100 protein-coding genes, 5 pseudogenes and 3 riboswitches (2 of these 108 cut by a window edge) are annotated in these 115,343 nt (G+C 69.2%); of the genes and pseudogenes, 60 read left to right on the top strand and 45 right to left on the bottom strand.

Annotated elements, in window-relative coordinates:
- On the bottom strand, nt 1-228 hold the 5' end (the start) of the coding sequence (locus tag OG607_RS03925) for a PucR family transcriptional regulator (RefSeq protein ID WP_405718773.1). It extends 1,413 nt beyond the left edge of the window; the window shows 228 of its 1,641 coding nt (coding positions 1-228); it begins with the start codon at nt 226-228; its stop codon lies off the left edge, out of view.
- Between the two features lie 227 nt (nt 229-455).
- Between OG607_RS03925 and OG607_RS03920 the strand changes: the two genes are divergently transcribed.
- Genes OG607_RS03920 through OG607_RS03905 form a run of 4 tightly spaced genes read left to right on the top strand, consistent with a single transcriptional unit; the run spans nt 456 to nt 7,052 of the window.
- On the top strand, nt 456-1,709 hold the full coding sequence (locus OG607_RS03920) for an aspartate aminotransferase family protein (protein WP_405718770.1): 1,254 nt from the start codon (nt 456-458) through the stop codon (nt 1,707-1,709).
- A complete protein-coding gene (locus tag OG607_RS03915) occupies nt 1,706-4,588 on the top strand; it encodes an FAD-binding and (Fe-S)-binding domain-containing protein (RefSeq protein WP_405718767.1) in 2,883 nt (960 codons plus the stop codon). The genes OG607_RS03920 and OG607_RS03915 overlap by 4 nt, the downstream gene beginning before the upstream one ends.
- Before the next feature lie 2 nt (nt 4,589-4,590).
- The gene (locus OG607_RS03910) at nt 4,591-6,033 is read left to right on the top strand and encodes an NAD-dependent succinate-semialdehyde dehydrogenase (protein ID WP_405718764.1); all 1,443 of its coding nucleotides are present in this window, start codon (nt 4,591-4,593) and stop codon (nt 6,031-6,033) included.
- Nucleotides 6,030-7,052, top strand: a complete 1,023-nt coding sequence (locus tag OG607_RS03905) for a D-2-hydroxyacid dehydrogenase (protein ID WP_405718761.1) — start codon at nt 6,030-6,032, stop codon at nt 7,050-7,052. Before OG607_RS03910 ends, OG607_RS03905 begins: the two co-directional genes overlap by 4 nt.
- Nucleotides 7,053-7,103: 51 nt before the next feature.
- Here OG607_RS03905 and OG607_RS03900 read toward each other — a convergent pair whose 3' ends face one another.
- Nucleotides 7,104-7,847 carry an IclR family transcriptional regulator gene (locus OG607_RS03900; RefSeq protein ID WP_405736526.1) on the bottom strand — a complete coding sequence of 248 codons (744 nt, stop codon included), beginning with the start codon at nt 7,845-7,847 and terminating at the stop codon, nt 7,104-7,106.
- Between the two features lie 180 nt (nt 7,848-8,027).
- Here OG607_RS03900 and solA point away from each other — a divergent pair, with 180 nt between their 5' ends.
- The 13 genes from solA (at nt 8,028) to OG607_RS03835 (ending at nt 25,182) form a co-directional block, all read left to right on the top strand.
- Complete coding sequence (gene solA / locus OG607_RS03895) at nt 8,028-9,167, top strand: N-methyl-L-tryptophan oxidase (RefSeq protein ID WP_405718758.1); 1,140 nt, start codon at nt 8,028-8,030, stop codon at nt 9,165-9,167.
- A gap of 43 nt (nt 9,168-9,210) precedes the next feature.
- Nucleotides 9,211-10,218, top strand: coding sequence for a succinylglutamate desuccinylase/aspartoacylase family protein (locus OG607_RS03890; RefSeq protein ID WP_405718756.1), 1,008 nt, complete (start codon nt 9,211-9,213; stop codon nt 10,216-10,218).
- A 109-nt stretch (nt 10,219-10,327) separates the two neighbouring features.
- Entirely contained in the window at nt 10,328-11,434 is a 1,107-nt protein-coding gene (locus tag OG607_RS03885; RefSeq protein ID WP_405718753.1) for an ABC transporter substrate-binding protein, read from the top strand.
- Nucleotides 11,427-12,578, top strand: coding sequence for an ABC transporter ATP-binding protein (locus tag OG607_RS03880; RefSeq protein WP_405718751.1), 1,152 nt, complete (start codon nt 11,427-11,429; stop codon nt 12,576-12,578). The genes OG607_RS03885 and OG607_RS03880 overlap by 8 nt, the downstream gene beginning before the upstream one ends.
- 3 nt (nt 12,579-12,581) lie before the next feature.
- A complete protein-coding gene (locus tag OG607_RS03875; RefSeq protein ID WP_405718748.1) occupies nt 12,582-13,505 on the top strand; it encodes an ABC transporter permease in 924 nt (307 codons plus the stop codon).
- The gene (locus tag OG607_RS03870; protein ID WP_405718745.1) at nt 13,502-14,365 is read left to right on the top strand and encodes an ABC transporter permease; all 864 of its coding nucleotides are present in this window, start codon (nt 13,502-13,504) and stop codon (nt 14,363-14,365) included. The genes OG607_RS03875 and OG607_RS03870 overlap by 4 nt, the downstream gene beginning before the upstream one ends.
- A complete protein-coding gene (locus tag OG607_RS03865; protein ID WP_405718742.1) occupies nt 14,362-15,759 on the top strand; it encodes an aminotransferase class III-fold pyridoxal phosphate-dependent enzyme in 1,398 nt (465 codons plus the stop codon). The genes OG607_RS03870 and OG607_RS03865 overlap by 4 nt, the downstream gene beginning before the upstream one ends.
- Nucleotides 15,760-15,792: 33 nt before the next feature.
- Complete coding sequence (locus OG607_RS03860) at nt 15,793-16,749, top strand: succinylglutamate desuccinylase/aspartoacylase family protein (RefSeq protein ID WP_405718740.1); 957 nt, start codon at nt 15,793-15,795, stop codon at nt 16,747-16,749.
- Nucleotides 16,746-18,212, top strand: coding sequence for an aldehyde dehydrogenase family protein (locus OG607_RS03855; RefSeq protein WP_405718737.1), 1,467 nt, complete (start codon nt 16,746-16,748; stop codon nt 18,210-18,212). Before OG607_RS03860 ends, OG607_RS03855 begins: the two co-directional genes overlap by 4 nt.
- Entirely contained in the window at nt 18,209-19,153 is a 945-nt protein-coding gene (locus OG607_RS03850) for an aldo/keto reductase (RefSeq protein ID WP_405718734.1), read from the top strand. Before OG607_RS03855 ends, OG607_RS03850 begins: the two co-directional genes overlap by 4 nt.
- A gap of 16 nt (nt 19,154-19,169) precedes the next feature.
- On the top strand, nt 19,170-19,835 hold the full coding sequence (locus tag OG607_RS03845) for a haloacid dehalogenase type II (protein ID WP_405718731.1): 666 nt from the start codon (nt 19,170-19,172) through the stop codon (nt 19,833-19,835).
- 11 nt (nt 19,836-19,846) lie between these two features.
- The gene (locus tag OG607_RS03840) at nt 19,847-21,136 is read left to right on the top strand and encodes an NAD(P)/FAD-dependent oxidoreductase (protein ID WP_405718728.1); all 1,290 of its coding nucleotides are present in this window, start codon (nt 19,847-19,849) and stop codon (nt 21,134-21,136) included.
- Between the two features lie 902 nt (nt 21,137-22,038).
- Nucleotides 22,039-25,182 carry a hypothetical protein gene (locus OG607_RS03835; RefSeq protein ID WP_405718726.1) on the top strand — a complete coding sequence of 1,048 codons (3,144 nt, stop codon included), beginning with the start codon at nt 22,039-22,041 and terminating at the stop codon, nt 25,180-25,182.
- Here OG607_RS03835 and OG607_RS03830 read toward each other — a convergent pair.
- Both OG607_RS03830 and OG607_RS03825 read right to left on the bottom strand, forming a co-directional pair.
- Nucleotides 25,140-25,433 (bottom strand): hypothetical protein, encoded by a 294-nt coding sequence (locus OG607_RS03830; RefSeq protein ID WP_405718724.1) that lies wholly within the window; start codon nt 25,431-25,433, stop codon nt 25,140-25,142. The two genes, OG607_RS03835 and OG607_RS03830, sit on opposite strands and share 43 nt — an antisense overlap.
- Nucleotides 25,430-28,087, bottom strand: coding sequence for a glycosyl hydrolase (locus OG607_RS03825; protein ID WP_405718722.1), 2,658 nt, complete (start codon nt 28,085-28,087; stop codon nt 25,430-25,432). Before OG607_RS03825 ends, OG607_RS03830 begins: the two co-directional genes overlap by 4 nt.
- Nucleotides 28,088-28,481: 394 nt before the next feature.
- Here OG607_RS03825 and OG607_RS03820 point away from each other — a divergent pair, with 394 nt between their 5' ends.
- The gene (locus OG607_RS03820) at nt 28,482-28,955 is read left to right on the top strand and encodes a DUF5990 family protein (protein ID WP_405718720.1); all 474 of its coding nucleotides are present in this window, start codon (nt 28,482-28,484) and stop codon (nt 28,953-28,955) included.
- Between the two features lie 128 nt (nt 28,956-29,083).
- On the opposite strand, the gene OG607_RS03815 is transcribed toward OG607_RS03820, so the two are convergent.
- Nucleotides 29,084-29,371, bottom strand: a complete 288-nt coding sequence (locus OG607_RS03815; RefSeq protein ID WP_405718718.1) for an alpha/beta fold hydrolase — start codon at nt 29,369-29,371, stop codon at nt 29,084-29,086.
- Between the two features lie 36 nt (nt 29,372-29,407).
- A pseudogene (locus OG607_RS03810) lies at nt 29,408-29,794 on the bottom strand (TetR/AcrR family transcriptional regulator); the annotation flags it as partial.
- 548 nt (nt 29,795-30,342) lie between these two features.
- Here OG607_RS03810 and OG607_RS03805 point away from each other — a divergent pair.
- Nucleotides 30,343-31,209: an alpha/beta fold hydrolase gene (locus tag OG607_RS03805; protein WP_405718716.1), complete on the top strand. Its 867-nt coding sequence runs from the start codon at nt 30,343-30,345 to the stop codon at nt 31,207-31,209.
- Nucleotides 31,210-31,509: 300 nt separating this feature from the next.
- Here OG607_RS03805 and OG607_RS03800 read toward each other — a convergent pair.
- Nucleotides 31,510-32,077 (bottom strand): annotated as a pseudogene (locus tag OG607_RS03800) (TetR/AcrR family transcriptional regulator).
- 73 nt (nt 32,078-32,150) lie between these two features.
- The gene (locus OG607_RS03795; RefSeq protein ID WP_405718713.1) at nt 32,151-32,618 is read right to left on the bottom strand and encodes a winged helix-turn-helix transcriptional regulator; all 468 of its coding nucleotides are present in this window, start codon (nt 32,616-32,618) and stop codon (nt 32,151-32,153) included.
- Between the two features lie 91 nt (nt 32,619-32,709).
- Between OG607_RS03795 and OG607_RS03790 the strand changes: the two genes are divergently transcribed.
- A complete protein-coding gene (locus OG607_RS03790) occupies nt 32,710-33,210 on the top strand; it encodes a PaaI family thioesterase (protein ID WP_405718710.1) in 501 nt (166 codons plus the stop codon).
- Between the two features lie 73 nt (nt 33,211-33,283).
- Here OG607_RS03790 and OG607_RS03785 read toward each other — a convergent pair whose 3' ends face one another.
- The 5 genes from OG607_RS03785 to OG607_RS03765 all read right to left on the bottom strand — a co-directional run bounded on the left by OG607_RS03785 (nt 33,284) and on the right by OG607_RS03765 (nt 41,324).
- Entirely contained in the window at nt 33,284-34,351 is a 1,068-nt protein-coding gene (locus tag OG607_RS03785) for an alkene reductase (RefSeq protein WP_405718707.1), read from the bottom strand.
- A gap of 241 nt (nt 34,352-34,592) precedes the next feature.
- A complete protein-coding gene (locus tag OG607_RS03780; RefSeq protein ID WP_405718704.1) occupies nt 34,593-36,785 on the bottom strand; it encodes a SpoIIE family protein phosphatase in 2,193 nt (730 codons plus the stop codon).
- A gap of 97 nt (nt 36,786-36,882) precedes the next feature.
- Entirely contained in the window at nt 36,883-38,772 is a 1,890-nt protein-coding gene (locus tag OG607_RS03775; protein WP_405718701.1) for a propionyl-CoA synthetase, read from the bottom strand.
- 183 nt (nt 38,773-38,955) lie between these two features.
- Entirely contained in the window at nt 38,956-39,867 is a 912-nt protein-coding gene (locus OG607_RS03770) for an alpha/beta hydrolase (RefSeq protein ID WP_405718698.1), read from the bottom strand.
- Between the two features lie 617 nt (nt 39,868-40,484).
- A complete protein-coding gene (locus OG607_RS03765) occupies nt 40,485-41,324 on the bottom strand; it encodes an alpha/beta fold hydrolase (protein WP_405718695.1) in 840 nt (279 codons plus the stop codon).
- A 68-nt stretch (nt 41,325-41,392) separates the two neighbouring features.
- On the opposite strand from OG607_RS03765, the gene OG607_RS03760 reads away from it, so the two are divergent.
- Entirely contained in the window at nt 41,393-42,064 is a 672-nt protein-coding gene (locus OG607_RS03760; RefSeq protein ID WP_405718693.1) for a TetR/AcrR family transcriptional regulator, read from the top strand.
- Between the two features lie 414 nt (nt 42,065-42,478).
- Here OG607_RS03760 and OG607_RS03755 read toward each other — a convergent pair whose 3' ends face one another.
- Together OG607_RS03755 and OG607_RS03750 are read right to left on the bottom strand one after the other, a co-directional pair.
- Entirely contained in the window at nt 42,479-42,712 is a 234-nt protein-coding gene (locus OG607_RS03755; protein ID WP_405737497.1) for a hypothetical protein, read from the bottom strand.
- A gap of 49 nt (nt 42,713-42,761) precedes the next feature.
- Complete coding sequence (locus OG607_RS03750) at nt 42,762-43,385, bottom strand: TetR/AcrR family transcriptional regulator (RefSeq protein WP_405718690.1); 624 nt, start codon at nt 43,383-43,385, stop codon at nt 42,762-42,764.
- 148 nt (nt 43,386-43,533) lie between these two features.
- Here OG607_RS03750 and OG607_RS03745 point away from each other — a divergent pair, with 148 nt between their 5' ends.
- The 5 genes from OG607_RS03745 to OG607_RS03725 all read left to right on the top strand — a co-directional run bounded on the left by OG607_RS03745 (nt 43,534) and on the right by OG607_RS03725 (nt 47,502).
- Nucleotides 43,534-44,529, top strand: a complete 996-nt coding sequence (locus tag OG607_RS03745) for an NADP-dependent oxidoreductase (RefSeq protein ID WP_405718687.1) — start codon at nt 43,534-43,536, stop codon at nt 44,527-44,529.
- A 49-nt stretch (nt 44,530-44,578) separates the two neighbouring features.
- A complete protein-coding gene (locus OG607_RS03740) occupies nt 44,579-45,445 on the top strand; it encodes an alpha/beta fold hydrolase (protein WP_405718684.1) in 867 nt (288 codons plus the stop codon).
- Between the two features lie 33 nt (nt 45,446-45,478).
- Nucleotides 45,479-46,285 (top strand): strictosidine synthase, encoded by an 807-nt coding sequence (locus OG607_RS03735; RefSeq protein ID WP_405718681.1) that lies wholly within the window; start codon nt 45,479-45,481, stop codon nt 46,283-46,285.
- Nucleotides 46,286-46,403: 118 nt separating this feature from the next.
- Nucleotides 46,404-47,234 carry an enoyl-CoA hydratase/isomerase family protein gene (locus tag OG607_RS03730; RefSeq protein WP_405718678.1) on the top strand — a complete coding sequence of 277 codons (831 nt, stop codon included), beginning with the start codon at nt 46,404-46,406 and terminating at the stop codon, nt 47,232-47,234.
- 109 nt (nt 47,235-47,343) lie between these two features.
- Nucleotides 47,344-47,502, top strand: a complete 159-nt coding sequence (locus tag OG607_RS03725) for a hypothetical protein (RefSeq protein WP_405718675.1) — start codon at nt 47,344-47,346, stop codon at nt 47,500-47,502.
- 390 nt (nt 47,503-47,892) lie between these two features.
- Here the strand turns inward: OG607_RS03725 and OG607_RS03720 are convergent, their stop codons facing one another.
- Nucleotides 47,893-48,606 (bottom strand): SDR family oxidoreductase, encoded by a 714-nt coding sequence (locus OG607_RS03720; RefSeq protein ID WP_405718673.1) that lies wholly within the window; start codon nt 48,604-48,606, stop codon nt 47,893-47,895.
- 168 nt (nt 48,607-48,774) lie between these two features.
- Here OG607_RS03720 and OG607_RS03715 point away from each other — a divergent pair, with 168 nt between their 5' ends.
- Entirely contained in the window at nt 48,775-49,377 is a 603-nt protein-coding gene (locus tag OG607_RS03715; RefSeq protein ID WP_405718671.1) for a TetR/AcrR family transcriptional regulator, read from the top strand.
- Nucleotides 49,378-49,431: 54 nt separating this feature from the next.
- Nucleotides 49,432-49,674: a hypothetical protein gene (locus tag OG607_RS03710; RefSeq protein WP_405718668.1), complete on the top strand. Its 243-nt coding sequence runs from the start codon at nt 49,432-49,434 to the stop codon at nt 49,672-49,674.
- 1,002 nt (nt 49,675-50,676) lie between these two features.
- Here the strand turns inward: OG607_RS03710 and OG607_RS03705 are convergent.
- Nucleotides 50,677-51,639 (bottom strand): LysR family transcriptional regulator, encoded by a 963-nt coding sequence (locus tag OG607_RS03705; protein ID WP_405718666.1) that lies wholly within the window; start codon nt 51,637-51,639, stop codon nt 50,677-50,679.
- A gap of 127 nt (nt 51,640-51,766) precedes the next feature.
- Between OG607_RS03705 and OG607_RS03700 the strand changes: the two genes are divergently transcribed.
- Together OG607_RS03700 and OG607_RS03695 are read left to right on the top strand one after the other, a co-directional pair.
- Nucleotides 51,767-52,927, top strand: coding sequence for an iron-containing alcohol dehydrogenase (locus OG607_RS03700; RefSeq protein ID WP_405718664.1), 1,161 nt, complete (start codon nt 51,767-51,769; stop codon nt 52,925-52,927).
- Nucleotides 52,928-52,992: 65 nt separating this feature from the next.
- Complete coding sequence (locus tag OG607_RS03695) at nt 52,993-54,003, top strand: enoyl-CoA hydratase/isomerase family protein (protein ID WP_405718662.1); 1,011 nt, start codon at nt 52,993-52,995, stop codon at nt 54,001-54,003.
- A 157-nt stretch (nt 54,004-54,160) separates the two neighbouring features.
- Here the strand turns inward: OG607_RS03695 and OG607_RS03690 are convergent.
- Nucleotides 54,161-55,170: pseudogene (locus tag OG607_RS03690) on the bottom strand (NADP-dependent oxidoreductase).
- Between the two features lie 197 nt (nt 55,171-55,367).
- Here OG607_RS03690 and OG607_RS03685 point away from each other — a divergent pair.
- Nucleotides 55,368-55,841, top strand: a complete 474-nt coding sequence (locus OG607_RS03685; RefSeq protein ID WP_405736524.1) for a winged helix-turn-helix transcriptional regulator — start codon at nt 55,368-55,370, stop codon at nt 55,839-55,841.
- Nucleotides 55,842-56,381: 540 nt separating this feature from the next.
- On the opposite strand, the gene OG607_RS03680 is transcribed toward OG607_RS03685, so the two are convergent.
- Nucleotides 56,382-56,948: a TetR/AcrR family transcriptional regulator gene (locus tag OG607_RS03680; protein ID WP_405718660.1), complete on the bottom strand. Its 567-nt coding sequence runs from the start codon at nt 56,946-56,948 to the stop codon at nt 56,382-56,384.
- Nucleotides 56,949-57,334: 386 nt separating this feature from the next.
- Here OG607_RS03680 and OG607_RS03675 point away from each other — a divergent pair, with 386 nt between their 5' ends.
- The 11 genes and pseudogenes from OG607_RS03675 (at nt 57,335) to OG607_RS03625 (ending at nt 68,202) form a co-directional block, all read left to right on the top strand.
- Nucleotides 57,335-58,126 carry an SDR family NAD(P)-dependent oxidoreductase gene (locus OG607_RS03675; protein ID WP_405718657.1) on the top strand — a complete coding sequence of 264 codons (792 nt, stop codon included), beginning with the start codon at nt 57,335-57,337 and terminating at the stop codon, nt 58,124-58,126.
- Between the two features lie 318 nt (nt 58,127-58,444).
- The gene (locus OG607_RS03670) at nt 58,445-59,506 is read left to right on the top strand and encodes an alkene reductase (RefSeq protein WP_405718655.1); all 1,062 of its coding nucleotides are present in this window, start codon (nt 58,445-58,447) and stop codon (nt 59,504-59,506) included.
- Nucleotides 59,507-59,571: 65 nt separating this feature from the next.
- Complete coding sequence (locus tag OG607_RS03665) at nt 59,572-60,489, top strand: alpha/beta hydrolase (RefSeq protein ID WP_405718652.1); 918 nt, start codon at nt 59,572-59,574, stop codon at nt 60,487-60,489.
- A gap of 387 nt (nt 60,490-60,876) precedes the next feature.
- A pseudogene (locus OG607_RS03660) lies at nt 60,877-61,369 on the top strand (PaaI family thioesterase).
- A 293-nt stretch (nt 61,370-61,662) separates the two neighbouring features.
- Nucleotides 61,663-62,253: a TetR/AcrR family transcriptional regulator gene (locus OG607_RS03655; RefSeq protein ID WP_405718649.1), complete on the top strand. Its 591-nt coding sequence runs from the start codon at nt 61,663-61,665 to the stop codon at nt 62,251-62,253.
- 870 nt (nt 62,254-63,123) lie between these two features.
- Nucleotides 63,124-63,708, top strand: coding sequence for a hypothetical protein (locus OG607_RS03650; RefSeq protein ID WP_405718647.1), 585 nt, complete (start codon nt 63,124-63,126; stop codon nt 63,706-63,708).
- A gap of 630 nt (nt 63,709-64,338) precedes the next feature.
- Nucleotides 64,339-64,554, top strand: coding sequence for an AMP-binding protein (locus OG607_RS03645; RefSeq protein ID WP_405736522.1), 216 nt, complete (start codon nt 64,339-64,341; stop codon nt 64,552-64,554).
- A 225-nt stretch (nt 64,555-64,779) separates the two neighbouring features.
- Nucleotides 64,780-65,595 carry an oxidoreductase gene (locus OG607_RS03640; RefSeq protein ID WP_405718644.1) on the top strand — a complete coding sequence of 272 codons (816 nt, stop codon included), beginning with the start codon at nt 64,780-64,782 and terminating at the stop codon, nt 65,593-65,595.
- Between the two features lie 117 nt (nt 65,596-65,712).
- On the top strand, nt 65,713-66,795 hold the full coding sequence (locus tag OG607_RS03635; RefSeq protein ID WP_405718642.1) for an SMP-30/gluconolactonase/LRE family protein: 1,083 nt from the start codon (nt 65,713-65,715) through the stop codon (nt 66,793-66,795).
- Nucleotides 66,796-66,845: 50 nt separating this feature from the next.
- The gene (locus OG607_RS03630) at nt 66,846-67,436 is read left to right on the top strand and encodes a TetR/AcrR family transcriptional regulator (protein WP_405736520.1); all 591 of its coding nucleotides are present in this window, start codon (nt 66,846-66,848) and stop codon (nt 67,434-67,436) included.
- Between the two features lie 364 nt (nt 67,437-67,800).
- Nucleotides 67,801-68,202 carry a winged helix-turn-helix transcriptional regulator gene (locus OG607_RS03625; RefSeq protein ID WP_405718639.1) on the top strand — a complete coding sequence of 134 codons (402 nt, stop codon included), beginning with the start codon at nt 67,801-67,803 and terminating at the stop codon, nt 68,200-68,202.
- A gap of 16 nt (nt 68,203-68,218) precedes the next feature.
- Here OG607_RS03625 and OG607_RS03620 read toward each other — a convergent pair whose 3' ends face one another.
- Entirely contained in the window at nt 68,219-68,809 is a 591-nt protein-coding gene (locus OG607_RS03620; protein WP_405718636.1) for a CGNR zinc finger domain-containing protein, read from the bottom strand.
- Nucleotides 68,810-68,873: 64 nt separating this feature from the next.
- Between OG607_RS03620 and OG607_RS03615 the strand changes: the two genes are divergently transcribed.
- On the top strand, nt 68,874-69,746 hold the full coding sequence (locus tag OG607_RS03615) for an alpha/beta fold hydrolase (protein ID WP_405718633.1): 873 nt from the start codon (nt 68,874-68,876) through the stop codon (nt 69,744-69,746).
- 181 nt (nt 69,747-69,927) lie between these two features.
- Here OG607_RS03615 and OG607_RS03610 read toward each other — a convergent pair whose 3' ends face one another.
- The 4 genes from OG607_RS03610 to OG607_RS03595 all read right to left on the bottom strand — a co-directional run bounded on the left by OG607_RS03610 (nt 69,928) and on the right by OG607_RS03595 (nt 73,152).
- Nucleotides 69,928-71,379 carry a DHA2 family efflux MFS transporter permease subunit gene (locus OG607_RS03610; RefSeq protein ID WP_405718630.1) on the bottom strand — a complete coding sequence of 484 codons (1,452 nt, stop codon included), beginning with the start codon at nt 71,377-71,379 and terminating at the stop codon, nt 69,928-69,930.
- Between the two features lie 65 nt (nt 71,380-71,444).
- Nucleotides 71,445-72,143 (bottom strand): SDR family oxidoreductase, encoded by a 699-nt coding sequence (locus OG607_RS03605; RefSeq protein ID WP_405718627.1) that lies wholly within the window; start codon nt 72,141-72,143, stop codon nt 71,445-71,447.
- Between the two features lie 153 nt (nt 72,144-72,296).
- Nucleotides 72,297-72,428, bottom strand: a complete 132-nt coding sequence (locus tag OG607_RS03600; RefSeq protein ID WP_405718624.1) for a hypothetical protein — start codon at nt 72,426-72,428, stop codon at nt 72,297-72,299.
- 100 nt (nt 72,429-72,528) lie between these two features.
- Nucleotides 72,529-73,152 (bottom strand): TetR/AcrR family transcriptional regulator, encoded by a 624-nt coding sequence (locus OG607_RS03595; RefSeq protein ID WP_405718621.1) that lies wholly within the window; start codon nt 73,150-73,152, stop codon nt 72,529-72,531.
- 64 nt (nt 73,153-73,216) lie between these two features.
- Between OG607_RS03595 and OG607_RS03590 the strand changes: the two genes are divergently transcribed.
- The 3 genes from OG607_RS03590 to OG607_RS03580 all read left to right on the top strand — a co-directional run bounded on the left by OG607_RS03590 (nt 73,217) and on the right by OG607_RS03580 (nt 76,441).
- Nucleotides 73,217-74,584, top strand: a complete 1,368-nt coding sequence (locus OG607_RS03590; protein WP_405718618.1) for a saccharopine dehydrogenase NADP-binding domain-containing protein — start codon at nt 73,217-73,219, stop codon at nt 74,582-74,584.
- On the top strand, nt 74,568-75,980 hold the full coding sequence (gene lpdA / locus OG607_RS03585; RefSeq protein WP_405718616.1) for a dihydrolipoyl dehydrogenase: 1,413 nt from the start codon (nt 74,568-74,570) through the stop codon (nt 75,978-75,980). Before OG607_RS03590 ends, lpdA begins: the two co-directional genes overlap by 17 nt.
- Nucleotides 75,981-76,087: 107 nt before the next feature.
- Nucleotides 76,088-76,441, top strand: coding sequence for a winged helix-turn-helix transcriptional regulator (locus OG607_RS03580; RefSeq protein ID WP_405718614.1), 354 nt, complete (start codon nt 76,088-76,090; stop codon nt 76,439-76,441).
- Nucleotides 76,442-76,491: 50 nt separating this feature from the next.
- Here OG607_RS03580 and OG607_RS03575 read toward each other — a convergent pair whose 3' ends face one another.
- Entirely contained in the window at nt 76,492-77,214 is a 723-nt protein-coding gene (locus OG607_RS03575) for a class I adenylate-forming enzyme family protein (protein WP_405736517.1), read from the bottom strand.
- A gap of 6 nt (nt 77,215-77,220) precedes the next feature.
- Here OG607_RS03575 and OG607_RS03570 point away from each other — a divergent pair, with 6 nt between their 5' ends.
- Nucleotides 77,221-77,655, top strand: coding sequence for a hypothetical protein (locus OG607_RS03570; protein WP_405737495.1), 435 nt, complete (start codon nt 77,221-77,223; stop codon nt 77,653-77,655).
- A gap of 10 nt (nt 77,656-77,665) precedes the next feature.
- On the opposite strand, the gene OG607_RS03565 is transcribed toward OG607_RS03570, so the two are convergent.
- A complete protein-coding gene (locus OG607_RS03565; protein ID WP_405718611.1) occupies nt 77,666-79,669 on the bottom strand; it encodes an RICIN domain-containing protein in 2,004 nt (667 codons plus the stop codon).
- 490 nt (nt 79,670-80,159) lie between these two features.
- Here OG607_RS03565 and OG607_RS03560 point away from each other — a divergent pair, with 490 nt between their 5' ends.
- The 6 genes from OG607_RS03560 (at nt 80,160) to OG607_RS03535 (ending at nt 88,585) form a co-directional block, all read left to right on the top strand.
- Entirely contained in the window at nt 80,160-81,158 is a 999-nt protein-coding gene (locus tag OG607_RS03560) for a LacI family DNA-binding transcriptional regulator (protein ID WP_405718608.1), read from the top strand.
- Between the two features lie 187 nt (nt 81,159-81,345).
- On the top strand, nt 81,346-82,644 hold the full coding sequence (locus tag OG607_RS03555; protein WP_405718605.1) for an ABC transporter substrate-binding protein: 1,299 nt from the start codon (nt 81,346-81,348) through the stop codon (nt 82,642-82,644).
- Between the two features lie 67 nt (nt 82,645-82,711).
- Nucleotides 82,712-83,596 (top strand): carbohydrate ABC transporter permease, encoded by an 885-nt coding sequence (locus tag OG607_RS03550; protein ID WP_405718602.1) that lies wholly within the window; start codon nt 82,712-82,714, stop codon nt 83,594-83,596.
- A gap of 6 nt (nt 83,597-83,602) precedes the next feature.
- Nucleotides 83,603-84,499 (top strand): carbohydrate ABC transporter permease, encoded by an 897-nt coding sequence (locus tag OG607_RS03545; RefSeq protein WP_405718600.1) that lies wholly within the window; start codon nt 83,603-83,605, stop codon nt 84,497-84,499.
- Entirely contained in the window at nt 84,496-87,102 is a 2,607-nt protein-coding gene (locus OG607_RS03540; protein ID WP_405718597.1) for a family 78 glycoside hydrolase catalytic domain, read from the top strand. Before OG607_RS03545 ends, OG607_RS03540 begins: the two co-directional genes overlap by 4 nt.
- 52 nt (nt 87,103-87,154) lie before the next feature.
- Nucleotides 87,155-88,585 (top strand): RICIN domain-containing protein, encoded by a 1,431-nt coding sequence (locus OG607_RS03535; protein ID WP_405718595.1) that lies wholly within the window; start codon nt 87,155-87,157, stop codon nt 88,583-88,585.
- 78 nt (nt 88,586-88,663) lie between these two features.
- Here the strand turns inward: OG607_RS03535 and OG607_RS03530 are convergent, their stop codons facing one another.
- Complete coding sequence (locus tag OG607_RS03530) at nt 88,664-90,058, bottom strand: alpha/beta hydrolase (RefSeq protein WP_405718593.1); 1,395 nt, start codon at nt 90,056-90,058, stop codon at nt 88,664-88,666.
- A gap of 247 nt (nt 90,059-90,305) precedes the next feature.
- On the opposite strand from OG607_RS03530, the gene OG607_RS03525 reads away from it, so the two are divergent.
- From OG607_RS03525 to OG607_RS03510, 4 genes and pseudogenes are all read left to right on the top strand, one after another.
- A complete protein-coding gene (locus tag OG607_RS03525; protein WP_405718590.1) occupies nt 90,306-90,875 on the top strand; it encodes a TIGR03086 family metal-binding protein in 570 nt (189 codons plus the stop codon).
- A 131-nt stretch (nt 90,876-91,006) separates the two neighbouring features.
- A complete protein-coding gene (locus OG607_RS03520; RefSeq protein WP_405718587.1) occupies nt 91,007-92,146 on the top strand; it encodes a hypothetical protein in 1,140 nt (379 codons plus the stop codon).
- A 76-nt stretch (nt 92,147-92,222) separates the two neighbouring features.
- Nucleotides 92,223-92,537: pseudogene (locus OG607_RS03515) on the top strand (alcohol dehydrogenase catalytic domain-containing protein); the annotation flags it as partial.
- A 49-nt stretch (nt 92,538-92,586) separates the two neighbouring features.
- Complete coding sequence (locus OG607_RS03510) at nt 92,587-93,201, top strand: NAD(P)-dependent alcohol dehydrogenase (protein WP_405718584.1); 615 nt, start codon at nt 92,587-92,589, stop codon at nt 93,199-93,201.
- A 149-nt stretch (nt 93,202-93,350) separates the two neighbouring features.
- On the opposite strand, the gene OG607_RS03505 is transcribed toward OG607_RS03510, so the two are convergent.
- The 11 genes from OG607_RS03505 to OG607_RS03455 form a co-directional block, all read right to left on the bottom strand.
- Complete coding sequence (locus OG607_RS03505) at nt 93,351-94,619, bottom strand: family 16 glycosylhydrolase (RefSeq protein ID WP_405718581.1); 1,269 nt, start codon at nt 94,617-94,619, stop codon at nt 93,351-93,353.
- A gap of 359 nt (nt 94,620-94,978) precedes the next feature.
- Nucleotides 94,979-95,671, bottom strand: a complete 693-nt coding sequence (locus OG607_RS03500; RefSeq protein WP_405718579.1) for a VOC family protein — start codon at nt 95,669-95,671, stop codon at nt 94,979-94,981.
- A gap of 21 nt (nt 95,672-95,692) precedes the next feature.
- A complete protein-coding gene (locus OG607_RS03495; protein WP_405718576.1) occupies nt 95,693-96,508 on the bottom strand; it encodes an ABC transporter permease in 816 nt (271 codons plus the stop codon).
- Nucleotides 96,505-97,263 (bottom strand): ABC transporter ATP-binding protein, encoded by a 759-nt coding sequence (locus OG607_RS03490; RefSeq protein WP_405718574.1) that lies wholly within the window; start codon nt 97,261-97,263, stop codon nt 96,505-96,507. Before OG607_RS03490 ends, OG607_RS03495 begins: the two co-directional genes overlap by 4 nt.
- On the bottom strand, nt 97,256-98,581 hold the full coding sequence (locus OG607_RS03485; RefSeq protein WP_405718572.1) for an LLM class flavin-dependent oxidoreductase: 1,326 nt from the start codon (nt 98,579-98,581) through the stop codon (nt 97,256-97,258). Before OG607_RS03485 ends, OG607_RS03490 begins: the two co-directional genes overlap by 8 nt.
- 38 nt (nt 98,582-98,619) lie before the next feature.
- On the bottom strand, nt 98,620-99,657 hold the full coding sequence (locus OG607_RS03480; protein ID WP_405718570.1) for an aliphatic sulfonate ABC transporter substrate-binding protein: 1,038 nt from the start codon (nt 99,655-99,657) through the stop codon (nt 98,620-98,622).
- Between the two features lie 52 nt (nt 99,658-99,709).
- A complete protein-coding gene (locus OG607_RS03475) occupies nt 99,710-100,450 on the bottom strand; it encodes an ABC transporter ATP-binding protein (protein ID WP_405718567.1) in 741 nt (246 codons plus the stop codon).
- Nucleotides 100,447-101,349: an ABC transporter permease gene (locus OG607_RS03470; RefSeq protein ID WP_405718565.1), complete on the bottom strand. Its 903-nt coding sequence runs from the start codon at nt 101,347-101,349 to the stop codon at nt 100,447-100,449. The genes OG607_RS03475 and OG607_RS03470 overlap by 4 nt, the downstream gene beginning before the upstream one ends.
- On the bottom strand, nt 101,346-102,242 hold the full coding sequence (locus OG607_RS03465) for a TauD/TfdA dioxygenase family protein (protein WP_405718562.1): 897 nt from the start codon (nt 102,240-102,242) through the stop codon (nt 101,346-101,348). Before OG607_RS03465 ends, OG607_RS03470 begins: the two co-directional genes overlap by 4 nt.
- A 518-nt stretch (nt 102,243-102,760) precedes the next feature.
- Entirely contained in the window at nt 102,761-103,573 is an 813-nt protein-coding gene (locus tag OG607_RS03460; RefSeq protein ID WP_405718559.1) for a hypothetical protein, read from the bottom strand.
- Nucleotides 103,574-103,632: 59 nt separating this feature from the next.
- Nucleotides 103,633-104,271: a hypothetical protein gene (locus OG607_RS03455; RefSeq protein WP_405736514.1), complete on the bottom strand. Its 639-nt coding sequence runs from the start codon at nt 104,269-104,271 to the stop codon at nt 103,633-103,635.
- Nucleotides 104,272-104,632: 361 nt separating this feature from the next.
- Between OG607_RS03455 and OG607_RS03450 the strand changes: the two genes are divergently transcribed.
- The gene (locus OG607_RS03450; protein ID WP_405718556.1) at nt 104,633-106,255 is read left to right on the top strand and encodes a purple acid phosphatase family protein; all 1,623 of its coding nucleotides are present in this window, start codon (nt 104,633-104,635) and stop codon (nt 106,253-106,255) included.
- 27 nt (nt 106,256-106,282) lie between these two features.
- Here the strand turns inward: OG607_RS03450 and OG607_RS03445 are convergent, their stop codons facing one another.
- The 7 genes from OG607_RS03445 to OG607_RS03415 form a co-directional block, all read right to left on the bottom strand.
- Nucleotides 106,283-106,819, bottom strand: a complete 537-nt coding sequence (locus OG607_RS03445) for a hypothetical protein (RefSeq protein ID WP_405718553.1) — start codon at nt 106,817-106,819, stop codon at nt 106,283-106,285.
- Entirely contained in the window at nt 106,816-107,946 is a 1,131-nt protein-coding gene (locus OG607_RS03440; protein WP_405718550.1) for an LLM class flavin-dependent oxidoreductase, read from the bottom strand. The genes OG607_RS03445 and OG607_RS03440 overlap by 4 nt, the downstream gene beginning before the upstream one ends.
- 20 nt (nt 107,947-107,966) lie before the next feature.
- Nucleotides 107,967-109,037 carry an LLM class flavin-dependent oxidoreductase gene (locus OG607_RS03435; RefSeq protein ID WP_405718547.1) on the bottom strand — a complete coding sequence of 357 codons (1,071 nt, stop codon included), beginning with the start codon at nt 109,035-109,037 and terminating at the stop codon, nt 107,967-107,969.
- Nucleotides 109,034-110,398 carry an NtaA/DmoA family FMN-dependent monooxygenase gene (locus OG607_RS03430; RefSeq protein ID WP_405718544.1) on the bottom strand — a complete coding sequence of 455 codons (1,365 nt, stop codon included), beginning with the start codon at nt 110,396-110,398 and terminating at the stop codon, nt 109,034-109,036. The genes OG607_RS03435 and OG607_RS03430 overlap by 4 nt, the downstream gene beginning before the upstream one ends.
- Nucleotides 110,399-110,421: 23 nt before the next feature.
- Nucleotides 110,422-111,663, bottom strand: a complete 1,242-nt coding sequence (locus OG607_RS03425; protein WP_405718541.1) for an LLM class flavin-dependent oxidoreductase — start codon at nt 111,661-111,663, stop codon at nt 110,422-110,424.
- Between the two features lie 107 nt (nt 111,664-111,770).
- Entirely contained in the window at nt 111,771-111,902 is a 132-nt protein-coding gene (locus OG607_RS03420; protein WP_405718538.1) for a putative leader peptide, read from the bottom strand.
- A gap of 38 nt (nt 111,903-111,940) precedes the next feature.
- Nucleotides 111,941-112,053: riboswitch (SAM riboswitch) on the bottom strand.
- Nucleotides 112,018-112,812, bottom strand: a complete 795-nt coding sequence (locus OG607_RS03415; protein ID WP_405718535.1) for a glutathione S-transferase C-terminal domain-containing protein — start codon at nt 112,810-112,812, stop codon at nt 112,018-112,020. (Overlaps the previous riboswitch by 36 nt.)
- 207 nt (nt 112,813-113,019) lie before the next feature.
- A riboswitch (SAM riboswitch) is annotated at nt 113,020-113,164 on the bottom strand.
- 105 nt (nt 113,165-113,269) lie between these two features.
- Nucleotides 113,270-113,378: riboswitch (SAM riboswitch) on the top strand.
- Between the two features lie 313 nt (nt 113,379-113,691).
- Between OG607_RS03415 and OG607_RS03410 the strand changes: the two genes are divergently transcribed.
- Both OG607_RS03410 and OG607_RS03405 read left to right on the top strand, forming a co-directional pair.
- Nucleotides 113,692-114,663 (top strand): amino acid ABC transporter permease, encoded by a 972-nt coding sequence (locus tag OG607_RS03410; RefSeq protein WP_405718533.1) that lies wholly within the window; start codon nt 113,692-113,694, stop codon nt 114,661-114,663.
- A protein-coding gene (locus OG607_RS03405) for an amino acid ABC transporter ATP-binding protein (RefSeq protein ID WP_405718531.1) crosses the window boundary here: on the top strand, nt 114,660-115,343 show its 5' portion. Its footprint extends 93 nt past the window's final position; 684 of the gene's 777 nt are visible here — the first part of the coding sequence; its start codon is at nt 114,660-114,662; its stop codon lies beyond the right edge, outside the window. The genes OG607_RS03410 and OG607_RS03405 overlap by 4 nt, the downstream gene beginning before the upstream one ends.

The raw sequence follows: 115,343 nt of genomic DNA, 5'->3' as shown, positions 1-115,343 counted from the left end.
CGGCATTCCGGTGGTCAGGACCAGCTCGCCGCCCTTGAGGAAGGATGCGGGGTCGGTCAGCTCCGTGATGTGCACCCAGCGGACCGGGCGGCTCAGCTCGGACTCGCCGGTGACGACCTGTGGCTGCCCGGCGGCCAGTACCGGAAGCGCCAGCACGTCGGCGACGGTGAGCAGCGGCGCGCTGTCCTCGCGCTGCGGCCGGGGTGCCGTCTGATGGGCGTTGTTCATGGTGCCTCCATACGTGCCCGGCCACTCTGACAAGCCGCTCCGACCTGCGCAAGGGCCGATGGCCGGCGGTTGCCTGAAGTCCGGATGAGGGGTGGTCGGGCCCCGGGGTTTACAGAACGTCCAAACGAGGGCTCTACGGCGGACAGAACACTCGTTGTCCGGGCCCGAGGGACCGGAGATGCTCGCGGTACCGATCTGACCGATGACCGCCGGCCCAGGAGACGAACATGACCGAACTGTCGCCGCACCTCCGCCAGGCCACGCCCGTGCTGGCCGTCCGTGGCGAGGGCGTCCACCTGTACGGGGAGGACGGCCGCCGCTACCTGGACTTCACCGCCGGCATCGGCGTCACGAGCACCGGACACTGCCATCCGAAGATCGTCGCCGCAGCTCGGGAGCAGGTCGGCACGCTGATCCACGGGCAGTACACGACCGTCATGCACCAGCCGCTCCAGCAACTGGTTGCCAAGCTCGGCGAGGTGCTTCCGGCCGGGCTGGACAGCCTGTTCTTCACCAACTCCGGCAGCGAGGCGGTCGAGGCGGCCCTGCGCCTTGCCCGCCAGGCAACAGGGCGGCCGAACGTCATCGTCTGTCACGGTGGCTTCCACGGACGCACGGTGGCCGCCGCCTCCATGACCACCTCGGGCACCCGCTTCCGCTCCGGCTTCTCGCCGCTGATGAGCGGCGTGGTCGTCACCCCCTTCCCGACGGCCTTCCGGTACGGGTGGGACGAGGAGACCGCGACCCGGTTCGCCCTCCAGGAGCTGGACTACACCCTGCAGACCATCTCGTCGCCGGACGACACAGCGGCGATCATCGTGGAGCCCGTGCTCGGCGAGGGCGGCTATGTGCCCGCGACGCGGGCGTTCATGGACGGCCTGCGGGAGCGGGCGGACCGCCACGGCTTCCTGCTGATCCTGGACGAGGTGCAGACCGGCGTCGGCCGCACCGGCCGGTTCTGGGGCCATGAGCACTTCGGCGTCACGCCGGACATCCTGGTCACCGCGAAGGGGCTGGCCAGCGGTTTCCCGCTGTCGGGTATCGCCGCCTCCGAAGAGCTGATGCGGAAGGCATGGCCGGGCTCGCAGGGCGGTACATACGGCGCCAACGCGGTGGCCTGCGCCGCGGCCGTGGCCACGCTGGACGTGGTCCGTGACGAGAAGCTGGTCGAGAACGCCGAGGCGATGGGCACACGGCTGCGCGTCGGCCTGGAGGCGGCCGCCGCCACGACTCCCGCCATCGGCGACGTACGCGGCATGGGCCTGATGCTCGCCAGCGAGTTCGTGACCGAGGACGGCAGCCCCGACCCGGAGACGGCGGCGCGTGTGCAGCGGGCCGCGGTGGACGAGGGGCTGCTGCTCCTGCTGTGCGGCGCCTGGAACCACGTCGTACGGATGATCCCGGCGCTCGTGATCGACGAGACGGCGGTCGACGAGGGGCTGCGCGCCTGGACCGCCGCCGTCGAGGCCGGATCGCGATGACGCAGGAATCGGGGATGGAGGAGCTGCGCCGCCGCTTGGCCGGAGCTGCTCCGGGGATGCGGTTCGAGACGGGCGCGGGCCACGTCGCGCAGTACGCCTACGACGCCTCGAACTACCGGGTCCCTCCGCTGGCCGTGGCCTTCCCCCGGGCCGCCGAGGACGTACGGGCGGTGTTGCAGGCCTGCCGTGAGGCGGGGATTGCGGTCACCTCGCGTGGCGGCGGCACGAGCATGGCGGGCAACGCGGTCGGCCCCGGCGTCGTCCTGGACTTCTCACGCCACATGAACCGCGTGCTGTCCCTCGACCCCGAGGCGCGGATCGCGCGGGTGGAGCCCGGGGTCGTGCTGGACGACCTGCGCACCGCCGCTGGGCGGCACGGGCTGACCTTCGGGCCCGACCCGTCCTCGCACAGCCGCTGCACGCTCGGCGGCATGATCGGCAACGACGCCTGTGGCAACCGCTCGGTGCGCGACGGGCGGACCGGTGGCCACGTCGAGTCGCTGGAGATCGTCACCGCCGACGGCGCACGGGCCGTCGCGGACGCCAAGGGACTGCGGGCCGTCGATCCCGCTGATGAGGGCCGGGTCGCCCGCCTAGCGGAGGAGCTGCGGCGGCTGGTAGCGGACAACCTCGCGCTGATCCGTACCGAGCTGGGCCGCATCCCCCGCCAGGTCTCCGGCTACCAGCTCCAGCACCTGTTGCCCGAGCACGGCTTCGACGTGGCCCGCGCCCTGGTCGGCACCGAGGGCACCTGTGCGGTCGTCGTGGCCGCGACCGTACGGCTGCTGCCGACCGCGCCCGTCGCGACGCTGCTGGCGCTCGGCTACGACGACGTGGTCGACGCTGCCGAGGACGTGCCCGAGATCCTGCGCTGGTCGCCCACCGCCGTGGAGGGCATGGACGAGGCCATCGTCGCCACGATGCGCGCCCGCCGGGGCCCCGACTCCGTCACCGGCCTGCCCGAGGGGCGGGCCTGGCTGTACGTCGAGCTGGAAGGTAACGACGGGGAATCGGTCACCGCACGGGCCCGGGACCTGCTCGCCGCGTTGCGGGCGGCCGGGCGGCTGGTCGCGGGGCGCGTGGTGGAGACGGGCGAGGAACGCCGGTCCCTGTGGCGGGTCCGCGAGGACGGCGCCGGCCTGGCCGCGCGGCTCGTGGACGGCGGGGAGTCCTGGCCCGGCTGGGAGGACGCCGCCGTCGCCCCGGACGACCTCGCCGCCTACCTGCGGGACTTCCGCGCCCTGCTCGACGAGCACCGGCTCACCGGCGTGCTGTACGGGCACTTCGGTGCGGGCTGCGTCCACGTACGGATCGACTTCGACTTCGCCACCGACACCGGCCGCGCCGCGGCCCGCCGTTTCCTCCACGAGGCCGCAGCCCTGGTCGTCCGGCACGGCGGGACGCTCTCCGGGGAGCACGGCGACGGCCGAGCACGCGGTGAGCTGCTGGAGGTCATGTACAGCCGGCCCATGATCCGGGCGTTCGCCGCCTTCAAACGGGCCTTCGACCCGGACGGCCTGCTGAACCCCGGCATCATCGTGGAACCCGCGCGCCTGGACGACCGGCTGGCCCTGGACGGCCCGCCCGCGCCGGACGGCCGGCAGACGCTCTTCACCTTCCCGCACGACGAGGAGGGTTTCGCGGGCGCCGTCCGCCGCTGCGTCGGTGTCGGCCGCTGCCGCAGTGACAACGGCGGTGTGATGTGTCCCAGTTATCGAGCCACCCACGACGAGAACGACTCCACCCGGGGCCGGGCGCGCGTGCTCCAGGAGATGCTGCGCGGCGAGACCATCGAGGACGGCTGGCGCTCGGAGGAAGTCCGCGACGCCCTCGACCTGTGCCTGTCCTGCAAGGCATGCTCCACCGACTGCCCGGTCGGCGTCGACATGGCCACGTACAAGGCCGAGTTCCTGCACCAGCATTACCGGGGCCGGATCAGGCCGCGCTCCCACTACTCGCTGGGCTGGCTGCCGCTGTCCGCGACGCTCGCGACTTTCGCCGCCCGGCCGGTCAACGCCCTGATGCGCGGCCCGGTCGGCCGGCTGCTCGGCCGGATCGGCGGGATCGCGCCTCAGCGACGGATCCCGGCGTTCGCCTCGCGGCGTGCCCTGCGCGCGAACCTGCGAGGTACGCGCGCGGACAAGCCCCGGGCTGTGCTGTTCGTCGACAGCTTCACCCGGGTGTTCCGGCCGCACCTGGCCGGAGCCATGAGCCGGACGCTGGCCGATGCCGGCATCGGCTGCACCCCGAGCAGCGGGCTGTGCTGCGGCCTGACCTGGGTCAGCACCGGACAGCTGTCCATGGCCAAGCGCGTGATGGCCCGTACCGTGGCCCGGCTCGACCGACGAGCGGGGGAGGGACTCCCGATCGTCGTCCCGGAGCCCAGCTGCGCGGCGGCCCTGAAGCACGACATGCCGGACCTCCTCGGCACCGAAGCGGCCCGCCGCGTCGCAGCGCGCGTACGCACCTTCACCGGGGCGCTGAACGAACTCGCCGCGCCGGACTGGCAGCCGTCCGGGCTCCCCGGCCGGGTGGTGCTCCAGACCCACTGCCACGAGTACGCGCAGTTCGGCGCGGACCGCCCGCGTGACCTGCTGCGCCGCCTCGGCGTGCCGGAGGTCGTCGAGGCCGAGGGCTGCTGCGGCCTCGCCGGCAACTTCGGCTTCGAGGCCCAGCACTACGACACGTCCATGGCCGTCGCCGACCAGTCGCTGCGGCCCCGGCTCGACCGATTGCGCGGCCAGGACGTCGTCGTCGCCGACGGCTTCAGCTGTGCCACCCAGGTGGACCATCTCGCGGGTGGGCGCGGAGTCCGCGCCGTACATCTGGCGGAACTGCTCGACCCCGTTCCCGACCACCAGCCAGGAGGAACCCAGTGACCGTGACCGACGCACCGAAGCAGTTGTTCATCGGCGGCAAGTGGCTGGACGCCGAGGACGGCGCCACCATGCCCGTGGACGACCCGGCGACCGGCGACATCCTCTGCCACGTCGCCGACGCCGGGCCCGAGGACGGACGCCTGGCCGAGACCGCCGCCGTCGCGGCGCAGGAGGAGTGGGCCCGCACCTCGCCCCGCGAGCGCAGCGAGATCCTGCGCAGGGCGTACGAGATCATCCTCTCCCGCACCGACGAGCTCGCGCTGCTGATGACCTCCGAGATGGGCAAGCCGCTCGCCGAGGCCCGGGGGGAGGTCGCCTACGCGGCCGAGTTCTTCCGCTGGTTCTCGGAGGAGGCCGTACGTATCGACGGCGGCTTCGGCACCTTGCCGGACGGCCGTAACCGGATGCTGCTGATGCGCCGCCCGGTCGGACCCTGCCTGCTGGTCACGCCGTGGAACTTCCCGCTGGCGATGGGCACCCGCAAGATCGGCCCGGCGATCGCGGCCGGCTGCACGATGGTGCTCAAGCCCGCCCCGCAGACCCCGCTCTCCAGCCTGGCGCTGGCCGGGATCCTGGCGGAGGCCGGCCTGCCGGACGGCGTGCTCAACGTCGTCACGACCTCCCGCGCCGGTGAGGTGGTCGAGCCGCTGCTGCGCGGCGGCCGGATCCGCAAGCTGTCCTTCACCGGCTCCACCCAGGTCGGCCGGATCCTGCTCGCCCAGTGCGCCGGCACCGTCGTACGCACCTCCATGGAGCTGGGCGGCAACGCGCCGTTCGTCGTCTTCGAGGACGCGGACCTGGACGTGGCCGTGGACGGCGCCATGATGGCCAAGATGCGCAACATGGGCGAGGCGTGCACCGCCGCCAACCGTTTCTTCGTGCACACCTCGGTCGTCGAGGAGTTCGGGGCGAGGCTGGCCGAGCGCATGGGGGCGCTGGTCGTGGGACCCGGCACCCGGCCCGGCGTGGACGTCGGCCCGCTCATCGACGAGGCGGGCCGGGCCAAGGTCGAGTCGCTGGTCGCCGACGCCGTCGAGCGCGGCGCCAGGGTGCTGGTGGGCGGCAGCGCGCCGGAGGGGCCGGGCCGCTTCTACCCGCCGACCGTGCTGACGGACGTCGACCGCGATTCCCGGCTGATGGGTACGGAGATCTTCGGACCGGTCGCGGCGCTGCTCACCTTCGACGACGAGGACGAGGTGCTGCGCGCGGCCAACGACACCGACTGGGGTTTGGTCGGCTATGTCTTCACCCGCGATCTGGACCGCGCGCTGCGGGTCAGTGAACGCCTGGAGGTCGGCATGGTCGGCCTCAACACCGGCCTGGTGTCCAACCCTGCGGCCCCCTTCGGCGGCGTCAAGCAGTCCGGCCTGGGCCGCGAGGGCGGCCGGGTCGGGATCGACGAGTTCCTGGAGTACAAGTACGTCGCCATCCCGGTGGGACGGTGACGTACCGTCTCAAGCTCGTCTGCCTGCACGACGGATCGCGCATCCCGGACGCCGCCCGCGTCGCTGTCGAGGAGCTGGCGGACGTCCGGTGGGTGACGGAGGAGGAACTGGCCCCGGCGCTGTCCGGCGCGGACGCCCTGTACGTCGGGGGCGCGGCCTTCCACGGTGTACCGGCGGCCTGGCCGCAGGACCCGGCGCTTGCGCCGCGCTGGGTCCATGTCGCGGCCACCGGTGTGGAGCACGTGCTGTGCGACGCGCTGGTCCGCGACCCGGGCGTCATCCTCACCAACTCACAAGGCATCTATGACCAGCCGATCGCCGAGTACGTCCTTGGCCTGGTGCTCGCCCTGGCGAAGGATCTGCCAGGCACCCTCGGGCACCAGGAGCGACGTGCGTGGCGATGGCGGGAGACCGAGCGGATCGGCGGGCGGACCGCCCTCGTGGTGGGGACCGGGCCTATCGGCCGGGCCGTCGCGCGCCTGCTCCGCGCGGTCGGTATGGGGGTCGTCGGCGTGGGACGTGCGGACCGCGCCGACGACCCCGACTTCGGCACGGTGCACGGCCCGAGCGACCGTACGGCGGCCTTCGCCCAGGCCGACTACGTGGTTCTGGTCGCCCCGCTGACGCCGGACACCCGGGGCATGGTGGACGCGCGGCTGCTGGCCGCCATGAAGCCCACCGCCCGGCTGATCAACGTGGGGCGGGGGGCCCTGGTGGTGCAGGACGACCTGATCGAGGCCCTGCGCGCCGGGCGGCTGGCCGGGGCCGCGCTCGACGTCTTCGAGGACGAGCCGCTCCCGGCCTCCTCGCCGCTGTGGCACCTGCCCGGGGTGATCGTCTCCCCGCACATGGCGGGCGACGTCCATGGCTGGCGGGAGGCGCAGGCAGAGCTGTTCCTGGACAACCTGCGTCGGCACCTTGCCGGCCGCCCGCTGCGCAATGTCGTGGACAAGCGCCGGGGTTACGTCGTCACAGGCATCACGACAGAGACAGGGGAGGCAGAAGTATCCGTTTATTGACAATTTGCGCATGGCCGGTGAGCATCGGCCAGAAACTGAAGGACAGGCCGCTCACTCCATGCGGCGCGTGCTGATCTCAGCGGCGGCGTCGGCGACCATCCGGCCCCACTGCTCCAGCTTGTCGGGGTCGAAACGGGACGCCGGCATGGAGATGGCCACGGTGGCCACGGGCGTGCCGTCGGCTGCCAGGATCGGCGCGGCGATGGCGGCGACGTCCGGCAGGTACTGGTTGCGGTTGAGGGCGTACCCGTCCTGCCGTACTCGGTCGAGTTCGTCTCGGAGCAGCTGCGCGTCGGTGATGGTCTCCTCGCCGTAGCTTTCCAGGCCGTGCGCGATGACCTCGTCGACCTCCTCGGCGGAGAGCTGGGCCAGGACCGCGTGACCTGTAGCCGTGGCGTGCATCGGTGAGGTGTCGCCGACCTGGTGGTAGGTGCGTACCGCCTGGGTGCAGTCCACCCGGTCGACCATGACCATGCATCGCAGCCCGTCGGGGACGGACAGATGGATCGTCTCGTTCATCGCGTCCCGCAACCGGCACATCGGCTCGCGGGCGGCCGCGAAGAGGCTGGAGCCCTGGTGGGCCGCGGGACGGACGGCGAGTACCCGGGCGCCGATCTCCCAGCGGGTGGTGTCGCCCCGGCTGGCGCGCAGCCATCCGGCCTCGTTGAGCGTGACCAGCGTGCGCTGGACGGTGGACTTGGGCAGTCCGAAGAGCTTTGTCAGCTCACCCACGGTCACCGGCTGGTGCTGCGCGACCGCTTCGAGGATGCGCAGGCTGCGGGTGACGCTCTTCATTTCCATCGGGTTTCCCCCGTTAACTTCAGGTCTATTTCTGCCGGACACCCCTTGACCTCCCCGGATGTCGGTGCCACATTGATGTCACATTCTAGCATGGCGTGCCACATTGTGGAACGGTCGCCGAAGCTCAAAATCTCCGAACCTCCCGCCGACCAATTCAGAGGAAGGCAACCCCGCATGTCATCGAAGAAGCGCGTCGCGGTCATCGGCGTGGGAACCATGGGCAGTCAGGCCATGTGGCGGCTGGCGGCCCGAGGCGCCGACGTCACCGGCTATGACCGGTTCGCCCCCGGCCACGACCGGAGCGCCGCCGGCGGTGAGACCCGCATCTTCCGCAGCGCCCACTTCGAGGACTCCCGTTACGTGCCGCTGCTCCAGCACGCCGACCGTCTCTGGGGCGACCTGCAGCAGGAGACCGGCCGCGAACTGCGCCGGCTCACCGGCTGCCTGCTGATGGGCCCGACCGCGCACCAGCAGATGAGCACCGTCCTCCAATCGATCGCGGAGCACGGTCTCGACCATGAGGTGCTGGACGCCGACGCTCTCGCCAAGCGCTTCCCGCAGTTCCGCGTCGAGGACGGCGACGCGGCGGTCCTCGACCGCCACGCGGGCTTCATCCGCCCGGAGCTGACGATCCTTTCCGCCGCCCGGCGCGCGGAGGAGCTGGGCGCCCGTATCCACCGCTACACCCCGGTCCGCGAGATCGTGCCCGTCGGCAACGGCGTGGAGATCCGTACGGACGGGCGGAGCGAGCGCTTCGACGCAGCCGTGGTCACCGTCGGCCCCTGGGTCAATGACCTGCTGCCCGACCTGCCCTGGGAGGTGGACATCCGCCGGCTGCTCAGCGCCTGGTACGTGCCCACCGCCGACGACTGGTTCGGTGAGGAGCGCCCCGCGTTCATCCGCACCGCGCCCACCCACTGCTACGGCCTGCCCTCGCCCGACGGCGTCTCCGTCAAGCTCGGGCTGTCCCGGGCCCTGCACCGCCCGGTCGACGACCCGAACCGGCTCGACCGCACGGTGGAACCGGAAGAGCTGGAGATCTTCACCGAGCTCATCCGGCGCCACATGCCCGACCTGAACCCCGACCCCGTACGGCTGTCGGTCTACATGGAGGGCTACACCGAGAGCAGCCGCCCGCTGATGGGCCCGCTCCCCGGCGCCGGCAACGACAACGTCGTCCTGCTCGCCGGATTCTCCGGCCACGGATTCAAGCTCTCGCCCGCCTTCGGCGACATCGCCGCCGACCTGGCGCTGGACGGAAGCACGCCCCAGCCGATCGATTTCCTCTCCACGATCGGCCGCACGGCAGCCTGAACAGCCAGGACAACCAACCCCGAACAGCAAGGAACGGAACGAGATGACGACAGGGAAGGCAGCCGCAGACCGGGCCATGGTCCTCGGCCCGCTGCGCGCCGAGGCCGGGAGCAAGGTCCGCGGCAGCGTCCCGGCCGAGCTCGGCACCCACACGGCGGACATCCCGGTGACCCTCGTCAATGGCACGCACCCCGGTCCCAGGATCGTGATCACCGCCGGAGTGCACGGCGGCGAGTTCACCGGCGTTGACGCCGCCACCCGGCTCGGCGCCCTGCTGGAGTCCGACGAGATCCACGGCCAGATCCTGATCTGCCCGGTCGCCAACCCCCCTGCCGTCTACCAGGGCCGCCTCGGCGTCTCCCCGCTGGACGGGGTGAACATCAACCGCGTCTTCCCCGGCGACCCGGACGGCGGACCCACCGAGAGGCTCGCTGCCTGGCTGTTCGCCAACGTGATCACGGGCGCGGACGCGTACGTGGACCTGCACTCCGGCGGCATCGACGAGACGCTGCGCGACTTCGTCGGCTACCGGCTCACCGGCGACCCACAGGTGGACGACAGAACCGCGCAGCTCGCCCACGCCATCGGCTTCGAGCACGTGATCCTCGGCCTGAACGCCGAGGGCGGCAACAGCCACGCCGCCGCCGTCCGCCAGGGCATCCCCGCCATCCTGGTCGAGACCGGCCAGCTCGGCGAACGCGACCCGGCCGCCGTACGAACCCTCCTCGACGGGCTGTTCCGGCTGCTGCGCCGGACCGGCGTCCTCCACACGCCGCCGCCCGCCGACGAGACGGTCCCGCCGGTGCGGGAGTGGCTCTGGGCCGGAGCGGTCGCCGCCGAGGTGACCGGCCTGTGGTACCCGGAGTTCACCTCCGGAGACGAGGTCACCAGCGGCCAGGTCATCGGCCGCGTCATCGACCCGGCCGACGGCCAGGAGCACAAGGTCCTCGCCTCGGCGACCGGCCGCGTCTTCTACGCCATGCACGGCCTCACGGTCGCGCCCGGCGCCGAACTGGTCGCCATCGCAGCCCCCAGGGACCCCGGCCGCTGAACGGCAGCAGGTTCGGCCCCCTCGCACTTCCCCCCACGCAGACCGCTCGACCGAACGAGATTCACCCAGCACATATCCCTTCAGGCACAGCACGACCAGGAGGCACACGGTGAAAGATGTCCGGATTGACCGCAGACTGTTCCTGCGCGGCGTCGGCGGAGTCGCCGCAGGCGTAGCCGGGGCGACCGCGCTCACCGCATGCGGCACCGGCACCAGCAGGTCCACCGGCAGCAGCGGAAGCAAGAGCACCAAGACCATCGTCGTCCGCAACAGCGGCGGCACCTACGGCGACGCCAATCAGAAGGCGATCTACGAGCCGTTCACCAAGGAGACCGGCATCGCCGTCAAGGTGGTGAACATCGAGTACGCGCAGATGCTCGCCCAGATCAAGCAGGGCCGGCCGCAGTTCGACGTCATCGACGACTCGATGGCCGACTTCGTGCTCTTCGCCCAGAAGAGCGCGACCGAGAAGCTCGACTACGACCGGCTCAAGAACTTCAAGAACGCCGGCATCTCCGACGCGCTGGTCACCTCGCACGCGCTCGGCAAGAACTACTGGGCCAGCGTCATGGCCTACCGTACCGACGCCTTCGGCGGAAAGAAGCCGACCTCATGGGCGGACTTCTGGGACACCAAGACCTTCCCCGGCAGCCGGTCACTGCAGAGCCAGGACGCGGACCTTCCCGAACTGGAGTTCGCCCTGCTCGCCGACGGCGTCGCCCCGGAGGACCTGTACCCCCTGGACGTCGACCGCGCCTTCAAGGCACTGGACGAGATCAAGGGCTCGGTGAAGAAATTCTGGGACACCGGCGCCCTCCCGGGTGTGCTGCTGAGCCGCAAGGAGGTCGTGGCCTCCAGCGTCTGGCACGGTCGCCTCGACGACCTGATCAAGCAGGGCACTCCGCTTGCGTACCAGTGGAACGGCGCCCGCCGGCAGAGCAACGGTTGGGGCATCCCCAAGGGGACCGACAACCTCGACGCCGCGTACAAGCTCATCGACTTCTCCCTGCGCCCCGAAGTGCAGGCGCACTTCGCCGAGATCTACCCCATGGGCCCGGTCGTGCCGGCCGCCTACAAGAAGCTCTCCACCGCCACCGCCGGCAATCTGGCCAGCTCGCCCGCGCATCTGAAGTCCGGGTTCGACCTGGACGTGGAGTGGTGGATCAAGAACCAGGACGCTGTTCTCAAGCGCTGGCAGGAGTGGACGCATGCCTGAGGTCGGTCTCATGACACCGAACGAGTCCCCGGCGGCGGTCACCCCGCCGCCGGGGGCGGGCACAGGGAAGCCGCTGTCCGTCACGGCGCTGCGCAAGACCTACGGGGGCGCCACCGCCGTCGACGAGGTCTCCATGGACATCGCGGCGGGGGAGTTCGTCACCTTCCTGGGCTCCTCCGGCTCGGGCAAGACCACGACCCTGATGATGATCGCCGGTTTCGTCGAGCCCGACTCCGGCACCATCACCGTCGGGGAACGCGAGGTGACCCGGCTGGCCCCGCAGAAGCGCGGCCTGGGCTTCGTCTTCCAGCAGTACCTGCTCTTCCCGCACATGACGGTCGGCGAGAACATCGCCTTCCCCCTGCAACTGCGCGGCATACCCAAGGCCGAGATCCGCCGCCGGGTCGGCGAGACCCTGGAGATGGCCGGGCTCTCGGGCCTGGCCCGCCGACGCCCCCGCGAGTTGTCCGGCGGCCAGCAGCAGCGCGTCGCCCTGTGCCGGGCGCTGGTCTACCGCCCTCCGGTGATCCTCATGGACGAGCCGCTGGGCGCCCTGGACAAGAAGCTGCGCGATCAGCTCCAGACCGAGATCAAGCGCATCCAGCGCGAACTGGGCCTGACCGTCATCTATGTGACGCATGATCAGGAAGAGGCCCTGGTGCTCTCCGACCGGATCGCGGTCATGCGGGACGGCCGGATCGACCAGTTCGACACCCCCAGGGAACTCTTCGAGCGCCCCCGCACCCCCTTCGTCGCCGACTTCCTCGGCGCGGCCAACTTCCTGCCCGGCCGTCTGGAGGAGTCGACCGCGGACAACGGTGCGCACAGTCTCGTACGGCTCGACACCGGCGGACTGCTGCGGACCCGGCCGCACTCGCTCCCGCAGGGGAACCGGGTCCGGGCCGCCGTACAGCCCGGCAGGCTCGGCCTGTGCCCGCCCGGCGACGGGTTCTGTACGGGGACCGTGGAAACGGTCACCTACGTCGGCACCCTGGTCCGGGTCACCGTCCGCGCGGACGGCGGCGACGGGCACATGGTGCGGCTGGAACTCCCGGCCGGCCGCGCTCCCGCCGAAGGCGACAAGGTCGGCCTGACGGCCGATCCCGCGGACGTCAGCGTCTTCGACGCCGAAGACGGCGGGTGAGCCGTGGCCGGATCCGTACTCGCCTCCGCCCCGGCCCCCGTCGCGCCGACCACGCGTAAAGGCCGACTGCGCCGCACCCTGGCGAGCCGCCGCGGCCGGTTCGGGCTGCTGAACGCAGCGCCCGTCGTCCTCTACCTGCTGATTCTCTTCGTCTACCCGATCTTCAGCACCCTCCTGCTCAGCATCAAGGGCGAGGCCGGCGGCTTCACCTTCCACTGGTACGCCGACGCCCTCAGCGGGGCGGACCTCGATGTCCTGCTCACCACGCTGCGGATCTCGGCCGAGACCTCGCTGCTCAGCCTGGTCATCGGCTTCGTCCTCGCGTACACGATCTCCCGGCTGAGCCCGCTGTGGGCGGGCCTGGTCATGGTGATCGTCATCGTCCCGCACTTCATCAGTGCCCTGGTGCGCACCTACGGCTGGATCATCCTGCTCGGCGAACACGGCGTGGTGAACAACCTCCTGACGGACCTGCACGTCCCAGGCGCGCCGTTCCAGCTGCTCTACAACGAGACCGGCGTCGTCATCGGCACCACCTCCGTGCTGCTGCCCTACTCGGTGTTGCTGCTCTACGCGGTGATGCGCGGCGTCGACCGGAGGCTGCTGGCTGCTGCGGCGAGCATGGGAGCCGGACGCCTGGTGATGTTCCGCCGCGTCTACCTGCCGCTGGTCGCCCCGGGCCTGGTCAACGCCGCGATGCTGAGCTTCATCATCTGCCTGGGCTACTACCTCACCCCCGCGCTGATGGGCGGTGTGAAGCAGACCATGGTCGCCTCGCTCATCGACGAACAGGTCATGAAGCAGGACCAGTGGAACGGTGCGGCAGCGCTCGGGATCATCCTGCTGCTGATGACCTTCGCCGGGTTGCTGCTCCTGCGCCTGCTGAAGGCGGTCGGCGTGGCTGCCAGGAACCGGGGTGCCGCATGACCGAGCTCCGCACCTCCCTGGCCGGGCGGATCAGCCTGGCCGTCTTCTCCACCCTCATCCTGCTCTTCCTGGCACTGCCGATTGTCGTCATCGTCGTCACCTCCTTCGGCAACGACGCCTTCGGCTCCTTCCCGCCCAGCTCCTGGACGATGAACTGGTACGCCCAGCTCTTCGCGGACGGCAGCAAGTGGCCGGCGGCCCTCTCCCTGAGCGTCCTGGTCGCCTCCCTGACCACCGTGTTCTCCCTGATCCTGGGGATGACGGCGGCGACCGCGCTGGTCCGCAGCGAACTGCCGCTGCGCTCGGCGGTCTATGGTCTCGTCCTGGCCCCGCTGGTGATCCCGCAGGTCGTCATCGCCCTCGGACTGTTTCTGCTCTTCGAGCCGGCCTCGATGCTCGGCAGCCCGATCGCCATCGCCCTCGGCCACACCGTGCTGGCCTCGCCGATCGCCGTGATGATCCTCATCGCGACGCTCAAGGGCATCGACGAACGGCTGGAGGACGCGGCCGCCAGTATGGGCGCCGGCCGGCTGACCGTCGCCAGGCGGATCACCTTTCCGCTCGCCGCACCCGGGCTGATCGCGGCGGCCGTCTTCTCCTTCATCACCAGCTTCGACGAGTTCTTCATCTCCCAGTTCCTGTCCTCTGTCGACACCACCACCCTGCCGATCCAGGTGTTCAACGTCCTCCAGTTCGACGTCGACCCGACGGTGACCGCGATCAGCGCGGTGCTCATCGCCGTCGCCGTCCTGGCCCTCGCCCTGGTCGGCGTGGTGCGTCGGCTCGGCCCCGGCAAGGAGGGCGGGCTGCTGCCCGTCGAGTCCGCCGCGGGCCTGCCCACCGGAAGCGAGACCCCATGAGCCGCACCATCCAGCCGCCCGGCGAGCTGTCCGCCACGGCCTCCAGACACCTCCTGCTCAACATGACGCCCAACGGCTCACTGGGCACGGGCGGCGAAAGCGTCTTCGTGGTGCGGCGCGGTGAGGGACCGTACATCGACGACGCGGACGGCAGGCGCTACATCGATGGCCTTTCCGGTATGTACTGCTGCCAGCTCGGCTACTCCTACGCCGACGAGATCGCCGACGCGGCCGCCCGCCAGCTGCGCGAACTGTGCTTCAGCCCGCTGTGGTCCGCCTCCGCGCACCCCGTCGCCATCGAACTGTCCGAGCGGCTCGCCGCCCTGGCCCCAGAGGGCGTCGACCACACGTTCTTCTCCGGCGGCGGCGCGGAAGCCGTCGAAACCGCCTGGAAGATCACTCGGAAGTACCACGCCCTGCGTGGCGAGCCCGGCCGTACGAAGGCCATCTCCCGGCGCGGCGCCTACCACGGGCTGACCCTCGGCGCCCTGTCGCTGACCGACGACCCCGGGCTGAAGGAGCCGTACGGGCCTCCGGCCATCGAGACCCGGTTCGTGGCCAACACCAACCGCTACGGGCTGCCCGCCGGACCGGCCGACGACGCCGCCTTCACCCGGCATCTGCTGGTGGAAGTCGAGGCCGCGATCCTGGCCGAGGGCCCGGAGACGATCGCCATGCTGATCGCAGAGCCGGTGCAGAACCGCGGCGGCTGCATCACCCCGCCCGAGGGTTACTGGCCGGGACTGCGCGCGCTCGCCGACCGCTACGGCTTCCTGCTCGTCGCGGACGAGGTCGTCACCGCCTTCGGCCGCCTCGGGAAATGGTTCGGCGGCACCCGCTACGGGGCCCGCCCCGACATCATCACCCTCGCCAAGGGCATCACCGCCGGATACGCCCCCATGGGCGCCACCATGGTCGGGGCCCGCGTCGCCGAGGTCATCAACCGGCCCGGCGAGGTCCTCAACCACGGATACACCTTCGGCGGCCACCCGCTGAGCGCCGCGATCGCCCTGCGCAGCCTCCACATCATGGAACGCGACCGGATCCTGGAGAACGTCACCGACCTGCAGGACCACCTCGCCAAGCGCATGGCCGCACTCGGTGACCTGCCCATCGTCGGCGACGTCCGGGGCGCGGGTTTCTTCTACGCCCTCGAGCTCACCGGTGACACCGAGAACGGCGGCTTCAGCGACGCCCTGCGCGCCGCCGTCGTCGGCGACCTCATCCCGCGGCGCCTGCGCGAGGCCGGACTGCTCGCCCGCGTCTACAACCGCGCCGCGCCGCTGGTGCAGATCGCCCCACCGCTGATCAGCGACCGCGCACTGCTCGACCGGATCGCGGACATCATCGGCAACACCCTCGACGAGGCCTCGGCGCACTTCGCCATCGCCTGACCATCCACCGCAGAAGAACGAGGTACCCGCACCATGACGTACACCATCGGCTCGCTGACCTGCGCCCCCGGAAAGCGCGCCCAGGGCCTGATCCCGGTCGGCACCAGCACCTACGGCGTGGAGATGGGCATCCCGCTGCTCGTCGTCAACGGCGCCGGACCCGGCCCGGTCCTGTGCGTGGACGCGGGCGTGCACGGCGACGAGTACGACGGCCAGCAGGCCGTCCGCCGCATCATCGCGGAGACCGACCCGGCCACCCTGCGCGGCACGCTTGTCGGAATCCCCTGCATGAACACCCCGGCCTTCGAGGCCGCCGCCCGCACCAGTGGCCTGGACCACCTCAACCTCAACCGCATCTTCCCCGGCGACGGGGAGGGCTCGTACTCCCTGCGCCTGGCCGCCACCTTCGTCGAGCAGGTCGTCCCGGCCATCGACGCCCTGGTGGACCTGCACACTGGCGGCACCTTCGGCGAGATCGCCCCGCTGACCATCGTCCAGGGCGGCTACGAGGACCTGGCCACGGACATCGGTCTCGCGGCCGGCCACGAGATCGTGTGGAAGGGCGGCAAGTGGGGCGGCACCGTCCGGCACCCCACCCTGGAGGCGGGCAAGCCCGCGATCACCATCGAGGCAGGCGGCGGCACGTACCGCGAGGAGACCGTCGACCTGCACGTCAACTCCGTCCGCAACATCATGCGGCAGCTCGGCATGATCGACGGCGCCGCCGAGGTGCGCGACAGCTACACGGCCGTCAGCGGCACCTTCGCCCGCTCGGCCGCCGGCGGTTTCTTCCTCGCGAAGGCAGGGCCGGGCGACGACTGCAAGGAAGGCGACCTGATCGGCAGCATCGTGGACCACTACGGGAACACCCTGGAGGAGGTCACGGCCCCCCAGGACGGCATCGTGCTCTGGGTGCGCCGCATCCGTACCGTGCGGCCCGGCGACGAGGTCGTCATCTTCGGCGCGATCGAGGCGGAGATCCGGCCGTGACCGGCGAACCCGTACGCGAACTGCTCATCGACGGCAAGCGCACTCCCGCCGCCGACGGCCGTACGTTCACCGTCCTCGACCCGGCGCACGGCACCTCCCTGGCCGAGGTCTCGCTGGCCGGGGCAGCGGACGTCGACCAGGCAGTCGCCGCCGCACAGGCGGCGCTGGAGGCACCGGATTGGGCCCGGACGCGAGCGGCCGACCGGGGCCGCCTGCTGTACCGGATCGCCGGCGCGATCCGCGAACAGGGTGAACGCCTGGCCCGGCTGGAGAGCCTGGACGTCGGCAAGCCGCTGAGCCAGGCGAAGGCCGACGTCGAGGCGGCGGCCCGCTACTTCGAGTTCTACGCGGGCGTCGCCGACAAGCTCGGCGGCACCACGATCCCGCTCGGACCCGGGCTGCTCGACTACACCGTCCGCGAGCCGATCGGCGTCTCCGGCCAGATCATCCCGTTCAACTACCCGTTGCAGAACACCGCCCGGGGCTCCGCCCCGGCACTGGCGGCCGGTTGCACGGTGGTGCTGAAGCCGTCTCCCGAGGCGCCGCTGACGCCGCTGGAGATCGGCCGGATCGCCCTGGAATGCGGGCTGCCGCCCGGCGTGCTCAACGTCGTCCCAGGAGACGGCGACACGGGCGCGGCGCTCGCCGGCCACCCCGGCATCGACCAGGTCACCTTCACCGGCTCCGTGCCCACCGGTATCAAGGTCGCCCAGACCGCCGCCGCCAACGTGGTGCCGTCGGTGGTCGAACTGGGCGGCAAATCCCCGGTCGTCGTCTTCGCCGACGCCGACTTCGACCTGGCACTGGCAGCCGTGGCGGGCTCGGCGTTCGGCAACGCCGGGCAGACCTGCTCGGCCGGCACCCGGCTGCTCCTCCAGCGCGGCGCCGAGGAGTTCCTGGAGAAGCTGGTGTCGTACGCCGCCTCGCTGCGCGTCGGCCCCGGCCTCACGGACCCCGACGTGGGCCCGCTGGTCGCCGCCCGGCAGCGCGACCGGGTGCTCGGCTACCTGGATCTCGCCCGTGCGGAGGGCGCGACCGTACGCGCCGGCGGCGGCAGTCCCGCTGCCCCGGAACTCGCCGACGGCTACTACGTCGAACCCACCGTCCTGACCGGCCTCACCAACGCCGCCCGCACCGCCCGGGAGGAGATCTTCGGCCCCGTCATCACTGTCATCGAGTTCGACGACACCGATGAGGCGCTCGCCATCGCCAACGACAGCCCGTACGGCCTCGCCTCCTACGTCTGGACCCGCGACATCGACAAGGCCCTGCGCATGGCCGGCGGCATCCGGGCCGGCCAGGTGTACGTCAACGCCACCGGTGTCGGTACCGGCGTGGAGCTGCCCTTCGGCGGCTACAAGCACAGCGGCTGGGGCCGGGAGAAGGGCCTCGAAGCCCTGGCGAGCTACACGCAGACCAAGAACGTCTGCATCGGATTCGGAAACTCAGGGGAAGGCTCATGAGATACCGACGGCTCGGTGACCACGGGCCGCAGGTCTCCGTGGTCGGCCTGGGCGGCAACAACTTCGGCTCCCGCCTCGATGAGGACGGCACCAAAGCCGTGGTTTTCGCGGCACTGGACGCCGGGATCACCTTCTTCGACACCGCCGACATGTACGGCGGGTTCGGCGGAGACGGTGACGGCGGTTCACGCGGCGACGGCGAGCGGCTGCTCGGCGCGGCGCTCAAGGCCCACCGCGAACAGGTCGTACTGGCCACCAAGTTCGGCATGGACATGGGCGAGGAGGCCGGGCACCACGGCCCCCGTGGCTCGCTCCCCTACATCCGGCACGCCGTCGAGAGCTCGCTGCGCAGGCTCGACACCGACTGGATCGACCTGTACCAGTACCACGAGCCCGACGGCGTCACCCCGCTCGCGGAGACGATCGCCGCCCTGGAGGCCCTGGTGGCGGAGGGCAAGGTCCGCCACATCGGCTGCTCCAACCTGCCCGCCGAGCAGCTCACCGGCCCGTTCGTCAGCACCCAGGCCCGCTACCACCTGCTCGACCGCAGCGTGGAGAGCGACCTTGTCCCCGCCTGCCTGCGGACCGGAATCGGCCTGCTGCCGTACTACCCGCTCGCCAACGGCCTGCTCAGCGGCAAGTACCGGCGCGGCCACGCCCCTCCGCCCGGCAGCCGGCTCTCCTGGCGGCAGGGCTGGCTCACGGACGCGGCCCTCGACCGGGTCGAGGCCCTGACGGAGTACGGAGCCGAACGCGGCCTGACCCTGCTTCAGGTAGCCGTCGGCGGGCTCGCCGCACTGCCCTGCGCGGGCTCCGTGATCTGCGGCGCCATGACTCCCGACCAGGTCACCGCCAACGCGGCGGCGGCCGACTGGACCCCCGACGCGGCCGACCTGGCCGCACTCGACACGATCGTGGCCCCCGGCGAACGGGTGGTCTGAAATGAGGCTGAACACCATGCGTCAGATCGTCACCTTCGACGCCTACGGCACCCTGGTCGATTTCCAGCTCGGCCCCACCACCCTGAAGATCCTCGCCGACCGCCTCGACCTCGACGGTCTGGACGTGGACGAGTTCCTGGACGACTTCCGCGTCATGCGGTTCCAGGCCGTCCTGGAGGCCTACCGCCCCTACGACGAGGTCCTGCACTCCAGCCTGGAGATGGCCATGCGCCTGCACGGCCTGGAATACCGCACCTCCGACGGCGAAGCGCTGGTCGCCGCCGTGCCCACCTTCGGGCCCTTCCCCGAGGTCCCTGACGCCCTGCGGGCCCTGAAGTCGACGTACGAGATCGCCATCATCTCCAACACCGACGACGACCTCATCGCCCAGAACGTCGCCAACATCGGCGTCGAGTTCGACCACGTCATCACCGCCCAGCAGGCCAAGGCGTACAAGCCCTCCCGCCAGACCTTCGAGTACGCGTACCAGGCCATGGACATCGACCCCGCCCAGGTCATCCACACGGCCCAGGGGTGGGAGTACGACCTCATCCCCACCCGCGACCTCGGCCTCGCCCGCCGGGTCTGGATCAACCGCTACGGCCGCCGCGGCAGCACCGACTACCAGCCCTACGCCGAGCTGCGCGACCTGTCCGGCCTGCCCGCCCTGCTGGGCTGCTGAGGAGCACCACGATGAAGCAGATCCCCTACTGGCTCGACACCGCCCCACCACTCCCGGACCGCACCGGCAAGCCACTTCCCGAAGCGGCCGACGTGGTGGTCATCGGCGGTGGCCTCACAGGCCTGTCCACCGCCTACCACACCGCTCTCAAGGGCGCCCACGTCGTCCTCGTCGAGAAGGACAAGGTCGGCTCGGGCGCGTCCGGCCGCAACGGCAGCATGTGCACCCAGGGCATCACCATCAGCACCGCCGAGGCCCGCAAGCGCTACGGTCAGCCGCGCGCCCGTGAGCTGTACGACTCCTTCCGTGAGGCCGTGGACGTCGTCGAGGAGATCACGCTGAAGGAGCAGATCGACTGCGACTTCAACCGCTCCGGACGCCTCGGCGTCGCGTACAAGCCCGAGCACTTCGAGGCGCAGAAGGCCACCCAGCGCGACCTGGCCGAGAACTTCGGCCACGAGACCACGCTCATCGGCAAGAGCGAGCTGCGCTCCGAACTCGGCTCCGACTACTACCACGGAGCCCTCCTCGACCCGCTCAGCGCGGGCCTGCACGTGGGCAAGTTCCTTCACGGCATGGCCGGGGCCGCCGAGCGGGCCGGCGCGGAGATCCACGAACGCAACGCCGCCACCGCCCTGACCCGTACCCCGGACGGCGGCTTCCTGGTCGAGACCGAGCACGGCACGATCCGCGCCAAACAGGTCATGGCCGCCACCGACGCCTACACCGACAAGTCCGCGTCCATGGCCTGGTTCCGCAAGCGGCTGATCTGCGTGGGCAGCTTCATCATCGTCACCGAACCGCTCGGTGAGGAACTCGCCCGCGAGATCATCCCCAGGGCCCGGCTGGTGGTCGACTCCAAGAACATCGGCCACTACCTCCGCCTCACCCCCGACAACCGCCTCGCCTTCGGCGGCCGCGCCCGCTTCGCCCCGTCCGACCCCGCCTCCGATCGCAAGAGCGGCGGTGTGCTGAAGCGGGAGATGGCCGAGATCTTCCCCCAACTGGCGAACGTGGGGATCGACTACGTCTGGGGCGGCAGCGTCGGCTTCTCCTACGACCGCATCCCGCACGCCGGCGAGGTCGACGGCCTGTACTACTCCATGGGCTACTGCGGCCACGGCGTCCAGATGGCCACGTACATGGGCCGCCGCATGGCCGAGGTGATGGACGGCCATCCCGAGGCCAACCCGCTGCGCGGCCTCGGCTTCCCCAAGGTCCCGGTGCCCTTCTACAACGGCACCGCCTGGTTCCTGCCCTTCGCCGGGGCGTACTACAAGGCCAAGGACCGGCTGCGCTGAGCAATTCATGGCCGCCGCCACGGCCCACCCCGGCAGGCCGTGGCGGCTCGTGACGGGGAGGCCGGTGGTGGCACGGGTCAACCTGCTGCGCATGCTCTGATCAGGTAAGACATCACAGGACAGCACGACGAGGCGCGAGGCAACACGAACGCTGACTCGAAGGAGCAGGTCAGGGCCTATTTTCTCAGCATTCGACGACGTTGACCGCGAGGCCGCCGCGGCTGGTCTCCTTGTGCGTGACCTACACGTCGCCGGAGGGCTGGCGGGGCATCGAGTTCCGCTATCGTCGGAGTTGCCTCAACGGAGGTTGGCGGACACCAATGTGGACAACCCCAACCGTCAGGTCCGGCTGAGCTTCCTGGGCTGAGCAAGCCGCGGTCCAGGCCAACCGCAAGCGACTGCGGGCCGACAGTCAGGCGGGGCTGTACGACGCCGCCGAGTGTCATCGCATTTCGCCGTGCTCGGGGTGAGGTTGCGACGCGAGGCAGCCTGTTGCACCGCCCAGGCCATCTTGACCAGGCCCCGGGGACGCCGCCCTGTGCCGCGGTGGTCTGGTTCCAGCCCCACCACAGCGCGTTCCTGTACCGGCTGACCGTTCCGTCCGGCAGCGGCGTCCGGCCGATCTGTCGTTTCACCTGGCGGTTCGCCCAGTGCGGACCGTTGACGTACTCGAAAACGAACGGCGCCCCGGGCTTCAGCGCGGCGGCCACGGTCCCGGGAATCGACTGAGCCGCCGCAGCGGGCCGCCCGTCCGAGCCCCTGCCCACATCCGTACGGCGTAGCCCGCCGCGCACGCCGACCCAGGTGCTCACATGCTGGGATCAGGTCCGGTGTCCGATTCTGCGCATTGCCTTCGGCCTGGTCACCTTGCCCATCATGAGCGACCGACAAGGGGCCGAGCCATGCGAACCATCCTCAACCGGAAGAGAGTCCTGAGCGTCCTGTCGGCGATACTGCTCAGCGTAACGGCTTTGGCTATGGGCCCCGGTTCGCGGGCGGCGGCGGCCGACACCGTCCCGTTCTCGATCACCATCAGACACGCCAGCTGTATCGCTCCCTGCGATGCGGAGGGGCTCGAAGCGCTGCTGGAAAGCACACCCGACTTCTACGTCAAGGTGTGGATCAATGGTGTCAAGCAGCCGGTGGGCAGCGACGCCGACGAACCGTCCTCGCCGCGGATCGACGACGACGACAGCATCGATCCGTTCTGGACCATCGGTACCCAGATTCCGGCCGATGTGGTGAACGTGCCGGTCTCCATCCAGCTGTGGGATCACGACGGCAGTTCGGGCGACGACCTCGCGGACATCAGCCCTCGTGCCGACGACAACACCCTCGACTTCCGAGTCGACCGGACGACCGGAAAGTGGGTGGACCACACGGGCCGGGAAGACATGGTGAACTGGCCCCAGAACTGCTCGTCCGGCAATGGCGGCGACAACGACGAGCCGGCCGCCCGCCTCTGCTTCGACATCGGCGGCGACGCGGACGGTGACGGACTTCTGGACAGCTGGGAGTCGTCCGGCTACGACGACAACGGCGACGGGATCGTCGACGTCGACCTCCCCGCGATGGGCGCACGACCCGACCACAAGGACCTGTTTCTCGAACTCGACTACGTGTGCGCGCCTTCCAACTGCGCGGGTGGCGTCGGTGCGACGCCGACCCGCGCCGGAATCGAGGCGATGCGAGCCGCTTTCGCGGCGGCGCCGATCAGCGCCGGGTCGAAGGCAGGCACCAGGGAGGCCGCCGGTGACGGCGATAACGAGGACACGTTCGGCGTGAGCGCTCCACCCAACCCGGACCGACGGCCCGGCATCACGCTGCACGTCGACACCGGTCGTCTCGTGGACGTGAACGCCCGAGAGGGGCAGGGGAGCGCCACCTGCGCGGACGGCGTGGACAACGGCGGTGACCGAACACGGGACGATGCCGACCCCGACTGCCGATACCTCGATGGGAGCGTCGAGGACCCGCAGCCCGGCGACTGTCAGAACGGCATGGACGACGACCTCGACCTCCTCAGCGACGCCGATGATCCCGACTGCCTGGTGGGCGACCCGGAATTCGCGTACGGGTCCCGGGGCGGTGGGACGTCTCTCGCCAATCCGGCGGGATGCGGGCTCGACGCCGGTTTCTACCTTACGAAGAACGGGCCCGGCGGACTCAACCCCAACCGCCGTTTTGTCTTCCGCTATGGATTCAGCGACAACCTGCCCGGCACGTGCAACCCGACCGGAGGCATGGGGGAAATCGGAGGGAATGACTTCGTCGAGTTCAACCATGACGGCGGGACGATCATGCACGAGTTCGGTCACACGCTGAATCTGCACCACGGCGGCGGCGAGGAGCAGAACTGCAAGCCGAACTACGTGAGCGTCATGAACTACAACTTCCAATCCGGTATCCCGCGCAACGGTGGAAGCAGGATCCTCGACTACTCACCGCCGCGCGGATTCCTCGACGGCTCGTCCCGCGGGCAGGCCCCGCTCGGACAACTCGACGAGGAGGAGCTGGACGAGAACGCGATCCTGGATGTGACAGACCGCGGAAACATGTCAGTCTACGTCAACGCCAATGGCGGCAGGGTGCAGTCGTCGCTCAACACCCAGCCCAACTGGAACGGCGACGTCGACGGACTGCCCGGCCAGCCGTACGAGAACGAGGTCGAGGCCAATATCGACACCTCAGGCAGGGACGGGCGGCCGAAGAGCTGTACCAATGACGATCTCGACGAGTTGAACGGAGCCGACGACTGGAGTTATGTCTCGCTCTCGTTCCACAGCTTCGGCGACTCGTCCAACGGGGCGATCCGCTCGGAGCCCGAACCCGTGCCGACGCTCGAGGACCTCGAGTCGATGTACCGCGAGATCAACACCACCGACCTCGCGGTGAGTCAGTCCGACAGCCCGGATCCGGTCGCGGCGGGAACAGATCTCGGCTACACGATCACGGTCCGGAACCAGGGCCTCAACCCCGCCAACTCCGTGCGGGTCGTGGACACGCTGCCCGCCGGGGTGGCGTTCAAGAGCAGCACCGCGGACTGCGCCGAGGCGACCGGAGTAACGACCTGCCACCTGGGCGGTATTCCGGCCGGGGGCAGCCGGACCTTCACCATCACCGTGGGCGTGCCCGCCGACCTGGTGTACAACAATGGCGGACCCGAACAGCTCACCAATCAGGTGCAGGTCCAGAATCTGCTGGGCCCCGATCCGGCCACGGGAAACAACCAGTCGACCGAAACGACACAGGCGATCGCCGTCGCCGATGTCGAGATCACTGATGCCACGGTGAAAGGTCCCCTGGAGGTTCTCATCGGCCGGCCGAGCACGGCCTCGCTCAGCGTCGTCGCCGAGAACGACGGACCGTCGAGCCCGATCGACACCGTCCTCGTCACCGACGCATCCGCCGACCAAGGAGTCACCGTGACGCCGGCCGAGTCCTCGGCCACCCTGCCCGCGCTCACCGTCGGCCATCGACGGACGATCAGCTTTGACGCGGCACTCGCCTGTACGAGCCCGGGGCAGAAGACGATCACGCTGGCGTCCTCGCTGAACCTGAAGAACGCCGAGGACACCGATCCGGACCTCACCAACAACTCCAGGAAGGTCTCCTTCACGATCGACTGCGTGGTGCCTATCGCCATCAACGTCCGGCCACACGGCTTCCCGAACTCGATCAACCTCAACACCGACGCGACGCTGGCCGCACTCACGACCGTCGCCGGCGAGTACGGGCTGCCCCTGGATTTCGAGGCAACCTCGATTGATGTCTCCAAGACGCTGTGGGGCCTGAAGGAGCGGCTGTTCAACGTTGCAACGCCCACCGGAGCCACGGAAATTCACGGGAGGGGCCACCCGGAGCGCTCCTACGAACTGGACGAACGCACCCGGGACGCCGACACCGACCTGGTCCTGCACTTCAAGCCCAGCGCCTCGGGACTGACGCCGAGTTCGACCGAGGCGTGCCTGAAAGGCAAGTACGCCGCGCCCGACGGGAAGACCTACACGTTCCTAGGGTGCGACTCGGTGCGCATCACCAACTGAGCCACGAGCCGGACCGTCCCACGGTCCGGCCGGACCGAGCAGCCCAGGTCCGGACAGCGCGGCTGCATCAGGGCACCGGCGGCCAGCAGCAGCACCGCCCGGGCCCGGGTACTCAGCTGTAGCGCGTCGCCGAAGACGCCCAGCAGGGTGCCGGGCTCCGGGTCGGTGTGACGCCGTATGCGAAGGGAGGGGTGACCCCGGAGCCGGGGCCACCCCTCCTTCAGCTTCGGCTGCGAGTCAGCCGCGGTCACCCCACCTTGATGGTGTAGATGCCGCGGCCGTGAGTGGCCGCGTACAGGGTCTTACGGTTCGGGCTGAGCTTCAGCTGGAGCACGGCGACCGCCGGGAGTGAGCCGAGGCGCTGCCACTTGCCATGGCCCGGCGCGCGGTAGACGACGCCGAGGTCGGTGGCGACGGCGAGGCCGCCGCTCGCCGTGACGACCGCGGAGTCGGCCGGCACGTCGGGCAGGTCGGCCGAGATGTCGGTCCAGGTGGTGCCGCCGTCCTGGGACTCGAAGACATGGCCGACGCCGGCTCCGGGGCCCTCGGTCCACTGCCGGGAGAAGCCGTTGACGGTGAGGTAGACGTGGTCGGCGTTCTGGGGGTCGATGGCGAAGCCGCTGAGGTAGCGGTTGGGGACGGTGCCGGCCGCGCCGGTGGTCGGGAGGGTGATGTCGTGCCAGCCGGTGCCGTCCGCGTTGCCGACGGAGATGCCTCGGGTGAAGCCCTGGTTGTTGCAGGGGCCGCACCAGGCCGCGTAGACCTTGCCGCCGGAGGAGGCGACGGCGGTCGCGGTATGGCCTTCGCCGAGGTCGTACGCGCTGGTCCACTCGTCGCCGCTGCGGATGGCGTAGCCGTGGGTCTGCACCCACACGTGACGGCCGCCGGCGATCCAGGTCGAGCTGCTCTTCATGTCCGCCGCGAGCGGGGCGATGAAGCGGGCCTCGCCGGTCTCGTTGTCGGGCGGGGCGACACCGTACGAGGTGATCGGCCCGGTGCCGTCGATCCAGGAGCCGTCGTTGACGGCGCAGTTCTGGGTCACCTGGACCGCGAGGTAGACGTACTCCTCGGCGATGTCGCAGCCGTTGGCCGGGTCGGTGAGGGTGTCGCCGCCGTCGCCGCCGAAGTTGGAGCCCATGATCTTGTCGTTGCTGCGCAGCTCGGACTGGCCGTTGTCCTGGAGGCCGCCGGTGACGGAGACGCCGCCGTAGTCGAGATCCTTGCCGACGCCCACCGAGTAGTACTGGAGGGTGTCGATCGTGCCGTCGTTGAGCGAGGTCCAGTCGGTGGCGTGCCCCTCGGAGTCCTGTGAGCCGTTGACCGGACGCTTGTAGGCACCGCCGTCGTTGCCCACGTAGACGTAAGCCTTGCCGTGGTAGCTGCCGATGGCGACGCCGTGCTGGTCGGAGTGGGTGGTCGCGTTGCAGTCACCGGTCTGCTTGGTGGGGTCGATGCTCCAGCAGGAGAAGCCGAAGTTCCAGTACGGGCCCACGGTCGACCAGCTGCTGCCGCCGTCCTTGGTCTCGTAGACCTCCTCCAGGCCCGCGTACACATGCTCGGCGTCGGCCGGGTCGACGGTCAGGAACTGGTTGTACCAGGCCTGCACGCCGGGCATGTAGCCGCTGGAGGTCAGCGCCGATCCGTCGGCGGCCAGGCCCTGGTAGTCGGCGATCTGCGTCCACGGGCCGGTGGGGGAACCGGACTTGGAGACGTAGATGCCCTCCAGACCGCTGTCCGGGTTGGTGTTCAGCTGCTCCGGCGACTGGTCGATCGCGTAGTAGCGCGAGCCGTCGGCGGAGCGGGCGAAGGTCACGTTGCCGACGTTGTCCGCGTCGGCCGGCAGATCGCCCAGGCCGCTGGTGATCCGCGTCCAGGTGCCGTTCACCTTGGTGTAGAAGCCGTTGTAGTCGTCACCGCTGCGCCAGCCGACCGCCAGAACCACCTTCGAGGGGTCCTTCGGGTCGATCGCGATGTCGTTGGCGATGTTCTTGTACGCGGCCGAGGCGTCGCTCGCCAGCGAACCGCCTGGCAGATAGTCCGGGTTGGGTGCGAACTCCAGCTTCCAGGCACCGCTGAGCTTCTTCGTGGAGTGGCTCCACACGCCCTCACTGGTCGCCGCCCACACCTTGCCGCCGCCGAAGCGCAACTCGTGGATCGTGGTGCTCTCCAGCTCGTCACCGCCGACCCGGCTGCGGGAGGAGAAGGTGCCGTGGCGCGGATCGGTCAGGACGTACACCCCGCTGCCGAGGTAGGCGTCCGCGTTGGTGCTCGCCTCGCCGGTGCCCAGCCACAGCCGGCCCACGCCGTCGAGAGCCAGTGCGCCGGTGGACTGTGAGGAGAGCTTGTCGCTGATCGGCTTCCAGTGCCCGCCGCCGGTCCGGGACCGCCACACCCCGCCGCCGGCGCTGCCCGCGTAGACGTACCCCTTGTTGTCGGCGGCCATCGCCGCCAGGCGGCCAGTGACGTAGCCGGAACCGCCACTGGAGTTGGAGTCGTAGTCGCGGTAGCGCGAGTCGTCCGAGTTGTACGGCAGATCGGTGACGTTGCGCCAACTGCCGCCGGTGCTCGGCAGACTGTTCAGGCTGCTCCAGGCGGCGCCGTACGCGCCCGGCGCCACGATGCCCGGCGAGGTGCGCGCCTCTGCGTACTGGTCGGCGCCCTCGGCTATCTCGTCGGCCTCATTGCCGTCGTCGCCACCGTCACCTCCACCGTCCTCCGTCGTCGCCCTGGCGGTGATCCCACCCACCGACTGTGCGCGCTGGTCAGCGAGTTGGGCGAGCGTACGGACCCCGAAGGGGCTGTTGTTCCGGCCGGACGCGGCGCCTGCGGGTATCGCGACGAGGGCGGCAGATGCGGTGATGGCGCAGATCGTGAACCATCGTCTTCTACGGGTTGGTGCTGACACCGGATCCTCCCAAACGGGCATTTGATACAGCCGTCGCAGGAGACCCGACCACGGGCGAGGAAGACCACCCCGCGGCTTGGGCAAGTCTTTGTCCAGTACCTGCCACTTCATGGGGGTGGCGTGTGGCGTCAGGCGGCGAAGCCGGTGCCGGCGACGAAGCGCAGGAGCGGGCCGAAGGCGGGGGCGGCGGGCAGGCCGGTGAAGTGATCCGAGGCGGCGGGGGTGGACTTCAGCCTGTCCGGCCGGGCACATGAGCGTCCGTGGCCTGATTCATGGCAGACGTCATGTGCACCCCCGCCACCGTCGGTGCCTTGTCCCTTGCCTCACGCTGTCAGTGCCGTCGGCGACGATGTCAGTAATGCCCCTCGTGTCGCGCACTCTGAAGGAGATGGCCATGAAGACCGTGGAGACGTTCACCGTTCGTGTGATCGGGCATCACCTGCCCGGCATCGAGTGCGCCGGGTACCGGGGCGTCCACGTGGCGCTCCAGGTCGGCAAGGACCCCGTCTGTCCGGTGCCCGGCGACGCTGAGCGGGCGGTGTTCACAGCACTGATACGCCTGTGCCGGGCGGAGGGCGAGCCGCCGGACTTCGCCGGGCCGGCGGTCCACGGCCGGAAGGGCGTGCGATTCCTGTATCTGACGTGGGGCGAAGTCTCCCGCGACGGCGCCTTCACCATGTTCCGCCGCGCCAAGCTGCATCTCACCGACATCCCCGAGACCGATCTGCTGCAGGCCGCGACGACTGGTGCCACCGTTGAGGCGGAGGTGTCATTGACCGGTGCGGACGGGACTCCGCTGTGCGCGTCCGTCCACCCGCCGCGCGTGCGCTGGCAGCTCGCTGCGCCCGCGCCCCAGTCCTCGTCCTAAGGCGAGACTTCGGGCAGCCGGCGCGCCAGGTAGGGGCCCGGCCCCGGAGCCGGGCAGGCCCAGGCGGCGCAGGGCGAGGCCGTCGGCTCGGCGGCGTGAGGACCCGCTCCAACGACAGCTGCTCAGGTTCAGGACTCGAGGAATCCAAGCGCCCTTGTCACGAATTCATCGTGGTACTGGAAGATTCCCCCGTGTCCGGCATCCGGGTAGAGGGGGACGAGCTCGCTCTGGGGCAGGCGTGCGGCCAGGTCGAGTGTGTTCTGGCTGGGCACCATCCGGTCGTTCTCACCGTTTGCCACGAGGACCGGTTGGCGAATGTCCGACAGGTTCGACGGTGCCTGGCGGCCCCATCGTTTGATGGCCTTCAGCTGGGCGCGGAACGACGGGCTCGGTCGGTGGATGGCAAGTAGGTCCATTCCTTTCAGGGGTGCTGCATCCGTCGCGGACGTACGTCAGTTCGAGATCCTGGCGTGCCCATGCTCGACGCCCAGCAGTGCGAGAGCGTTGCGGATGCCCTGCTGGAGGAGCTCATCGGCGAGCCGTGCGTCGGCGAGGGCTCGGGAGAGCTGCAGCGTCCCGGCCATCATGGCGTAGGTGCTGAGCGTCCTGGTGCGGACCGAGAGCGGGTCGTCGGGTGCCAGGCGGGATGCGATGCCGTCGATGACTGTCAGTACGCCGTCGGTGTACGCCTGCTTGGTCGGGTCCGTGCAGTGCCCGATTTCGTCGAGCAGGGCGGCGGAGGGGCAGCCGTCGACGGGGCTGTCGCGGTGCTGGGTGGACAGGTACCACCGCACGATCTGTTCGAGCCCGGCGTGGCCGGGTGCCGCATGCGCGACGATGTGAAGAACTCCGTCCCCGCTGGCCGGACGCCTCAGTGTGCTGCGCCGCGTCGTTCCCGCCCGGGCTTTCGACAAGCAGATCCGCAAGTTCAACAAGCTGGCCGGCTGACGCCGCAGAACTTGCGGACGCGCCGGCCGTGCGCGTCGTCGATGCGTACGCACGGCGCAGCTGAGTCCCGCCCGCTTGGCGGAACGTCAGGCAACCCGTTCGGCCATCGGCGCCGGTGACCAGTTCAAACGCCCCGTTGATCCCCGCCACGGCAGGGATTGGTCGAGACCATTGACGGGGTTGATTCGCGATTCCGGCGATGATGTCATCTCGTTCGCCGCACCGCCTTGCGCCCGCATAGAAGTACGGTCATACTTTAATCATCGACGCGATGCTGAGGGGCTCGGCCGCTCAGGGTTCCGACTCCCATGGCCTTTGACCGTCGACTCCGCTGACTGCAACCGCAGCCGGGAGACGCAGGTAGCTGCTCTGCGCCCCCTCCATGAAGGAGGGGTGGCCCGCGCGGCTCGCAGAAATCCCCACACCGAAGGGCACGACCGTGAATGACTCACAGGAAGTACGAGGCGACGTGGTGACGTCGTACAAGAACGCGCCGACCCGCACCGTCACCGCCGGGGGAGTGACCTTCGCCTACCGCGAGCTCGGTCCCCGGTCCGGAGTCCCGGTGGTCTTTCTCAATCATCTCTACGGGGTCCTCGACAACTGGGACCCCCGGGTCGTCGACGGCATTGCCGCCAGGCACCGGGTCATCACGTTCGACAACAGGGGCGTCGGCACTTCCAGCGGTTCGACGCCGCGCACCATCCAGGAGATGGCGAAGGATGCCGTCACCTTCATTCGGGCGCTCGGACTGGAGCGCGTCGACATCCACGGCTTCTCAATGGGCGGCATGATCGCCCAGGTGATCGTGCAGACCGACCCGCAGCTCGTCCGCAAGCTGATCCTCAGCGGTACCGGTCCTGCGGGTGGCGAGGGCATCAAGAACGTGACGGTGTTGTCCCACCTCGACACCGTCCGAGCCCTGCTCACCTTCCAGGACCCGAAGCAGTTCCTCTTCTTCACCCGCACCGCCAATGGGCGTCGGGCCGGCAAGGAGTTCCTGGGCCGCCTGAAGGAGCGCACCGCCGACCGGGACAAGGTGATGTCCCCCATTGCGTACAGCAATCAGCTCAAGGCCATTCACCGCTGGGGCCTGGAGAAGCCCCACGATCTCTCCGTCGTCCACCAGCCCGTGCTCGTCGCAAACGGTGACAGCGACAGAATGGTTCCGTCGAAGAACTCGGCCGACCTGGCCCGGCGCCTGCCGAACGGTGAGTTGGTGATCTACCCCGACGCCGGCCACGGTGGCATCTTCCAGTTCCACCGGCAGTTCGTGGAGACGGCTCTCGAGTTCATCGAACGGTAGTGGGCGTGCAGTGCGAGGCACCCGTTCGAAGTCGCTGACCTGCCTGCTTCCCGGTCATCCGGCGATTGCAAGGTACGGCGAGACGGTGAAGCCGAGCCTGGGGTGGTGGACGCCTCGGTCACTCACAGGCGGCAGTGTCGGCGAATCGTCCAGTCCTTCAGTGGGGCGAAGGCGTGCTCGACGCAAGAACGGGCCTCGCGGCGTGGGCGGTTGTGTGCCTCCCGCGCAAGTCGGCCGTTCGGCCCTCGTGCCCCCCGCCTTCCGGCGATTCCGTCGTGGGGCGGCCGTAGGCTTCTCCCCTCACCTCATGAAAGTGAGGGCGTTCTCGATTCCCTGTTCAAGGACCTCATCGGCGAACTTCCGGTCGGAGAGGGCGCGGGACAGTTGCAACGTCCCCACCAACATGGTGAAGAGCCCGATGGCCGTGCCGCGAGCGGACTGCGGATCCGCAGGTGCCAGGCGGGCGGCGATCTCCTCCACGATGTCCCGCGTGCTGTCGGTGTAGGCCTGCTTGGACCCGTCCCCGCAACGCCGATCTCGTCGAGCAGGGCGGCCGAGGGGCATCCGAGGCCGGGGTGGTCCCGGTGCTCAGGGGACAGGTATTCGCGAATGACGTCCTCAAGTCCCGGGCGGCCGGGACGCAGGGTGCCACCTCGTGACCTGCGCGCAGGTCGTCGGCCACGACATGGGCGACGAGGTCGTCCTTGGACTCGAAGTGGGCGTAGAAGGCTCCGTTGGTGAGCCCGGCATCCGACATCAGCGTGGAGATGCCCGAGCCGTCGATGCCGTCCTGCTTGAACCGGTGGCCGGCCTTCTCGATGATCCGTTGCCGCGTCACCTGCTTGTGCTCCTTGGCGTAGCGCACCACGAGCTTCCTCCATTGGCTCCGTAAGGCCGTTGCCTCGTACCCAAGTCCAATCCATAGCCTGACGCACGTAATGCTATGACAGAAGTCGGGCGCCGGGTCCCAGCCGGGCGGTGACTTCCCCGGGGGTGAGGGTGACGTGCTCCGCGGAGCACTCGACGACGACGCGGACCGGCGCGTCGCAGTCGGCGTGGCGAATGTCCAGCACGGGGCCCTCGGGGCCGAGGGTGTACGTCTCGCCCCACTGGGTCAGTGCCATCAGGACGGGCCACAGGTCCCAGCCCTTGCGGGTCAGGCGGTACTCGTTGCGGGAGCGGCTGCCCGGCTCCTGGTAGGGGGCGGTCTTCAGGACGCCGGCCGAGATCAGCTTCCGTAGGCGGTCGCTGAGGACGGCTTCCGACAGGCCGATGTGGCGGTGGAAGTCGTCGAAGCGGCGGACCCCGTTGACGGCGTCGCGCAGGATCAGCAGCGTCCACTTCTCTCCGACCACGTCGAGCGTGCGCTGGACGGGGCAGTTCTCCGTGCTCGCCTCAAGCCATTCCATCCCACCATCCTAGAGCCTGGCTTCGTCATTGACAGTCAGGTGGCTGGAAGCTAGCTTCGCCTGTAAAAGTCAGATCGGGAGGCACTCAGTCGTGGGACGAACGCGTACGTATCAATGGGAAGATCCCGCGATCCTGGCGGAAGCCGCCGGACGCATGGCCGGCATCGACTTCCTGCGCGAGATACAGGCGGGGCGACTGCCGGGGCCGCCCATCAGCTACGCCTTCGACTTCACCCTGGACGAGGTGGAGCCCGGCAGGGCGGTCTTCTCCCTGGTGCCGGGGGAGGAGCACTACAACCCGATCGGCAGCGTGCACGGCGGCGTCTTCGCCACCCTGCTCGACTCGGCGGCGGGTTGCGCCGTCCAGTCCACCATCCCGCAGGGCATGGCGTACACCTCACTCGACCTGACGGTGAAGTTCCTGCGGCGGATCACTGCGGACACAGGCAGGGTGCGAGCCATCGGAACGGTCGTCAGCCGAGGCCGTCAAATCGCCCTCGCCCAGGCGCAGTTGGTCGACGGGACCGACCGTTTGCTCGCCCATGCCACCAGTAGCTGCCTGATCTTCCCGGTGCCTCCCTCCCAAGGGTGACCCTCAGCGCCAACCGATGGGGAACGGCTGCGGCGCCCGAAGTCGGTGATTCCCTCGGGCGCCGGGCCCTCCCTCAGGCGGCGTGGGTGGGGTAGTCGGTGTAGCCGGCCGCGCCGCCGCCGTAGAAGGTGGCGGGGTCAGGGGTGTTCAGGGGTGCGCCGGAGCGTACGCGCTCGACGAGGTCGGGGTTGGCCAGGGCCATGGTGCCGACGGTGATGACGTCGGCCAGGCCGTCTTCGACGTCCTTGACCCGGGTGGGGATGTCGGCGCCGCCCCGGTTGAGGATCAGTGTGGTCGGCCACAGCTTGCGGAGGGTGGCGAGGAGCTCCTCGTCGCCGCCGTGGCCGATGTGCAGGTAGGCGAGGTTGAGCGGGGCGAGGGCGAGCAGGAGGTGCGGGTAGAGCTCGTGGGGGTCGCTCTCCGCGAGGTCGTTGATCTGGAAGGGGTTGCCGGGGGAGATCCGGATGCCGGTGCGGCTGGCGCCGATCTCGTCGGCCACGGCGGTGGCGACCTCCACCGCGAAACGGATGCGGTTGTCGAGGGAGCCCCCGTACTGGTCGGTGCGCTGGTTGGCGCTGGGGAAGAGGAACTGGTTGACCAGGTAGCCGTTGGCCCCGTGGATCTCGACGCCGTCGGCGCCGGCCGCGATGGCGGCTGCGGCGGCGCGGCGGAAGTCGTCGACCGTGGCGGTGACTTCTTCGGTGGACAGTTCGCGGGGCTCCGGCATTTCCTGGAGGCCGGACGCGGTGAACATGGTGCCCGCCGGCTGGACCGGGGAGGGGGCGACCGGCTGCCGGTGGTGGGGGGTGTTGTCGGGGTGGGACATCCGTCCGGCGTGCATGAGCTGGATGATGATGCGTCCGTCGGCCTTGTGTACGGCGTCGGTGACCTTGCGCCAGCCGGCGATGTGTTCCTCGGTGTAGATGCCGGGGGTGAGCGTGTAGCCCTGTCCGTCGGCGTTGGGCTGGGTGCCCTCGGTGATGATGAGGGCGTGCGAGGCGCGCTGGGCGTAGTACTCGGCGTTCAGCTCGGTCGGGACGCCGTCCGGGGTGGCCCGGCTGCGGGTCAGGGGGGCCATGGCCAGCCGGTGCGGCAGGGGGATCTCCCCGGCGAGGGTCGGGTTCCACAGGGCGTTCGACATGGGTGATTCCTCAGGTGATGGGTGGTGGATCGCCAAGGGGCGGGGCGGGCGCCGGGCTTTCCTGCCTCTGAGCCCGATGACGCACCCGTCATGGCCCTGCCGGCCGAGCTGGCGTCGGCGCGATCTGTAGAATTACATTCATAATACTATGTTGCGGCGTGGGTAGTCACAAGTGGGATCCCCGGGGTGAGTCGGTTCATCGGCCGTCGCCGTCGGCATCCCCCGTACCTCGCGCGGAACCTCACGCCGGAGAGGACGGGACTTCGGCAAGGGAGGCCGGAATAAGCTGGTCCGCCCAGATGACCTTGCCTTCGCGGTTGTGCCGGGTGCCCCAGTTCTCGGTGAGCTGGGCGACGAGTAGCAGGCCGCGGCCGCCCTCGTCGAAGACCCGGGCACGGCGCAGGTGCGGGGCAGTGCTGCTGGCGTCGGAAACCTCGCACGTCAGAGCGGATTGGAGGATCATCCGCAGGTGGATGGGGCTCTTGCCGTAGCGGATGGCGTTCGTCACCAGTTCGCTGACCACGAGCTCGGTGGTGAAGGCCATTGCTTCCAGACCCCAGGCGGCCAGCTGATCGGATGCCTGGACGCGGGCCTTGGAGACGACTGCCGGGTCGCTGGGGAGGTCCCATGTGACGACGTGATCGGCGTCAAGAGCGCTGGTGCGTGCCACAAGGAGGGCGACGTCATCCGCGGGGCGGCTGGGCAGCAGTGCGGACAGCACTTCGTCGCAGGTCTCCTCGAGCGACGCCGTTGCCCGGGCGAGAACGTCGCGCAGCAATGCGAGGGCGGTTTCGATGTCACGAGTGCGGCTCTGGACGAGGCCGTCTGTGTACAGAATCAGCCGACTGCCCGGTGGCAGTTCGAACTGAGTGGTTTCGAAGGGAAGACCGCCCAGGCCCAGGGGCGGGCCGATCGGCAGCTCCGGGAAGTCGACCGCGGCGGATGCGGCGGCGTCGTCGTCAGCGGCCGGGGGAGTCACCACGGCCGGTGGGATGTGTCCGGCGCTGGCCAGGGAGCACGTGCGGAAGACAGGGTCGTAGACCGCGTACAGGCAGGTGGCGCTGATCTCGTCCGTGCCCTGTTCCTTCTCGCGCTGCAGGCGGATGACCACGTCGTCAAGGTGTGTCAGCAGTTCGTCGGGCGTCAGGTCGATGTCCGCCAGGGTGCGGACGGCCGTCCGCAGCCGGCCCATGGTGGCCGCGGCATGGAGTCCGTGACCGATCACGTCGCCCACGACGAGTGCGACGCGGGCTCCGGAGAGCGGTATCACGTCGAACCAGTCGCCTCCCACGCCCGCTCGCGATCCGCTGGGCAGGTAGCGCGATGCCGTCTCGACGGCGGACTCCTGCGACACGTGCTGCGGCAGGAGGCTGCGTTGGAGGGTGAGCGCGGTCGAGCGTTCCTGGGTGTAGCGACGGGCGTTGTCGATGTTCACCGCTGCTCTGGACGCGATCTCCTGGGCCAGAAGCAGTTCGTCGTCGTCGAAGGGGTCTGCCGTTTGACGGCGGACGAACTGTGCGAGTCCCAGCGGGCTTCCGCGGGCCCACAGCGGGACCAGGAGCATGGAGCGCAGGCCCAGGGCACGCAGGGCGAGCTCGTGGTCCGCCGACATCGCCAGCGATGTGGGGACGTCGCCGGCGGTGATGCGGAGCCGGAGGGGCTGTCCGGTGGCCAGTACGCGAGCCGGCTCCGAGCCTTCCGGGTAGGTGTGCGTCTGCCCTGTGGTGACTGCCGGGTCCGGACAGCCGTCCGAGACCGCCTGGGCGATTCGGCGGAGCGTCGCGGGACCGGCCACCGCGTACGCGCCCTCCTCCTGGAGGGCGGAGGAAAGGAGGTCGACGGTGACGAGGTCTGCGAGGTGGTCGGCACCGACGTCCGCCAGTTCCTGCGCGGTGCGGGTGGTGTCCAAGGTGGTCCCGATGCGTGTCCCGGCCTCGTTGATCACGATCAGCCGCCGCTGCAGCCAGCGGTCGCGTTCCCTCTGGTATGCCGCGACAGCCTGTTCCGCCGTGCGATCGACGTATTCGAAGGCCATCGCGCTCAGGGTGACCGTCGTCGTGTTGATCAGATCCGGGGACCCGGCGACCCGGGCTGTTTCCGTGTAGAGCTGATGCAGCAGATCCGCGTGGACGAGCCGGTAGACGCGAAGGAGCTGGCTGATCGGCACCCCGTGCTCGGCGAGTCGGCAAGCGAACTCGATGGCGGCGGGTGGCGTCCTGACCTCGGTCATATCAAGGCCGCGCTCGAGGAAGTCCAGAACGGCGGCGATGTGTTCGGACAACGCCACTGGCGCCACGGCGGCGATGTCCTCGTACTTCCACACCTCGGGGAGCTCGTGGAGCAGGTGTTGCAGCACCACGTCGGCCAATTGATCCGCTCGGGGTGCGAGGCCCCGAGCGAGATCGCTGAGGAAGGCATGGGCGTCGGTTCCCATAGTCAAAATGTACCCGCACCCTGGTCGACGGGCCGTGTCCCGCGGAGTCCGGTGGACGCGGCTCGCCCACCGTCGGCACAGACCGTCTGTCCGCTGTTCACGGGGTGTGACCCGCGCGGCGGAGAACAGGGCGAAGGGCCTCGATGACGCCGGGGTCGTCCACCGTGGAGGGGATGGGCTCGTCGTGGCCGTCGGCGATGCCGCGCATCGTCTTGCGCAGGATCTTTCCCGAGCGGGTCTTGGGCAGAGCGGCCACGACCGTGACGTCCTTGAGGGAGGCGACGGCGCCGATGCGCTCGCGTACGAGCTGGACGAGTTCGGCCTCGATCTCGCCCGGTTCGCGGTCGATGCCGGCTTTCAGGACGACGAAGCCGCGCGGGACATGTCCCTTCAGGGCGTCGGCCACGCCGATGACGGCGCATTCGGCGACGTCGGGGTGGGCGGCCAGGGCCTCTTCCATGCTGCCGGTGGACAGCCGGTGCCCGGCGACGTTGATGACGTCGTCGGTGCGGCCCATGACGAAGACATAGCCGTCCTCGTCGATGTGGCCGCTGTCGCCGGTGAGGTAGTAGCCGTCGTAGGCGGAGAGGTAGGAGGCGACGTAGCGGTCGTCGTCCTTCCAGAGAGTGGGCAGTGCGCCGGGCGGCAGGGGGAGCCGCACGACGATCGCACCGTCCACGCCCGCGGGCACCGGCTCGCCCGAGGCGTCGAGGACGCGGACGTCCCAGCCCGGCAGCGGGCGGGTCGGGGAGCCGGGCTTGAGGGGAGCGGCCTCGATGCCCACGGGGTTGGCGACGATGGGCCAGCCGGTCTCGGTCTGCCACCAGTGGTCGATCACCGGGATGCCCAGGAGAGCGCTCGCCCAGTGATACGTCTCGGGATCGAGGCGTTCACCGGCCAGGAAGAGATAGCGCAGGTGGGAGAGGTCGTAGCCGGCGGTGAGCGCCCCCGTCGGGTCCTCCTTCCTGATCGCCCGGAAGGCGGTGGGTGCCGTGAACATGGTCTTGACCCGGTACTCGGCGGCGACGCGCCAGAACTGGCCCGCGTCCGGCGTGCCGACCGGCTTGCCTTCGTACAGGACCGTCGTGGCGCCGGCCAGCAGGGGCGCGTAGACGATGTACGAGTGCCCGACGACCCAGCCGACGTCGGAGCCGGTGAACATCGTCTCGCCCGGGCCCACGTCGTAGACGGCTCCCATTGACCAGTGCAGGGCCACCGCGTAGCCGCCGCAGTCACGCACGACTCCCTTGGGTTTTCCGGTCGTTCCGGACGTGTAGAGGATGTACAGGGGATCGGTGGCGGCGAGCGGAACGCAGTCGGCCGGCGGCGCGGCGGCGACCAGGTCGCCCCAGTCGAGATCGTCGGGCCCCAACTCGGCTGACTCCTGCGGGCGTTGCAGGATCACACTCTTCTCCGGCTTGTGGACCGCGAGCTCGATCGCCCGGTCGAGCAGGGGCTTGTACGCGATGACACGCTTGCCCTCGATGCCGCAGGAGGCCGAGACGACCACCTTGGGGGCCGCGTCGTCGATGCGGAGGGCGAGTTCGCGCGGGGCGAACCCGCCGAAGACGACCGAGTGGACCGCGCCGATACGTGCGCAGGCCAGCATCGCGACCACGGCCTCGGGGACCATCGGCATATAGATCACCACCCGGTCGCCGTGCCCCACGCCGAGCTGCGCGAGGCCTCCGGCGAAGGCCGCCACCTCGTCCCTCAGCTGTGCGTAGGTGTAGGTGCGGTGGGTGCCGGTCACGGGGGAGTCGTAGATGAGCGCGGGCTGTTCGCCGCGGCCGGCTTCGACGTGCCGGTCGAGCGCGTTGAAACAGACGTTGAGCCGCCCGTCGGGAAACCAGCGGTAGAAGGGTGCGCCTGAGGCGTCCAGGGCGCGTTGCGGAGTGACATCCCAGTCGATGCCCTCTGCCGCGTTCAGCCAGAAGCTCTCCGGGTCCTCGGTGCTGGCGTGGAAGACATCCTCGTACGTTCCCATCGCGCACTCCTTTGTGGCATCCAGGGACGGTGGTGGGGCTGCGTGCGAAACGGTGTCGGACACAAGTACCGCATGCCGGCTGTTATGGTCGAGCAGCACGCCGGAGGCCGGCGGACCGGTCACCGGCATCGCGGTGGCGCGGCGGCCGAGCTGTCAGGCTCCGCCGTCAGGTGCGGCTTCTGCTCACCTGCCGAGGTGCTTACGGAGCCACTGGCCCATCTGCTGGATTGCCTGGTCCACCTCGGGTACCCGCCCGGCGCCCAGGACGAACGAGTGCTGGCCTTCGGGCAGCGGGTGGACTTCGGAGGTGACCTTGAAGTCCGCGAGTCGGCGGCCGAGCTGGGCGCCGTCGTCGGCAAGGGTCTCGTACTCGCCGTAGTGGACGGTCGTGGGCGGCAGGCCGGTCAGATCGGCGTTCACGAGGCTGATCTGCGGGTCGGAGAAGTCCACTCCGGGCTCCTGCAGCCAGGCTCCCCGGAAGAGCTCGAGGGTGCTCCTGCTCAGCATCTTGTCGTTGTCTTCGTTCGCGTCCACCGACGCGTTCTGGATGGTGAGGTCTGTCCATGGAGAGACGCTGACGATCGCGCCCGGGGTCGCCTCGCCCTTGGCGAGCAGACGCAGCGGGAGCATCACCGCGAGGGTTCCGCCGATCGAGTGGCCCGTGCTGCCGATGTTCCGCGGCTCGTAGCCCTGCGAGAGCAGCCACCGGTAGGCCGTCTCGGCGTCGTCGAGTTGGGCGGGGTAGGGATGTTCGGGCGCCAGGCGGAAGTCCACGACGAGGGAGCGGGCTCCGGCCGCCTTCGCGATGTGGCCGGCGGCCTTGCGGTCCGAGTACATCGAGGCGGTGACCGATCCGCCGAAGTGGAAGTGAAGTAGCGCCTTGTCGGGGTCGGCGCCCTCGGGGATGGCCCACAGGGCGGGGACGCCGTTCGCGTCCACTTCGGCGTAGGTGACGCCTTCCGGCTCGGTCGACGCCTTGTGGTTGGAGTCGACGATGTCGCGGATGACGGCCAGGTCGAGGCCGGGTGTCGACGACTTTGCGCTCACGCTCGCGAGGAACTCGGCGAACTCGTGTGCCTCTGGGCTTACTCCCATGGTGGTGCTCCTTCTCGGACGGGTGCCGTGCGGGGTTTCCCCCGTGGCGGCCGGGGTCGATGTGCTGGTCATGACACTATTGGCTGAGTATAGGAAAGTAAACGTAGGTGAGTTGGAGTCGCCCCCCTCGGATGTGCGGAGGCCCTTCTCGGGGCATTGGGCATGGCCGGGTCGGGCGGGTGTCGGTCCGGTCGCAACTTGTGGACCGGACCGCCGAGGGGGCGAGCGGGATGAGTGCGTGCAACGCGCCGGTGGGCCGTGCCCGCGATGAGCAATCCTGGGGACTCTGTCGCCGGGTCCAGGCTTGGCCGCGGTGCAGTCGCGTGAGGCGGTGAGTGAGTGCGGGCGCGACGGCCGGGCGACAACGTGCCCCGCCTGGATCGCGCGGGATGCGCCTACCTCGGGCGGCCGTTCCGGCGGGCCTGCCGGAGTGTCGCGCAGCTGGTCAAGCCGGCGAGCCCGGCGACGATCCGGCTGCCGGACTGTCTTCCGTTTCGACCACGGGGGCGTAGAGGACTTCATGGAGGAAGGTGTGCGCGTCGCGGTCCGGAGATCCGACCAGTCGGCCCGTCACTACGGACCAGGCGTCAGTGACTGCACCCGAAGCCCTGCAGGTGTTACTCGTCGAGGAACTGAAGGGCGTGCGTCAGGAACCGCTCGGGGTTCTGGAACTGTGCTCCATGCCCGGCATCGGGGTAGATCAGCAGTTGAGCGTTGGGGATGTTCTGGGCGAGGTGCCAGGAGTTGATCGAGGCGATCATCACGTCGTTCTCACCGTTGAGGACCAGTGTCGGCTGGGTGATCGCGTTCAGGTAGGCGTAGGGATTCTCGCCCGGCAGCGGTTCCGCATAGGCGATAGTCGCTTCGAACTGCGCCTGTGCGACTGCGGGCGAGCTCGGCGTGTCCTGGTCGGCCCGCTGGTGACGTCGCTCCCAGAAGGCCCGGCCCGCTTCGACCGCGGCTTCCGAGCGGCCGAAGAACAGGAAGAGGAAGTCCTCCAGGGTGGGGACCGGGTTCAGTGCGTAGTCAGGCACCTTGGGGTCACTCGTCGGGTCCCCGCCCCGAAGGCCGGTGCCGAGCAGGAGGAGCTTGCGCACCAGCTCGGGGTGGCGCAGAGTGACCTCCTCCGCCTGGTAACCGCCGATCGAGAAGCCAAGCAGATCGACCTGCTCCAGCCCCAGCGCCCGGATGACCGCGGCGATGTCGTCAGCCATGTCCTCCATCCGGTTGCGCGGCGTGCCGGATGACGAGGCGATGCCGCGCCCGTTGAACAGGATGACCTCACGGCCTTCGGCCAGGCCGTCGGTGAGTAGCGGGTCCCAGTTGTCCATTCCCCCGCGGAAGTGCTGGACCAGGAAGATCGGGACGCCGGAGGGCTTGCCCCAGCGTCGGTAGGCGAAGCGGTCGCCGTCGACCTCGATGTACTGAGTAGGTGCGGTCACATGCGTGTCACTCATGGCCTGGGCCTTTCTGGAGGGGGTGAGCAATACAATGACGATCGTAATTTAAAAAGTCAAGCCCTTTGATGTCGATCGACATCTATGTACGCTTGGCCGTCGAGCGTCAACCGAGGAAGGGGTGGCTGATCGTGCGGGTCACCAAGGCACAGGCAGAGCGCAACCGTGCCCACATCGTCGCGACAGCCGCCAGACTGTTCCGCGAGCGCGGCTATGACGGTGTCGGTGTGGCGGAACTGATGGCAGCCGCCGGGTTCACCCATGGCGGGTTCTACAAGCACTTCCGCTCCAAGGCCGACTTGATGGCCGAGGCTTCCGCAAGCGGACTCTCGTGGACCGCGGCACGGACGGAAGGCCTGGACCCCGCCGAGTTCGTCGAGCGCTACGTCTCGCGGGAGCATCGCGACGGGCGCGGTGACGGCTGCACCGTCGCGGCTCTCAGCGGCGACGCCGCCCGTCAGTCAGTGGACATCAAAACAGAGTTCGCGGCAGGGATCGAGAACCTGCTGACGGTCCTCCAGGCCCAAAGCGATACGCCGGGGGATGCGGACCAGGGCGCGGCCCGCACCATGGTGATCGACATGCTCGCCCATTCGGTCGGCGCGGTCATGTTGTCGCGGGCATGCCCGGACGGTTCTCTGCTGGCCGACGAAATCCTCGATGTCTGCCGCAAGGAAATTCTCGCGTCACTGACACACGGCAACAGCGACCAGTCGGAGGCACGGGGGCCGGAAGCCTGACCGCAGCCGACCGACGCGAGCCCAATCACCCGATGGTCAGATACTGACGCAAAGCGGCTGCGGTTCCGAGCCGTTGATGCGGCGGGGAAGCCGTCTCTCAACCGATCTTGGCGTCTCGGTAGTTCGGAAATGCGAATCGAACCGAGCAATGCTGGGAGACCTTGGTGTCGTTGTCGTACGTGCTCATGCCCGTCCAGTTCAACTCGGCTGCCCCGTCGTGTGATAGTCACGCCCACGCGTACGGCAAGGCGGCCACCCCTTGGCCATCAAGTAGATACAAGTCTTCACGCTTCGAGATGTCGAGTAACGAAGTGCGAGAGAACGGCCGCTGTCCATGAGTGTCCCCGTCGAGGTGTCCAGAGGCGAGGCGTTGGGCTTGCTGTCCCGCTTTCGGATCGAGTTCCACGATTCCCTTTACGCCCGCGCGGACGCGCCCTTCCAACTCACCGACGCGGTCCTGTGCGCGGACGGGCCGGTCAGGGCCCTGGTGGCGTTGTCGATGGCGGCCGAGTATCGGCGTGGACGCGGCGCTTTGTACGCGGCCCTGGACCAGGGCTGGATGGTCTTGCCGAGTTGCGCGGCGCGGACCGCGGCGACGTACCCGCTGGGGCCGGCGCCGAGGACGACGACGCCGGAGTGCGGGCTCATGAGGTGCCCCTTTGCAGGGTGTCCGATGGTTGGCTCCTGGAGCGAGTGGTCATGCGGCGCGGTGGTGGGGCGCCAGGGTGGCGTGGATCTGGTCGCGGATGTCGGCGAGGACGGCTTCGTCGCTGAGGTGCAGGTACACGGTGGCGGTGGTGCCGATGTGGATGATCGCGGTGATCACCCGCGCCAGCGTTGCCGCGTCGGCGGTACCGATGTACTCGTCGCGGGTGAGCAGGCCGGTGATGCCGTCCTCGAGGCGGCCGGCAAGGGCTAGACCCGCTTGCCGGTAGGGCTCGGCCGGGTCGCCGAAGACGAGTTCGTGCAGGTAGGTGCGGCCGTTCTCGATGTGCTCCCTCACGCACTCCACCACGGGACGGATGAGAGCGACGACTGGCTCCAGCACGCCCTGTCCGACGGCGGCGTTCGCGGCGGCGAGGCCGTCGTCGATGGCGGCGGCGAACTTCGCGTTCTGCACCATGATCAGCAACTCGGCCTTCGTGGACGCGTACAGGTAGAGGGTGCCGATCGCGACGTCGGCCCGGTGGGCGATCTGCTGCGTCGTGACCCTGCTGACGCCGTGTTCGACGAACAGCTCGCGGGCCGCGGTCATGATGCGCTCGCGCTTGGCCTGTTTGGCCAGCTCGCGGCGCCCGATCGGCATGTGACCGCGTCCCATGGGGACCTCCCTTGACAATAATTCTGAGTGAGCTCATAGTTGAGTGTACTCGGATTGATTGAGCGAGGCGAGACTCCAGATGTCGCGCTGAATTGGCTGATCTGGTCTCAAACCTGAATAAATAGGATGAAGACAAGGAGCGACGCCCATGAGAGCGTTCGTCGTCACCAAGTACAAGGAGCCGCTGCAGGAGGCGGACGTCCCCGAGCCCACCGTGGGGGAGCACGACGTGCTTGTGCGGGTGGAGGCCGCCGGGCTGAACCCGCTGGATGAGAAGATCCGCGCCGGTGAGTTCAAGCAGATCCTGCCCTACAAGCTGCCGCTGATCCTGGGCAACGACGTCGCGGGCACCGTCATCGGCGTCGGGACGGCAGTTCGCGGCTTCAAGCCCGGAGATGAGGTCTACGCCCGGCCCGACCAGGACCGCATCGGCACGTTCGCCGAGCGCATCGCCGTCGCGGAGAGTGACCTGGCGCTCAAGCCCGCCTCGATCAGCATGGAAGAGGCGGGCTCGCTGCCGCTGGCGGCGCTCACGGCGTGGCAGGCGCTGGTGGAGCGCGGGAAGGTGCGGCCCGGGCAGAAGGTTCTCATCCACGCCGGCGCCGGCGGGGTCGGTTCGATCGCGATCCAGCTCGCCGCGCACCTCGGTGCGAGCGTCGCCACGACCGCGAGCGGTTCCAACGCGGACTTCGTGCGCGCGCTCGGCGCGGACACGGTGATCGATTACCGCACCCAGGACTTCGAGCAGCTCCTGACCGGCTACGACCTGGTGCTGGACAGCCTCGGTGGGAAGAATCTCGAGAAGTCCCTGCGGGTCCTCAAGCCCGGCGGCAAGGCCATCGGGATCGCCGGCCCCCCGGACCCCGCGTTCGCCCGCGAGGCCGGCCTGAACCCGCTGCTGCGCCTGGCGGTCGCAGGCCTGAGCGGCAAGATCCGCAAGCAGGCGAAAAAGCTCGGGGTGACGTATGGGTTCCTGTTCATGCGCGCCAGCGGCGACCAGCTCCGCCAGATCACCACCCTCATCGACCAGGGCGTGGTGCGCCCGGTCGTGGGCAAGGTGGTCGGCTTCGATCAGACCCCGCAGGCGCTGCAGTCCCTGTCCCAGGGTGGCATCCGCGGCAAGGCCGTCATCGGCAACAGCTGACCCGCCGCAACCGCGACGGGCGACACAAAACACACAAGGAGCATCCACCATGAGCAGCACCGACACCCCGAACGAAGCCGTCATCACCTCCTACGCGAAGGCCCCGGCCCGCACCGTCAGCGCCGGTGGCGTCACCTACGCCTACCGTGAGTTGGGACCGAAGGGCGGCATCCCCGTCGTCTTCTTCGTCCACCTCGCCGCGACCCTGGACAACTGGGACCCCCGCATCATCGACCCCGTCGCGAAGGGCCGTCACGTCATCGCCTTCGACAACCGCGGTGTCGGGGCGTCCACCGGCCAGGTGCCGGACAGTGTCGAGGCGATGGCCGACGACGCCTACACCTTCATCAAGGCACTCGGGTACGACAAGATCGACGTCTTCTCCTTCTCCCTCGGCGGCATGGTCGCCCAGGCCCTGGTGGTGAAGCACCCCGAGCTCGTTCGCAAGCTCGTCCTCACCGGCACCGGGCCCAAGGGCGGCAAGGACATCGACAAGGTCGCCGGCACCACCTACTGGGACATTCTGCGCGCCACCTTGACCCGTTCGGACCCCAAGGAGTTCCTGTTCTTCAACCGCAACGCCACCGGCAAACCCGCCGCGCGCGCGTTCGTCAACCGGCTCAAGGAGCGCACCGCCGACCGCGACGCGAAGATCAAGACCCAGGCGTTCCAGACGCAGCTGACGGCGATCAAGAAGTGGGGGCGCTCGGCCCCCGACGACCTGTCGACGATCACGCAGCCCACCCTGATCGCCAACGGCGACAACGACCGTATGGTGCCGTCGGTCCTGTCGGAGGACCTGCACCGGCGCATCAAGGACAGCAAGGTGATCATCTACCCCGACTCCGGGCACGGCGGCATCTTCCAGTACCACGAGGAGTTCGCCCCCGTCGCGGTCGAGTTCCTCGCCCGCTGACCACCGCCTGACCAGGAAGAGAAGGCCAACACCATGAGCACGTCACCGACCGTCGCACCCCTGGAAGTGAAGAAGCACCTCGCCTCCTCGATCCTGCTGTGGGTGCGCACCGACCAGCCCCGCCAGACCGGCATGGACCACTGGAAGGGCCCGCACTCAGGGATCATCTCCGCCACCCCTGGCCTGGAGGAGTACCGGCAGATCCACCTGGCCGAGCACAACACGGGCCGGTGGCCGGTGACCAACGGGGTGCAGACCGCGATCCCCGCCGACCGGAAGATCGACGGCGTCGCGGAAGTCACCTTCCAATCGGCGCTTGCGCCCGTGAAAGGGCGCAAGCAGACGAAGCTGGCCTACGCGGACGAGATCAACGTGTTCCGCCGCACCCTGCTCTACACCGGCCCGCCGAACTCCTCTCGGTGGTACGACGTCGCAGGCCCCGGACAGACGGTCGGCGCCCGCGTTCTGATCTACCTGCGCCGCAGAGACGGGGTCGGCGGCGGCGCCTTCCGGAAGTTCGTCAACGAGCAGCTCACTCCCGCGCTCGCCGGCACCGGAGTGCTGAAGGAACTGCGCACGCAGACGTTCCTGCCCTGGATCGAAAAGCTCTGGGACACCCCGGACGTCGCCCACGACAACCCCCACGACCAGCGCTTCCACGCCTCGGTCAGCCTCGGGTTCACCGACACTGCGGCACGGGACGCCTTCTTCACCGGCAGCGTGATCGAGGACCTGTCCAACCGGCTGGCGCCGCTGGTCTCCGCGATCCACGCCTACGACGTCGCCGCCGCTCTCACCTACGTCAAGAACGGCGACATCCTCCCGCGCTACCAGGAGTGAGCAGCGCAGGTGGGAAGCGCGACCACCGGATCTGCTCAGGAATCCATCGGCCGCAGGCTTCCTGGCCCTCCTCGCGCCCCGTCGCCGTCTGATACCCATCACGCATCCGGAGCCAGCCATGAGCGAGCAAAGCACCATCCACTACGAGCGCACCTCACCGCAGGTCGCGAAGATCACCTTCGCCAACCCGCCCGTCAACCTCATCGCCGGCGAGACCGTCCTGCGCCTCATCGGGATCGTCGAAGAACTGGCCACCGACCCGGACATCCAGGTCGTGCTGTTCGACAGCACCACCCCCGACTTCTTCTACAACCACTTCGACCTGGCCGCCGCCGCAGACTTCCCCGCCCCCGAGGACCAGGACGAGGTGCCGGCCTGGACGAATCTGGTCCTGGAACTCTCCAAAGCGCCCTACATCACCATCGCGGCCATTCGTGGACGAACCCGCGGCGGCGGGAACGAGCTCGCCCTCGCCCTCGATCTGCGCTACGCCAGCCGTGAGAATGCGATCTTCGGGCAGCCCGAGGTCGGTAGCGGACTGCTGCCCGGCGGTGGCGGCACCGAACGACTCCCCCGCGCCATCGGACGCGACCGCGCCCTGGAAGCCATCCTCACCAGCGACGACTACGACGCCGACACCGCCGAACGCTGGGGCTGGATCACCCGCGCCCTCCCCGACAGCGAACTCGACGCCTTCGTCGGCACCGTCGTCGCCCGGCTCGCCTCCTTCGACCGCACCTCACTCGCCTCAGCCAAAGCCCAGGTCAACCGGGCATCCCTGCCCCCGGATGCGGACCTGGTCGCCGCGTACGGCGAGTTCGCCCAGTCCCTCACCCTCCCCGGGTTCCTCACCCGCGCCGCCGGCGCGCAGGCCGTCGTCGAACAGGCCGGAATCGACTTCGAGTACCGTCTCGGGCACTACATCGGCATCGCCAACCAGCAACGCTGACCCCATCAGAAAGCGAGCACGGACGCAGCAGATGCCGCGGCCGTGCTCGTTTGCCGCGGGGGCCCACCTGGTTCGTCGTCGTATCCGTGCCCGATGAGGGAGAAGAACAATGGCGCGAAGCCCTGTCACCACCGAAGACGGCCGACGGATCGGCGTCGCTGTGGACGCGGTGGTGTTCGACGTCTTCGGCACCGTGGTCGACCGGCGCGCCGGCATCGCGGGCGAATCCGAGCGCGTCGGCGCCCGCGCCGGGGCACAGGCCGATTGACCAGGACTCACCACCAGGTGCGCAGCCTGTACCCGCCGACACTGCTGCGGGTGGCCTTCGGGGGAGTGCCCTGGCGGTCGCTGGGCGAACTGCACCGGATGATGCTCGCCTAAGTGCTCGCCGAGCACGGCCTGACCGAGTTCACCGACACCGACCGGGCCGAACTCGCGGCGCCCGGCACCGCCTGAGCCCGTGGCCCGACAGCCGCGATGGTCTGTCATCGCGGTGGTGCCGCGCTGCTGATCGGGCTGCTGCTGGGTCGACCGCCGATATCATCGGCGGCTCGACGACCGCGACAGTGCACGCCTCCTCGACGTCGGCCAACCGTTCGAACGCCATGGGTCACGGGGTCCCGGCGTGAAGAGATCACGTCGGGACCGAAGAACAAGCTCAGGCGTTCGTGCTGTGCAGGTCCGGGTAAAGCGCCTCAACCGGGCCGCTCAGAGCCGCCTTGACCTGCGCGGTCAGCTCGTCGGCCAAGACCTCGTATTCGCCGGCCTCGACGGCGTCGTAGACCGTTGTCACCAGCTGCGTCGGCAGCATCTTGGGTCCGTCAGCGTGCGCGGCCATGGGGGTGTCGACGTAGCCCATGTGCACCCCCGTCACGTGGACGCCCATGGGTGCGAACTCGATGCGCAGCGAGTTGGTGGCCGACCACAGTGCGGCCTTGGACGCGCTGTAGACGCCGCCGAAGGCGTACCAGCTGGCAACGGAGTGCACGTCGACGAGGATTGCCCCCTGTTTGGCGGCGAGGATCGGTGCGAAGGCGCGGGCGAGGAAGACCGGTCCGAAGAAGTTCGTCTCCATGTTTGCCCGGATGTCCGCCTCGGTGACGTCCAGCAGGCTCGCGCTCGGCGGGGTGGCGCCCGCGTTGTTGACGAGCACGGTGACATCCGCCGCGGCGGCGACGGCCGCGTCGATCGACGCGGGGTCGGTGACGTCAAGGGTCAGGGGGACGATGCGTTCATCGTCCCAGGCGCGGGGGGAACGGGCGGTGGCGTAGACCTTGGCGGCGCCGCGAGCCAGGGCGTCGTGGACGAAGTGGGTGCCGATACCGCCATTGGCGCCGGTGACGAGGACGACTGCTCCATCGAGAGAGGGCATTGGTTTTCCTTCTTTCCAAGGGGATGTGAAGTGCGTGGCTGTGCACGGATGGAGCAATGGCTCCTCGCCCTGCCGTGGGAGAATGAGCGGAGCCAGATTCGAGCCCACGCGGTAGCGACTATCATCATAACTGAGTGCAGTCAGAATCTATTTCTGGAGGACATCGCGATGTCTGTCGCCTCCCAGCCGGTCGGACGGCGCGAGCGGAACAAGCAGGACAAGCTCGACCGCATTGTCGCTGCCGCCAGTGAGCTGTTCGCCGAACGCGGCGTCGATGAGGTCACGACCCAGCAGATCGCCGACAAGGCCGACATCGGCACCGGAACCCTGTTCCTTTATGCCAAGACCAAGGGCGAACTCCTCCTGCTTGTGCAGAACGCCAAGTACGCCGAAGCGCTCGAGCAGGGCCGGGCGGACGCCGAGACCATCCCAGGGGTGCTGGACGCGGTGCTGGCGATCGTCCGGCCGATCGTGGAGTGCAACCGCACCCAGATCGACAACGGACGCACCTACCTGCGAGAGATGGTCTTCGGCGACCCCGAGGAGCCCCGGCACAGCGCAGCACTCGCCATCGTCGCGCAGACCGAGGAGGCCATCGCCGCCGCGCTGCGCCGAGACGAGCGGGTCACAGCGGGGGACGCCGCGACGCTGGCACACATCGTGTCCGCCGTGATGTTCCTCAGCACGGCGGCGAGCGTGAACATCGCCTTGAGCGTCGAGGAGATCGTGGAGGACATCCGGAGGCAGGTCGACGTCCTGCTGCCTCGCTGAGGTGCGGCCCAGCCTCAGGCCCAGGCGATCATCAGGGTGGTCTTCGGGTGCGTCATGGCCCTGATCCTGACCGCGGCGAGTCACGCGTCGCCGGCGCACCAGGAGCAGGTGGACAACGAAGGTCGAGACTGCGGCGGACGTTCGCAGACCCTGGTGCTCACCTCGGACAAGGAGGACTCCCTGGCGACCGCGACCTGCCCGGTGACGGTCGACCCGACCTCGACGCTCGCGGTGACCACAGACACTCGGGTGCAGAACCCGGACTACCCCGACTCGCAGGTTCCTCGCGGGAGTTGAAGTTCGGCGACCTGCTCCACGTCCGGGGCGGCAACTCAGGCCCGGCGGATCACCCCCACCTGGTCCTCGTCGTCCCGTCGCGCGGGTACAGACCGCGAAATCCTCGTCGCACCACAGCCTGTCGAGGTGGTGTCTCACCCACATCGCCGTCGTACCGCCTGGGTTGCTCGCCCTCGCGATCTGCGCGGCCAGAGACGGGACTTGCTCACCGGAACGGCGACGGAGCGACAATGGACACCCCGACAACTGCATCGGGCTGCGAAACAGTCCCGAGCATGCCCGCTGATCACGTCGGCGCACCGCAAACTTCAAGATCCCCGACAGAGTCAAGCTCAGCCTTGATATTGCGAATCCGCCTACGATCGGCCAAGCGGGGGAGGGGTTCTCGGTCGCGAGTTTCCGGACCGCGTCCGCCGGGATCGTTTCGTCGATGGCCCGGAGCCGGCCCATGAGTTCGCCGATGCGCTGGCGTTGCACCAGGACTTCGTTCTGGGTCCGGGCAGTTCCGCTTCAGCGTTGAGTGCGCGCTCGCGCCACGAGGCTTCGACCTGCTCCTGTTTCTTCCCCGCCCGCCGGTCGCGCCGTCTTTGCTGTCGGTGACGGCCGCCGGACGAGAGCGCGGGCGTCCGGGTCCTCGTACTGGAAAGGTGGCGGACACGACCGCCCGTTCCGCGACAGCGCGAATTGCGGAGCGGCCCCACTCGGTGGAGTTGGCCGATCGCCTTCTCCGGAAAGGCCAGCTGTTCCTTGGTCTGCTGACGGCGACAGCCGCCACTGTCTGGCCGGGACCGGACATCATGCCGTCCAAGGTGCGGGCCGCCCCCACAGCACGCCGACGAGGGCGAGGCGGCGGAGGAAGGCGCCTCCCGCGCCGACGACGACAACACCAGACCCCCGCCAGTCCACCCGTGAGCGACCAACGACCCCGAACCCTTACCGTTGCGGACCGGCGGCCTGTGGTTCGATCGGCGGGAGTTCGCCGCACCGGAATCTCCTTGGCGTTCACTCCGGAAGTAGGTCATCGGCCCGTTCGGCGACCTCTTGCCGTAGAGCGGTCCACAGGGCGCGTACGGCGGCGTGTGTCACCGCCTCGCGGCGGACGGCCAGGGTGATGGGGAGCCGGATGTCGATCTCGTCGGGGAGCAGTCGGCGCAGTTGCGTCCGCTGGGTCAGGAAGGCCGGTAGGACGCCGATGCCGGCTCCCTGCTGGGTGGCTTCGAGTTGGGCGAAGACGTTCGTCGAGGAGAAGGCGGGGGTCATGCCGGGAAGGTGGCGCTCGATGTCGAGGTCGCCGACCTGCAGCATCGACTCGATGTAGAAGATGAGTGGGTGCTCTCGCAGCTCGGCCACCGTCTCCGGTCGGCCGTACTGGGTGAGGTAGTCGTCGCAGGCGTAGAGCCCCAGCGTGTAGTCGGTGAGGTGTTCGGTCACCAGGCGGCTGCTGGAGGGAACGCCGATGACGAGAGCGAGATCGAAACCCGACGGGCGCAGGGCGAGCTGCCGTGTCGCAGTGACGAGTTCGACCTGGAGGCGGGGGTGCCGGCGGCGTACTCGTACGAGGGCGGGTGTGGCGAAGGCGGCGCCGAAGCCGTCGGGCGCGCTGACGCGCACCGTACCGTGCAGAGACGGCGAGTCCTGACCCGCCACGGTGTCGGCGACGCGGTCGACGGCCTCCTCGATCGCGCGGGCGTTCTCCGAGACGGCTCGTCCGATGTCCGTCAGCGTCCATCCCTCCGGGCCGCGCTCGATGAGGCGTAGGCCGATGCTCTTCTCCAATGCGGCGACACGGCGTGACACGGTGGTGTGATCCACGCCGAGCGCGTCGGCGGCTGTCACCAGGCGGCCGGTACGCGACAGCGCGAGCAGGTAGCGCAGATCGTCCGCACGGAGTCTGCGGGGATCGACGGGGCGGTGGGAGCCGGTCAGCTGCGGGGCGGGGGTCTCGTCCGGGGAGTGGGGGTGCACGGCCCGACCGTATCTGCATTTGTGCACAGTGGGTGTGCACCATTGGCGGTTGTTTGCACATATCGCTTGGCCGCACAGTCGGGGCAGTGGGCGCGACATGCTCCCCGTTCTTGCTGAAAGGGCCGCCATGGTAGCCAGCCTTTCCCTCCCGCGGATCCTGCGCGTCGGCGGCGGCGCCGTCGGCGAGCTGGGCGACGTCATGCGGGAGCTGGGTCTGCACCGCCCCCTGCTGGTGACGGACGCGTTCCTCGCCGGGACCGGTGCGGCAGAACGCCTGATGGCGACGCTGAGGGACGCAGGACTGCAGCCGCGCCTGTTCGCCGGTACCGTCCCGGATCCGACGACCGACTCGCTCGAGGCGGGCCTGGCCGTGCTGCGGGAACACGGGGCGGACTCGGTGATCGGGTTCGGCGGAGGCAGCCCGATGGACACCGCCAAGGCCCTCGGCCTGCTGGGCGTCCAGGGCGGTCGGATGCGGGACTACAAGGCCCCGCGCACCAACCACGGTCCGGCGCTTCCGGTGATCGCGGTCCCGACGACCGCGGGCAGTGGCTCGGAGGCGACCCAGTTCACCGTCATCACCGACAGCGCCACGGACGAGAAGATGCTCTGCCCGGGGCCGGCGTTCCTGCCGGTCGCCGCCGTCGTCGACTTCGAACTGACCGTGTCGATGCCGTCCCGGCTGACAGCCGACACCGGTGTCGACGCGCTCACCCATGCCGTCGAGGCGTACGTGAGCCGCAAGGCCAATCCGTTCTCCGACGGCCTTGCGCTGAACGCGGTCAAGACCATCGGCCGGTACCTGCGCCGCGCCCACGCGGATGGGGGAGACACCGAGGCCCGCGAGGCGATGATGCTCGCCGCGACCCAGGCCGGCATCGCCTTCTCGAACTCCAGCGTGGCGCTCGTGCACGGCATGAGCCGCCCGATCGGCGCTCACTTCCACGTCGCCCACGGCCTGTCGAACGCGATGCTCTTCCCCGCGGTGACAGCGTTCTCCGTGCCCGCCGCCGAGCGTCGGTACGCCGACTGCGCCCGCGCACTCGGAGCCGCCACCGACGGAGACAGTAACGGCTTGGCCGCCGATAGGCTCGTGGAGGCGCTCCGCGTCCTGTGCCAGGATCTTGAGGTGCCCACCCCCAGAGCCCACGGCATCGACAAGGACGAGTGGTTCCGCCTGTTGCCCCTCATGGCTGAGCAGGCGCTCACGTCCGGATCCCCCGCCAACAACCCTGTCGTACCCACTGCGGACGAGATCCAGGATCTCTACGCGCAGATCTACGCCTGACAGCCGGCGAGTGAGGAACGTGATGGCCACGACAGCCAGGTCCGCGGATGACGAGATGACGTCCGATGACTGATGCCGCTGCGGTGGAGATTCTCGCCGGCGTCCACCGGGGCGTCGGCCGGATCCTGCTGAACCGCCCCAAGGCGCTCAACGCCCTGACGACAGGCATGGTCGCCGCCATCGACCGTGCGCTCGCCGCGTGGGAGCACACACCGCTGTCCGCTGTGGTGCTCGCCAGTACCAGCACGAAGGCGTTCTGTGCCGGCGGAGACATCCGCATCATCCGCGACCACAGCCTCGCCGGGGATGCCGAGGCCAGTGAGCGGTTCTTCGCCTCCGAGTACCGGCTCAACGCCCGGATCGCCGAGTACCCCGTCCCGGTCGTGTCGCTCATCGACGGCCTGTGCATGGGCGGCGGCCTCGGCCTGTCCGTCCACGGCGCCTTCCGCGTCGTCACCGAGCGCGCGGTGCTGGCGATGCCCGAGACCGGGATCGGGTTCTTCCCGGACGTCGGGGCCAGCTACTTTCTACCGAGGCTGCCCGGCGCGATCGGCATGTACCTGGGACTGACCGGGCACCGGCTCGACGCGGCCGACGCCCTGTACACGGGGCTGGCCACGCACTTCGTCCCCGCGGATGAGCTCGACGCGGTCGCGGATGCCCTGGCCGGCAACCCCGGCGACCCGGTGGACGTCGTCCTGAACCGCCTTGCCGGCCGTTCCCCGGTGGCGGAGAGCCGACTGGCGGAGGTGCGCGGGGACGTGGACTGGGCGTTTGGCGCGCCGGCCCTCGGCGAGATCGAGAAACGCCTGCGCCACCTCGACACCCCCTGGGCGGCCGCCGCGCTGGCTGCTCTGGAGTCCGCCTCGCCGCAGAGCCTGGAGATCACTCACGCCCTGCTGGCCCGGGGCAGGCAGCACACGTTGCGCGAGTGCCTCAACGACGAACTCGCCCTCACTCGCACGACCATCCGCACGCAGGACTTCCTGGAGGGCGTCCGTGCGGCGCTGGTCGACAAGGACCGCACTCCCACCTGGCAAGGTGCGTCGCTCGGCGGACGGACGCTGCCGTCCTGAGCATGTCCGCCGTGAGCAGGACACGGCCTCGCGCAGGGAGCGCGGAGATGCCTACCGCGTCGGCTGCCTCCGCGGCCGTAGGCGCCATTGGTTCGCCGACGGCGTCGTCGCCCCTCCGGTGACCGTGCCGGACGGACGGGCTGCGGTCGGCGGGGTCTCAGTCGTTGTCGGGCACCATCGAGACCACGACCTTGCCGGCCTTGGTACGGCCCTGCTCGACGTGCGCCATCGCCTCGAGCGTCTGGTCGAACGGGAAGGTGCTGTCGATGACCGGGCGGAGCTTCCCGTTGTCGTAGAGGGCGCCGAGCTTGCGCAGCTGGGAGCCGTTGGCCTGCATGAAGAAGAACTCGTAGCGTACGTCCAGCGCCTTCGCCTGCTTGCGGATCTTGCGGCTGAGCACGTTCATGACCAGGCCCAGGAAGGAGGGGGCGCCGACTTGCTTGGCGAACCCGGGGTCCGGCGGGCCGACGACACTGATGGCCAGGCCGCCGGGCTTCAGCACGGTCAGCGACTTCTCGAGGTTCGCTCCGCCGAGGGAGTCCACCACCAGGTCGTAGCCGGACAGTACCTTGGAGAAGTCTTCCTTGGTGTAGTCGACGACGACGTCGGCGCCGAGGCTCCTGACCAACTCCTCGGTCTTGGTGTCAGTGGTCGTCGCCACTGTGGCGCCGAGGTGCTTGGCGAGCTGGATGACCGTCGAGCCGAGGCCGCCGGCGCCGGCGTGGATGAGCACCTTCTGTCCCGGCTGCACATGGGCACGCTCGACAAGAATCTGCCAGGCGGCCAGGGCCACGAGCGGCACTGCGGCTGCCTCCTGGAGGGTGAGGGAGGCCGGTTTGGGCGCGACATCGTCCATGTCGATTGCGATGAACTCCGCGAAGCCTCCGATCCGCAGGTCGCGTGGACGGGAGTAGACCTCGTCGCCGACCTCAAAGCCGTGTACGGCGGAGCCGACCCGCGTCACGACGCCGGCCAAGTCGTGGCCGAGCACGAATGGAGGCTTGTACTTCAGGAGCTGCTTGAACTCCCCGTTGCGGACCATTTTGTCCAGTTGATACTGGCGGCGCTCACTCTGACCAGGACGTCGCGGTCCCCGACAGTGGGCTCGGGTATCTCGGCGGCGCGCGCGCCGTCCTTGCCGTACTTCTCGACGACGAATGCCTTCATCTCGGCCGCCTTTCCGCGTGGGTATTCCGGTGGTTGATGCGATTCTTCGCCCAGGTCCCCCTGCGCGCCCGTTTCTCGCGTGCGGCCGGGTTGATGTGCTGGCCACGACGCTACTGGCTGAGTATGGAAAAGTAAACTCAGATGAGGTTAGGATCACCCCCATGGATGCGAGGACCGAAGCTCTACAGGACGCCGGCATGGACCCCCGTCTCGACCGGGATGCGTCGAACTGCTCGATCGCGCGGACCCTTGAGGTCGTGGGCGAGAAGTGGACGATCCTGATCCTGCGCGAGGTCTGGTACGGCTCGTCCCGCTTCGGCGACTTCGAACGCGTCCTCGGCTGTCCTCGCAACCTTCTCGCGGCGCGGCTTCGGATGCTCGTGGAGGAAGGGATCCTGGCCACCGAGACCTACAAGGAGCCGGGCTCGCGGAGTCGGCCGAAGTACGTGATCACGCCCAAGGGCATGGATCTGGTCCCGGCCGTGATGGGGCTCCTGCAGTGGGGTGACCGCTACCGCGCCGACCCGGAGGGCCCGGCCATGCTGGCGCGGCACCGCGGATGCGGCGCGCACGTCGACGCCCAGATCCGCTGCGAACGGGGCCACGCCGTGCAGGCGGAAGACATCGAGAGCGTCCCCGGCCCTGCGTTTCGGATGAGGCCCGCCGAGTGAGCTGAGCGCGGTCGGGCCAGAAGTTCGTGGTGCTCTCAGTCTGCCGGTGGGCTCAGCCTGCCGGGGTGTGCCCCTCCGTCCGGCCCGGGCCTGGTGGAGACGGACCTTCGTGCGGTGCCACAACGGGGCGTGAAGCACCAGCGGCGGCTGTGGGCGGGGGGAGCCGGTCCAGGAAGCGCGGGGGCGTACATGTCCGCGACGCACACGCGTACGCGCCGGATCTCGGCGGACGGGAGCAGATCGACGGTTTCCTGGGCGATCATTGCCGGCGCGGCGCACCGCGGCTACGGCATGGTGGCGATGCTTGTGGTGCCGACAGGCTCCAGCCGTCCGTCCGCGATGGTTGCGTTCAGCGGCCGGGCCGGCCGCGCCTCCGCGTACGACCAGACCGAAACGCAACCCAGTACGCACTCGCACTCACCAGAAGTCACTGTCGCGCAGTCTTCCGGCAACGGTCCAGAACCTTCTTGACGGGCCTGACAACCCCTTGACCACCTGGCGTTGGGCCCCAGCCGCATAGCCCGTGTCCAGGATTCCGGGTCAAGGCCCCTGTGGTGCAGTCAGGGCTTCGTGGGTCGACTCCAGGATCTTCTCCGACAGTTCTGTGCCCGCCGTGGCCCGGGCAAGGAGGATCGCGCCGACCAGGGTGGCCACCATGGGAAGGCCGTCGTTGGCGTCGGTGGACATCCACGCGGCGAATTCCTCGACTCCGGCCGCGTACGTTTCGCGTACCTCCCCGGCTGTGGGCTCGCGAGCCATGTCCCCTGCGAATCCGGCGGTGGGGCAACCGGTGCCGGGCTGGTCACGGTGCTCGGCCGACAGATAGAAGTCGACCAGGGCGCCGCGCGCGGTGGCGTGATCGCCGTGCGCCGTGTCGAACGACGCCAGGAGTAGGTCGAGGTCCCCGAAAGCGGCTTGAGCCGCCTCGGCGATCAGGGCCTCCTTGGAGGGGAACTGCTTGTAGAAGCCGCCCGTGGTCAGCCCGATGGACTTCATCAGATCGGCGACGCTGATGCCGTTCACGCCGCGTTCCCGGAAGAGCTGGGAGGCCGCGGCGACCGCGCGCCTGCGGTTTTCGATCGCTTGTGCCTGCGAAACGCGACTCATCAGTCACCTGCCCACGTTAGATAGTAAAGCACATCTATCATATGCGAAGTGCCAGGCGGTCGGCCGCGGCGCCCTCGTTCCGTACGGCTGATTCTCAAGTGGGCCCCGTCTCTGGGCGCCTGGGCCTGTATGCGGCAAGCCGAGGGGCTGCCGAGCCGGAGACCGCGCTGCTCGCCCCCAAGTGGCCGGGGGTGATCCGACGGCGATTCCTGATGGGCTGCCGACCCTGTGGCCCCGCGTGCACGTCGAGCAGTCTCCGGCCGCGGGCGGTGGCCGACGGGCATCGCGGGACCGTTGACTGGACCGCTTTAGATATCTATCGTAATCTAAATCGAACCGACGCTTTGGCCCGCTACTCACCCGCCACCAGAAATGAGATCCACCCCATGACCACGCAGAACAAGACCGCCGTCGTCACCGGCGCGTCCGCCGGCCTGGGCGCCGCTTACGCGCAGCGGCTCGCCGACCGGGGCTACGACCTGATCCTGGTGGCCCGGAACGCCGCGCGGCTGGAAACGCTGGCGTCGGACATCCGCAGCCGCACGGGCCGCGCAGTGGAGGTCGTCACCGCCGACCTCACCGATGCGGCGCAGATCGCCGTGGTGGAGGAGCGTCTGCGGACCGACGAGAGCATCGAGGTGCTGATCAACAACGCCGGCGGGTCGCTGTTCACGCCGCTGGCAGCTTCCGATGCGGCGGCCTCCGAGGCGCTGATCAACCTCAACGTGACCTCGCTGACCAGGCTGACCACCGCGGTCCTGCCGGGCCTGACGGCCCGCGGACGCGGCACCGTGGTGAACATCTCCTCTGCCCTGGCTCTCAACATCCTGCCCGTCAGCGCCGTCTACAGCGGCACCAAGAGCTATGTGCTGACGTTCACCCAGGCCCTGCAGCAGGAACTCACCGAGAGCCCGGTCACGGTGCAGGCCGTGCTGCCGGGCGCTGTCCGCACGGAGTTCTGGGACGGCTCCGGCCTCGACCTCGGGGCGTTCCCCGATGAGTGGATCATGAGCGCGGACGACGCCGTCGACGCGGCGCTCGCCGGTCTCGACGCCGGGGAGCCCGTCACCATCCCGTCCCTGCCGGAGATCAGCGACTGGGAGTCGTTCGAGAAGGCGCGTCAGACGCTCGTCCCGAACCTGTCGCAGCGGGTCCCGGCTGGTCGCTACCGCGGCTGACCGCCGCACCGACTCCGGCGCGGGAGTCCCTTTGTGACAACGGCACGGCCGCTGCTGCACACGACCGGTGCGTCCTCCGGCGTGGGGGAGGACCGACGCGCTCGTCGTCCTCCCTCCCGGACGAACAGCCGGGGCCCAGCACCGCAATGGCGGCGGTCATGTGCGCGGCAAGCCCGTCCGCACCGTCGACTGCCCCTCCACGCAGTCCGCCTTCCATGGTGGAAGGTCACCAGGCCATCCGGCCGGTCACCACCTACGCGCTACTCGCGGCAGCCCGCCACCCCACTCTCTCTCACCCCTTATTTTGAGGAATCATCCATGTTGAACGCCCTGTGGAACCCGATCGTCGCCGGGGAGATCTCCCTGCCGCACCGGCTGGCCATGGCCCCCCTGACCCGGAGCCGGTCCACGCCGAACGGCGCGCCCACCGAGCTGAATGCCGAGTACTACGCCCAGCGCGCCTCGCACGCCCTCATCATCACCGAGGGCACCCAGCCCAACGCCGACGGACAGGGCTACACGCTCACCCCCGGCATCTACACCGAGGAACACATCGCCAGCTGGCGCAAGGTCACCGACGCCGTACACAAGGCCGACGGACGCATCATCATCCAGCTCATGCACGCCGGACGGATGTCCCACCCCGACAACACCCCCCACCACCGGCAGCCGGTCGCCCCCTCCCCGGTCCAGCCGGCGGGCACCATGTTCACCGCGTCCGGCCTCCAGGAAATGCCGGAGCCCCGCGAACTGTCCACCGAAGAAGTCACCGCCACGGTCGACGACTTCCGCCGCGCCGCCGCAGCCGCCATCGAGGCCGGCGCCGACGGCGTCGAGATCCACGGCGCCAACGGCTACCTCCTGCACCAGTTCCTCGCCACCAACACCAACCAGCGCACCGACAGTTACGGCGGATCCGTCGAGAACCGCATCCGCTTCGCCGTCGAGGTCGCCACCGCCGTGGCCGACGAGATCGGCGCCAGCCGCACCGGCATCCGGATCTCCCCCGGCAACCCCTTCAACGACATCGCCGAGAGCGACACCCAAGAGCTGTACCCCGCCCTCGTACGTGCTCTCGCCCCGCTCAACCTCGCCTACCTGCACATCGCCCACGGCGGCGACGACGAACTCCTGCACACCCTCCGCAAGCTGTGGCCGACCAGGCTGGTCCTCAACCGGGCCGGCACCGACCTCGCCACCCGCGCCAAGGACATCGAAGACGGCATCGCCGACATCGTCACCGTCGGCACGATGGCCCTCGCCAACCCCGACCTGGTCGAGCGCGTACGCACCGGCGCGCCCCTCAACACCCCCGACCCCGCCACCTTCTACGGCGGCGGCGAGGCCGGCTACACCGACTACCCCACCCACGCCGCCTGACGAACCCCCGGCGATACCGGTCCTTGCGGGCCGGTATGCCCGAATGGCCCCCATGGAGGTACCACGTGTCTGAGCACGCTGCTGTTGAACTGAGCCCGGAAGCGATCGCATTCGCGGACTTTATGGCCGGACTGGTGGTTCCCGAGTCCGAGTTGGATGCGACGCGCACCCGGGTAGAGAGCGTCCACCTCACGGCCCGGGAGCCGGAAGGCGTCACCTATCGGGAGGTGGACGCGGGTGGCGTTCTGGGAATCTGGTGCGAACCGGTCGACGCCAACACCGACTACGTCCTCCTGCACGGTCACGCCGGGGGCTCCGTCCTGTCGTCGGCATTCGTCGACCGAAAGCTCGCCGGCCATATCGCCAAGGCCGCAGGGGCCCCCGTACTGGTCCTGGACTTCCGGCGAGCACCGGAACACAAGTACCCGGCTCAGGTGGACGACGCGGAGGCGGCCTTCAACTGGCTGCTGTCCGCAGGGTATGAGCCGGGAAACATCATCACGATCGGCCACTCGATCGGCGGATTCATCGCGGTCGCCCTGGCGCTTCGCCTCCGCGACAAGAAGCAGCCGCTGCCCGGCGCCATCGTGTCGATCTCCCCCTGGTGCGACCTCGAGATCGCCAACGAGACCATCGCGACCAACGCCGGGACGGACAAGATTCTCAGCAAGGAACTGCTGGAGTTCTTCCGGGAGTCCTGGATCGGCGGCACGGGCATCGGGTTCACGGACACCAGGATCAATCTGAACCGGGCGGACCTGAGCGGTCTGCCCCCGACCCTCGTCTCTTGGGGAACGTACGAGGTCCTGGCCGGCGAGGACGAGGAGTTCGCCGCCCGCGTCAAGGACGCCGGAATCGACACGGCGACCGTGGTGGTCCCCGGAGGCCAGCACTCCTACGTCTACGGTGCCGGCCGGATTCCGGAGACCGACGCCGCCATCGCACAGATCGGCGCCTGGGTCCGCGAGAAGACGAAGATCTGACCTAGCGGTACGGGCGCGGCAGTTGCACGATCCGCGCGCCTGCCGGATCGGGACGGTGGACGGACGCCGACATGGCCTGCGGCGGCGCTCAGGTCCGCGACGCCGGCGCCCTCGTCCCGGTCCGGCAGGCGAGGGTCGGGACGGCCGAACCGCGTCCTGAAGGAAATCGCCCGTAGACCCGGCCCGGACAAAGTGCCCTCAGCCTGGACCGACAGAACCCTCAAGGCTCATCGTCCGAGGACAGGAGCAAAGCCGCCAGGCGGGATGCCGAGACCCGCCCAACCTGACGCCCTACTGTCGCCGAATGCGGCGCCGGCAGCTGACCGCAGCCGAGCTGTCGCCCAACCAAAGACTGTACGACGGTGTCGGTGGCGACCGGCGCGTCAGGTGACGGGCTCTCCCACAAGCACGTCGCGCGCGAGGGTTTCGTATCACTGGGACGATCCCGCGATCTCGGCGGAGGCCGCCGGGCGCATGGCCGGTTTCGACTTCCTCCGCGAGGTGTGTGCGGGACGGCTGCCGAGGGCGTCGATCAGCCACACCGTCGACTTCGCCCTGGACGAGGTGGAGCCCGGCAGGGCGGTCTTCTCGCTGACGCCGGGGGGAGGGGGGAGAAGCACTGCAACCCGATCGGCAGCGTGCACGGCGGCATCTTCGCCACCCTGCTCGACTCGGCGGCGGGCTGCGCCGTCCAGTCCACGCTCCCGCAGGGCATGGCGTACACCTCGCTCGACCTGACGGTGAAGTTCCTGCGACGGGTCACCACAAGGGCCGCCAAACCGCCCTGGCCCAGGCCCAGTTGGTCGACGCGAAGGGCCGACTGCTCGCTCACGCCACCAGCAGCTGCATGCTCTTCCCGGTGCCCGCCCCTCAGGTGTGACTCTGCAGGCAGGGATGAGTGCCGGCGCGCCTGTGGATGGTCGGCGAGGCCGTCATGATGACGGCCGTCACCATGAGCCTCGCCGACGAGGGCGAGCTCAGGCACTGGGTCCGTGCCCGCCCTCTCTGATGTGAATCCCACGCTCGCCCGCCGTCTTTGCCGCAGAGGGCAACTGGCGACGAGGCGGTTGACCGCCCGGGCTGTCGACTCTTTAGATTACGTTCACACTACCATAGACTGTCGATGTCGGTGAAGGGCAACCGGTCCTTCCGGCCGGCGAAGGAGTGTGTGCTGTGGTGCGGTACGGAAAAGAGCACAAGTCGGAGACGAGGCGGCGGATCATCGAGGTGGCGGGCCGCCGGTTCAAGCAAGACGGTATCGACGGCTCCGGGGTCTCGACGCTCATGAAGGACGCGGGGCTGACCAATGGGGCCTTCTATGCGCACTTCGAATCCAAAGATGACCTCGTCACCACGGCAATCGCCGACCAATTGACGGCACAGGCCGAGAGCGTCGTCGCGCGGGCTGCGCCTGGCCGTGCCGGACTCGAGCAGATTGTGCGGGGGTACCTGTCGCCTCAGCACCGCGACAGCCTTGGCGACGGCTGCCCCAACGCTGCTCTGCTCGACGAGATCGGGCGCTGCACCGACGCGACCAGGCAGGCGTACACCGACGGCGTGCTGGTCCTCATCGACGGCATTGCAGCCCGCATGGCGCCCGACGCCCCGTCCTCCGCACGTGTGAAGGCGCTCAGCCTCCTCGGCCTGATGGCCGGGACGCTGCAGCTTTCCCGCGCCTTGACCGACAGTCAACTCGCAAATGAGCTCCTCGATCAGGGGATCGACAACGCCCTCGCCCTGCTGGACGCCGGACAGCGCGTCTGACGCGGCACATCCCTTGCCCCAGGCCGTGGCTCTCGGGGGAACAGACCGACGTCGACAGGCTCTCTCCGGCTGGGACTCGGCCGACGCCACCGGGGGCACCTCCTGCGCCGCCGAAGCTGCTGGAAGACCCGGATGCGCTTCTTCGCCGGACCCAAGCTCTTGATCATCGACGAACTCGGCTGCCGCCCGCTGCCGAGGACGGCGCCTCCGTCCTCTTCCAAGTGATCAGCCAGTGGTACGTGAACTCTCTGCGATCCTGCCCCAACGTCGGGATCGCCCACTGCGTCGGCCCTTTCGGGATGCCGCCGTCGCCGCGGCGATGCTCGACCGGCTCCTGCGGGGGCCGAACTCGTCGGCATTGACGGCCCCTCCTGCCGGCTACGGGTCAGCTGACCCGGCCAAGTCATGCCTCGTCCGGCCCTTCATGCGACGTGCCGTCCAGATGAGGGAGCATTCGTGGGCGGCGTGAGATGGGTGAAGGCGTCCGCCTGCTCATGCCGCCGTGGCCAGATGGGGCGAAGAGAGTTGGGTGAGGGCGTGACGCGGGCGGCTGCGTGCAGCGGTCGGTAGCGGAGTCTCCCCGGCTCGGCGGCAGCCCTGTTCCCGTGCTGCTGCAGGTTGCGGGTGGAGGGGCATCGGTGGAGAAGCGGCGGGAAGGGGTGATGCCCGGGCCGGTGGCCTCGCAGCAGCGGAGCGGTCGTCGCACCTTGCGCGTGCGCCGTGGTGAACCTGCTCCCCCGCCACTCATGTGAGTACGGTCATAATCCCAAATCTCATCCGACCCTTGTCCACGGGTTGACTCCCTGCTTATTGTCATACGGTCGTAATGTAAAAGAGTGTGCAGCAGCTCTCAGTCGAAAGGGACTTCCCATGAAGTCGCTGGTCTTGCCGAAGGCGACGCCGGGGGCGGCGGATGAGGCGCGGGGTGTGGAAAGGGCGGACACCGATACGGCCGCGGCGCGACGGAACCAGGGCGCCCCCGGTCCACTCGCCTCCTTCGCCCGGTTCGTCCTGTTCGGCGGCGGTGTCGGGGTCGCGTCCAGCACTGCCGTGGCCGGGCTCGCCGGACTGATGCCCTGGGCTGTGGCGAATGCTCTGATCACCGTCGCCTCGACTCTTCTCAGTACGGAGCTCCACGCACGCTTCACCTTCGGGGCAGGGCATGCCGGATGGCGCGAGCACTGGCAGTCCGCGGGGTCTGCCGCGGCCGCCTACGTGGTGACCTCCACCGCGGTGCTCTTCCTGCACGTCGTGCAGCCGTTGGCCGGAGTGCTCTACGAGCAGGTCGTCTACCTCACCGCCGCCGGGCTCGCCGGTATCGGGCGTTTCCTGGTGCTGCGTGTGTTCGTCTTCGCCGGTGGCCGGACCCGGACCGCGGTGCGGGCCATGAGTCCGGCGCCGGCACGGGAAACGGGCGCCCAGATGTCCCTGGTCTTCCCGCTACCGGCGCTGTGAGCAAACCGCCCGACGGTGTCTCCCTCTGCGGGCTGGGATTACTGGCCGGCACATTGGTGAACAGTGGGTCGGCGATTGTCCTCGACGATGCGGGCGCACGAGGCGCGCTGGGCGTGGCGCGAAGCTCAGATGGCTGCTGGGGCGTGGGCCGGAGTATCCGCTGGGGCAGGTCGGCAGCCGGGTCACCGGTCTTGCACCGGCTGGGCACCAGGTACGCCAGCACCGCCGCCACGGCGAGCGCACCGGCACCGAACCAGAGCGCCGGGATCAGTCCGTCCACGAACCGGAAAGCGGACTCGTAGCCGCCCTGGCCGAGAAGATGGCCGCCAGGGACGCGAATGAGGCCGACCAAAAGTGAAGGCAGACCGACATGCAGATCGCGGAGAGGGTTTTCGTCCTCACGGCGGCGGCAACGGGATCGGGCGGGAAGTGGTGCTCGGACTCGTCTCCCGCGGTGAGCGCGTAGCCGCCGTCGACCTCAGTGAGAGCCGGTTCGGGAACGCCGCCGACAATCCGATGCGTGAGCGCCGGTATCCGACTGCCCCACCCGCACCGCCCGACGAAGAACCCCGGCACCCGAGGGGTCACCTCCTTGACTGCCCGGATGCGGACCGGTAGGACCTCGCGAAGATCACAGTCAACCTGCGGGTTGCGGTAGCGGGCGGGTCGTCACTGCCCGTCGAGGTGCTCACCGAGTTCGAGAAACGCTTCGACGTCCCGATCCTGGAGGGTTTCGGCATGTCGGAGACCAGTGGGGTGGCCACCTTCAACCACCGGGACCGTCCCCACAAACAGGGCTCGGCCGGCGTGCCGCTCTGGGGTGTCCAAGTCCGCAGTGGTGCGTGAGGACGGCACCGAGGCCGCCGTCGACGAGTGCGGCGGGTGATGCGAGGACCGGCCGTCTCGGTCAAGTGCTCGTCGTCCGCTCGTGGTCTTTCCCGTACCGCACCCCACGTTTCCCGGATCTTTACTCGGATCGCCGGACCTGACCCCTTGCCATCGACCGACAACCACCATATGGTCGTACGAACGTAAGGCATACGGATGTAATTCAATCCAAGGGAGTTCGTGATGGTGACAACTCGGCCGGTGGCGCTTGTTACAGGGGCCTCATCGGGGATCGGCAAGGAGACGGCCCGAGCCTTCGTCGCGGCGGGTTTCGAGGTGATCGGAACCGGCCGCAAGACCTCCGGACTCACCCCGCCCGCCGGTGTGACGTACCTCGATCTCGACGTGGCCAGTGACGACTCGGCCACCGCCGCGGTCGCAGAGGTGATCGAGCGGTTCGGACGCATCGACGTCCTGGTCAACAACGCGGGTATCGGCTCGGCGGGCGCCGTCGAGGAGAACTCGGTCGCCCAGGCCCAGAGCGTCCTGAACATCAACGTCCTCGGTGTCATCCGTATGACGAAGGCCGTCCTGCCGCACATGCGCGCCCAGGGTGGCGGACGCGTCATCAACATCTCGTCCGTCCTCGGGGTCGCCCCCCAGCCCTTCATGGCCCTCTACGTTGCCTCGAAGCACGCCATCGAGGGCTACTCCGAGTCGCTGGACCACGAGGTCCGCGAGCACGGCGTCCGGGTCCTCCTCGTCCAGCCCGCCTACACCAAGACCAGCTTCGACACCAACGCCGCTCAGCCCGACACCCCGCTGCCTCTGTACGCGGAGCGACGGCGCGTCTTCGACGAGGTGATCGCGGATGCGATGAAGGACGGCGACGACCCCGCCGTCGTCGCCAAGGTGATCGTCACCGCGGCCACCGACAAGAAGCCGAAGCTGCGCTACGCCGCCGGCCCGCTGGCCTCACGCGTCACCACGGCGCGTCGCCTCGTCCCCGCCGGAGCGTTCGACAAGCAGATCCGCAAGAACAACCGCCTGCCCACCTGACATCCCGGTCCGGCTTCAAGGGCGCCGATTCCGCCCGAATGTCTCCGACGTACCCGAGATCTCTGATGTCTCCGAAAGTCCATTGATCAGTCACTCGTTGATTTGCCGAGGAGAGTCATGCAGCAGCAACGTCAGCAAACGGCCCGGCGCAGTGCATGGGGCGCACGGCGTTTTCTGAAGAGGAACGTCGGCATCGCGCTGGTGGTCACCGCGGCGGCGGCCGTCCTGGTCTCGGCGCCGTCCGCGTCCGCAGGGACGGGACACTCGTATCGCGGATCCGTTGTCACCGACGTAACGACCGCGGCGACGTTCGACTTCGCCGCCGGCGAGATCCCCGAGAACATCACCGTCAACCCCGACGGCTCAGTGACCCTGTCCCTGCTCGGCAGTTGCGCGGTGTGCGAGCGCACCCATGGGCCGGAGCTGATGCGTATCTCCGCGTCCGGACAGCGCACGGTGCTGGTCACCGGGCAGGTGGGTGAGGCGATCAGCGGCAACACCCGTGGCGATGATGGCACCGTCTACTACAGCGTGTGGGCCCCGGGCAACGCGGCCAGGAACGGCGTGTACACGCTGCGTGCGGACGGTACCGCTCAGCGCATCGCCGCGCTGCCCGCCGACGCGGGCCCCAACGGGCTGGCCATCGATGCGGCCGGACACACCCTCTACATCGCGGACAGCCTCAAGGGCATCATCTGGTCCGTCCCGGTCTCGGGCGGACCGGCGACCCCGTGGCTGACCGACGCCGCTCTCGCACCGGTGCCCACCGAAGCCCTGCCGATCGGCGCCAACGGGCTCAGGTTCCACAACGGCGCTCTGTGGGTCAGCAACTTCAACAAGGGAACACTGCTGCGGGTACCGGTCACCGGCACCGGCGCGGCCGGCCCCATCCGCCTGGTCGCGGGCGGCCTGCCCAACATCGACGACCTCAGCTTCCTGACCCCCCGCTCCGATGTGGTGTTCGCGGCGCAGAACGGCTCCTCCTCGAACAACGGCCCGGACAGGGTCGTGGTGATCTACCCGAACGGCACCTACAAGGCTGTCCTGACCAGCGCGGACGGTCTCGCCTCGCCCTCCGCGACCGCGGTCCGCGGCAACCGGCTGTACATCACCGACGGCGGGGTCCCCGAGCCCCACGACCCGAAACTGCAGACCGCCAGGATCAACTTCCCTGCTCTCCTTGCAGGCGCGGCACACTGACCTGACCAGCGGCAGCCGGGGCGCAAGCCCCGGCTGCGATGGAGGAACGCATAGTGCGGTACACGAAAGAACACAAGCAGGAGACAAGGCAGCGGATCATCGCGACGGCCGGCCGCCGGCTCAAGCGCAACGGCATCGACGGCTCCGGAGTCGCGACGCTCATGAAGGACGCGGGCCTGACCAACGGCACCTTCTACGCCTACTTCACATCCAAGGACGAACTCGTCGCCACCGCCGTCGCGGACCAGATGCGCGCACAGCACGCGAACATCGTCGCGCAGGCAGCACCCGGCCGTGCCGGACTCGAGCAGATGATTCGCTGGTACTTCTCCCCCGAGCAGCGCGACAACATCGAGGACGGCTGCCCCAACGCCGCCCTGCTCGACGAGATCGGACGCGCCACGGATCCCACCAGGCAGGCGTACACCGACGGCGCACTGGTCCTCATCGACGGCTTCGCCGCCCGCCTGGCACCCCACGACCCGCCCTCCGCGCGTCTGAAGGCACTTGGCCTCCTCGGCATGATGGCCGGGACTCTGCAGCTCTCCCGCGCCCTGACCGACCGGCAACTCGCCGACCAACTCCTCGAACAGGGCATCCACAACGCCCTCGCACTGCTGGATGCCGAGCAGCACAACTGATCGCTTCAGTCGGTGACCTGTTTTTTACGTCGGGGATGTCAAAACCGGTGATCCCGGCTCGCTACGCCCGGCCTGACTATCCGCCGACGGAAGAGCGAGGCCTGGCCGGCTCCGCCCTTCCGTCGGCGGCTCTCCGCCAAGGTTCCGGCGCGGGGGCCGTTCGCCTTGCCGGTGATACCGCCACCGCCACAACGCCCGTTTCTGAACCGGTGGGAAGGGCCGGGGGTGCGCAACGGGTAAGTTCCGTGGGCGGGATGACTGCGGAGCATCTTCAGCCGGCCAGGTGCCGGTTCGGCGCCAGGGGTCAGGGACCACCGGGGCGAAGTCCCAGATACAACCTGAAACGGCTTGTCCACAAGAAGGCATGTGGCAATACGCCGCTCGCGCTGCGGATGACAGGTGGTCCCGGTTCGGTGACTTCGAACGTGTCCTGGACTGTCCTCGTAACCTTCTGGCGACGCGGCTACGGATGCTGGTGGAGGAAGGGATCCTGGCGACCGAGACGTACAAGGTGCCCGGTTCGCGGAGTCGGCCGAAGTATGCGATCACCCCCAAGGGTATGGATCTGGTACCGACCGTGATGTGGCTGCTGCAGTGGGGTGACCGTTACCGCGCCGACCCCGAGGGCCGGCCGTACTGGCGCGACACCCGCGAGTGCGGCGCGCGCGTCGACGCCCAGATCCGCTGCGAACGGGGCCACGCCGTGCAGGCGGAAGACATCGAGAGCGTCCCCGGCCCGGCCTTTGGTATGAGGTCGCCCGAGTGAGCTGAAGACTCCTCCGTCAGCCGTTCTGCCGTGTACGCGCCTGATGGAGGCGGACCTTGGTGCGGTTTCCGCAGCGGGACATGGAGCACCAACGGCGGTTGCGGGCGGGGGAGCGGTCCAGGAAGCGCAGTGCGCAGCGGTCCGCTCCGCAGACGCGTACGCGCCGGATCTCGGCGGAAAGAAGCAGGTCGACGGCGTCCTGGGCGATGAGCGCCAGCGCGAGTGTGGGGTCGGCGGCGAGGGTCGTGGTGCCGACGGGTTCCAGGCGGTCGTGGGTGATGACGAGTTGCAGGGCGGGTCTGGGGGCCGCCGCTGCCGATCGGTTGAGCAGCGTCACGTCGCCGGATGTGGGCAGTCGGCCGTCGGCGACCGCCAGTACGGCCCGGTCGACGGTCTCGCGCAGCCGTCGGGCGGACCTGAGAACGGCTGGCGTGGTGGGACCGGTGGTCCCCGGTGCGAGCAGAAGGGCTTCCTGGAGCCAGCCCGTCAGGTCGTCCGGTCCCCGGAGTGTCTCCTCCGGAGTGGTTCTCCACCGGCTTCGGAGGGTGTTGGCGAAGTCCAGGCAGACCCGCCCGCCATCCCAGATCCACATGTCGTCCGTTGCCACGTCTCCATTCTGCCCGCTACCTTAACCGTCTAAGACGGTTAGCTCGTGTCAGGGAGGCGCATCCATGGGACAGCCGACAGCGATGACCGGAGTGACGCAGGTGGACGGGGTCGGTCTGCACTACGTCCGAGCCGGGTCCGGACCTCTGCTGGTCCTGCTCCACGGCTGGCCGCAGACCTCCGACTGCTGGCGGCCGGTACTGGCGGATCTCGGCGCTGACTACACCGTTGTGGCGCCGGACCTGCGCGGATACGGCCTGAGCGACAAGCCCACCACTGGTTACGACAAGCGGCGTATGGCCGCCGACATGGCAGGCCTCGTCGAGGCGCTCGGCTTCGAGCGGGCCCTGGTCGTGGGCCACGACCGCGGCGCTCGCGTGGGGCACCGCTGGGCGCTGGACCGCCCGGATCAGGTGGAGCGGCTGGCCGTGCTCGACATCATTCCCACCCGGGAGATGTTCCGCCGCCTGGACGCGTCCCTCGCCTCCGGGTACTGGCACTGGCTGTTCCACATGCAGCCCGATCTGCCCGAGCGCCTCGTGGGACGCGACATCCGCGGGTACCTCGAGTACTTCTTCGAGCGGTGGACCTACAACCGCCACGGCCTCACAGTCGACGCAGTCGACGGCTACGTCCGTGCGTTCTCCCGCCCGGGTGCGCTGCGTGCGAGCCTCGACGACTACCGCGCCATGGAGGAGGACACCGCGCTCGACGACATCGCCGCCGCCGAAGGCCGCCGCCTCACCATGCCGCTGCTGGCGCTGTGGGGTTCCGTGGGGCTGCCTGCCCGCCTGCCGACACTGGAGATCTGGCGTGACTACGCGGACGACGTAACCGGTGCCGAGATCCCGGAGTGCGGCCACTTCATCCCGGAGGAGCAACCGGAGGCGCTGTTGGCGCATCTGAGGCCTTTCCTGGCCGGCGAGACGAGCCGGTGAACCACCCCACGGTGACGGAAGCGGTGCCCGTCAGCCGGTCGAGCGCCGGCCCGAGGGGCGCGCTGTCCGAGGGGCCCTCGACCCCGGTGTGATGACCCCGCACGGCGAACTAGCCTGGAAGGCAGGTCAGGCTGAGGGGCGGCCCCGCCGTAACCGGCAGGGCCGCCCCTCGGTCCGGGCTTCAGGCCGCGACTGGGGTGCCGGCCAGAGCATCTCCGGCGGCAAGGCTGGCAGTCGGGCCGTCCGCCTTGCGCTGCCGGGGCATCAGCAACGCCACAGCCGCTGCCAGGGCGACCGCCCCGGCCCCGACCCAGAGCGCCGGGACCAGCCCGTCCACGAACTGTGACGCGGATCCGTAGCCGCCCTGGGCGGAGAAGACCGCTGCCAGCGTTGCGACGCCGATGGCGCCGCCGACCTCGCGGATGGCGTTGTTGGCGCCGGAGGCGATGCCCTGCTCGTCGGGGCGGACGGTGCTCATGACCAGGTTGGCGCTGGGAGCGAAGAACATGCCCAGGCCGATGCCGCAGACGATCAGCGCGGGCAGCAGGTGGGTGTAGGCGACGTGCGGCTCGACGGTGAGTGCCCAGAGCCCGAGGCCGACGGCGTTCAGGGCCATGCCCGCCGTGACGACGGGAGCGCCGCCGATGCGGTCGGAAAGCGCCCCTGCCAGTGGTCCGGCGATCATGGGCATGGCGGTCCAGGGCAGCATCCGTACGCCGGCTTGCATCGGTGAGTAGCCGCCGACGGTCTGCAGGTACTGGCTGAGCAGGAAGATCGACCCGAACATGCCCAGCAACATCAGGAGGCTGGCGGCGTTGATGGCGCTGAAGGAGCGGTGGCGGAAGAGCCGCATCGGCAGCATCGGGTGCTTGGCGCGCAGTTCGTAGAGGACGAAGCCGACGAGCAGGGCGGTACCGGCGATGAAGCCGCCCAGCACCGTGGTGCTGGTCCAGCCGTCGGTGTTGCCGCGCACCAGGGCGTAGACGATGCCGAACAGACCGCCGCTGGCCAGGACTGTTCCGACGAGGTCCAGGCTCGGGTTCGGGCCGTGGCTCTCGTTCAGCCGCAGCAGGGCGAGAGGGATCAGCGCCAGGCCGAGGGGGACGTTCACCCAGAAGATCCACTGCCAGGAGAAGTGTTCGGTGAGCGTGCCGCCGATGAGCGGTCCGGTGGCGACGGCGATGCCGCTGGCCGCGCCCCAGACACCCAGGGCCGCGCCGCGCCGTTCGGCGGGAACGGCGGCCGACAGCAGGGTGAGCGTCAGCGGCGTCACGATCGCGGCCCCGACTCCCTGTGCGGCACGGGCGGCGATCAGTTCGCTCATGCCGGGTGCGAGTGCGGCGGCGGCCGAGGCTGTGGTGAAGATCCCGAGCCCGGTGGCGAACAGTTTTCGGCGGCCGAAGCGGTCGCCGAGGGAAGCGCCGAACATGAGCAGGACCGCGAAGGTGAGGGTGTAGGCGCTCACCGTCCATTCGAGGTCTTCCAGGCCGCCGCCGAGGTCCTCGCGGATCGAGGGCAGGGCGGTGGTGACGATCAGGTTGTCGAGCGCGGTGATGAATCCGGCCATGCTGGTGATGACCACGGCCCAGACGGCGCTGCCGCCCCGAGCCGTTCGCTTGCTGTGCTCTTTCATGGCGTTCCCTTGGCAGACGTGCGTGGTGATTGATCAGTGGATGCGGATTCCCGGGCGGCCGAACCTCAGGGGAGCTGCGGGTAGAGCACGGAGACGCCTCCGGCCAGGGCGGCCTGCGCCTGGCGGGCGGCGTTGTCGGCGAGGATCTCGTAGGCGTCGGCGGCGATGCCGTCGATGGCGATCCGGGCGATGTCGGCGGGGTCGGACTTGGCCGCGTCGACGGTCCGGACCATGTCGGTGTCCATGTAGCCGACGTGCAGTCCGCCGACCCGGATGCCCTGGTCGGCGAGTTGCAGGCGCAGGGCGTTGGTGAGCGACCACTCGGCGGACTTGGCGGCGCAGTAGGCGCCGAATTCCGGGAAGCTGACCCAGGACAGGCCGGAGAGGATGTTCAGGATCGTCCCGCCGCCGTTGGCCGCGATCTGGGGTGCGAAGGCGCGGACCACGGAGAGGGTGCCGAAGTAGTGGGTGTCCATCTCCAGGCGGATGTCGTCCAGGTCGGCGGCCAGCAGGTCGGCGCCGGTGGAGGATCCGGCGTTGTTGACCAGAATGGTCACGTCGCCGGTGGCCTCGGCGGCGGCCGCGACGGAGGCGGGGTCGGTGATGTCGAGCGCGATCGGCTTGGCGCCGGGCAGGTCGACCTGGTCGGGGTTGCGGGCGCCGGCGTAGACGGTGGCGCCGCGGCTGAGCAGTTCGGCGGCGAGGGCGCGGCCGAAGCCCCGGTTGGCTCCGGTGACGAGGGCGGTGCTGGTGGAGAGGTCCATGGAGAGTTCCCTGTTGCAGTGGGTTATTGGATGATGATCGTAATACTAAGAGGGTTGGGTCAGTGATCGCAAGAGAGGGAGCCAGGAGGGGGAGAGACGGAGGGGCCTGCCGTGCGCACGGCAGGCCCCTCGTGCAGTCCGCTGAAGGCGGACTCAGAGCTTGACGATCATCTCTCCGACGTTCATCGCGAGCAGCGGCCGGATCTGCGCCATGTTGGCCACCAGGTTCTGATGGTTGAGCAGGACGCCCTCGGGGTTGCTGGTGGTTCCGGAGTGGTAGGGCAACCAACACTGCCAGGTGCGTGGCGGGATGGAAGTCGACCTGTGTTGCCGGGACGTTGTGCGCGAGCAGGTCGTCGGCGTCCGGCGTTTTGTCAGTCGCACGTCAGTGAGGGGTGCCGTCGGCCGTCAGGCCGGAAAGCAAAAGCGTGAGTGCGCGACCCGTCCTGGTCAGTGCGTCTTCCGGGTCCGCGGCGGTCGCGATGATGTGGTTGCCCTCGCACAAGCCGGCCAGCAGCAGCCGGGCGGTGGTGGCGACGGGCACGTCCGGCTTCAGGTCGCCGCGTCCGGCCATGACGGTGAGCAGCCGTTCGATCGGCGGCTGGGCGACCGTCTCGTTGATGTGCCGGTACTGATCGCCCAGGACCGAAGGCGCCTGGGCCATCAGTTCGCGGTGCAGCGGGTCGTCGATGGTCCGCCGCAGGAAGGCGAGCGCGAGGGCGCGGACCTCGTCCATGGCGGGGTCGTCCGGTGTGCCGCCGACCGCCTCCGCCGTCGCGTCCCCCAGGGCTGCGACCTGCTGGATCAGCTCTGTGTAGAGCTCGGCGAACATCGCCTTCTTGTCCGGGAAGTGGTGGTAGAAGGTGCCCTTGCTCACCATCGCCGCCCCGGTGATGGCCTCGACCGACGTGTCGGCGAATCCGTTCTCCATGAACAGCTTGCGGGCGGCCGTCGTCAGATCCGCCCGGGTCTGCTCCGCGTACATCTGCCGTCGGTTTGGCCTACTCATGTCCACCATCGTATATTCAGTGACCTGAGGTCAGTGAATGACTTGAGGTCACCCATTGGACGCCATGACAACCCACCTGGAAGGCGCAGTCGTGGAAGGTCGCAGGATCGTGTTGCTGGGCGCGACGGGGTACACCGGGCAGCGGGTGCTCCGGGAACTCCTGGCACGGGGCGCGCAGCCGAGCCTGGCCGGGCGTGACCGCGCCAGGATGCTGGCCGTGGCCGACCGCTTCGAGACGGACCTCCCGGTGACCGAGGTGGACGTCACCTCGGCCACCGACCTCTCGCGACTCCTGGAGCCCAGCGATGTGGTCGTCTCCACGGTGGGGCCGTTCATGCAGCTCGGTACGGCGACGGTCACGGCGGCGGCGCGGGCGGGGGCTCACTACCTCGACTCCACGGGCGAGGGGACCTTCGTTCGGCGGGTCTTCGAGCTGGACTCCGTCGCGACCGCCCGGGGAGCGACCCTCGTGCCCGCGTTCGGCTACGACTATGTGCCGGGCAACCTCGCCGGCGCGCTCGCCCTGACAAGAGCGGGCGAGCGGGCACGTCATGTCGAGATCGGCTACTTCGTCACCCGTTCGGGACACGGGGACGAACTGCTCTACCGGAGCACCCTGCGCGACGCCTACACCCTGACCACAGGGGGAACGCGGCAGACGCTGGTAGGCGCGGCGGCCGAGGACGGGTTCGCCTACCGCCCCTCACGCCCCGGGGCTCCTTCCGGTCTGGTCGACGAGCGTGCCGCCAAGCGTGTCCGCACGTTCCGCTACGCCGATGTGAAGCGTGCGGCCATGAGCGTCCCGGGCTCGGAACATCTCGGGCTGCCGGAAGTCTTTCCCCAGCTGGAGAGCGTCGAGGTGGGCCTGGGATGGCTCGGGCGGTGGACGCGGCCGGTACAGATCGCCGCCACGCTCCAGGCGCCCCTGGTGCGGTCGGCGAAGGTGCGGGCCGCGGCGAGGCGGCTGTCCGGGCAACTCCCGGGATCGCGGCGCGAGCCGGACAGCGACGGCCGTTCCCCGGTGATCGCCGTCGCCCGCGACGACTCGGGCCGGCAGCTGGCAAGGACGGTCCTCACCGGACCCGATCCGTACGAGATGACGGGATCCCTCCTGGCGTGGGGCGCCGTTTATGCGGCGGCGCCGGACGCAGTCCTCAGGCCCGGTGCGCACGGCCCGGTCGCGGCCTTCGGGCTCGACACCCTCGGGCTCGGCGCCGCCGAGGCCGGAGTACACGAAGTCGACGAGGCGTCGGCCGCCGTCGGTGATCGGCTGCACGGGTACAGATCACGGCATCGGGACGCTGAAACGGGCGGTGGCGGAAGCCACCGCTGTTGGGTTGATGAACAGGTAGTTCGATCGGGAGCGAGCCGGCCCCTCACGGGGAGCCGGCCGCCCCAGCGGAAAGGAACCGTCCATGGACGAGCAGGGTGAGCGATTCGACGTCGTCGTACTCGGCGCGGGCCCCGGCGGGTACGTAGCCGCCATCCGGGCCGCCCAGCTGGGCAAAAGCGTCGCGGTGGTGGAGGAGAAGTACTGGGGCGGTGTCTGCCTGAACGTGGGCTGCATCCCCACCAAGGCGCTGCTCCGCAACGCGGAGCTCGCGCACATCTTCACCCGCGAGGCGAAGACCTTCGGCATCAAGGTCGAGGGGCAGGTCTCCTTCGACTATGGGGAGGCCTTCCGCCGCAGTCGGAAGGTCGCGGACGGCCGGGTCAAGGGCGTCCACTACCTGATGAAGAAGAACAAGATCACCGAAATCAGCGGTCGCGGCACGTTCCTCGACCCGAACACGCTCCAGGTGGCCGACTACGAGGGCAACACCCGCACCATCGGCTTCGACCACTGCATCATCGCCGCTGGGGCGACCCCCAAGCTGCTGCCCGGCACCCGCCGCACGTCGCGCGTGGTGACGTTCGAGGAGCAGATCCTCGCCGAGGACCTGCCGCAGTCGATCGTGATCGCGGGCGCCGGGGCCATCGGCATCGAGTTCGCCTACGTCCTGAACAACTACGGCGTGAAGGTCACCGTCGTCGAGTTCCTGGACCGCGTCGCCCCGCTGGAGGACGCCGAGGTCTCCGCCGAACTGGCCAAGCAGTACCGCAAGCTGGGCATCGACGTCCTCACCTCGACGCGCGTCGAGTCGATCGACGAGTCCGGTCCGCAGGTCCGCGTCACGGTCACGGGCAAGGACGGCACCCAGCAGGTTCTGGAGGCCGACAAGGTCCTGCAGGCGATCGGCTTCGCGCCGAACGTCACCGGCTACGGCCTGGAGAACACCGGCGTACGCGTCACCGAGCGCGGCGCGATCGACGTCGACGGCCGCTGCCGCACCTCGGTCCCGCACATCTACGCCATCGGCGACGTCACCGCGAAGCTGATGCTCGCGCACGCCGCCGAGGCCATGGGCGTGATCGCCGCCGAGACGCTCGCGGACGCCGAGACCATGGAACTGGACTACGTGATGATCCCGCGCGCCACCTACTGCCAGCCGCAGATCGCCAGCTTCGGCTACACCGAGGCACAGGCGAGGGAGAAGGGATTCGACGTCCAGGTCGCCAAGTTCCCGTTCACCGCGAACGCCAAGGCCCACGGCCTGGGCGATGCGACCGGGTTCGTGAAGCTGATCAGCGACGCCAAGTACGGCGAGCTCCTCGGAGCCCATCTCATCGGCCCGGACGTCACCGAGCTGCTCCCCGAGCTGACCCTGGCCCAGCAGTGGGACCTCACGGTCCACGAGGTCGCCCGTAACGTCCACGCCCACCCCACCCTGGGCGAAGCGGTCAAGGAAGCCGTCCATGGGCTGGCGGGCCACATGATCAACATGTAGTCGTCGAGCACTGGGACGCCTCGCAGGACGTGCCGAATACCTCCGCCAACGACAACACGATGTTCTGACGGCCGCCGGGTCGTCAGCGGGCCAGGAGACGGAGCGGCATGCAGGGACCGGTCACAGCACCACGCGTGTCGGTGAACGACGCCGTCACACGTGCCTTCACCCTGTTCGGCAAGCGCTGGAGCGGCCTGATCATGGGGGTGCTGCTGTGCGGCCCTGCGCACTTCGCCGAACTGCGCAGGGCCATCCCGGCCATCAGCGAGCGCATGCTCTCGGACCGGCTGACCGAGCTGGGGGCGGCAGGGCTCGTCGTACGCCGAGTGCACAAGGGGCCGCCGCTGCGGGTCTCATACCGTCTGACGGAGGCGGGCGCGGCCCTCGAACCGGCTTTGAGGGAATTGCACGCTTGGGCGGAGAGGCACCTTTCAGAGGTGGAACAGTGCCCACCCGAGTAACTGACGCACCCACGCCGTAAGTGGTAGGTGGATCTGCCTGCCGCGGGTTGTCATGCCCCAGCAGGGGTAGCGGCGTGGCCTGCCCGCAACGAGGCCTTGTCGATCTTGCCGACCGCGTTCTTGGCGATGGCTTCCACCACGACGTAGGAGGTGGGGCGCTTGTAGCCGCTGAGGCGGCGAGCGCAGAGTTCATTCAGAGCCGCGGGATCGACTGAGACGCCCGGCCGTGGCTGGACGTAGGCGACGACCACCTCGCCCCATTTCTCGTCCGGCACGCCGATCACGGCAGCCTCCAGGACGGACGGGTTGGCCGCCAGGACGTCCTCGATCTCCTTGGGGTAGATGTTCTCCCCGCCTCGGATGATCATGTCCTTCGACCGCCCGACCAGGGTCAGATAGCCCTCCGTGTCGAGGTGGCCGACGTCGCCGGTGTGCAGCCAGCCGTCGATGACGACCCGGGCTGTTTCCTCCGGACGGCCGAGGTAGCCCTGCATGACATTGGGGCCGCGCACGATGACCTCGCCGTCCAGGCCGGAGGCCACCTCCGTGCCGGCCGCGTCGACGATCCGGATCTCCTGTCCCGGGAAGGGAAGCCCCACGGTTCCGGCTCGTCGGGGTCCTGCGACGGGGTTGATCGTGGAGCCGCAGGTTCCTTCGGAAAGCCCGTACCCCTCGACGAGGGGAAATCCGTACCGTGCCTCGAACCGGGTCAGCAACTCGGCGGCTATACGCACTTCCCCAGCAAGGACGAGCTTGTCGGGGCATACCTGCAGTCCCTCGTGGACCCTCTCCTGCCAGTCCCCCCGTCGCCCGGCCGACCGGCACCGAGCCCGCGTGAGCAGCTCCTCGCCGTCTTCGACTGGAAGCTGCCGGAAACCACCGCTCCGTTCCGGGGATGCCCGTTCCTGAACGTCAGCGTCGAGGTACCCGACCCCGGGCATTCCGCCCACGAGCTGGCCGCGGCGTACAAGAGGGAGTTCGCCCGCCGCCTCACGGACATCGCACGGCAGGCCGGGGTCGCCGACCCGGAGACCCTCGGTGAGCAACTGGCGCTGCTCTTTGACGGCGCGGCCGCACGCGGCACCGCGCTCAACAGCGGCCGCGCCGTCGTGTGTGCGCGATCCATCGCGGAGTCGCTGGTCGATGCCGCCCTCGCCGACACCACTCGGGGCCTGTCCGGTGGATCTCGGTCGGACAGGCCCCGGTCCCACTGAAAGCAGCAGGTCAGTTGATCTTCGTGATGGTCCACCGCTGCGAGGACGCGGTCGAGGTGGTCTCCTGGTCCAGGAAAGCCCCGTTGCTGGTGGATGCGCTGACCACCGCCAGGGCCAGTCCGCTGACGCGGTTGACCACCTGGTACTGACCGGCTCCGGTGTCGACCAGGGACCACTGCTGGGAGGTCGCGCCGGAGGCCGGATTCTGGACGACGGCGCTGCCGCTGGTGGTGGCCCCGGCCGAGTCCAGGAGGTCACCCGAGTACGTGTTCGTGATCGTGTAGTAGGAGCCGACCTGGGTGAACGTCCAGTACTGGTCCGGGTGGTTCACGTTGCGGTACTGGTCGGCCTGTGTTCCGTTGCCGGTTCCGACCACCTCCGCGTAGTTTCCGCTGTTGACGTTGGCCATCACGAACTGTCCGCTGGTGAAGTCCGGAGCCGCCGTCTGGACGAGGTTCCACCGCTGGTTCGCCGAGGACGTGAGTGGCGCCTGGGTGACCTGCTCGTTCGTCGAGGTCTGGCCGTTCGTGTCGGTCGCCATGGTCAGCGCCAGGTCGCTTCGCCGGTTGGTGATGGTGTACCCGCCCGCCGGCGCCGGTTCGACCGACCAGTCCTGCTCCGCACCGCCCGTCGTCGTCCACTGGATGGCGCCGGTGCCGGAGGATAGCGAGCCGCCCGGGACGGCGAGGTACCTTCCGCTGAGGGTGTTCAGGATCCGGTAGTACCCGTTGCTCTGGAGCAGGAACCGCCAGTTGTGGTCGGCCGTTCCGTTGTCCGCCGCCTGGACGACCGCCGCCCCGTTGTTGGCGTTGGGTACGCCCAGTACCTGGGAGCTCAGGTTGTTCTGGACCTTGTAGGAGGCGCCCGTCGAGATGCCGCCGCCGAAGTCGTCGATGCCGTAGGTCACCACGTTCTGGGCTCCGCGGTTGGCCAGGTTGCCGCCCCGGGTGACCAGCAGGCTCTTGCCGTCGGCCAGGGGGAGCAGGCCGCGGCTGTAGCCCTGGATGGTGTTGGAGAACATGCGCACCCAGGTCGCCCCGTTGTCGGTGCTCTCGTACAGCTGCTGGTCGCTGTACGCCTGGACGACGATCGTCCCGTTCGGCCCGCCCGTCGGGAGCCAGGTGACGTACGGATCGCCGTCCGGGCGCTTGTTGTCCGTCGTGATGAGCTGCACTCCGGTGGCCGCGCCGAAGTTCTCCGGATTGGAAGCGATCTTGTAGTACACGGGGCAGCCGCCGCTCGGCGCGTTGCAGTACTCGTAGGTGAGCATGTAGCTCCCGTTGCCGATGCGCGTGACGATCGCCATTCCCGGGCGGGCGCTGTAGGCCGGGTATGTGACGTCGTCGACCTCGGACGACCAGTTGATGCCGTCGGTCGTCGTGAAGTGGGAGAGCTTCTGGCCGTGCGCGGTGTCCCGCTGGTCGGAGATGTAGGCGATGAGCTTGTTGTTCGCCACGAGGAAGTACGGTTCCCAGACCGGGGTGTACCCGTTCTGGGCGACGGCCGCGCCGCCGGTGGCGATGGAGCTGACAAAGCTCCAGGTCACCCCGTGATCGGTGCTGGCGTACATGTCGATCTTGGTCGCGGAGTTGTCGGTTGGGATGGAGTCGCCCGCCGCGATGATCGTTCCCGCGGGAAACGCGCCGACCGCCTGCGGAAGCTCGTAGAGCACCGGTTCGAGCTGGATGTTGTTCCATGAGTTGACCTGGTCGCTGATCGTGGAGATCTGCGTCCAGGTGTGCCCCGAGTCGGTGCTGCGGTACACCGGCATGCCGTTGCCGGAGTACTGCTCGAAGGACGCGAGGAGCGTGCCGTTGGAGTCGGTGCTGTGCTGGAGCCTGATCGCGTGCGCGTAGAGCGAGCCGTACGAGGGCGCTCCGCTCGGCGGCCGCCACATGACGCCGCCGCTGTACGTGATGGCCTGGGCGGACGTGGCCGTGGTCGTGAAGGGCACCAGGGCGGCTATGGCGCCGATGACCGCGGCCTTCGCCCATGAGTGTCGTCTTCTGTGCATGGTTTTGTGACTCCCTCGACGGTGAGAGAAGGACTGTGAGGACAGCGCGTGAGCGACGGCTCGCGATGTGTTCCAGCGCAGGACAGGGGCGCTGAGCAGGTTGAACAGAAGGATTGATGCGCTTCAATTCCTTCGGCGGTGTGAGGCTGGCATGCTCCGTGTCACCCGTCAAGAGTCCGCGCAATCATCCCTTAAGCCGGTCTTGTCGCCACCGTAGTGCCGGCTCGGAGGTCGATCCGGTGAGCGGCCGCTCACGGCGAGACGCGCGGGGGAGGAGTGCTGTGACCTCGGCATGCGCGACGTCATTCGCCGTACGAGCGATCCGCGGCCGGTTGCGAGTATTGGAGCGCTATAACGCAGACATGTATCCTGCGCTTGGCAGCAACAGCCTGACTCCCGTTAGTGTCGTGTCCAGGCCGAACGAGACCGGAGGTCAAGGAGCGTCGTGGCAGCCGCAGGTCGACGAGTGCAGGGGCGTGCCGGTCCGAGCATGCAGGATGTCGCGAAGGCGGCGGGTGTCTCGCTCGGCACCGTTTCCAACGTCCTGAACAGTCCGGCCAAGGTCAGCCCCGCGACGGCGGAACGCGTCCGGGAAGCCATCACCCAGCTGGGTTTCGTACGCAATGACGCGGCCCGGTCGCTGGCGTCCGGATCGAACGACAGCGTCGGCATGGTTCTCGCGGACCTTGAGAACTCGCTGTTCATCGACATGGCGCACGGTGCGCAGGAGGCCGCCCGCGTGGCCGGCCTCAGCCTGCTGCTGGCGAACACGATGTGCGACATGACGCTCCAGGACGAGTACCTGGACCTCTTCGACGAGTCCCGGGTGACCGGCATGCTGCTGGCCCCGATGCTGGACTCCGCGGCTGCGATAGCCCGGATGCGCTCGCACGGACGCCAGATCGTGCTCCTCAATTTCTCGCCGAGACCGGGTACGTGCTGCTCGGTGCTGGTCAACAACGAGCACGTGGGATACCTCGCGGCGCGCCACCTCATCGACACCGGACGCACCAGGCTGGCGTACGTCGTCGCGCGCGACGACTACCAGCCCGTGCGCGACCGGCGCAGGGGCGTGCGTGCGGCGGTCGAGGAGGCCGGCGGCCGGGTGACGCTGGAGGAGATCGGCAGCACCGGTCTGACCACGGCGGACGGGCACCTGGTCGGGAAGGATCTCGTGCGGCGGAAGCCCGGCGACCTGCCGGACGGCCTCATCGTGGTCTCTGACGAACTGGCCAACGGCATCATCCACGAACTGCACACGGTGGCGGGAATCGGCGTGCCCGACCGGGTCGCGGTCGTCGGATGCGAGAACAACCGCGCGGCGGGTTCCGCGGCGGTGCCTCTGACCGCGGTGGACATGCCGGGTCGGCTGATGGGGCAGGAAGCGATGCGCCTGCTGATGGACGAGGTGGCCGCGGGCGAGAAGCACCGGCATGCCACCGTCGTGCTGGAGCCCGAGCTGGTCGTCCGCGCCAGCGCGCCGCGCTGACCAGGTAGCCCGCTCTCTTTTCGTACTTCGGGCCCGGCGTCCTGGCGTGCCCGCTTCCTGCCGTGGTGCACACATTGCGGTTCGGAAATATTGACGAATCATCCTTGACACCGCGGCGTAGCGGGTCGTAGGTTCCGGGGCAACATTGAAGCGTTTCAACGCGCTGTGCATCGCGAGGAGCCACCCCGTGCACCACACCCCCAAGTCCCGCAGACTCGTCATCCTGGCGACCGCCACCACCGCCGGCCTTCTGCTCAGCGGCTGCGGCGGCACGAATGCGTCGAGCGGCGGCGCCAAGGCGTACACCCTCACCATCAACGACGACAACCACATCGTGCAGCAGGAGCTCAAGTCCCTGAGCACCGGCGCCTGCAAGGCGCAGAACGCGGCTCTGCCGCTGAAGATCCAGACGCTGCCGATCAGCAACGTCGACCAGAAGGTGCAGCTCCTCGCCGGGCAGGACGCCCTGCCCGTGCAGTTCGCGGCGGGCGGCACTCCGGCGCTCACCAAGACGCTGGACAAGGCCGGTCAGGTCCTCGACCTCGAAAAGACGCTCAAGGACCTCGGGGTGTGGGACAGCATCCAGCCCGCCGCGGTCAAGACGGTGCAGAACCTGTACGGCAAGTTCAACGTGATGCCGTACCAGTTCAACATCGAGGGCATCTGGTACAACAAGAAGCTTCTCGCCGCCCACGACATCGCCGTCCCGGCGACGTACGACGAACTGGTCGCGGCAGCCGCGAAGCTGAAGAGCGCGGGGGTCATCCCCTTCTCCGCGGCCGGCAAGGAGGGGTGGCCCCTCACCCGTCTCGTCAGTGGCTACCTGTACCGGGAGCTGGGCCCGGACGCCCTGCAGGCCGTCGCGGACGGCAAGGCGAAGCTGACCGACCCCGCGTACGTCAAGGCCGCGCAGGCCATCGCCGACCTGGGCAAGGCGGGTTACTTCGGCAAGGGTGTCGGATCGATCGACTACGACACCGGGGTGCAGCAGTTCCTGACCGGCAAGGCCGCGATGTTCTACATGGGCAGCTGGGAGCTCGGCGACTTCAACGACAAGACCAAGAACCAGGTCGGTGCGGACAACATCGGCTTCATGCCGTTCCCGACCGTGTCCGGCGGCAAGGGGTCCGCAGACCAGATCCCGGCCAACGTCGGTCTCCCGGTCGCCGTCTCCGCGAAGTCGTACAACGCCAAGGTCGGCGACTGGCTCTCCTGCACCGCCAAGAACTACGGCGCCGCCTCGCTGAAGGACCAGGGCACGATCTCCGGGTTCAAGCCCACCGGCGACACCGGCACGCTGCCGGCGCTCACGCAGCTGGTGCAGAACACCATCTCGAAGACCACGACCAGCACCCTGTGGTTCGAGGCGCTGTTCAACACGAAGGCGACCGAGACCAGCCAGACCAACGCCGCGCCGCTGGTCACCGGGTCCATCTCCGCGAAGGACTTCATGCAGAAGATCCAGGCGGACCTGGACAACGGCTGACGCGTCCGCCGTCCGCCGCCCGCTGTGAACCGTACCGACCCTTCGTGAAAGACGTGAAAGAGCCGTCATGCGTTCAGTTCTGGGAGACCGCCGCGCCCTCGCCATCCTGCTGGGTCCGGCGCTGCTCGTGTACACACTGGCAATGCTGGTGCCGATGGTGTGGTCCCTGGGCTACACCTTCTTCAAGGGGAACGTCATCGAGGGTTTCACCTTCGACGGGTTCGGCAACTTCGAGAAGCTGTGGCACGACCCGCAGGCGCATTCGGCGCTGTGGTTCACCTTCAAGTACGGGGTCGTCGTCAGCGTCGGGCAGGTGCTCGCCGGGTACCTGCTCGCGCTGCTCTACGTGTTCGTCCTGCGCAGGTCGTCCGCGCTCATCCGCACGCTGGTGTTCTTCCCGGTGATCCTTCCGACGGTCGCCGTGGCCCTGATGTTCCAGAAGCTCTTCGCCGTCGCGCCGCAGAACGGCCTGGCCAACACCGCCATCGAAGCGCTGGGCATCCACCACGGGGACTGGTTCGCCAGCGGCGCGGGGGCCTTCATGGTCCTGGTGGTGATGGACGTATGGCGCTCCATGGGCTTCTACGGCGTGCTCATCTACGCGGGGCTGCTCGACATCCCCGAGGAGACCATCGAGTCGGCGCGGATGGACGGCGCCACGGGACTGCGGCTGGTCCGGCACATCGTCCTGCCGCTGTCCTGGCCCGTGGTGCTGTCGTCGGTCGTGTTCAGCATCAACGGCACGCTCAAGGTGTTCGACTCGGTCCTGGCCCTGACCAACGGCGGGCCGGGCAGCGACACCACGCCACTCACGCTGTACATGTTCCGCACCGCCTTCTCCTACGGCGACTACGGCTACGGCAGCACCATCGCATCGCTGCTCACCGTCGTCTGCCTCGGCGTCACCCTCATCATCTTCCGCTTCTCGCGACGCGACCTGACCAAGGGCTGAACTCCCATGACCGACTCCCTGACGGCACCGCCGCGGGAACCCCTCACCCGCCCGCCGACAGCGGCCCTGCGGCGGGGCCGGCACGCCCGGCGTCTGGTGCGGAACACGCTCGTCGCGCTGCTGCTGGTGATCGAGGTGGCGCCGCTGCTGTGGCTGCTGCTGAGCTCCTTCAAGACCCAGTCCGAGTTCGTCAACGACCCCGCCTGGTCGCTTCCGAAGAACTGGAACTTCCACAACTACGCCGAGGCGTGGACGACCGGGCACGTCGCCCTGTACATCCGCAACAGCATCCTGGCCACCGTGCCGTCGCTCGCACTCATCATCCTGCTCGGCGTCGCCGCGGGCTTCGCTCTGGAGGTGATGGTCTGGCGCGGACGCCACAAGGTCCTGCTCGTCTTTCTCGTCGGGATCATGGTGCCGAGCCAGATGATTCTGCTGCCCCTGTTCCGGGTGTACTTCCAGGCGGGGCTGTCCGGGACGCTGTGGCCGCTGATCATCACCTACACCGCGGCCGGTCTCCCGCTGACCGTCTTCATGATGGCCACCTTCTTCCGGTCGATCCCGCGCGAGGTGTTCGAAGCCGCCACTCTCGACGGCGCGAGCATCCTCGGAGCCTTCTGGCGGATCGCCTTCCCCATGGTCCGCAACGCCGTCTTCACCGTCGGGCTGGTGCAGTTCTTCTTCATCTGGAACGACCTGCTCATCTCGCTCACCTTCACCACCAACGACGACCTGCGCACCATCCAGGTGGGGCTGCTCAACTTCACCGGGCAGTACGGCGAGACGGCCTACGGGCCGCTGTTCGCCGCGATCAGCATCAACGTGGTCGGCGCCCTGGTGCTGTACCTGCTGATCAACCAGCGCATCATCAAGGGCCTGACCGCCGGGGCGGTGAAGGGATGACCCACGAGCCGATACCGGTGGTCGCCGCGCCGACCGCCGAACACCACCGGGAACCGTTCGGCATCGGTGAGCCGGAGCCCCGGATCTCCTGGAAGACAACAGCACCGGCCAACTGGACGCAGCAGGCCTACCAGTTCGAGGTCACCCGCGCCAACGGGGCGCACCGCACGGTCTGGGTGGCCTCCGAGGAATCCGTACTCGTCGCCTGGCCGAACGACAGGCCACTGGCGTCGCGGGAACGCTCCGCGATACGCGTCCGGGTCCGCGGCGCCGACGGCACGGCCAGCGACTGGAGCCCGCCGTTGACAGTGGAGACCGGACTGCTGGAGCCGTCGGACTGGACGGCGCAGGCGATCTCACCGCAGTGGCCGGACAGCGACCGGCGGCCGCCGCTGCTGCGCAAGGAGTTCCAGGCCGGCGCCGATGTGGAGAGCGCGCGGCTGTACGTCACCGCCCACGGGCTGTACGAAATCGAGATCAACGGCCGGCGGGTCGGCGATCACGCACTCGCGCCCGGCTGGACCAGCTACGACCACCGGCTGCGCTACCAGACCCACGACGTCACCGAACACCTGCGCACCGGCGCCAACACCATCGGCGCATGGCTGGCCGACGGCTGGTACCGAGGGCGGCTGGGCTTCCACGGCGGCCACGCGAACGTCTACGGCGACCGGGTCGCACTCCTCGCCCAACTCGAAATCGTCCACCGCGACGGAACCCGCACCACCATCGGCACCGACACCTCCTGGCGGGCCGCCCACGGGCCGATCGAGTCCTCGGGCCTGCTCGACGGCGAGACCTACGACGCACGCGACGAACCGCCGGGCTGGTCCCGCCCCGGATTCGACGACAGCGGCTGGTCACCGGTCACCGTCGTCACCCGGGATCCGGCGACGCTGGTCGCCCCCACGGGCCCGCCGGTGCGCTGCACGCAGGAGATCGCCCCGGTCCGGGTGACCGCCCTGGACACCGACCGTCTCCTGGTGGACTTCGGACAGAACCTCGTCGGCAGGGTCCGCATCACCGTGACCGGTCCAGCCGGGCACACCGTCGTCATCCGTCACGCCGAGGTGCTCCAGGACGGGGAGCTGTGCGTGCGCCCGTTGCGCGAGGCCGTCTCCACCGACCGGTACGTCCTGAAGGGCGGGCGCCCCGAGACCTGGGAGCCGCGCTTCACCATCCACGGCTTCCGGTACGCCGAGATCACCGGCTGGTGCGGCGGCGATCCCCACCACGACATCACCGCCCGCGTCCACCACACCGACATGGCCAGGACCGGCTGGTTCGAGTGCTCCAACGACCAGGTGAACCGGCTGCACCAGAACGTGGTCTGGAGCCTGCGCGGCAACTTCGTCGACCTCCCCACCGACTGCCCACAGCGCGACGAACGCCTCGGCTGGACCGGCGACATCCAGGTCTTCGCGCCCACCGCCGCCTTCCTGTACGACTGCCACGGCATGCTCGCGTCCTGGCTGCGCGACGTCGCCGTCGAACAGCACGCCGACGGCACCGTGCCGTGGTACGTACCGGCCATTCCCGGCGGACCGCAATGGACACCGGCCAGACCCGGCGCCGGCTGGGGCGACGTCGCGACCCTGACCCCGTGGGACCTGTACCTGGACTCCGGCGACACCGCCCTGCTGGCCGCCCAGTACGAAAGCGCACGCCGCTGGGTCGGCCTCATCACCGCGCTCGCCGATCCGTCCGGCCTGTGGAACCGCGGCTACCAACTCGGCGACTGGCTCGACCCCGCCGCGCCCCCGGACGACCCCGGTGCCGGCCTCACCGACCGCCACCTCATCGCCACCGCGTACTACGCCTGGTCCGCGCGGCACTTGGCGTGGACCGCCGGAGTCCTGGGACACGACGAAGACCGGCGCATGTACGAGGAGCTGGCGAACCGAGTACGTCAGGCCTTCATCGACGCATACCTGCTCCCCAACAGCCTGATGACCAGCGACACCCAGACCGCCTACGCCGTCGCCCTCCAGTTCGACCTCCTGCCCGACCCGGCGGCCCGGACCGCCGCGGGCGACCGCCTGGCCCAACTGGTCGCGGAAGGCGGGCACACCATCCAGACCGGTTTCATCGGCACGCCCCTGGTGACACCCGCGCTCAGCGCCACCAACCACACCGACACCGCCTACGCCCTCCTCCTCCAGCAGGAGTGCCCATCCTGGCTGTACGCGCTCAAGCACGACGCCACCACCATCTGGGAGCGCTGGGACAGCATGCTCCCCGACGGCACCGTCAACCCGGGCGAGATGACCTCCTTCAACCACTACGCCCTCGGCGCCGTCGCCCAGTGGCTGCACACCACCGTCGCGGGACTGACCGCGGCCTCACCCGGCTACCGCGACATCGTCTTCCGCCCGCGACCGGGCGGCGGCATCACCTGGGCAGGCGCCGCCCATGAGTCCCCGTACGGTCGCGTGGCCATCCGGTGGGAGCTGCACGCCTCAGGCCTTGAGGTGCGGGCCACGGTGCCCACCGGCACAACAGCGCGGATCGAGTGGCCCGACGGCGGCGTGACCGCGCTGACCACCGGCACCACCACCACGTGGCGACCGGAGCACAGCACCGACCGGCCCGCATCGCCCTGACCCTGCCGACCGGCATATCAACCGACACATCAGCGACACAACGGAGTTTCGCATGACCAGTCATCACACCGAAGGTCCCCGTCCCGGCATCCGCAGACGGCGCGGTCACCCCGCCCTCGCCGCGATCGTGGTCGCACTCATGACCGTTCTCGGTCTGTTCACCGCCGGCCCGGCGCGGGCGCTCAGCGGCGACATCCGCATGCACGACCCGAGCGTCATCAAGGTGGGCAGCTGCTACTACGGCTTCTCCACCGGATTCGAGAACGACTCGCTCAACCCGAGCGGCGCCATCACCGAACGCCGGACGTGCGACAGCACCCCCGCCACCGGCTGGGCCAAGATCGGCAACGTCTGGGAGTCGACTCCGTCCTGGATCACCACCAAGCTCGGTTCGACGCCGCCCAACATCTGGGCCCCCGACATCAAGTACTTCAACGGCACCTACCACCTCTACTACGCGGGCTCCCTCTGGGGCAGCTCGTACGCCGTGATGGGCCTGGCCACCGCCACGAACATCGAGGGCCCCTGGACCGACCAGGGCATGGTCACCGACGTCAACTACCCGATCGACCCCAACGTCGACTGGGGGCCGGACGGCCGGCTGTACATCTCCTGGGGCTCCTGGACCGGCAGCGGCACCTACATGCACGTCCTGGACGCCACTACCGGCAAGCTGTCCACCAGCGACAACAACCTCTGGCACATCGCCGTCGGCATCGAGAACCCGACGATCATCCTCAACGGCGGCTACTACTACCTCTTCGGTTCGAAGGGCAACTGCTGCAGCGGTGTCAACAGCACCTACTACACGGTGGTCGGGCGCTCCGCCGGCATCACGGGCCCCTACCTCGACCAGAACGGCACGGACATGGCCTCCGGCGGAGGAACCACCGTCCTCACCGGCGCATACCCCAGGGTGGCAGCCGGCGGCGCGGACGCCTACGACGACGGCACGTCGAAGTTCCTCGCCTACCACTACTACGACGGGAACAACTCCGGACAGGAGACCCTCGACATCCGTCAGGTCACCTTCTCCGGCGGGTGGCCCGTCATCGCCAGTCCGCTCGGAGCGGCGAACAACCACCTGCTGAACCGCAACAGCGCCAAGTGCGCGGACGTCTGGTTCGTGAGCACCGCGGACGGCGCGGCCGTCAATTCAGGGAACTGCAACGCCGGAGCCAACCAGCAGTGGGTGCCCACGAGCGTCGGCTCGAACTACGAGCTGGTCAATGTCAACAGCGGCAAGTGTCTGCAGATCTCCGGCGCCTCCACCGCCGACGGCGCGGTGGCCGTCCAGTCGACGTGCACCGGAGCCACCCATCAACTCTGGACGAGGACGGCGGTGATCGGCGGCTACGTCACCTTCACCAACGTCAACAGCGGCAAGTGCCTGGAGGTCGCCGGGGCGTCGACCGCCAACGGGGCGGCCCTGGACCAGGCGAGCTGCACCGCCGGCGCGAACCAGCAGTGGATGATCGTCTGACGGTCCCGCTGGAAACCCCTCCGGCGCAACACCGAGCCCGGGCGGGCGGTTCACTTCCGCCCGCCCGGGCACGTCGTTTCAGCTTCGGAGGCTGTCGAGGAACGCTGCGAGCGTGGGTGTGAGTGGGTTGTGGGACGCGGCGGCGAAGAGCGGGTCGAGGTGGTTCATGCCGTTGTCGGTCTCGTACAGCGCGCGGGGGATGCGCGAGTCGTTCACGACCTGGCGAGCCGCGGCCGCGATGGTGCCCTTGGCGTAGCTGGTCTGGAAGGCGTAGAGCGGTACGTCGAGTTCCTGGGCGTGGCGCAGCCGCAAGCCCAGGGAGCGGGCGAGTTCGGAGTCGGTGTAGGAGTCCGTGACGTCGAGGTCGACCGAGAGCCGGGACGGCCAGTACCACTCCCACACGGCCGGCACCGGTCCGGCGTAAGCGGCGGCGACCCGGCTGATCGGGGTGATGCCCTCGTCGACCCAGGTGCGGACGTCTCCGCTGTCGGCGAGGTGTCCTGAGTGCACGCTGATGTCGTTCGGCCAGCCGAAGCCCGCGTCCACCAGTACGCCCAGCAGTCCGGCGTTGGTGACGGCGTACGGCAGTCGCAGGGCCTCGGGCAGTCGGGGCTGGAGCACGGAGCGGCCGTCCGGGTCGTGATGCGCGTACCAGCCGGCGAGCTGGTACCAGATCTGCGTGCTCTCGGCACGGCTGCCCACTCCCACGGCGCTGAGGGTCATGTCGAAGACCGCCCCGGCCTCGATGGCCGCCAGCCGCTCCCGCACCTCCTCGGGCGAGTTGCGCACCGGCTCGCCCGTCCCCTCGAACGCTCCGCGCACACCGCCGTCGACCAGTACCAGCCCCGCGAGGTCCCGGTACCCGGGGTGGCCCTGGAAGTCCCAGGCCGCGTACGCCATCGTGGTCGTCGCTCCCCAGGAGTGTCCGCCGAGCACGACCCGCCGCCGGCCCCCGCAGCGCGCCACCCGTACGACCGCCCGGATGTCCTCCAGGGTGAGCGCCAGGCCCCAGCTCCCGGCGAAGCCGGACGCGGCCGGGTCCTGTGTGCGGTAGCGGTCGTCCAGGTAGTAACCGAGGGGGTCGGAGCCGAGGAATCCGGACCGGTCGGCCAGATTCTCCTCACGTCGGTCGAGCGCCCACACCTGCACCCCGGGCACCGCCTCCACCAGGTCCCGGGCGAGCAGCCGGAAGTCATTGGCCGCCCCGAACATACCGGGCACCAGCACCAGCACCGTATCCGCCGTGTCCGGGCCGACCTTGAGCACATGCACCCGGTCGGAGCCCGTGGGCCCGCCCCCGCCGCCCACCGCCACCGCGACATACGGCTCCCGGCCCACGCCGGGACGCGCGGTGCTCCGCCCTCGTTCCGCAGCCTGCGCATGCCCGGCACCGGTCCCGGCCGCGACGGCAGACAGCGCCAGGCCCCCGATCATCCCGCCCAGCACCGAACGGCGCGGCAGACTACTCGTCATCTCACGTACCTCCATCGGGAGTTGATCTCCCCACAGCTTTCACCTCCGCCTCCGGCCCTCACCCACCGGGTCCCCCCCACCGGCCGTGACAGTCCCTGACCCTGAGCGCATCCTCCGACGCCGACACCCGGTGTCGTGGACGGCCTGGGCCGCAACGTTCTGGACTGGCTCGGTGAACGGACATGCCTTTCTCCGGACCACTGGAAAACCATCGGGCCCCTGACGGATGCCGCCTTAGTCTTGCCCGATGACTACCGCTTCCGTTGAAGATCTCGTACGCGCGTGTGAAGTCGTCGGTGACCTGATCGCCGAGATCCGGCCCGAGCAGTGGAAGGCGCCGACGCCGTGCACGGAATGGAACGTGCGTGATGTGGTCAACCACCTGGTCGGCATGGACCTGGTGTTCGTAGCCTTGATCGAGGGTGGCCCGATGCCCGAGCGCGGGGCAGACCTGCTCGGTGACGACCCGGCCGGAGCCTATCGGTCCTCCGGAGCTTCGCTGCAGGCCGCTTTCTCCCGTCCCGGGGTACTGGAGCGGAGTTATCGCGGTCCCCTGGGGAGCGCCACGGGCGCCGAGCGCTTGCAGATCCGTCTGTACGATCTGCTCGCTCACGGATGGGACCTCGCCCAGGCCACCGGAATCCCTGCCCGGCTGCCCGAAGATCTCGCCGAGCAAGCCCTGGCGTTCGTTCAGGTCCAATTCGCCTCCCAGTCCCGAACGGGACGATTCGCCGAGCCGCAACCCGTCGAGGAGGCCGCTCCGGCCATCGATCGGCTTGCCGCGTTTCTCGGCCGACCGGTCCTACTGCGGCCGTGAGACCGATCGTGGGCAACCAGAGCGGTCGCGTGTGCCCGGCGAGTCGGCCAGAGCGCTCGCCGGCTCCCCGCGGCCGATCAAGTACATGCCCGCCTCGATGATGGACGTGAAGGTTGCGGCAGGATGAGCTCATGAGGCTGAGACGGGGGCTGGGGCTGGGTCTGTTCCGTGGGGCGGGGGCGGACCGGAGACGGCGCGCGGCTGAACTCGCCGGGATCGAGGCGGAGATCACGTCGTACGGGGAGGCTCTCGACCGCCATTCCTTCTCCCCGGGCCAGCCGGGCGCCACGGATGAGATGCGCGCGGATCTGGTCCGTGCCCTGGACGCCTATGAGGAGGCAAAGCAGGCCCTCGTCGGGGATCGGGACCGTGCGGACGCCCTCGATGTGCTGCGTGCGCTGGACGAGGGGCGCCATGCGCTGGCCTGTCTGGATGCCCGGCTCGCGGGTGGTCCACCGCCTGAGCGGCTGCCACTCTGCTTCTTCGACGCACGGCATGGGCGGTCGACCACCCACGTCAGCTGGGCGCCGGATGGCGGCGCCCCGCGTAATGTCGCCGTGTGCGCCGCCGACGCAGTGCGCATTGCCGAGGGCCGGGAACCGATCACACCGAGGGGCCGAGCCCGTACGGTGTCCCTGTTCCGGGCGTCGGAGGAGGCACGTGGGGCACGTGGCCGTGCGACTGCTCCGCCGCAAGGCCCGGAGCGGCGCGGCGGGCGGGCGGGCCGGGAGGTGTCGGGAAGGGGCGACGGCAGACACCGGGTGGTGCTGCCCGAGCCGGGCCGGTCGGCCGTCCTGGTGCTCCGGACGGAGCGCCCCGCCCACATCACGGTGCGGGTGGACCGCCCGCAGGGGCGTCGGCCGCGTGGCTACCAGTTGCACAGCGCCGACGGCCCTGTCGTCGCCCGGATCCCTCTGAGCCGGGGCGGTGGTCGACGAGAGGTGGGATTCCAGCTCGAGTTCCGGGACGGCGCCCGGGAGCGCTGGTCGGCCAGAACGGAACCGCTCGATGCGATTCCCGCGTTCGACATGCACATCGATGGCCAGGGTTTCGACGTCGTGCGCTACCAGGGCGCCGCCGGCCCCGGCATGCTGCGCCACCGCGGTCGAGGGGCCGTCGTCCTCCAGGCCCTTGACCACGAACTCGCCGAATGGGCCACGGTCGCGGAGGGCAACGCCGACTCCGACGTCACGGTCACCTGGCCCGGACCGGGCTACTACCAGGTGCGCGCCCACGGAGCATGGAGCCTGACTCAGGAGCCGGACTCCTGATTCGGCATCCCAGTGCCGCCACATCGGCCGGAACCAGCCGGCATGGGGCAAGGAGCATTGCCGCTATGGTTCGCCCATGAAGGCAGCAGTGCACAGCCGGTACGGGCCGCCGGCCGTGGTCCGGGTCGCCGAGGTGGACAAGCCCTCGATCGGGAATCACGACATTCTTGTGAGGGTGCACGCGACGACGGTCAACCGGACGGACTGTGCCTACCGGGCGGCCAGACCGTTCTTCATGCGCGCGCTTACCGGCCTTGCCCGGCCGCGGCGTACGGTGCTCGGGACCGAGTACGCGGGAGTGGTGGACGCGGTCGGCAGCGGCGTCACGTCCTTCACGGTCGGCGACCGGGTGTTTCGGGTACAACGAGGGCGCGTTCGGAACCCATGCCGAGTATCTGTCCGTTCCGGAGGGCGGCGCCATCGCGACCATGCCGAGAGGCGTGAGCTTCGAGGATGCCGCTCCCGGTACCGAGGGCTCGCACTACGCGCTGTCGTTCATCAGGACGGCCGGCATCCGGTCCGGGCACGATGTCCTCGTCTACGGCGCGACCGGCGCCATCGGCTCGGCGGCGGTGCAGCTCCTGAAGCATCGCGGGGCCACTGTGACCGCGGTGTGTGACGGGGCGCACTTGGAACTGCTGAAGGGCCTGGGCGCTGACCGGGCCGTCGACTGCACGGCCCAGGACTTCACCAGGGACGAGCAGAGCTATGACGCGGTGTTCGACGCGGTCGGCAAGAGCACGTTCGGCCGCTGCAGGCGGCTGTTGAAACCCGGCGGGACATACCTGTCCTCGGAGCTGGGCCCCTGGTGGCAGAACGTGCTCCTGCCGTTCGTCACGCCCCTGTTCCGCGGCAGGAAGGTGAAGTTCCCCCTTCCCAAGCAGGACCAGGAGATATGGCGGCATCTCCGGGACCTGCTCGAGTCGGGAGAGTTCAGGCCGGTCATCGACAGACGGTACCCGTTGGAGCAGATCGTCGACGCCTATCGGTATGTCGAGACCGGACGGAAGATCGGCAACGTCGTCATCACCGTCGTTGCGCCGGACAGTCCCTAGGCCGTGAGGTAGCAGGACTTCGCGACCCCGGGCAGCGGATCGGTGCCGAACGCGGCTGACGTGCACGCAGTGCCGCTGGTGAGCAGGTGGCGCCGTATCCGGACGGTCCGCCCGAGGCGGTTTCGAAGCCGGCCGAGGTGACGGGCCGGTCAGCCGAGGGTCCACTTCTGGTTGGCGCCGCCCGTGCAGGACCAGATCTGCAGGCGGGTGCCGTCCGCCGAGGAGTTGCCGGTGGCGTCCAGGCACTTGCCGGAGCCGAGGTTGACCAGGTCGTCGGCAGAGGTGTGCGTCCACTGCTGCGCGCCGGTGCCGTTGCAGGTGTAGAGCTGGACCAAGGTCCCGTCGGCGGCCGAGGCGCCCTTGACGTCCAGGCACTTGCCCAGCGCCCGGACCGTGCCGTCGGAGCCGACGGTCCACTGCTGGGCGCTGCCGCCGGTGCAGTTGTGCAGCTGGACCGCTGTCCCGTCGGCGCTCGATCCGTTGGCCACGTCGACGCACATGCCGCCGATGCCCTTGACCGGGCCGGTCGTGGAGCCCGAGTCCGGGTTCCACGCCGAGACGCGTACGTAGTCGATGGTCATCGTCTGGGGGAAGGAGGTGGAGGAGTCGGGGTCCCCCGGCCAGCTGCCGCCGACCGCGAGGTTGAGGATCAGGAAGAAGGGGTGGCCGAAGACCCACTTGTTGCCGCCCACATCGGCGGGTGTCCGGGTCTCGTACGTCGTGCCGTCCACCGACCAGGTGATGGCGCTCGGCGACCACTCGACGGCGAACGTGTGGTAATTGTCCGCGAACGCCTGCCCGTTGGGGAGGGTGTAGGCGGCGCCGAGGCCGCCGGAGCCGGAGTAGCCGGGGCCGTGGATCGTGCCGTGGACGGTGCCGGGCTCCTTGCCGATGTTCTCCATGGCGTCGATCTCACCGCTGGCGGGCCAGCCGACGCTGCCGATGTCGTTGCCGAGCATCCAGAAGGCCGGCCACATCCCCTGGCCACGGGGGATCTTGATCCGGGCCTCGAAGCGGCCGTACGCCTGGGTGAAGGTCCGGGCCGTGTTGAGCCGGGCCGAGGTGTACCTGCAGGCTCCGTACCAGCAGCTCAGTCCGGCGGACGAGGAGGCGGCACGGGCGGTGATCACGAGGTGGCCGCTGCCGTCCAGCGCGGCGTTGTCGGTGCTGTTGGTGTAGTACTGCAGCTCGTTGTTGCCGTTGCCCGAACCGCCAGTCTCGTGCGTCCACCTGGTGGCGCTCGGCGCGCTGCCCGCCGCGCCGTCGAACTCGTCGGACCAGGTCTGCGCGCCGACGGCGGCCTGGGCCCGGGGGGTGGCCGGGCCGGTGAGCGACAGACCTATGGCGGCTAAGAGGGCGGCGGCCAGTAGTGTCGCCAGTCCGCCGAGTCCGAGGGTGCGTGCGCGATGTGCGGCCATGGCGGAACCTCATCGTGGGGGGAGGGAAAGCCGGGGTGGGGGGAGCCGGATCCGGGCTTGATGCTACGCAGAACAGTTGCTCGGGCCAACTGTCGGCTCGGCCGCTGAAGCGCCCCTGACCTGCGGGTATTTCCGCACCCAGGTTCCATAAAGATCCCTTAGGGCCTGCTTAAGCAAGCCGGGCGGAGTGGCGGGCGGGTTCGGCCTGGTGCGGTATCCGGAGTGGTCCGCCGGGGGCCGTCCCGGTGGCCGGTTCCGTCCTCAATCGCCGGACGGGCTGAAATTCAGCCCGTCCGGCGATTGAGGACAAAACGCAGTCGGCGGGCTGCGCAACCCGGCGAACGTTCGCGGTCACGGCACTAGCCGTCTCGGCCCTGCCAGGTGGTCACGCAGATCTCGTTTCCCTCGATGTCGGCGAGAACCCAGAAGGCGGGTGCACGAATCGCGGACAGCAGCCGACCGCCGGCAGCCAGCGCGGACTTGATCCGTCGGGGTGCCTCGTCGTGCGGGACGCAGATATCGAAGTGGATGCGATTTCGCTCCGGGCGCGCCTGGTCCATCTGCTGGAACCAGATGGCCGGGCCCTGTCCGACCGGGTCGACGAGCGGATCCTCGGGACCGTCGGCTCCCGCCTCATCGGTGTAACCCAGCACCGCTTTCCAGAACGGCCGGATCGCCGCGATGTCGAGTGCGTCGATCGCGATCTCCAGGAGCTGGACCGACCGTGGCGCTGCCACGCCGGTCTCGGGTTCCGTGCCTGACCCGGCCTGGTGCACAACGCCGGAGATCCGATGCGCGAGGTCGATGTCGAGAGTGGTCACCGCGGCATGGTCCAGCGACTGGAGGGTGAGGACGACCCGCCCGGGTCTGATGTCGGCGCGAAGGTGCCGGTCGGCATGGTCACCGCACACCGCCACCGCACTCGTCGCCATCGCGACTGCCTGGGCGAGCGACCCGACCGGTACCGACGTTCGTATCGTGCCCAGCAGGAAGCGCCATCCCAGGTCGCTGACCGCGTCCGAGGCTTCCCGCCGGCTCAGCTTCTGCTTCATGGGGGCATTCTCCGGCGCGGATCAGGGCTTGAGGCGGCCGGTGGCGAAAATGGCGGCCGACCATGCGGAGAGCGCCGCCGCGAGGGCCCAGACCACGAGCAGGGCCCACCCCGCACCGACGTCGCCATGGCCGAGGAAGCCGATCCGCTCGACCTGGACCAGCCAGAAGACCGGGTCGAGGCGGCTCAGGACGTCCCAGACCGGCGGGAGCTGCCGGACCGAGTAGAAGACGCCGCCGAGGAGGCCCAGCGGCAGCAGGACGAGCGATTCCATGGCGTAGACGTGGTCGAGCGACTTGGCGAGGCCTCCCGCGATCACGCCCACCTGCGCGGCGACCAGGAGAACACCGAGTGTGCCGAGCAGCAGGATGAGCGGACGGGCGACGCCGCCGCTGTGGGTGAGCGGGAGGGCCACCGCCAGTACTCCCGCGCCCACGACGACGCCTCGGGCGATGCCGCCGCTCACCAGTGCCGCGTTGATCTCCCACCACCTCAGCGGGCTCGCGAAGAGGTCGTGGATGTACTGGTCACGCCGGGCTTCGAACAGGCTGGTCGTGCCGTTGAAGAAGCCGACGTTGACGACCGCCTGCGCGAAGAGGCCGGGCACGATGAACCGGCCGTAGGGGACGCCGTCGACCGCGTCGACGTGCTGTCCGAGAGCCGACCCGAAGACGATGACGAACAGCACGGTCGACAGCACCGGGCCGACGACGCTGTAGCGCCAGATGTTGAGGAAGCGCAGGACCTCGCGCTCGAAGAGCCACAGGAACGGCGACCGCTCCGCCCGGAAGGGCTCGTCGTACGACGGGAGAGCCGGACCGTCGGCGCCGGCCGTCATGACGCCACCTCGTCCGCCGAGATCACGCGGTCGTAGACCTCCGAGATGTCCCGTGCTTCGTAGCGGTCCCGCAGCGACGCCGCGGAGCCGCGGTCGACGATCCGGCCGGCGCGCAGCAGCGCGATCTCGTCGCACAACGTCTCCGCCTCCTCCAGGTAGTGGGTCGTCAGCAGGATGGTGGTGCCGGCCGCGTTGAGACCCTTGACGAGCCGCCAGATCTCCGAGCGCAACTCGACGTCGACGCCGGCCGTCGGCTCGTCGAGAATGAGCAGGCGGGGACGGTGCATGAGCGCCCGCGCGAGAACGAGGCGCCGCTGCATGCCCCCGGACAGCTCGTAGGCGCGCGCGTCGGCCTTGTCGCCGAGCCGGAACAGAGCGAGCAGTTCGTCCGCGCGCCGGACGGCCGCCTTCCGGCCGATGCCGTGGTACCCGGCGTGGTAGATCAGGATCTGCCGGATCGACAGGAACCGGTCGACGTTGATCTCCTGCTCGGCCAGGCCCAGCAGCCTTCGGGCCTCACGGCTCCGGTGGTCGTGGCCGAAGACGGTGAGGGTGCCCGTCGTGGGGCGGACGATGTTGCAGACCGAGCCGATCAGCGTGGTCTTGCCCGCGCCGTTCGGGCCGAGCAGCCCGAAGAAGGCACCGTCGGGGATCTCCAGATCCAGTCCGGCGACGGCGGTGAAGCCGTCCCCGTACGTCTTGCTGAGCCCCTGGACGAGCAGCGCGGGCGGTGGCCCGCCACTGCGGTCAGACATGGAACTGGTTCGCCGGCACCGGCAGTCCGTAGTGCTCGCGCAGCGTGGCGCCTTCGTACTCCTCGCGGAACAGGCCTTTGCCACGCAGGATCGGCAGAACCTGCTCGACGAAGGTCTCCAGGCCCGAGGGCAGGGCGGGCGCCATGATGTTGAACCCGTCCGCGGCTCCGCCCTCGAACCAGGTGATGATCGTGTCCGCCACCTGGTCGGGCGTACCGATGAACTCGAAGTGACCGCGCCCGCCGCCGAGCCGCGAGATGACCTGGCGGACCGTCAGTTTCTCGCGCGCCGCGAGCTCGATGATCAGGTCGGAGCGGCTCTGCGATCCCTCCAGCTTCGGCCGCGCGAGGATGAAGTCCGGCAACGGCTCGTCGAGTTCGAACGCCGACGGCTCGGTTTCGAACACCGAGGCCAGCTGGCGCAGCCCGTACTCCGGTATACGCAGGTCGTCGAACTGCTGCGCCAGCGCCCGGGCCTCCTCCTCGGTCGACCCGATGTACGGCACGATTCCCGGCAGGACGATGACGCCGTCCGGGTCACGCCCGGCGGCCCTGGTCCGTGCCTTGATGTCGCCGTAGAAGTCGGCCGCGCGCTCGTACGTCTGGTGAGCGGTGAAGATCGCCTCGGCGTGCCGTGCCGCGAAGTCCTTGCCGTCCTCGGAGGAGCCGGCCTGGACGAGCAGCGGGTAGCCCTGCGGCGGCCGCTCCACGTTGAGCGGGCCGGCCACCGAGAAGTGCGAGCCCCGATGGCCGAGGTGGTGGATCCGGGCGGGGTCGGCGTACCGCCCCGTGGCCTTGTCCGCGACGACGGCCTCGGACTCCCAGCTGTCCCACAGGGCCTTGGCGACCTTCAGGAACTCGTCGGCCCGGGCGTAGCGCCCGGCGTGGTCGGGAACATTGTCGAGGCCGAAGTTGGCGGCCTCGTCCGCCCCCGCCGAGGTGACGATGTTCCAGCCGGCGCGGCCGCCGCTGACGTGGTCGACGGAGGCGAGCCGGCGAGCGAGGTTGTAGGGCTCGTTGTACGTGGACGACACGGTCGCGATGAGCCCGATCCTGCTGGTCGCCTGGGACAGGGCGGTCAGCAGGGTCAGCGGTTCGAGCTGGCCCGGCGGCCGGAACTCGCCGGTGCCGATGATCGCCGGGCCGTCCGCGAGGAAGAGCGAGTCGAACTTGGCGCTCTCGGCCAACTGGGCCAGCTCGATCCAGTGCTGGAGGTCGAAGTCCGCCCGTGGGTTGCTGTGGGGGAGCCGCCACGATGCCTCGTGGTGGCCCGCCTCCATGAGGAAGGCGTTGAGGTGGAGCTGACGTCTCGCGCTCACGAGTGCTCTCATTTCCGTTCTGTGGAGGACAACGTGGGTCAGTTGAGCTTCGAGCTGTCGTAGCCGGCCGGAAGGAGGCTGTCGGTGATCGACGCGACGTCGACCTTCTTCGTGATCTGACCGGCCTCGAAGAAGGCGTCACCGAGCTTCTGCTCCGCGGCGATGTCCGACGCCTCCACCGGAGTCACCCGGGTCTGCATGGAAGGCAGCACCGCCTTGGCATCGGCCAGCGGGATGCCCTCCTCCTGGGAGAGCGCCAGCGCGTACTTGTCGGGGTGCTGGACCGCCCAGTGGAATTCGCCCGCCAGCCTCTTCAGGACGTCCGTGAGAGCCGCCCGCCTCGTCGGGTCCTTCAGCGACTTGTCACTGGCGACGTAGTAGCTGCTGGTCTGGTCGATCGGCGGGAGACCCTTCGCCAGGATCCGCGCCCCTTGCTTGACCGCGAGCGCCGACTGCGGGTTCCAGATCGACCACGCGTCCACCTTGCCGGTCGCGAACGCCGTGGCGCCGGCCGCCGGGTCGAGGAAGACCAGCTGCACGTCCTTGGGGGTCAGGCCTACGCTCTTCAGCGCGTTCAGGGCCAGACCGTGGGCCGAACTGCCCTGCGGAACAGCGAGCTTCTTGCCCTTGAGGTCCGCGAGCGTCTTCAGCGTGGAACCCTTCGGCACGATGATGTTCTCCACCGCCTGGGTGGGCCTGAGCGAGCGCGCGACGGCGACGATCTTGAAGCCGTACGTCTTCGCGGCACCGGTGATCGGCGGCACGTCGCCGACGCTTCCCAGGTCGATGTCGCCCGACGCGGCCGCCTGGATGAGCGGGGGGCCGTAGGTGAACCGGGCGAACTTCACCTTGTAGGACGCGCTGTCGAAGGCGCCGGTGATCTTCGCCAGGGCCTCGCTGCCGTCACCGCCGTTGTCACCGATGGTGAAGGTGTACTTGCTCCACTCGGGATGACTGGCAGCGCTGGAACTGCTCAGCGGCGCGGCCGCCTGCGTCGCCCCGCCGCACGCCACCAGGGTGCCCGCCAGTGCGAGGAAACCGACGGCGCCGACGAGGCGGGAGGTTGTTCTGGACATGGGTTCGTCACGTGCTTTCTGTGGTGTGGTGGGGAGAAGCGAAAGGAATTTGTCAGTGCTGGTTGGCGAGACCGAGGTCCGCCAGAAGGGCGGAGCGCAGCTCCTCACGTGCGACGCTCGCCTCGCGGTCGGCGTCGGAGAGCCGGACGAGGTGCGACTCGCCGATGCGGCCGTTGCTCATGACGACGATGCGATCCGCCAGCGCGATCGCCTCGTCCACGTCGTGGGTGACGAGCAGCATGGCCGCGTGGTGCTTGCTCCGCAGTGCCCGCACCAGGCCGTGCATGCGAAGTCGGGTGATCGCGTCGAGCGCCGCGAACGGCTCGTCGAGCAGCACGAGTTCGGGCTCCGAGACCAGCGCCCGCGCCAGCGACACCCGCTGGGCCTCGCCACCGGAGAGCTCCTTGGGCCAGGCCCTCTCGCGGCCCGAGAGTCCGACCTCCACGAGCGCGTCGCGGGCCCGCTGCTCCGCGTCCGCTCCGTGCAGGCCGAGCGTGACATTGCGCAGAACCCTCTGCCACGGCAGCAGACGATCGCCCTGGAACACGATCGCGCGCTTCGCCGGGACCTCCACCCGCCCCCCGTCGGGGCGGTCCAGCCCGGCGAGCAGCCTCAGCAGGGTGCTCTTGCCGCAGCCGGACGGGCCCAGCAGGACCACCAGCTCCTCGTCGGTGATGGTGAGGTCCAGGTGGTCGAGCACGACCCGGTCGCCGAACTGGCGGACGACCTTCTCGACGACGACCCCGGCCTGCTGGCGGGGCTGCGTTCTCTGCGTGGCTGTCGTGGTGCTCATGACCCCTCATAACCGGGGCGCCACCGCAGCAGCACCCGCTCAAGAGCCCGGACGAACTGGTCGGCGAGCAGACCGAGGAGCGAGTAGATCGCCAGCCCCACGAAGACCTGGCCGGTCTGGAGGTAGGTCTGTCCCTGCGTGATGAGGAAGCCGAGCCCCTCGTTGGCGTTGACCGTCTCGGCGGCGACGAGGCCGAGGATGCTGTACGCGAGTGAGAACCGCAGACCGACCAGGAACCCCGGCAGGGCTCCGGGCACGAGCACGCGCGTCACCAGGCGCCAGGTGCCCGCGCCCGTCGTCCGCGTCATCTCGATCAGACGCTGGTCGACGCCCCGGATCGCCGCGAACAGGTTGAGATACATCGGGACGCCGGCACCGAACGAGATCAGGAGCACCTTCGTGAGCTCGTCGATGCCGAACCACACGATCATCAGCGGCAGCACCGCCAGCAGCGGGATCGTGTTCAGGACCTGCACGACGCCGTTGAACAGATACTCACCGCTGCGCAGCAGACCGCCGAGCACCCCGGTGACGATGCCCACCGTCAGACCGATCGCGAGACCGATTCCGGCCCGTCGCAGCGAGATCGCCAGGTCCGGCCCGAGCACGCCCTGCTGCCACAGGTCGACGGCGTTCCTCACGATGGAGGTTGGTGCCGGAGCGTAGGTCGCCGACAGCACCCCGGCCCTGGAGAGGATCTCCCAGGCGATGAGGATCACGACCGGGGTCGTGTAAATCCCGAGCGGCCAGCGCAGTCGCTCGCGGAGCGTCCCGAGCGGCGTCCGGCGGCGGGCATCGCGCGGCAGGAAGACCTCGCGTTCCCGCGCGCTCGTCGTCACGGCGGTGACCGGCCTGACGGCCGGCGCCGCGAGGTGGATCTCGGTGCGGAGCTCGGTCATGCCGCCACCTCCTGCACGCTGGTGTAGTGCGAGGCGTCACCGACGAGCTGCTCGCTGCGGCGGCCGTCGACGCCGGCCGGCACGTCTCCCGCGACCGTCACGCGGTTGAGGCGACGCGGGTGGTCGTCGTAGTTGTCGATTGCGTAGTGCTGGGTGATCCGGTTGTCGAAGATCAGCAGCTGGCCGGGCGACCAGGTCCAGCGCAGGATGTTCTCCGGACGCGTCACGTACGACTGGAGGATGCGCAGCAGTTCGGCCGACTCGCTGCTCGAAAGGCCGACGATCCGCTTGGCGAACCCGCCGATGAACAGCCCGCGTTCGCCCGTCAGCGGGTGCACCCGCACGACCGGATGCTCCGCTTCGTACGGCGTCGAGACGAAGACCCGGTCGTACTCCTTCCGCAGCTCCGTCGTGTCCGAAGTGCGCGCGTAGTCGTACTGGTTGGTGTGCACGACGCGCAGCGAGTCCGCGAGAGCGCGGAGCGGCCCGGGCAGGTCGCGGTAGGCGGCGGCCGCGTTCGCGATGAGCGTCTCGCCGCCGTACGGCGTGGTCACGATGGACCGGAGGGTGCTGACCTGCGGCGGGTTGACCACGAAGGTGACGTCGGTGTGCCACTCGTTGGCCTTCGATGTCTCGCTGTCGACGGCGAGCACATTCGTCGTGCCGTCGGCGGCCGGCACGTTCGGGTGGGCGGTCGTGAGCTCGCCGAACCACCGGGCCACGCGCTCCTGACCTGCGTTGTCGAGTTTCACGTTGTCGAACACGATCGCCTTGTGCTCGTTGAGGGCGTCACGGAGAGCCCTGACCGTCGCGGGGTCGGGCGGCGCCGTGAAGTCGACGCCCTCGACGACCGCGCCGATGCGGCTCGTGAGCTTGCGGATGGACGGAGGCATGAGGAGGTCCCCTCGAAGGAGGTAGGCGTAGGCGTAGGCGCACGGCCATGTGCCGAGAGTTGGAATGAAGGGATGGACACGACGGGGCCGAAAGGTCGTGCGGCCGCCCCGGTCAGCGGGATGACCGGTGGCCCGGGTCTGTCGACGACGACATGGCTCTCACGACCGCGTGGGCCCGCTGCTCGAACAGCAAGGCGCGGTCAGGAGCTGGGTACAGAGTTCCCAAGGGGAGGTACCGCACCGCTGCCGGGGATGGTCACCGGGTCAGCGACAACAGAACGCGCTGGACACGTGCGCCAGATCGATGTGGCGCCGCCTTGTCAGGTCCAGGTGCGGGTACATGGAACGTGAGTTGAGCAGACGTCCAACGCCTTGGTCAAGACTTTTCGGGTGGCTCTCGCATTGTGGACACGGGCAACATCCGTACGTCTTCGGGATATGGACGGCGAGCGGCCCTCCGCGGCACAGGGCGCGGAGGGCCGATGGGTGGCCACTCGATCAAGGTGGCCTTCGCCCGGCTATCCGGGCGTCACCTCGGACAGGGGGATCTCGACGTCGGTGACCCCGCTGCCCCCCTCACCGAACCCGGCCTGCTCCGCGCCGCTGTCGGCGTCGCGCAACGAGGCCACGTTTCCGTCGTCCGACGTAGTGGAGGTCGTGGCTGAGCACTGGACGTTGCGCAGCCACAGACGGCCGTCGGGTGTCCCGTCCTTGAGGAGCTGCGGATAGAAGACGTGCACGGTGGCGGCGCCTTCGGCGGGGGAGAAGAACACCGTCCGGCCGTCCTGGGCTTCCTTGTAGGTGGCCTTGAGGAAGCCGCTCACATCGGTGCGTTTCGCCGACCACATGAAGAATGCGGTGTTGTTGGCGAGCACGGTGTCGGTCCGGCTGAACGACAGGGTGCTCGTCTTCGTGTCGGAGGTGAGGTTGAACGTCTGGTCGGTGAACTTGCCGCCGACCTCGAATACCGAGTTTCCGAGGGTTATTCCGCCGTCGATGACGCGTCCGGTCTCGATCTGGATCTGCCTGGAGACCGATGCCGTCACACTGAAGGTCTTCGTGGCAGTGGAATCGATGCCGCAGTTGTCGGAAATGGCGGAGACCCGCTCGTTGGGTCCCAGGCTGTTTCGCTTGAACTGGACGTCGACGAATTCGCACTTCTCCAGCGTGGCGGGGTCGGACTGACAGTCGGCCGCCACCTCCGACGGCGTGGCGGCACCCGCCTGGGCCATCAGCGGAATGGCCACCGCCAGAGCGGCCACCGGGGCCAGCATGAGAGTGATGCGCTTCTTCTTGCTCCGGTGGCTTCCTGAAATGCCGACGCGGGTCATGGTCTCTCCTGTGAGGTCAGTCGATGGGGTCGTCGCAGGTGGGAAAACGGGGCGGGTCGTCAGCAGTCGGTGAAGACCGGAGTGATCGTGCCGTCCAGCCGTCCCGGGGCGCCCGCGACGCTCGGCAGCACGACGGGGCCCTCGACGACCTCTTCCGCTTCGAGGCGTACCTCGGGGAAGGCGTTCGTGGTGGTGGTCGCGGCCTGGGCCGCGGTGAAGACCTTCCAGACGCCGGTCATGCGCTGCATCTTCGGGGTGAACTCGAAGGTGAGCACCTTCCCGACCGGCACTTCGCGTGTTTCCGTGTCGCCGGCGGTGGCTGTCTTGGTGGTCATGTCCAGAGTCCCGGTGTGCCTGGTCCAGCCGACGTTGAGGATTCCGAAGAGGTTGCCGCCGAAGCCCTCTGTGGTGACGGTGTACTTGCCCTGCCCCTGAGCCGCCGACGCGGACCAGGTGACCGAGACGCCGGCGGGCTTGGTGGCGTTCGGCTCGCAGTTCGGGAAATCGATCGAGGCCTTCTCCTTCGGGCCTTCGAAGGGCACCATGTCCTTCTCCACGAAGTCACATGTGTCGGCCCTGAAGCCGTCGGCGAGACCGGTCGCCTCCTGCTGGACACCGTTGATCTTCGACGACTTGTTGCATATGGCCATGATCTCATCGGGTGTTTTCTCCGCGGCGCTCGCTGAGGGCAGCAGCATCAGGATCGCGCCACCGGTCGCGAGGGCGGACCCGATCGCTGCCAGACGAATCTTCTTCGACACGTGCGTCTCCCGGACGTTGAGTGGTCTGAACCATTCATTGCTTCCTGCGTCCAGATTTTCGCGCGGTAAAAGAAAGGCCAACAGAGTCAAATGTCCCTGCTCATCGGTCGTGAATGATCTCGCGAGTCCGATGGTGGCTGAAATTGACCCGCCAAGGGGGACAGATGTGTCTCAGGGGCCCGCCGCCGGGCGCGTGATGGCCGACTGGCAACGCGGCGTTCACCCGGGAGCCGCCGGGGCGCGACAGGGTGCGGTCGTCGACAGCGCAACAGCGCAACAGCTCGTCAGAGAGGCCACCATGACCGCACAGGCAGGTACAAACGATCCGTCGACGACGTCTTCCGAGAAGTCTTCCGACGGGCTCAGCCGCCGCCACGCGCTGGGTCTGCTCGGTACCGCGGGGGCCGGCGCGGCCGTCACCCCGCTGCTGGGAACGGGGACGGCGCAGGCCGCGCCGCTGGCCGCCCCGGCCTTTCACCTGACCGCGGACTCGTCCGGAGCGCCTCCGGTGCAGGGGCTGCACCTGACCTTCGGGGCCGACCCGCGCACCCAGATGACGGTGTCGTGGATCACCGACAGACCGGTGAAGAAACCTGTCGTGCACTACGGCACGCTGGAGCACGGGTTCGGATCCAGCGCGGACGCCCTGACCCGTACCTACGTGGACGGCACCTCAAGCCGTACCGTCTACGTCCACCACGCCGCGCTGGACCGGCTCAGCCCCGGCACCGACTACGTCTACCTCGCCACGCACGAGGGGACCACGCCCGACAGCGGTACGTTCCGCACGGCTCCGCGCGGACGGAAGCCGTTCACCTTCACCAGCTTCGGCGACCAGTCCGCCCCGCAGGTGACCTGGGCGGCGGACGGCACGGTCGCGCTCGACGCGAACTCCACCCCCGCCACGAAGGACATCGTCACCGGTATCGAGCAGGTCGCCCCGCTCTTCCATCTGCTCAACGGCGACCTGTGCTACGCCAACCTCGATGTCGACCGGGTGCGCACCTGGAACAACTTCTTCACCAACAACACCCGTTCCGCGCGCTTCCGCCCCTGGATGCCGGCGGCCGGCAACCACGAGATAGAGAAGGCCAACGGCCCGCTCGGACTGGGCGCGTACCAGGCCTACTTCACTCTCCCGTCCACCGAGACCGACGCCGAACTCGCGGGGCTGTGGTACGCCTTCACCGTCGGCTCCGTCCGGGTGATCGTGCTGCAGAACGACGACAACTGCCTTCAGGACGGCGGTGACGTCTACATCAGCGGCTACTCCGGCGGACGGCAGCTCGCCTTCCTGGAGAAGGAACTGCGGGCGGCGCGTTCCTCCCGCGACACGGACTGGGTGGTCGTCGCCATGCACCAGGTCATGATCAGCTCCTCGGACGCGAACGGCGCCGACCTGGGCCTGCGTCAGAAGTACGGCCCGCTGTTCGACAAGTACGGCGTGGACCTGGTGCTCTGCGGCCATGAGCACAACTACGAGCGCTCGCTGGCCGTCCGCGGAGTCGTCACCGGCAGCGAGACGCTCACCCCCAACCCGGCCTCCCAGGCCACCGATTCCATCGACACCGGGCTGGGCACCGTGCACATGATCCTCGGCGGCGGAGGCGTCTCGGGGACCACCAACCAGAAGTTCTTCACCGACGGCACGGCCAAGGTGATCACCGCCGTGTCGGCGACCGCCGGCGCCAACGGCAAGCGCACCTCCACCTACACCAAGGAGGAGGCGGTCTGGACCGGCGTACGCGACATCGAGCACCCGTACGGCTTCGCCGCCTTCACCGTCGACCCCGGCCGCCATGCGGGCGACACCACCCGCATGCACGTCACCTACTACAACGTGAACAAGCCGAACGGCGAGCTGTCGGTGTTCGAGACGTTCACGCTCCAGCGCAAGCGTTCCGACGGCCACGGCAGGTAGACCAGCCGACCGGTTGCGACCCGGCGGTCAACGGCCGATCGCGTTGAGGGCGTCGAGCAGACGAGGGCTCGCGGGCGAGCCCTCGTCGGGCGGGCCCGGTGTGCGGTGGAGTTCGCCGTCGATGATCTCGTAGTGGCCGATGGCCTGCAGGGGCGGCGAGTAGACGTGGATGGTGACGGCGCCGGCGTCGTGGTCCATCCGGTGGACGCCCGAGCCGGGGAAGGAGAACGACTCGCCGGGCCCGTACGGGCGGGCGCGGCGCGGGCCGCCCACCGGCAACCCCTCCTGCCAGGCGGTGCCTTCGATCACGTGCACGCCGACACAGGATCCCTGGTGGTCGTGGTAGCCGGTGTCACGCGATTCCCACCAGGTGTTCAGCCATGCTTCGGAGTGCTCGTTCCGCCACAGCAGCAGATACGAGCCGGGGCCGGAGCGGTCGAGCGCGGCGGTGTCGACGAAGGCCGCGGCGCGGCGGGCCCGGTAAGCGGCCTCCTCGGGCAGGAACGGGCGGTCGGACACGCCGAGTTCGACGAGGGCGGTGGTGTCGATCGGGGCAGCGGTCAACGCCGGCTCCACTCCTCGGCGAGCAGTGCGTAGGAGGCGACCCGGTCCGCGTGGTCATGGGTGACGGTGGTGATGATCAGCTCGTCGGCGCCGGTGGCGTCGCGCAGCGTCTCCAGCTGGTCGGCCACCTGCTGCGGTGAGCCGACGAACTGGGTGTCGACGCGGTCCTCGACCAGCGCCAGGTCCTCCTTGGTCCAGGTGTGTGCGCGGGCCTCGTCGGGGGTGGGGAAGGGGATGGCGCCCTCGGCGGTACGGATGCTGCGCACCCACAGGCCGTAGCCGGTGGCCAGTTCGCGGGCGGTGGGCTCGTCCGCGGCGACGACGACGTCGGCGGAGACGCTGACGTACGGCCGGGACAGCTCGGCGGACGGGACGAAGGCCGCGCGGTAGGCCTCGGCGGCCTCCAGGACGGTGGCCGGGCTGACGTGGTAGTTCGCGGCGAACCGCAGACCGCGCGCGCCGGCGACCTCGGCGCTGATCCCGGCGCTGCTGCCGAGGATCCACACCTGCAGCTCGGCGCCCTCACCGGGAACGACGTGTGCCTCGACGCCGTCCGCGGTGGCGTAGGTCCCGGCCAGCAGCGCGAGGACGTCGGCTATCTGCTCGTCGTACGGCTGGGACTGGGCGCCCGGCAGCTGGAGGAGCGTCTTCTGCAGGGCGAAGCGCGGGGAGCCCAGCAGGTGTTCGAAGGAGAACTTGGCCGGGATCCTCAGCCCGTTGGAGGTGCGGCCGTCCACGACGGCTGCCGGGCCGGCCAGTGCAGGCTGGCGGGAGGCCGGTGAGGGCCGGCCGCCGGAGCGGCCCAGGCCGAGGTCGAAACGGCCGGGGTGCAGCGCGTCGAGCAGCCCGAACTCCTCGACGGTGGACAGGGCGGTGCGGTGTCCGAGCTGGACGGCGCCGGCGCCGAGCCGGATGGTGGAGGTCGCGGCGGCAGTGAGGGCCAGGACGACGGCGGGGGAGGTACCCGCGACGCCGGGGTTGAGGTGGTGCTCGGCGAACCAGTAGCGGGCGTAGCCGAAGAGCTCGGCCTGCCGGGCCAGGTCGATGCTGTTGCGCAGGGCCTGGGACGCGGTGGACCCCGAGGAGATCGGCACGAGGTCCAGGACCGCGAGGGGGGTGTTGGCCATGGTGGTGTTCCTTGTCAGGGTCAGGGGGTCGCGGTGGGCGCTACCGGGGCCCAGGCGAACGGCGGGTCGGGGATCTCACGGCGCAGAGTGGGCGCGATGTCGGACTGGAACAGCTCCAGGCTGTCACGGTGCTGGGCGTCGGTGAGGCCGCCCGCGTCGGCGTGCAGGTGCAGCACGGTGTGGCCGAAGCTCTCGTGGTAGCGCTGCACCTTCTCGATCACCTGTTGCGGGCTGCCGATCAGGGCGGAGCTGCGCTCGACGAAGTCCTTCAGGGTGGCGAAGACCGGTTCGAGGCCGAGCTGCTTCTGGAAGGCCAAGTGGCCCTCGAAGACCGGCCGGTAGGCGGCGATCGCCTCCTGCGAGGTGCGGGCGGCGTAGTAGCCGGCCGTGCCCGCGCCGACCGTGGCCAGGGCCGGGTCGTGGCCGTAGTGCTCCCAGCGTTCCCGGTAGTGGCGGATCAGCTCGGTGTAGGGCTCGATCGGGTTGGTGACATTGGCGGAGAAGAGGGGGTCGCCGTAGCGGGCGGCCAGGTCGACGGACTCCCGGCTCGTCGCGCTGCCGTGCCAGACCCGTATCGGCTGCTGGAGCGGCCGGGGCCAGACCTCGGCCTCGGCCAGTTCCGGGCGGAAGCGCGTCGGGTACGTCACCTTGTCCTGCCGCCAGATCCGGCGGAACACCTCGTACGACTCGGCGTTGCGGTCCCACTGGTCCTCGGGGGTGACGTGGAACAGCTCGCGCTGGGCGGCTCCGTTGCCCTTGCCGATGATCAGCTCCAGGCGGCCCTGGGAGAGGTGGTCCAGCGTCGCGTAGTCCTCGTACGCCCGGACCGGGTCGAGCAGGCTCAGCGTCGTGACGGCGGTGAACAGCCGGATCCGCTTGGTGAGGGCGGCGAGGTGGCTGAGCACCACCGGAGGCGAGGAGGAGATGAACGGCCGCTCGTGGCGCTCGCCGACGCCGAAGCCGTCGAAGCCCAGCTCCTCGGCGAGCAGCGCGTTGCCGATCACCTCCCTGAAGCGGTCCTGGGTGGACTTCTGCACGCCGGTCACCGGGTCGGGCGCGTGCACGATCAGGGTGATGGCCAGGAACTTCACGACGCCGCCCGCAGGGCGGCCGGGTGGGCGAGGCCTAGGTGGTCGCGCAGGGTGGTGCCCTCGTACTCGGCACGGAACACGCCGCGTTCCTGGAGGAGGGGGACGACGGTGTCGGCGAAGGCGTCGAGGCCGCCGGGGGTGATGTGCGGGGCGAGGATGAAGCCGTCCGAGGCGTCGGCCTGGACGAAGTCGTTGATGGTCCGGGCGATGGTGGCGGGGGAGCCGATGAAGGACTGGCGGGCCCCGGTCTCGATGACCAGGTCGCGGATCGACCAGTTGTTGGCCGCGGCGCGCTCGCGCCATTCCCGGGCGATGGCCAGGGGGTCGCGGTACATGCGCACCTGGGCGCGGCCACGGGCGATGGTGTGCTCGCCGAGGTCCGGGTCGATGTCGGGGAGCGGCCCGTCCGGATCGTACCCGGACAGGTCGCGGTTCCAGACGAACTCCAGGTGCTTGATCGCGGTGGCTCCGCTGACCTGCTGGCGGCGCACCTCGTGGGCCAGTTCCCGCGCCTCGGCGTCGCTGTCGCCGAGGATGAAGGTCGCGGCGGGCAGGATCAGCAACTGGTCGTGGGTGCGGCCGTACTTGGCCAGGCGGCCCTTGACGTCGGTGTAGAAGGCCTGTCCTTCGTCAAGGGTGCTGTAGCGGCTGAAGATCGCGTCGGCGTCGGACGCGGCGAACTCGCGTCCTTCGTCGGAGTCGCCGGCCTGGAAGATCACCGGGCGGCCCTGCGGGCTGCGCGGGACGTTGAACTGCCCCTCGATCTCGAAGTGCTGTCCCTTGTGGCGGAAGGCCCCGGCCCGCGCGTCGCGCAGGAAGGTGCCGGTGTGCGGGTCGGCGGCGATCTCGTCGCCGTGCCATGAGTCGAAGAGTTCGTTGGCGGTGGCCAGGAACTCCTTGGCCCGGGAGTAGCGCTCCTCCTGCGGCAGGAAGCCGCCGCGGCGGAAGTTCTCGCCGGTGAAGGCGTCCCAGGAGGTGACGACGTTCCAGGCGGCGCGGCCGTCGGAGAGGTGGTCCAGGCTGGCGAACTGGCGGGCCACCTCGTAGGGCTCGTTGAAGGTGGAGTTGATGGTGCCGGTCAGGCCGAGGCGTTCGGTGACGGCAGCCAGGGCGGCCAGGACCGTGAAGGTGTCGGGGCGTCCGACGACATCCAGGTCGTAGATCTGCCCGCCCTGCTCGCGCAGCCGCAGGCCTTCGGCCAGGAACAGGAAGTCGAACTTGGCGCGCTCGGCGGTCCGCGCGAAGTGCGCGAAGGAGCTGAACTCGATGTGGCTGCCGGCCTGCGGGTCACTCCACACGGTGGTGTTGTTGACGCCGGGGAAGTGTGCGGCGAGGTGGATCTGCTTGAGCGGCTTGCTCATGGTCGTCGTACGGTCCTTCCGGATCAGGCGGAGACGGCGGCGTTCGCGGCTTCGCTCGCGGTGGCGGCGTAGCGGTTCGCGGGGCGGGGCAGGCCGAGCAGTGCGCGCAGGGTGCCGGCCTCGTACTCGGTGCGGAAGGCGCCGCGGCGCTGGAGTTCGGGCACGAGGCGGCGGGTGATCTGCTCCAGGTCGTGCGGCAGGGCGGCGGGCCGCAGCCGGAAGCCGGTGAGTCCGGCCTCGGCCCATTCCTGGAGGAGGTCGGCGAGTTGGGCCGGGGTCCCGGTGAAGACCTGGGCGTCGCTGCGGTATTCGGTGCCGGCGCGCTCGTCCAGGCGGGCCTTGCGCTCGGCCGCGGCCGCGGGGTCGTCGTCGAGGAGGACCACGAGGTCGCCGAGGACGTGCACCGTCCCACCGGCGCGGCCGGCGGCGGCCTGTTCGGTACGGATCTCGGCGACGATGTTCCGGGCGTCGTCGGCGTCGCGCGGCGTGACGAATCCGAGGTCGGCCGAACGGGCGATCAGCCGGTAGGGGACACTCGCGTGCCCCAGCGCCGCCACGACCGGCTGGCCCTGGGGCGGGCGCGGGGTGATCGAGGGGCCCTTGACGCTGAAGTGCCGGCCTTCGAAGTCGATGTAGTGCAGCTTGTCGCGGTCGATGAAGCGGCCGGTGGCGACGTCGCGGATCTCCGCGTCGTCCTCCCAGCTGTCCCAGAGCCGGCGCAACACCTCGACGTAGTCCGCCGCCTCGTCGAAGAGGTCCTTCAGCAGTTCCTGTCCCGTCGCCGAGGCCAGGTCCTCGATGCGCAGCCCCGGCGGCGTACGGCGGCCGAAGTGCGCGGCCTCGTCGTCGCGTCCCGAGACCCTCACCTGGATCCCGGCCCGGCCGGTGCTCACGTAGTCCAGGGTGGCGATCGCCTTCGAGAGGTGGAACGGCTCGGTGTGGGTGAGCACGGCGGTGGGGATCACCCCGATCGCCCTGGTCAGCGGCGCCACCCGGGCGGCAATCAGTACCGCGTCCAGCCGCCCCCGCACCTGGTCGGTGCGCCCGTCCGGCCCCGCGAACCGGGAGGACTGCAGGCTCAGGGAGTCCTCGATGGTCACGAAGTCCAGCAGGCCCCGCTCGGCCTCGGCGACGAGACCGGCCCAGTAGCCGGCGGTGAACAGCTCGTCGCGCCGGGCGTCGGACTCGCGCCAGGCGGCCGGATGCCAGCCGGCGCCGTCGAGGGCGACGGCCAGGTGGAGGGGTGCGTGTGGTGCTCGGGGCATGGGCGAACTGCTTCCTGTGAGCATGCCGAATGATGTCCGCGCCCGTGCTCAGTCGGGGTGGAGGGTCGGCGAAAAGCGGATGAGAAGGCGAGAGGGAGCGAAAGCGCTCAGGCGGTGGTGCGCCGCGCGGCGACGTCTTCGTGGGCCGGACACAGCGCGGCGGCGACACGCTGGAGATCGATGTGCCGCCGCGAATACGTGTTGGTGGTGACCATGGGCCGCTCAGGGGCTCCCCGCACTGCCGTCACCTCCGTCCCGGCCGGCTCACGCCTTCCCGGGCTCGCGCTTGCGGATCCGTTATCGGCTCCGCCGGGTCGTCACCTGGAGCACCCCGCCGCGTGGGAGGGTTGCCGTTCAGCAAGCCAGGGCTTGACGCTGACACTCATGACCTGCCAGCACCGTAACCCGGCTTTGGTCTCCGACACAATCCTTGTCCACTGAACACAGATCATGAGCAGTGTGTTCCCGCTCTCCCTCCGGGCCCGGAATCCGCTGGAAGGCCGGGTGGGCGCTCAGCCGCCGCAGGTACGACCGGAGGCGGTCGCGGCCGGCGATGCGCCGCTGGGTGTCGGCGTCGGCGTCCGCGTGGGCGAGGGCGACCCACACGTCCACGTCCGCGGCGGTCAGTGTCCCGCCCAGCATGTAGGGCCCCGAGGCCAGTTGGGCGTCCAGCAGATCCAGCGCCGTGTCCTGGAGGAGGCCCCCGTCGAGGAGCTCGCGGATGGCGTCGATGTCGGAGGCCAGGCCGTCGGGCCGCAGCCGTGGCGCAGCGGTGTCGTCCGGGGCGGCGAAGTGCAGGGCGAGGTCGTCGAGGATGTCGGGCGTGTGGTTGCTGACGACCCGTCCGCTCCACCGGTCGCACAGCGCGGGTACGGTCAGCGGACCGTCGTAGTGGTGACGGGTGGTCTCGTAGGCCGTGCGCAGAGCCGCCGCCGCGAGCGCGTCGCAGGCGCCCGCCGGGTCGGACAGGACCGTGGTGCCGACCGAGTCCTCCAGCCCGAGCAGGCCGAGGGTGATGGAGACCCGCAGCGAGAGCGGACAGCCGGGCGAGAGATACAGGTGGTAGCGGTGCGGCGCGGGGTAGAAACCGAGGCTCGGACCGGCACCGATCCGGTCGCGGAAGCGCAGGGAGGTGAAAGTCTCGGACATGGCTCTCTCCATGGGTGCGGTAGTTGCGGACCGTTCGGACCCTTCGGATCAGACGGTCGGAGAGCAGCCGTTGCGGAGACGGAGCAGATCGATGTGGCGGCGCCTGGTCAGCAAACGCGGGCGCGGCAGCGGCGTCGGCGTCGGCTGGAAGTCATGCGATGTCCTGGGCATCTGCGCCGGTCCCGTCCTCGGGCCTCGCGGGACGCGAGACCGCACTTGCCCCACCGCACCGGCGGGACCTGGTCGTCACCCGGGGCACCCCGTCGCGGTGGAAGGGTTGCCTGTCAGCGGGCCGGGGCCGATGACCCACCGAGCAGAGGTTCCTGCCCGGCGAGCGCTGACAATCGTGACCGTCGTCCATCAGTGTGAGCGCGGCCCGATGGACGGTCAAGAAGGCATCGCGGCTGAGACGGCGTTGACTTTTCGCCCGTTACCGCCCTACGGTTCGGCGCAGAACGGTCATGAGTGTCAGCGACAAGCCCTGGCTTGCTGACCGGCAACCCTCGCATCGCGGTGGGGTGCCCCAGGTGACGACCCGGCCGAAGGACATTCGGTAAGCGCGAGGCCCCACGGGGCGGAATGGCGATGGTGACGGCGATGTACGCAGGTCCCGGGATGGCCGCATGGCGGCGTCACGGCCGCGTCGCGGCGTACCTGGCCCGCCACATCGACCTGCTCCGTGTCAGCAGCGCACTCTGTACGACCCGCCGCAGCGCCCTCTGTCAGGGCTGACGGCCTCCTGACGCACGCCTTCGGCGTCGTCCTCGTCCTCCTCCCGCCCGATCCTGTTACGGCGTGCTCTCCCACGCCCGGGCATCCCCCTCCGCCGTGCCGTGGTCCTCCCGGCGGCCGGAATGTTCGCGTTCTCTGGAGTTCTCCATGAGTGAGCCCCTTGTCTCCGTCGTGCCTTCCGGCACGACCCTGCCCCCGCCGCGGCCGCTGTCGGCCCAGCGCGTGATTCCGCTGCGGCATCCGGGACGGTGGGTCGCCACCGCTGTCGTACTGGTCGTGGTCGCCCAGATCGCGCACGGGCTGGTCACCAACCCGTTCTACCAATGGGACCGGTTCCAGTACTGGTTCGTCCGCCCGGTGATCGTGGACGGCCTGCTCATCACCCTTGAGGTGACGGCGTACAGCGCTGTGCTGGGCCTGTTGGGCGGCATCCTGCTCGCGCTGGCGAGGCTCTCCAGGAGTCCGGTGCTGCGCGCGGTGAGCTGGATCTACATCTGGCTGTTCCGCTCGGTGCCGCTGATCGTGGTGCTGCTGTTTCTCTACAACTTCAGTGCGCTGTATCACACGTTGAGTCTCGGAGTGCCGTTCGGACCCGCCTTCGTGCACTTCGACGAGTCCCGGCTGGCCACCGACATGGTGGTGGCGGTCATCGGACTGAGCCTCAACGAGGCCGCCTACGCCGCCGAGGTCGTACGGGCCGGCATCCTCTCCGTCGACCAGGGCCAGCACGAGGCGGCCGCCGCCCTCGGCCTGCCCAGGCGCTACCAGTTCACCCGGATCGTCTTCCCCCAGTCCCTGCGGGCCGTCATCCCCTCCTACGTCAACCAGTTGATCGGCCTGGTCAAGAGCACCTCGCTGGTCTTCTACGTCTCGCTGCTCGACCTGTTCGGCTCCGTACAGAGCATGGGCAGCACCTATCCCGGCGACATCGTGCCGCTGCTGCTGGTCGCCACCGTCTGGTACGTGATCCTCACCAGCGTCGTCTCGGTCGTCCAGTTCTACGTGGAGCGGTACTACTCGCGCGGCGCGCTGCGCACCGTACCGCCGACCCCGCTGCAGAAGCTGCGGGCCGCCGTGAGTGCCCTGCGGGCCCGGGTTCAGAGGGAGACGGCGATATGACCACCGAGATACGCCCGGCGGCGGTCGAGGTCCATGACGTCCACAAGTGGTACGGCGCCCACCGGGTGCTCGACGGCGTCGATCTGACGGTGCAGCCCGGACAGGTCACGGTGATCCTGGGGCCGTCCGGCTCGGGCAAGTCCACGCTGCTGCGGGTGATCAACCACCTGGAGAAGCCGGAGGTCGGCTATGTCAGCCTCAACGGCGAGCTGATCGGCGTACGCCGGCACGGGGAACGGCTCAAGGAGCTGAGCGAGCGGGCGATCCTGAGCCAGCGCAGCCGGATCGGCTTCGTCTTCCAGAACTTCAACCTCTTCCCGCACCTCACGGTGCTGGACAACGTGGCCGCCGCGCCCGTGGCGACCGGCCTGCTCAGCAAGCCCGAGGCGCAGAAGCAGGCGCGCACCCTGCTGGAGCGCGTGGGGCTGGCCGGCAAGGCCGGTGTCTACCCGAGGCAGTTGTCCGGCGGCCAGCAGCAGCGGGTGGCCATCGCCCGCGCCCTCGCCCTGCGGCCGGGGGTCATCCTCTTCGACGAACCCACCTCGGCGCTGGACCCCGAACTCGTCGGCGAGGTCCTGGCCGTCATCAAGGACCTGGCCACCAGCGGCACCACCCTGATCATCGTCACCCATGAGATCGGCTTCGCCCGCGAGGTCGCCGACCGGATCGTCTTCATCGAC

This window comes from Streptomyces sp. NBC_01537, assembly GCF_045040445.1.
Lineage (GTDB): Bacteria > Actinomycetota > Actinomycetes > Streptomycetales > Streptomycetaceae > Actinacidiphila.
This window is presented reverse-complemented; position numbering and strand designations above follow the sequence as displayed.

Coding starts and splice junctions, on each gene's coding strand:
- OG607_RS03700 (WP_405718664.1), top strand. CDS start 51,767: ATGGTAGCCAGCCTTTCCCTCCCGCGGATCCTGCGCGTCGGCGGCGGC.
- OG607_RS03520 (WP_405718587.1), top strand. CDS start 91,007: ATGAGGCTGAGACGGGGGCTGGGGCTGGGTCTGTTCCGTGGGGCGGGG.
- OG607_RS03505 (WP_405718581.1), bottom strand. CDS start 94,619: ATGGCCGCACATCGCGCACGCACCCTCGGACTCGGCGGACTGGCGACA.
- OG607_RS03725 (WP_405718675.1), top strand. CDS start 47,344: ATGGCGCGAAGCCCTGTCACCACCGAAGACGGCCGACGGATCGGCGTC.
- OG607_RS03850 (WP_405718734.1), top strand. CDS start 18,209: ATGAGATACCGACGGCTCGGTGACCACGGGCCGCAGGTCTCCGTGGTC.
- OG607_RS03870 (WP_405718745.1), top strand. CDS start 13,502: ATGACCGAGCTCCGCACCTCCCTGGCCGGGCGGATCAGCCTGGCCGTC.
- OG607_RS03765 (WP_405718695.1), bottom strand. CDS start 41,324: ATGAGTGACACGCATGTGACCGCACCTACTCAGTACATCGAGGTCGAC.
- OG607_RS03490 (WP_405718574.1), bottom strand. CDS start 97,263: ATGTCTGACCGCAGTGGCGGGCCACCGCCCGCGCTGCTCGTCCAGGGG.
- OG607_RS03610 (WP_405718630.1), bottom strand. CDS start 71,379: ATGAAAGAGCACAGCAAGCGAACGGCTCGGGGCGGCAGCGCCGTCTGG.
- OG607_RS03745 (WP_405718687.1), top strand. CDS start 43,534: ATGAGAGCGTTCGTCGTCACCAAGTACAAGGAGCCGCTGCAGGAGGCG.
- OG607_RS03760 (WP_405718693.1), top strand. CDS start 41,393: ATGTCGATCGACATCTATGTACGCTTGGCCGTCGAGCGTCAACCGAGG.
- OG607_RS03775 (WP_405718701.1), bottom strand. CDS start 38,772: ATGGGAACGTACGAGGATGTCTTCCACGCCAGCACCGAGGACCCGGAG.
- OG607_RS03565 (WP_405718611.1), bottom strand. CDS start 79,669: ATGCACAGAAGACGACACTCATGGGCGAAGGCCGCGGTCATCGGCGCC.
- OG607_RS03720 (WP_405718673.1), bottom strand. CDS start 48,606: ATGCCCTCTCTCGATGGAGCAGTCGTCCTCGTCACCGGCGCCAATGGC.
- OG607_RS03460 (WP_405718559.1), bottom strand. CDS start 103,573: ATGACCCGCGTCGGCATTTCAGGAAGCCACCGGAGCAAGAAGAAGCGC.
- OG607_RS03530 (WP_405718593.1), bottom strand. CDS start 90,058: ATGACGAGTAGTCTGCCGCGCCGTTCGGTGCTGGGCGGGATGATCGGG.
- OG607_RS03480 (WP_405718570.1), bottom strand. CDS start 99,657: ATGTCCAGAACAACCTCCCGCCTCGTCGGCGCCGTCGGTTTCCTCGCA.
- OG607_RS03475 (WP_405718567.1), bottom strand. CDS start 100,450: ATGAGCACCACGACAGCCACGCAGAGAACGCAGCCCCGCCAGCAGGCC.
- OG607_RS03595 (WP_405718621.1), bottom strand. CDS start 73,152: ATGAGTAGGCCAAACCGACGGCAGATGTACGCGGAGCAGACCCGGGCG.
- OG607_RS03920 (WP_405718770.1), top strand. CDS start 456: ATGACCGAACTGTCGCCGCACCTCCGCCAGGCCACGCCCGTGCTGGCC.
- OG607_RS03590 (WP_405718618.1), top strand. CDS start 73,217: ATGACAACCCACCTGGAAGGCGCAGTCGTGGAAGGTCGCAGGATCGTG.
- OG607_RS03415 (WP_405718535.1), bottom strand. CDS start 112,812: ATGTCCGAGACTTTCACCTCCCTGCGCTTCCGCGACCGGATCGGTGCC.
- OG607_RS03715 (WP_405718671.1), top strand. CDS start 48,775: ATGTCTGTCGCCTCCCAGCCGGTCGGACGGCGCGAGCGGAACAAGCAG.
- OG607_RS03425 (WP_405718541.1), bottom strand. CDS start 111,663: ATGCCCCGAGCACCACACGCACCCCTCCACCTGGCCGTCGCCCTCGAC.
- OG607_RS03535 (WP_405718595.1), top strand. CDS start 87,155: ATGACCAGTCATCACACCGAAGGTCCCCGTCCCGGCATCCGCAGACGG.
- OG607_RS03880 (WP_405718751.1), top strand. CDS start 11,427: ATGCCTGAGGTCGGTCTCATGACACCGAACGAGTCCCCGGCGGCGGTC.
- OG607_RS03865 (WP_405718742.1), top strand. CDS start 14,362: ATGAGCCGCACCATCCAGCCGCCCGGCGAGCTGTCCGCCACGGCCTCC.
- OG607_RS03495 (WP_405718576.1), bottom strand. CDS start 96,508: ATGACGGCCGGCGCCGACGGTCCGGCTCTCCCGTCGTACGACGAGCCC.
- OG607_RS03695 (WP_405718662.1), top strand. CDS start 52,993: ATGACTGATGCCGCTGCGGTGGAGATTCTCGCCGGCGTCCACCGGGGC.
- OG607_RS03440 (WP_405718550.1), bottom strand. CDS start 107,946: ATGGCCAACACCCCCCTCGCGGTCCTGGACCTCGTGCCGATCTCCTCG.
- OG607_RS03615 (WP_405718633.1), top strand. CDS start 68,874: ATGGGACAGCCGACAGCGATGACCGGAGTGACGCAGGTGGACGGGGTC.
- OG607_RS03890 (WP_405718756.1), top strand. CDS start 9,211: ATGACGACAGGGAAGGCAGCCGCAGACCGGGCCATGGTCCTCGGCCCG.
- OG607_RS03625 (WP_405718639.1), top strand. CDS start 67,801: ATGTGGCAATACGCCGCTCGCGCTGCGGATGACAGGTGGTCCCGGTTC.
- OG607_RS03740 (WP_405718684.1), top strand. CDS start 44,579: ATGAGCAGCACCGACACCCCGAACGAAGCCGTCATCACCTCCTACGCG.
- OG607_RS03580 (WP_405718614.1), top strand. CDS start 76,088: ATGCAGGGACCGGTCACAGCACCACGCGTGTCGGTGAACGACGCCGTC.
- OG607_RS03560 (WP_405718608.1), top strand. CDS start 80,160: ATGCAGGATGTCGCGAAGGCGGCGGGTGTCTCGCTCGGCACCGTTTCC.
- OG607_RS03635 (WP_405718642.1), top strand. CDS start 65,713: ATGCAGCAGCAACGTCAGCAAACGGCCCGGCGCAGTGCATGGGGCGCA.
- OG607_RS03455 (WP_405736514.1), bottom strand. CDS start 104,271: ATGCTGCTGCCCTCAGCGAGCGCCGCGGAGAAAACACCCGATGAGATC.
- OG607_RS03915 (WP_405718767.1), top strand. CDS start 1,706: ATGACGCAGGAATCGGGGATGGAGGAGCTGCGCCGCCGCTTGGCCGGA.
- OG607_RS03675 (WP_405718657.1), top strand. CDS start 57,335: ATGACCACGCAGAACAAGACCGCCGTCGTCACCGGCGCGTCCGCCGGC.
- OG607_RS03545 (WP_405718600.1), top strand. CDS start 83,603: ATGACCGACTCCCTGACGGCACCGCCGCGGGAACCCCTCACCCGCCCG.
- OG607_RS03900 (WP_405736526.1), bottom strand. CDS start 7,847: ATGAAGAGCGTCACCCGCAGCCTGCGCATCCTCGAAGCGGTCGCGCAG.
- OG607_RS03710 (WP_405718668.1), top strand. CDS start 49,432: ATGGCCCTGATCCTGACCGCGGCGAGTCACGCGTCGCCGGCGCACCAG.
- OG607_RS03815 (WP_405718718.1), bottom strand. CDS start 29,371: ATGGACCTACTTGCCATCCACCGACCGAGCCCGTCGTTCCGCGCCCAG.
- OG607_RS03860 (WP_405718740.1), top strand. CDS start 15,793: ATGACGTACACCATCGGCTCGCTGACCTGCGCCCCCGGAAAGCGCGCC.
- OG607_RS03605 (WP_405718627.1), bottom strand. CDS start 72,143: ATGGACCTCTCCACCAGCACCGCCCTCGTCACCGGAGCCAACCGGGGC.
- OG607_RS03845 (WP_405718731.1), top strand. CDS start 19,170: ATGCGTCAGATCGTCACCTTCGACGCCTACGGCACCCTGGTCGATTTC.
- OG607_RS03795 (WP_405718713.1), bottom strand. CDS start 32,618: ATGGAATGGCTTGAGGCGAGCACGGAGAACTGCCCCGTCCAGCGCACG.
- OG607_RS03780 (WP_405718704.1), bottom strand. CDS start 36,785: ATGGGAACCGACGCCCATGCCTTCCTCAGCGATCTCGCTCGGGGCCTC.
- OG607_RS03540 (WP_405718597.1), top strand. CDS start 84,496: ATGACCCACGAGCCGATACCGGTGGTCGCCGCGCCGACCGCCGAACAC.
- OG607_RS03500 (WP_405718579.1), bottom strand. CDS start 95,671: ATGAAGCAGAAGCTGAGCCGGCGGGAAGCCTCGGACGCGGTCAGCGAC.
- OG607_RS03525 (WP_405718590.1), top strand. CDS start 90,306: ATGACTACCGCTTCCGTTGAAGATCTCGTACGCGCGTGTGAAGTCGTC.
- OG607_RS03465 (WP_405718562.1), bottom strand. CDS start 102,242: ATGCCTCCGTCCATCCGCAAGCTCACGAGCCGCATCGGCGCGGTCGTC.
- solA (WP_405718758.1), top strand. CDS start 8,028: ATGTCATCGAAGAAGCGCGTCGCGGTCATCGGCGTGGGAACCATGGGC.
- OG607_RS03685 (WP_405736524.1), top strand. CDS start 55,368: ATGGACCCCCGTCTCGACCGGGATGCGTCGAACTGCTCGATCGCGCGG.
- OG607_RS03735 (WP_405718681.1), top strand. CDS start 45,479: ATGAGCACGTCACCGACCGTCGCACCCCTGGAAGTGAAGAAGCACCTC.
- OG607_RS03550 (WP_405718602.1), top strand. CDS start 82,712: ATGCGTTCAGTTCTGGGAGACCGCCGCGCCCTCGCCATCCTGCTGGGT.
- OG607_RS03450 (WP_405718556.1), top strand. CDS start 104,633: ATGACCGCACAGGCAGGTACAAACGATCCGTCGACGACGTCTTCCGAG.
- OG607_RS03755 (WP_405737497.1), bottom strand. CDS start 42,712: ATGAGCCCGCACTCCGGCGTCGTCGTCCTCGGCGCCGGCCCCAGCGGG.
- OG607_RS03470 (WP_405718565.1), bottom strand. CDS start 101,349: ATGACCGAGCTCCGCACCGAGATCCACCTCGCGGCGCCGGCCGTCAGG.
- OG607_RS03820 (WP_405718720.1), top strand. CDS start 28,482: ATGAAGACCGTGGAGACGTTCACCGTTCGTGTGATCGGGCATCACCTG.
- OG607_RS03770 (WP_405718698.1), bottom strand. CDS start 39,867: ATGGGAGTAAGCCCAGAGGCACACGAGTTCGCCGAGTTCCTCGCGAGC.
- OG607_RS03410 (WP_405718533.1), top strand. CDS start 113,692: ATGAGTGAGCCCCTTGTCTCCGTCGTGCCTTCCGGCACGACCCTGCCC.
- OG607_RS03840 (WP_405718728.1), top strand. CDS start 19,847: ATGAAGCAGATCCCCTACTGGCTCGACACCGCCCCACCACTCCCGGAC.
- lpdA (WP_405718616.1), top strand. CDS start 74,568: ATGGACGAGCAGGGTGAGCGATTCGACGTCGTCGTACTCGGCGCGGGC.
- OG607_RS03785 (WP_405718707.1), bottom strand. CDS start 34,351: ATGTCGAACGCCCTGTGGAACCCGACCCTCGCCGGGGAGATCCCCCTG.
- OG607_RS03835 (WP_405718726.1), top strand. CDS start 22,039: ATGCGAACCATCCTCAACCGGAAGAGAGTCCTGAGCGTCCTGTCGGCG.
- OG607_RS03670 (WP_405718655.1), top strand. CDS start 58,445: ATGTTGAACGCCCTGTGGAACCCGATCGTCGCCGGGGAGATCTCCCTG.
- OG607_RS03750 (WP_405718690.1), bottom strand. CDS start 43,385: ATGGGACGCGGTCACATGCCGATCGGGCGCCGCGAGCTGGCCAAACAG.
- OG607_RS03680 (WP_405718660.1), bottom strand. CDS start 56,948: ATGAGTCGCGTTTCGCAGGCACAAGCGATCGAAAACCGCAGGCGCGCG.
- OG607_RS03730 (WP_405718678.1), top strand. CDS start 46,404: ATGAGCGAGCAAAGCACCATCCACTACGAGCGCACCTCACCGCAGGTC.
- OG607_RS03650 (WP_405718647.1), top strand. CDS start 63,124: ATGAAGTCGCTGGTCTTGCCGAAGGCGACGCCGGGGGCGGCGGATGAG.
- OG607_RS03430 (WP_405718544.1), bottom strand. CDS start 110,398: ATGAGCAAGCCGCTCAAGCAGATCCACCTCGCCGCACACTTCCCCGGC.
- OG607_RS03640 (WP_405718644.1), top strand. CDS start 64,780: ATGGTGACAACTCGGCCGGTGGCGCTTGTTACAGGGGCCTCATCGGGG.